Raw genomic sequence first — 115343 nt, 5'->3', positions numbered from 1 at the left:
GGCGGGCAGAGCAGGCCGATCTCGTCGCCGGGCACCGCGGTCGACGCCCAGCCGGAGGCCGGTCCCGCATGCTCGGCGTGCAACGCGAAATCGATGTCCAGCTCGCCGATCTCGGGCCGCTGCGCCCGGATGGTGTAGGTGCGCATCGGCGGGCGGATCCCGTCGGGCATCGCGAGATACCGCTGGTACCAGCTCATCACGCCGCCGGCGTCGTCCAGCGGCGGCGGCACGACGGGCCGCTGTTGGCCGGGCAGCGGGAAGAACAGCTTCGTGTACTGATCCGGTCCCGTGTCGCCGAGCGCGGCCGGGTCCTGACAGCTGAGGGTGACGCGCACCATGCGCGGGGTCAGCCGCACCGCGCGGCAGACCCGCAGCGGCGCGTAGACCATGGTCGGACGGGACACAGTCTCGGTTGCCATTAGGCAAGGCTAACCTATTAGCCAGCGGACCGGCACTCCCCTAGTCGACCGCGAGTCCCGCGATGAGCTGCTCGATGACCCCGCGCACCGCCGCCGTATCCGCGGCATCGCCGGAATTCGCGAGGAACTGTGCCGCCTCGTCGAGCGCGCCCACCACCACCAGCGCCAGCGGCCGCACCGGCTGTTTCCTGATCCGCCCGGCGGCCATGGCCCCGGCCAGCGCGTTCTCCACCAGGCCGATCGTGTGCCGCAGCTCGATCTCGCGCCACCGGCTCCACCCGAGCACCGCGGGCGCGTCGAGCAACGCGATCCGCCGCACCTCGGTGGCGGTCGAGGCCTGCAACCAGGCCAGGCAGCCCACGATCAGGCTCGCGATCGGATCCTGAGCCCGAGCCTCGGCGACCGCGGTGGCGATGACCTCGACCAGGCTGCGTTCCAGGTCCTCGAAGACCGCCTCGAACAGATCCTTCTTCTCGGAGAACTGGTGATAGAGCGCACCGCGACTGACCCCGGCGGCCTCGGCGACCGCGATGGTACTCACCGCGCCATAGCCGAACTGCCCGAACAGTTCCCGCCCGGCGCGGATGACCGCGGCGCGCGTGGCGGCCGAGCGTTCGGCTTGGGTTCGGCGATCAGGGTTCATGGCGACGTCGAAGTCTAGGCCAGCACGGCCGCAGCGGCCGATCGAGGCCCTTCGCCCCTTGACCGGCCACCCGCCTTCCGGGAACATACAGTCATCCTGTTTGTATCCCAGAAGGGGCCGGTCACCATGTCCGATGCCACCAAGGATCTGTTCGAGCGCTACCACGCCTGCTGGGCCGACCGCGACCCCGATCGCATCGTCGCCCTGCACACGGCCGATTCGATCTTCCACCTGCATTCCGGCGGCGCGCCGGCACACGGGCGGGCCGAGATCCGCACCGCCGCGGCGGAAACCTTCGCCCTGGTCCCCGATCTGACCTTCACCCAGGTCGACCTGCGCGTCGGGGACGACTTCTGGGTGGTGCGCTGGAAGTTGTCCGGCACCTCCGTCACCGGCGGCACGGTCGATGTGGATATCGCGGACATGGTGCTGGTCGAGGACGGCGCGGTGAAGGAGAAGCACACCTACGTGGACGGGGTCGCCATGCAGGCTGCCTTGGCCGCGCCCGCCGACATCGCCTGAGCACCGGAGTCTTCGCCGGTGGGTCCGCCCCACCAGCGAGACTCCTCAGCGCTGCTGGTTCGCGTGGTCGATCGCCGAAAGCACTGCGGCAGTGACGGTCTCGGGAGCTTCCACCATGACCAGGTGCCCGGCGCCGTCGACGACGATCTCGCGCACCGGCCGCAGCGTCTTGTTCAACTGCGCGCCCGCGCGGGCCGAGAGCACCCGGTTGCGGGCACCCCAGATGGTGGTGATGGGTGGGAAGTCCTCCGGCGGGACGAACTCGTCGAGGGGGGCCAGGCGCGGGATCTCCCGGGCGATCGCGGCGGTCACCATCAGCCTGCGCGGCTCGGTCCAGCTCGACCGCAGATGCCGGGCGGTCTCGTCGGTGTGCGCACCGCCCGCGCCGAGTTGCTCGGCCACGATCAGCCCGGCGATCGGGCCGGGGATGCGCACCATCGACAGCAGCGAGTCCAGGCGCACATGCTTGCCCAGCAACGCGGCCCAGCCGGTCCTGGTCGGCTTCACCGTGGCGGGGGTCAGCGGGCTACTGAGCACCAGCGACCGCACCAGATCCGGACGCGCCTGGGTGAACAGCAGCGACAGCGCGCTGCCGAAGCAGTGCCCGACCAGCGTCACCTCGCGCAGATCCAGTTCGGTGCAGACCGCCTCGACCATGGCGAGGTAGTTCTCCAGGGTGTATCCGTCGTCGGGGGCATCCGATTCGCCGTACCCGATCAGGTCGATCGCGACCACACGATGCGAGGACCGCAACGCCTCGTACTGTGCCCGCCAGATGGTGCGATCGCCGCCGAGATTGTGCAGGAAGACGACCGGCGGCCCCGAACCCGCCGCGTCGTAGGCGATCGAGGTTCCACCGATATCGAGACGTGGCATCCGCGATGCCTCCTTCCCCGCACCACATCGTCGTGGTGTGGTCACGGTAACTCGAGGTCGGCGGCCGTTTCGGGCGAACCCTCAGACCGGCAGCAGGCCGTCGGACATCAATTGATCACCAATGGCGTCGGTGAGCTGTTCGGTCAGCGGATCCAGCGGTGTCACCGGCAGCGGCAGCCCGTCCTCGACGCGCGCCTGCACGAGGGCGTAGGCCAGGACGAGGAACTCCGCGGACCGGACGGTGCCCCAGGTCCGGGCCACGATCGCGCGGGTCGACGCCGTCGGATGCACCGCCCGCCGCCGCCATCGGTGCAGGTCGGTGTGGACCGCGGCATTGAGCCGCCGGTCGGCCGCGGCGTACGCGGCGCGGTGACGTTCGGCGATCACCTCATGCGGCACCCGGGGATACAGGCGCTCGCACAGCACGGCGTGGCGGGCGTCCTCGCGCGCGGTGCTCCGCAAGGCGGCGACGGTCCGCGGGGACGGCAGCCCGGTGCCGTGGATCGCGCGCCAGTCGGCGCGCAGGTCGTCGAGGATGGCCGCCTCGGCGGCGGCCACGCGGCGTGTGAGATCGGCTGCCTCGGCCTCGATGCGGGCAGCACGTTCGGCGACCGATGCCGTGAATTCCGCACCGTCGAGCCAATTCTCGTGAATTCTCACCACTTCCGACCGGATATACGGGTCGATATTCCGGCGCGGGGCGCTCGGCCTGCATTCCCGCGCGGCTCTGTTCCGGTGATTCTCCGGTGCGTTCATTCCGATTCCCCAGTACTGCGTCAGTCGGTCCGGGAATCACATTCCCGTCTCTCCACCATCGGCGCCCGCGACCCGGTCTGCCCGCGGTTCGGCACAACGCTGTGGGCATTCACAGCGGACCGCACCCGAATTACGGCTTCGGCAGACCCAGCTGAGCGCAGGCGCGCAGCGCCACCTCGAGATCGAGCCGCCGCTCGGTGAGCGGATGACCCAGCAGCTCTTCGGCTTTGCGCACCCGGTAGTGCACGGTGTTCTTGTGCACGTGCAGCCGGGCCGCGGCGTCGGTGTAGCTGCCGCGCGCGTCGAGGAACGCCCGGACGGTCTCGCGCAACCGCGCGGCCGCCTCGTCCTCGGCCATCAGCCCGCCCAGCACCCGGCTCGCCCACTCCTGCACCGCGGGCACCCGGTCGGTGAACAGCGCCGACAGCGCCACGTCGGCGTATCCGGTGAGCCCGTGCGTGCGCGTCGCCAGGGCGACGGTGCGGGCCCGCTGGGCGTCGCGGCAGGTCCGCCGGAAGCCGTCCAGGCCGGTGGCCGGATCGCCCAGTGCCACCGACAGATTCGGGTGCGCGCGCAGACCGCGGACCAAGCCTTCGGTGTCGAGCACCGGCTTCCCGGCCGAGGAGATCCACACCCAGCGGCTGTAGTCGTCGACCTCGACGGTCATCGGGGTCTTGCCGGTCGCGGCGGCCACCAGCGCGGTACCCGCGCGCAGGACAGCGCCGGGATCACGGGTGCCCGGCGGCGTCCACAGCACCGCGAACTGCTGCCAGCCGCGCAGCGAGACCCCCAGCATCTGCTCGGCCGAGGTCACGTCCAGGTCGTCGGCGTCGAGCACCGCGCGCACCTGGGCAGCGCGGGCGGCGTCGGTGCGCGCGTCCCAGCGACGGCGTTCGCTCTCGTAGATGTCGATCAGGCCCTCGATCACCTGGTCGATGTAGCCGTTGACGAGGTCGGCGATGCGGGCGGCGGTGGCCAGGGCGACGTCGGTGGGCGGGTTCAGTTCGGTCAGCAGCGTCATCGTCCACTGCACGAACATGTGCTCGCCGAGCCGATAGGCCCGTAGCAACGCCTCCAACGACAGGTCGTGCTGGGCGAAGCGGCGGGCGTATTCGGCGGCGGCGGGCGGCACGGTGATGTCGTCGAGGCCGATGGCCAGGGTGAGCATGTCCAGGATCGCGGCCAGGTTGGACTCGGTGCTGGCCACCATCAGCCTGCGCACCTCGTCGTCGTGCCGGAATTCGGGGATGACGTCGATGAACATCGAGGTCATCGACGGTGCCAGCCGGTCCAGGTCCGCCTTGATCCGGCCCGCGACCGCACGGACGAGGGGATCGTTGTCGTGGGCCATGGCCGCAGACAGTACTCCCGGCGTCCCGGCGGATGGCGCCGTTTGTGCTCGTGGCACAACACCTCGTCGCAATGCTGGGCTGCGGGCCCGTAGGCGGCGCCGGATCCGCACCCTACCTTGAGTTATGTAATCCAGATCACATCCGTCTCCGGTGAGGAAACATGCGACACATCGCCGAATTGCCCGAGGTCAGAGCCACCGCCGATCCGCGCGGACACGCCGTGGCCGACGACTCGACCACCCTGTCGAACGCGCAGTTCCACGCGCGGGTCGAGGCCGCCGCGTCGGTCCTGCACCGGGCGGGTGTCCGGGCCGATGATGTCGTCGCCGTCGTCCTGCCCAACCGGGTGGAACTGGTGGTGGTCCTGTTCGCCGCCTGGCGGCTCGGCGCCGCGGTCACGCCCGTGAATCCCGGCCTCACCGACGACGACATCCGGTACCAGATCCAGGATTCGGGCGCGGGCGTCGTGATCGGCGAACCCGGCCGGGCGGGTGTCACCCTCGATGTCGCCGACCTCGACCGGCCCGCGGGCCCGGTGGCCGTCGCGGCGCCGATCAACAGCCTGGCGCTGATCATTTACACCAGCGGCACCACGGGCAGACCCAAGGGCGTGCTGCTCGGTCACGAGAACCTCGCCGCCATGTGCACGATGATCATCGGCGCGCTCGGCCTGGATTCGACCGACCACAGCCTGCTGATCCTGCCGCTGTTCCACGTCAACGGCATCGTGGTGAGCGTGCTGTCGCCGCTGCTCGCGGGCGGGCGCACCACCATCGCCGGCCGGTTCTCCGCGTCGGGGTTCTTCGACGCGGTCGCGCGGATCCGGCCCACCTATTTCTCGGCGGTGCCCGCGATCTACGCGATGCTGGTGGCCCAGCCCGACGGCGCCGGCCCCGACGCGTCCTCGTTGCGGCTGGCGATCTGCGGCGCGGCGCCCATGCCCGCCGAGCTCATCGATCGGTTCCAGCGCCGCTACGGTGTGCCGATCGTCGAGGGCTACGGCCTGTCCGAGGGCACCTGCGCGTCCACCCTGAATCCGGTGGCGGGACCGCGCAAACCGGGCACCGTCGGGCTGCCGCTGCCCGGTCAGACGGTGGCGATCATGGACCCCGACGGCGCGCTGTCGGCCCCCGGCGAACCCGGCGAGGTCGTGGTCCGCGGGCCGAATGTCATGCGCGGCTACCTCGGCAAGCCCGCCGAGACCGCCGCCACCGTGGTCGACGGCTGGCTGCACACCGGCGATGTCGGCTACTTCGACGCCGACGGCTACCTGGTCCTGGTCGACCGGATCAAGGACATGATCATCCGCGGCGGAGAGAACCTGTACCCCAAGGAGATCGAGAACGCGCTCTACCGGCACCCGGCGGTCCACGAGGCCGCGGTGGTCGGGGTGCCCGACGCCGTGCTCGGCGAGGTGCCGGTCGCCCACGTGGTGGCCGCGCCGCAGGCCACGGTCACCGCCGAGGAGCTCACCGAGCACTGCCGGGCGGAGCTGGCCGCGTTCAAGGTGCCCGCGGCGATCCTGCTCACGGCGGAGATGCCGCGCAATCCGGTCGGCAAGATCGACAAGAAACAGCTGCGGGTACTCGCCACGCGCGTCTGAGCGCGACTGCGCCGCACATCAATTCGAACGAAAGTCGGACTTTCGGTCGCGGTTCGCCGCGCCCGCGAGCAGGAGGAAAGGAATCGGCCCATGGGCTTCAAGACGGGAGACTTCCCGCCGGTGGATACGGAGACATTTCTGGATCTGCCACTGCGCGAACGTGTTCGGACGCTGGCATTGCACTGGGCGGAATACGGCTTCGGCACGCCGAAGATGATCCACACCATCTACATCATGAAATTGCTGGTGCTCTACATCCTCGGCGGTGTCCTGGTGGCGACCGCGACATCGGGCACCGGACCGTTCTGGGATATCGCGCAGTGGTGGAACCAGCCGATCGTCTACCAGAAGCTGGTGCTGTGGACGGTGCTGCTCGAGGCGATCGGTGTCGCGGGCTCCTGGGGGCCGCTGGCGGGCAAGTTCAAGCCGATGACCGGCGGTGCGCTGTACTTTGCCCGGCGCGGCAGCATCCGCCTGCGCCCGTGGCATCGGGTGCCGTTCACCAACGGTGACTCGCGCACCCTGCTGGACGTGGCCCTCTACCTCGGCTTCCTGGCGTCGCTGCTGGTCGCGCTGCTGGCACCGGGCAAGACCACCGCGTCACTGCTGGAAGCATTGCCGGACAACACGTCCGGGCTGGTGCGTCCCGCCCTGCTGATCGCGCCGATCGTGCTGTACGTGCTGTGCGGCCTGCGCGACAAGACGATCTTCCTGGCGGCCCGCGGCGAGCAGTACCTGCCCGCGCTGTTGTTCTTCGCGGTGCTGCCGTTCACCGACATGATCATCGCGGCCAAGCTGCTGATCGTGATCGTGTGGGTGGGCGCCGGGGTGTCCAAGTTCGGCAAGCACTTCACCAATGTGGTGCCGCCGATGGTGTCCAACAGCCCGTCGATGCCGTTCCGGTCGATCAAGCGCGCGCACTACCGCGACTTCCCGCACGATATCCGCCCCTCGGGGCTGGCCTCGTTCATGGCCCATGTCGGCGGTACCACCGTCGAGGTGGTCACCCCGATCGTGCTGCTGTTCACCACCAACCACTGGCTGAACCTGGCCGGCGTCGCGATGATGGTGATCTTCCACCTGTTCATCACCTCGACTTTCCCGCTGGCGGTGCCGCTGGAGTGGAACATCCTGTTCGCCTACCTCACCGTGTTCCTGTTCCTCGGGTTCCCGAACGCCGACGGCTACGGCGTGTTCGACATGTCCTCACCGTGGCTGACGGTGGCGATCGCGGTGGGTCTCGCGTTCTTCCCGGTGCTGGGCAATCTGCGCCCGGACCTGGTGTCGTTCCTGCCGTCCATGCGCCAGTACGCGGGCAACTGGGCCTCGGCGCTGTGGGCCTTCTCCCCCGGCGCGGAGGCCAAGCTCAACACCATCGCGCACCGGCCCGCCGACAATCAGCTCGACCAGCTGCTGGCCATGGGCTACCCGCCGGAGGTCGCCGAGATCACCATGCAGCAGACCATCGCCTGGCGGTCGATGCACAGTCAGGGCCGCGGCCTGTTCTCGCTGCTGTACAAGCACATTCCCGCGCTCGACAGCTGGACGGTGCGCGAGGCCGAGTTCGCCTGCAACTCGCTGATCGGCTTCAATTTCGGCGACGGCCACCTGCACAATCTCGACCTGATCAACGCGGTGCAGGCCCGGGTCGGGTTCGCGCCGGGAGAATGGATCGTGGTGTGGGTGGAGTCGCAGCCGATCCACCGGTCCACCCAGCGGTACATGGTGGTCGACGCCGCGCTCGGCGTGCTCGAACGCGGCACCTGGGAGGTCGCCGACGCGGTGGCGGCGCTGCCGTGGCTGCCGGACGGCCCCATCCCGCACCGGGTGACCTGGCGACGCGAGGACGTCACCGGCACGGTCACCCCGCACGACACCGTGGCCCAGCCGGCCGAGTAGGAGAGGACGAGTCGATGACAACGGCGACAGTGGTCGGTAGCGGCCCCAACGGCTTGGCCGCGGCCATCACCCTGGCCATGTCCGGGGTGGCGGTGACGGTGCTCGAGGCCGCCGACACGATCGGTGGCGGCACCCGCTCGAGCGAGGCGATCGTGCCCGGTCTGCTGCACGACCACTGCTCGGCCATCCACCCGATGGCCGTGGGGTCGCCGTTCCTGCGGCGGATCGACCTGGAGCGGTACGGATTGCGCTGGGCGTGGGCCGACCTCGACTGCGCGCATCCGCTCGACGACGGGAGCGCCGGGGTCCTGCACCGGTCGGTCACCGAGACCGCCGCGGGCCTCGGCGCCGACGAACGGTTGTGGCGCACCCTGTTCGAGCGGACGGTCGCCGGCTACGACGAGACCGGCGCCGACATCATGCGGCCGCTGCTGCGGATCCCCCGGCATCCGCTCCGGTTGGCGCGCTTCGGTATTCCCGCGACCGCGCCCGCGTCCGCGCTGGCGCGCGCCTTCCGCACCGAACCGGGCCGGGCCCTGTTCGGCGGCGTCGCCGCCCATGCGTTCCATCCGCTCGAGCGGCCGCTGAGCGCCAGTATCGGGCTCGGCATCCTGACCGCGGGCCACCGCTACGGCTGGGCGGTGGCCGTCGGCGGATCGCAGCGGATCGCCGACAGCATGGGCGCGGTCCTGGCCGATCACGGCGGCAAGATCGAGACCGGGGCGCGGGTGCGGTCGGTCGCCGACCTGCCCGCCGCCGACATCACCGTCTGGGATGTCGCGCCGACCGCGCTCGCCGAGATCCTCGGTGAGCGGCTGCCCGCCCGGATCGCCCGCGCCTATCGCCGTTTCCGGTACGGTCCCGGCGCTTTCAAGGTCGACTTCGCCGTCGAGGGCGGCGTCCCGTGGACGGCCGAGGCGGCGCGCCGCGCCGGCACCGTGCATCTGGGCGGTTCGTTCGCCGAGATCGCCGCGGGCGAGCGCGACATCCACGCGGGCCGGATGCCGGGGCGCCCGTTCGTCCTGGTGGGCCAGCAGTACCTCGCCGACCCGCAGCGGTCGGTGGGCTCGGTGCACCCGGTCTGGACCTACGCCCACGTCCCGCACGGCTACACCGGCGACGCGACCGAGGCGATCATCGCCCAGATCGAACGCTTCGCCCCCGGCTTCCACGACCGGGTGATCGGCTCGACCACCCGCACCACGACGGAGTTCGCCGACTACAACCCCAACTATGTCGGCGGCAACATCATGACCGGCGCGAAGGACATCCCCCAGCTGATCTTCGGCCCGCGAAAGACCCTCCAGCCGTATGACATCGGTATCCCGGGCCACTACCTGTGCTCGGCGGCGACGCCGCCCGGGCCAGGGGCGCACGGCATGTGTGGCGCCAATGCCGCCGAGCGGGCCCTGCGGCAGTTGCGCTGACCTGGGCATCGGCACTTTCCGCAGGTGGTAGGTTCGGTTGCCGGCACATTGCTGGTTGCCGATCCCCACTCGGCCAGGAGGTGATCAGCCGACATGTCCCGCGCATTCGCCGCGCGCTGGGCCGCCCAGCTGGTCACCGCCGCCGACACCGCGCCACCCGAGCAGCTGTTGGCCGAGCTCGAGACGTGGACCGATCGGCTGCTCGCCACCCTCGCCACCGGGTGTCCCGATCCCACCGTCGCCGAGCGGGCCGGGGCCGCCGTGCACGACCTCGGGTGCGCCGACCCGGTGGCGATCGCCCGGTCGATGCCGATCCTGCAGGCCATGAGCGAGGCGTCCGGTGCCGATCCGACGGCGTTCGGCGTCGTCGCGGGCGGATTCGGGCAGGGCTTCGCCCGGGCGCTGGCGGAGGCGACCGCCCCGGCCACCGAGGGGCTGGAGGCGGCGTTCCGGCACGCGTCCGTCGCCATCTCGATCGGCGACGCCTACGGCAACATCATCAACGCCAATCCCGCCTTCGAACGGCTGACCGGCAGGAGCCTGGCCGAGCTCCAGGGCACCTCGGGCTTCGACCTGGCCGACGACGAGGTGCACCAGGCCAGGGAACGTGTCCACGGCGAACTCGAACGCTCCGAGACCGGCACCATCCGGATCGAAGGCGAGTACGTGCGCCCCGACGGCACCGAGGGCTGGGCCGACTGGACGGTGACCCGGTGCGTCTCCGCCTCCGGCGGCCTCTATCTCCTCGGCTTCGGCGAGGACACCACCGAGCGCCGCACCACCACCGAACGGCTGCACTGGCAGGCCCACCACGACCCGCTCACCGCCCTGGCCAACCGCAGGCATCTGCTCGCCCAGCTCGACACGCTGATCACCGAGGCGGCGCCGGACGATGTCGCCGCGGTGTGCGCGCTGGACATGGACGGCTTCAAGGAGATCAACGACGCGTTCGGGCACACCGTGGGCGACAGCCTGCTCATCGAGGTCGCCGAGCGCCTGCAAGCCTGCCTCGATCCCGAGGCCGACGTGCTCGCGCGCATCGGCGGCGACGAGTTCATCGCGGTGCTGCCGCCCCCGGCCGACGAGGCGCGCATCCAGCGCACCGTCGATCTGCTCCACGCCGCCGTCGACGAACCCTTCTTGGTCGCCGAGCACAAGATCCAGATCACCATCAGCCTCGGCGCGATCGTCTCGCGGATCGCCGGCGCCGAGCCCCGCGATCTGCTGACCGCCGCCGACAACTGCCTCTACGCCGCCAAGGCACTCGGCAAGAACCGCTGGATCCTGCGGCGCTGGGACCCGGTAGCCACCGGCTCCTGATCGGACTCTCCCCAGAGGTGGTGCGGCGCAACGGGTCTGCGGGATCCATCCGCCGCACCACCGCCACGAACACTATCAATAATGTTGCACAGCAACATAATTCGAGTTCGCGGAAAACGCCTCCAACTCAGGGGTTCATCCGGTAGGCGCCGGCCAGCGACCGGGCCTCGGCGAGCACCCGGTCGAAGCGCGCGTCGTCGACGACGGGCCTGCGGACCAGGTCCAGGGCGCGGCGCTGCTGGGCGGGGGTCGCGGTCGGCTTGTTGTACAGCGTCACCGCGTTCGCCGAGAAGGTCCGGACGAACCCGTCGAAGATCTGATCGAGCACCGCGGCGTCGGTGCCGTCGATGCGCGCCTGCTCCAGGATCAGCTGAGCGTAGGGCACGGCGGTGAACAACTCGCCGAGGGCGAACAGGAAGTCGACGTCCTGCTGCTGCGCGGCGGTCGGTGCCGCCGCGGCCAGCAGGCCCTGCAGCGCGCGCACCTGCTCGAGGAACACCGCCACGTTCGGCACATGCCGGAAGCCCTCGAACACCGGCCGCCAGTCGGCGAACCGGATCCGGCCCAGACCACTGCTCGGGCCCTGCCGGAACAGGAACTCGTCGTCGGCGGCATCGCGCCGGGTCGGCACCGGAGCGTAACTGGCGCCGGCGAATTCGGCGCGCAGCGGCTTGACCACCGCACCGAGTCGCGGCGCCAGCTTGCGGCTCGACCAGCTCAGCGCGCCGGTGACCGCCCGCGCGGCACCGGCGGGGGCCACCGCGGCGCCGGGAATCGATCGCAGCGCGACCAGTCCCGCGTCGGCCGGGTGGAACATGTAGTTGGCCATGAACTTCAGCGACAGCGCCATGTTCACGTGCACGGTGCCCTCGAGCCGCGGCAGACCGAACATCGCCGTCATCGCGACCGGGAAGTACATGTCGTTCTCGAAGCCGCGCGCGGCGATGACGTCGGCCAGGTCCTCGATCACGCGCTGCCCCTGCCGGGTCACCGACATCTTCTCGATGGCGTTGAACAGCAGGTAGCGGCGATCCTGCGGCGAGGCCGTACGCAGGTAGTCGATCGCGCGCTCGCTGTAGAGCTTCATCGCGACGATGCGGGCGTAGGAGTCGGCGATCAGCGAGCGCACCTGCGGGAACTCGGTCACCTTGTGCCCGAACAGAATCCGGTTCTCCGCGTGGTCGATCGCCTCGTAGAAGGAATGCTCACACGCGCCGATGGCGCCGAAGCCGAGGTTGAACTTGCCGACGTTGACGGTGTTCATCGCCGCGTGGAACGCCTCCTCGCCCCGATGCAGGATGTCGGCCTCGGCGACCGGGTAGTTGTCCAGCTCGAAGGCCGCGACATAGATCTGGCTGTTGACCACATTGCGGTGCAGCTTGTACGCCGGGTGCTGGCTGTCGGCGACGAAGAACAGATACCCCTCGTAATCCGCTTCGGTCGGCTTGCTGGTCAGCGCCGCGGCACTGTCGATGATCGGCTTGTCGGAGCGGCGGCCGAACACCGACACCATCGAGGCCAGGTTGCCGTTGCCGATGTAGTGCTTGCCACCGGTGGCCGAGTACCCGCCGTCGGGCTGCGGGTCGACGATCATGTCGGTGGAGTACACGTCGGCACCGTGTTCCTTCTCCGAGAGCCCGAAGGCGAAGATCTCACCGGAGTCGAGCTGGGCGGCCGCCTTCTTCTTGGCCGCGGCGTTGTCGCTCTGCCAGATCGGGCCCAGGCCCAGGATGGTGACCTGCCAGACGTACCAGTAGGTCATGCCGTAGAAGCCGAAGATCTGGCTGAGCATGGCGTTGCGGCCGGTGTCCCAGCGCTTGTTCGGATCGCCGTCGGCCTCGGCCGCCGGGGTGAGGAAGGTCGCGAACAAGCGCTCGCGCTTCACGAAGTCCAGGAAGTCCGCGGGCCAGACCTGATCCTTGTCGTCCTGGAGCAGCCGGGTCTTGCCGCGGGCCTCGAACCAGTCGACGACCGCGTGCAGCAGCCTGCGGGTCTCCGGGTCGAACTGAGCGAAATCGCAGCTCTTCGGGTTGAACAGGACCTGGGGCATCATCGGCTCCTCGTGCGGGCGTCCAGCGTTGTCGGGCGCTTCATTCACGAATGTAGCATTTTTCTACATGGATGTAGGAACCTGTCGTGGGTTGCTATCTTGGACCGATGGGTAGTGAGTCGGCCGTGCAGCGGCGAGAACGGGCGGCGCATCTGGGTCCGCAGCGCCGACGTCCCCAGGTCCTCGACGCCGCACTGGCGATCGCGGCCGAGCAGGGCATCGCCGCGGTGACCATGGGCGCGGTCGCCGAGCACATGGCGGTGACCAGGCCCGTCGTCTACGCGTGCTTCCCCGACCGGGTCCAGCTGATCGACGCGCTCATCGAGCGCGAGGAAGCCTTCCTGATCTCCGGCGTGCTCGATGTCCTGCCGCCGCGCGCGACCGACGCCGACGAGACGGTCTTCGTCGAGGGGTACCGCGCGCTGCTGCACAAGGTGGCGAGCCGACCCGCCGCGTGGCGGCTGCTGTACGGCAATCCCGATCCCGCGGTCGCCGCGTCCTTCGGCCGGGGCCGGACCCTGGCCATCGCGCGCTGCACCGAACTGCTGCGCCCGACGCTGCACGCCTGGGGCACCGCCGACGCCGAATACAAACTGCCCGCCCTGGTGGAACTGTGGGTCTCGGCCGGCGAGGGCGCGGTGCGCACCCTGCTCACCGACGGGTCCGGGTGGGCGCCCGACGAGCTGGGCGCGTTCGTCGGCGCGGCGGTCTACCGCGCGATGCGCGCGGCCTGAGCGTCCGCGCGGTCCGCTCGGTCTCGCACGGCGGCCGCTTCGGCTGTTCCACGTGACAGATCGGGTGGGCCGCCATGGTGAATTCGTCCAACTACCTGTGACGTTTCCCGCCGGCGACCACCCGCGCTCTAGTGTCTGGACGGTGCTGGAACAGACCACCCACCCCACCGCGGCTGGGTTCGATTTCGACGTGCTGATCGTCGGCTCCGGGTTCGGCGGCAGCGTCACCGCGCTGCGGCTGGTCGAGAAGGGCTACCGGGTCGGGATCGTCGAGGCGGGGCGCCGTTTCGCCGACACCGATTTCGCCGCGACCAACTGGGACCTGCGCCGCTATCTGTGGGCCCCGCGCCTCGGCTGCTTCGGCATCCAGCGCGTCCACCGCCTGCGCGACTGTTTCATCCTGGCAGGCGCGGGGGTCGGCGGTGGGTCGCTCAACTATGCCAACACCCTCTACAAGCCCGGACCGGCGTTCTTCGGTGACCGGCAGTGGGCCGGCATCACCGATTGGGACGCCGAGCTCAGCCCGCACTACGACCAGGCCCGCCGGATGCTGGGCGTCGTCACCAATCCGCATCTCACCCCCGCCGACACCGTCATCCGGGAGGTGGCCGAGGAGATGGGCGTCGGCGACACCTTCGTGCCGACGCCGGTCGGGGTCTACTTCGGCGAGCCGGGCCGCACCGTCGCCGACCCCTACTTCGGCGGCGTCGGCCCCGCCCGCACCGGCTGCGTCGCCTGCGGCGAGTGCATGACCGGCTGCCGCCACGGCGCGAAGAACACCCTGGTCAAGAACTATCTCGGCCTGGCCGAACAGGCAGGCGCGCAAGTACTTCCGCTGACCACCGTCGACGCGATCCGGCCGCAGCCCGACGGCAGCTGGCGCGTCGACACCCGGCGCACCGGCGCCTGGGTGCGCAAGAACCGCACCACGCTGTCGGCTCGGCAGGTGGTCCTGGCGGCGGGCACCTGGGGCACCCAGAACCTGCTGTTCCGCATGCGCGACAAGGCCGTCCTGCCCCGCCTGTCGGACCGGCTGGGCGTGCTGACCCGCACGAACTCCGAGGCCATCCTCGGTGCGGGCCGGACCACCGTCGACCCGGCGCGCGAACTCACCACGGGCGTGGCGATCACCTCCTCGTTCCATCCGACCGCGGACACCCACGTCGAGCCGGTGCGCTACGGCAAGGGCTCCAACGCGATGGGATTGCTGCAGACCTATCTCGTCGACGGCGGTCACCGGTCGCCGCGGTGGGCCCGGGTGCTGCTCACCGCCGCGCGGCATCCGGTGCTGACCCCGCGCCTGCTGCGCACCGGCCGGTGGAGCGAGCGGACACTGATCCTGCTGGTGATGCAGAGCCTGGACAACTCGATCACCACCTACACCCGGCGCGGCCTGTTCGGCCGCCGATTCACCTCCACACAGGGCTACGGCGAACCGAATCCGTCCTGGATTCCGGCGGGCCACGAGGCCACCCGGCGCGTCGCGGACAAGCTCGGCGCGACCCCGGGCAGCACCTGGCCCGATGTGTTCGGCGTCCCGGTCACCGCGCATTTCCTCGGCGGGTGCGTGATCGGGACGGACGCGGACACCGGTGTCATCGACCCGTTCCACCGCGTGCACGGCTATCCCACCCTGAGCATCGTCGACGGGTCGGCCATCTCGGCCAATCTCGGCGTCAATCCCTCGCTCACCATCGCCGCGCAGGCCGAACGCGCGGCCGCGCTGTGGCCCAACAACGGCGATCCCGACCCGCGCCCGCCGGCGGGCGCCCCCTACCGGCGGATCGCGCCGGTCGCACCCGGTCATCCAGTCGTGCCCGCCGCGGCGAATGCCGCACTGCGCCTGCCGATCTGGCCGGTGCACTGAATACCAGCGCACATCAACACATTTCGATAGACCAACAGAGCACTGCTAGGGTGTCCGGGATCGCCGGACAGCGCAGGGCAGCGAGCTCGGGCAGGAACCGAGTTCGCCCATGTTCGTCTCGAATGGTGCAGCGGTACCGCCACTTCGGACAATGAACGTCGGCGACGCGGCTCGCCGGAGAGACCGGCGAGGTGCCGGCCACATGGGCTCTTCGGTCGGTGACGACGAAGGAACCGATGACTCCGACATTCGCGGTGCTCTTGTTCTGCCTTGCCACTCTGGTGCTCCTGGGAGCGGTGACGGTCGCGGTCCTGGCGCTGCGGAACGAACGCCGGGTCCGCCATCGCCTCGACGTCGCCGAACGTGAGCTCTACGCCCACGAAGAGGCGATGACGCGGCTGTCCGAGCTCACCCTGCCGCGCATCACCGAGGCGATCCGCCAGCACACCGACCCGGTCGTCAGCGCGGAAGTTCCGGCGCTGCTCCAGGATTCGCCGTTCGCGCAGAAGCTGGCCAGGATCGCGGTCACCCATGCCGCCGATCTGCGCCAGGTGTGCCACGACACCGGCGCCGCCGTCGAACTGGCCGCCGAGGAGCGCGCCATCGCGCGGGTCGAGGCGGCCGAGGCCGCGGCGCGCGCGCAGGTGGCGGCCGACGCGCGCGCCGCGACCAACAGCGCGGTCCGCGCGTTCGGCACCACCGTCGTCAGTCTCGGCGCCGATGTCGGCCAAGTGGTCAGCAACGCGTTGCGGGAGAACCGCAACGACGAGGTCTACGCGATCCTGAGCCGGATCGACCACACCGTGCAGCAGATGATCCGGCAGGCGCAGTCCTACGTCATCGTCTCCGGTGGCCTGCCCGGCAGGCGCTGGCCACAGCAGACCGTCGACGAGGTGATCGGCGGCGCGACCAGCCGGGTGCGGGACTACCTGCGGATCCGGGCGGGCAACTGTGATCAGGTGATCGTCAGCCGGGCCGTCGAACCGCTGGTCCACACCGTGGCCACGCTGCTCGACAACGCGCTGCGCTACTCGCCGCCGTCGTCGTTCGTCGACATCACTTTCCAGGAGGGCCATCACGGCGTCACCCTGATCATCGACGACGCGGGCGTGCGGATGAGCCAGGAACAGATGGAGGAGGCGCGCCAGGTGCTCTCCGGGGAGCGCGTCGTCGACATCAACTCGCTCGGCCCCTCGCCCCGGGTCGGGTTCCCCGGCGTCGCCGCGCTGGCCCGTCGCTACGGCTTCGCCGCCTATGTCGACGGCCCGAACATCTACGGCGGCACGCGGGCGATGGTATTCATCCCGGCGGCGCTGCTCGTCGCGTCCGAGCCCGAGCCGCGCCCGATCGAGGCCGAACCCGTGGTGCGCCAGCAGGTCGCGATCGCCGCCGAGGCCGAGACGACCGGCAGGCACCGGCCCGCGGTGGCGCTGCCCGCCGCACCGGCGCCGGACGACCTCGCCGACAGCAGGACCAGCGGCGGGCTCCCCAAACGCAGGCGCAGGGACGTCGCCCCGCTCGACGACCGCGCGAACACCGCCGACACTCCGGGCAGGCCGGAACTCGCCGCCGCCTGGCACAGCGGTTCCCGACACGGCCGCGCCGCGGCCGCGCAATCGACGGAAGGGCAGGACATCCGATGAGCACTCCCCTCGCAGACAGCACCAACCGGCTCGCCTGGTTACTCGACGACCTGGAGCTCGACGGAGTGCGTTTCGCGGTACTGCTGTCCGACGACGGACTGCGCCTCGCCCACTCCGCCGGTATCACCCGCGACGAGGCGGAGCGTTTCGCGGCCGCCGCGTCCGGGCTGCGGTCGCTGGGCAAGGCCCTCGGCGAGTTCTGCGGCGCGCCCGGGAATGCGGTGCGCCAGAACATGACCGAATACGACGAGGGCATGGTGCTGATCACCGCCGGTGGCGCGGGCACGCTGCTCGGCGTCGCGACGACAAGCGACGTCGACTTGGCGCTGGTCGCGCACCGGATGAACGAACTGGCGGCGCGAGTCGGCCGCGAACTGGGCACGGCGCCTCGGCGCGGCGATCGGTCGCCCGCATGACGGCCGACCCGACCCCTGTCCGCGTAGCACCGAGAGGAGAACACGCAGTGCCGCTCGACCTTCCGCTCGATCTCGATCCCACCCGCTGCCCGGTCTCACCGGACTCACGCGACGGACAGGATCGCGTGCCGCTGTACTCGGCCGAGTTCGCCGCCGACCCGCAGAGCGCCTACCGCGCCATGCGGCACCGCTACGGATCGCTGGTGCCCGTCGACCTGGTGCCCGGCGTCCCGGCCACCCTGGTGATCGGATACCGCACGGCGGTCCAGATTCTCAACGATCCAGACCATTTCCCGGCCGATCCACGCATGTGGCAGCGCGACATCCCGGTGGACTGCCCGGTGTATCCGATGATGCGCTACCGCCCCAACGCGATTCGCACCAGCGGTGCCGAACATGTCCGGTACCGCCAGGTGACCGTGGCCGGTTTGGCCGGGGTGGATCTGTATCGGCTGCACCGGACCGTCGAGCAGATCGCGATGCCGGTGATCAACGGCTTCTGCGCCGACGGCACCGCGGATCTGCTGAGCCAGTACGCGTTCCCGGTCATCTTCGCGACGATCAACGCCATGCTCGGCGTGCCCGAGGAGATCGGCGGACGGGTCGCCACCGGCATGGCGCAGATGTTCGAGGGCGGCGACACCGCGGTGCGCGGCGCGCAGATGCTCGAGGACGCGCTCTACGACCTGGTCCGGCTCAAGCAGGCCACCCCCGGTGACGACATCACCACCCGGCTCGTCCAGCACCCACAGCAGCTCAACGACGAGGAGCTGATGAACCAGCTGCTCACGATGTACGGCGCGGGCATCGAGCCGATGCTCAACCTGGTGCTCAACACGGTCCGGCTGATGCTCACCGATCATCGCTTCGCGGGCAGCCTGCTCGGCGGCAGCCTGTCCACCCGCGACGCGCTCGACGAGGTGCTCTACACCGATCCGCCGATGGCCAACTTCTGCACCACCTATCCGCGTCAGCCGATCCTGGTCGACGACGTGTGGCTGCCCGCCCACCAGCCGGTCGTGATCAGCATGGCCGCGTGCAACAACGATCCCTCGATCGGCAGCGGTGACTTCCTGGACAACCGGGCGCATCTGGCGTGGAGCACGGGCCCGCACGGCTGCCCGGCCAAGTCCCCCGCCTATCTGATCGCGCAGGAGGCGATCGATCAGCTGCTCGACGCGCTGCCCGAGCTGGAACTGGCGGTGCCGGAGGACGAATTGGTCTGGCGTCCCGGGCCTTTCCACCGCGCCCTGGCCGCACTGCCGGTGCGGTTCCCGAAGACGCCACCGCTCGCGTCGCCGACGCGGTGAGCGTGGTCCCTGCTCGGCCGTCCGAGCAGGGACCACCGTCGGCTACTCGCCGTGCACGCGCACCGGCAGGTGCTTGTGCCCGTTGGAGATGAAACTGGGCACGGTGCCGAGTTCCCCGACCGGCGCCGCCAGGCTCATCGCCGGGAAGCGCTCGAACAGCGCGGGCAGCGAGACCAGCGCCTCGAGCCGGGCCAGCGGCGCGCCGAGGCAGTGGTGCACGCCGTAGCCGAAGGCCATGTGGGACTTGTCGGCCCGGGTCGGATCGAACTCGTCGGCGGTCTCGCCGTGCCGCTTCGGGTCACGGCCCGCGCCCGCGTAGCTGGCCAGGATCGCCTCGCCCTGGCCGATGTGGACCCCGTCGATGTCGATGTCGGACACCGCGAAACGCAGCGGCAGATGCGCGACCGGCGACTCGTAGCGCAGCGTCTCCTCGACGACGTCGGCCCAGGTGATCGCACCCGCCTGGACCTCGGCGAGCACCGCGGGCCGGGTGAGCAGGGCGGTGATCGCCTGGTCGAGCAGGTTGACGGTGGTCTCGTGACCGGCCGAGATGACCAGCAGCAGCGTGCCGATCAGTTCCTCCTCGGTGAGCGCGCCGCCCTCGTCCTCGTCGCGCTGGGAGATGAGCACGCTGGTCATGTCGTCACCGGGGTGCTCGCGGCGGAAGGCCACCAGTTCACCGAGAATCCGGTACATCTCCAGGTAGTTGGCCTGCGACTGCTCCGGGGTGAGCGTGGTGTCGAAGATGCCGTCGACACAGGTGCGCAGGCCCGGGTTCAGCGCCTCGGGCACGCCCATCAGCTCCGAGATCACCTGGATCGGCAGCGGATAGGCGAAGTGCTCCCGCAGATCGACGGCCTCGCCCCGCGGGGTTTTCGCCAGCTCGTCGAGCAGTCCGGCGGTGATCCGCTCGACCTGCTCCCGCATGGCCTCGGTACGGCGGGCGGTGAACGCGGGCGCCACCAGCCGGCGCAGCCTGCGATGGTCGGCACCGTAGGCGGTGAACATGTTCGCCACGGCCACCCACAGATGCAGCGGCCAGTCGGCCGGGATCTCGCCGGCGATGAACGGCGGCCAGTGCTGGCTCGCGTCCTTGGAAACCCGCGAGTCGGTGAGCAGCTTCTCCAGCAGCGCGGCATCGGTGACCGACCACGCCTGCACCCCACCGGGCAGCTCGATCAGAGCTGCGGGACCGTGCTCCCGGATGCGCGCGATCTCGCCCTGGATGTCCTCCCCCGTCGTATCGATTACCAACCGACTCGTTACCGATTCCACCATGAACCTCTCGATCACCGGTGTTTCCCGGACCCCAATGCAGGCGATCGCATCGAAACATACTGCTGGACTGAATCTTCCGATTCGGTGAGCGATGCTACCGGCCATCCCGGCACGTCGCAGGGACTCGGGGACTGTGGCATTGCCGCGGCGGCGACCCGGTCACGCACGTAGGCAAGGACATTCACCGGCTCCACGGGAGCCTCTCGAGCCCGGAGACAGGCCTGGAGCTGGGCCAGCGCCTCGTCGAGCCGGTCCCCCTGGCCGTGCTCGGCCAGCAACACGACGATCGCCTCCCAGGTGCGCCACCCGGGGTCGCGGTCGGCGAGCAGCTCGTCCAGATAGCGGTCCGGTTCGAGCAACCGCAGCGCCCGGCGCGCGTACACGTGGACCCGCCGTGGCAGCTCGGCACGCAGCGCGTCGATGTCGGACTGGCGCACCTGCTGTCCGTCGGCCGCGGGATCGACACGCAGCGACCACAGTTCGGCGAATTCGGTGGGGATCCCCCGCCCGTCGACGAGTCCGGGCCCGGTCGCGTCCGCGAGCAGCGTGCGCGGACGACCCAGCCGCTCGTTACGCCAGCTGTCGTACTCCCACCACGCGGTCGGCGTCGCGCTCACCGCCAGCCCGAACCGGACCTCCTGCTGCCCGTCGGTCCAGCTCCGCTGGACCCGGCCGCGGCCGACCGACGCCACCCCACCCGCCACCACCTGCACCCATCTGGCCTCCGATCCACGAAAGCCATACGGCTGCAGCAGCTTTCCCACATCCCGCGTCAACCGGCGCAACGCCGAGTCCAGTCCGACCATCCCGGCAGGGTAACCACACCCACCGACAACCCCCCCGTGGCCGTCGACTGCTAGAGGCCTCCTCGACGAGGGCGGTGGCGTCCTGGGCGCTCTCGATGCGCAGGGTGAAGCGGAAACCGCACGAGGATTCCAGCGAGGCGGTCCGGCGGTCGTCGCCGGGCGCGTTGCGGACGTCGATGCCGACGTCGAGGTCCTCGAAGCCGACGTGGAAGCGTTCGGCCAGCCAGAATTCCGTGTGCCAGGCCGTCTGCCCGGCGAGGACGTCACCGGAGTCGGCGTGGAAGTCGGTGCGGCGCACACAGACCGGGGTGTGGCCGTCGGAGTCGGGCGGGAGGTAGAGGACGACAGGTCCGTGCATGGCGGTCAGCAGTTGCAGGACGTGGCGGGCGTCCTCGGTCGTCTCGATCGCGCGGTGACGGTGGTTCGCGGCGCGAACGTGCGGATGCCGCTCACGGCGTCCGGACCCGGCTTGGTAAGGCATGGTGCACTCCTCGGGAGAATCTCGGTTGTCGGGGTCGCCAGACACTATGGGTGGGCAAGGTTGGTCCAGGGTTGGTGCCGATCGAATCTTGCGAAGCCGCGACCCGCCGGTGGAATCCCCCGCGACACGCGGCGTTGACATCGGTATGACCCCGATACCAGAGGCGACCCGCTTCTCGATCCTGGACCGCTCCCGCGTCCGGCGCGGGCAGTCCCCCGCCGACGCGTTGCGCGAGACCGTCGAGTTCGCCCAGCTCGCCGAGCAGTGGGGATATCACCGATTCTGGGTCGCCGAGCATCACAGCGTGCCCGGCGTCGCGGGCACTGCCCCGACGGTGCTGGCCGCCGCGGTCGCGGCGGCGACGGACCGGATTCGGGTCGGCACCGGCGGGGTCATGCTGCCCAATCATCAGCCGTTGGTCGTCGCCGAGCAGTTCGGTGTGCTCGAATCCCTCTTCCCCGGGCGCATCGACATGGGCCTGGGTCGTTCGGTGGGCTTCACCGACGGCGTCCGCCGGGCGCTGGCCCACGATCGGGCCGATGCCGAGGATTTCGATGCCGACCTGGGCGAACTCCTCGACTACTTCGACGCGGGACGTCTCGGTGTGCACGCCGCGGCGGCGGAAGGCACGCACCTGCCCACCTTCCTGCTGGCGACGAGTTCGGGGGCCGAGCGGGCCGCCCGGTTCGGGCTGCCGCTGGTCATCGCGCAGGTCGGCGGCCGGGCGGCCATGGTGCGGGCGATCGAGCGCTACCGCGCCGAGTTCCGGCCGTCGGCGTGGGCCGAGCAGCCGCAGGTGACCGTCTCGGCGACCGTCATGATCGCCGACTCGGCCGCGCGGGCACACCGGCTCCTGCTCCCGGAGGCGTGGTCGAGCGCGTACTCACGCACCCGCGGCGAATTCCCCGCCTTGATCTCCCCCGAGGAGGTCGACGCGACGACGATGACCGCCCGTCAGCGTGACTTCTTCGAGCGGGCACTCGACGACCAGATCCACGGTTCCGAAGCGGAGGTCGCCGCCGCGCTGGGCGACCTGATCACCCAGACGGGCGCCGCGGAAATCCTCGTGCACACCAGCACTTTCGATCGAACGGCACGACTGGATTCGCATCGGCGGCTGGCCCGGGTGGCCGGGTTGCGCACGCCGGCCCACTGACTAGCCCACCGCGGCCTCGGTCCAAGCCCTGGCCAGGATCTCGTCGACGGTCTCCGCCGGCGTCTGCTCGGAGGTGTCGAGCCAGAGCCCCAGCCGGGGCGTGTGATGGCGCAGGCCGTCGTCGAGCAGGTCGATGGTCCACCGGTTGTAGGCGTTCTTGCCCCGGGCCGCTTCCCTGGCCGCGATGGCGTCGGGCCGGGGCGCGAGGACCACGACGAGCAGTGGCCGGTGCCGGATCAGCTCGATCATCTCCGGCAGGTGTTCACCGAGGACGACATCCTGGGCGAGCACGGTGAAGCCCGCCCGGAAGTACTCGTCGCAGGTCGCCGCCGTCAGCCGGTGGCGCAGGCGCAGCTGCCGCACGGCTTCCTCGGACGGTTCCGGCGCCATCTCCTCGCGGCCGCCGATCACCATGCGCCGGAAGACATCACCGCGCACATGCACCGAGCGGGGCAGCCGCTCGGCCAGCAGTTGCGCGATGGTCGACTTCCCCGCCGCCTGGATCCCGGTGATGAGAACGATGACCTGTTGCGGCGACCCGGTCACGCCCCGGCCCCTTCCTGATCGCTTCGCGCGGCCGATGGTCAGGACAGCTGCTACCGGGGTCGCGCCGTACGGTGCCGACGAGGCTACGCCGTCGACGGTGTCCTGGGCCACTGAGTTGTTCGCACGCGCCGTTTTCCTCTCGCGACAAACATCCCGGCGGCCGTTGTGCCCCGGCGACAAAAGGTGTGGCCCCGGCAATACATTCCGGCCAGAGTTCTTTCGTGAGGTCCCTCACTCCGAACCCTCGGCGACCCGGCACCCGACCTTCCCGGACCAGCACGCATGAGCGATAGCCATCACCTGGCCGTACGCCGTAAACGAATGCATCATCGCTGTACAACATCACTTTTCCAGCGATAGCCACACAGGCAACACTTCCGGTTACACGTAGGTGTGTCGATGGTCGCACTCCGAATACCGGCCGCTCAGATCGTTTCCGGGCGAACGCAATAGCTCCGGTAGTGTTCCGTCCCACCGACGGTCGGAAATGATCCCAGGCGCACTTACAGACGTTGGAGGAGTTCACGTGTTGCATTCACGTTTCGAGTCGATCGGCGCATATCTTCCGTCGAATATCGTCTCCACCGCCGAATTGATTTCCCGTTTGAAAGTACCGCCCTCCTTCGACCTGGAGCGGATCACCGGGATCAAGGAACGCCGGGTGCGCGACACCGCGCCCGACCGCATGCAGGACTCGTTCGCGCTGGCCATGCACGCCGCGCAGGACTGCCTGACCAGGTCCCGCTACGCCGCAGGCGAATTGGACGTGATCATCTCCTGTTCGATCACCCGCAGCAATCAGGGCACCCGGATGTACATGGAGCCCTCGTTCGCCTCGACGATCGCGCAGGCGCTCGGCGCCGACGCGGCGATCACCTTCGACGTGTCCAACGCGTGCGCCGGAATGCTCACCGGCACCTACATTCTCGACCGGATGATCCGGGCGGGTGTGGTGCGCAACGGCATGGTGGTCAGCGGTGAGTCGATCACCCCGATCGCCGACACGGCGGTCGAGGAGATCTCCGAGAAGTACGACCTGCAGTTCGCCTCGCTGTCGGTGGGCGACTCCGGCTGCGCGGTCGTGCTCGACCAGGCCGTCGACGAGGCCGACATGATCCACTACGTCGAATTGTTCACCGCGGCCGAGCATTCCCACCTGTGCCTCGGCATGCCCAGCGACAAGTCGGCGGGTGTCGCGCTCTACACCGACAACCGCAAGATGCACAACGAGGCCAGGTTCATGCTGTGGCCGGACGCGCAGGGCACCTTCCTCGAGCAGCGGGGCCGCACCTTCGCCGACGAGAAGTTCGACTACATCATCCATCACCAGTTCGGCGCGGCGGCCGTGCCGTACATCAACGGCGTCGCCGCCCGCGAGTTCGGCACCCCGATGCCGCCGGATCTGAACGTGATCGAGAAGTACGGAAACACCTCGACCACCTCGCATTTCATCGTGCTGCACGACCAGTTGTCCGAGCAGAGCATCGAGGCCGGGGCGAAACTCCTCATGGTTCCGGCCGCCTCCGGCGTCGTCGCCGGCTTCCTGTCCACCACCATCTCTTCGCTGAAGGTCTGAGGTTCGTCATGGGCGTGCGTATCCGAGCCACCGGCGCCAGCAGGGCCGCCGACACCCACAGCATCGTCGAGCACAGCGGCCGCGCCGCGCGGCAATGCCTGCAGCGGGCCGAGGTCCGGCCCGACCAGGTGGGCGTGCTGATCAACACCGGCATCTTCCGTGACTCGAACACGGTGGAACCGGCGGTCTCCGCGCTGATCCAGAAGGCGGCGGGCATCGGCCTCGACTACACCAGGGACGATCCGCGGACGTTCTCCTTCGACCTGATGAACGGCGCCGTCGGCGTGCTCGACGCCGTCCGGGTCGCCGGGTCGGTGCTGGCGACCGGCAGCGCCGAGCACGTGCTGATCGTCGCGGGCGACACCCACCCGTCGCTCACCCGCGGCACCGCCGACGCCGAATTCCCCTACGCCACCGCGGGTGCCGCGGTGCTGCTCGAGCAGGTCGAGGGCCCGGAGGGGTTCGGGCCGGTGCACTCGGCGCGCTCGACCGGCAGTCCCGCCGAGGTCGCCTACGTCGACACCGCGACCATGGGCGCGGTCGGCCGCACCCTGATGACCGTCGAGCGCGACGCCGATTTCGAGGACCGGATCCTGGCCGTCGCCGACGAAGCGGCCCGCGCCGCCCTCGCCGGGGCCGAGATCGACCCTGCCGGAATCGCATTGATCGCCTCGACACCGACACCACACTTCCCGAAGCGGCTCGCCGACGCGCTCGGCATCGATCAGGACGCGGTGCGCACGCCCGACCTGACCGACGGCGACCCGCACACCGCCACGCTGCCGCTGGCCTACGACCGCGCGGTCGCCGAGGGCTCGCTGACCGGCCGCACCCACGTGCTGTTCGTGGCGGCAGGCGCCGGTCCGTCCGCGGCCGCCGCCCTGTACCGGCTACCCGCGGAGACCACCGCGTGACGACGGCGACCTACTGGCGGACCATCGACGAGTTCCGGCGCTTCGCGCAGGCGGAACCGGACCGGGCCGCGGTGATCTACCCCGACGGGCAGACGCCCGCGGGTCTGCCGGACTACCGGCGGATCACCTACCTCGAGCTGGACCAGTGGTCGGACGCGATCGCCGAGCAGCTCACCCGGTCCGGGGTGGGCAGCGGGACCAGGACCATCGTGCTGGTGCTGCCGAGCGCGGAGCTGTACGCGATCCTGTTCGCGCTGTTGAAGATCGGCGCGGTGCCGGTGGTGATCGATCCGGGCATGGGCGTGCGCCGGATGGTGCACTGCCTGCGCGCGGTCGAGGCGGAGGCGTTCATCGGGATTCCCCCGGCGCACGCCCTGCGGGTGTTGTTCCCGCGCAGCTTCCGTCGCGTGCGCACCACGCTGACGGTGGGACGCCGCTGGTTCTGGGGTGGCCCGACGCTGCGCGCCTGGGGCAGGCGACCGTCGGGCGCACTGCCCGAGCGGGTGGCCGCCGCGCCCGAGGACGTGCTCATCATCGGGTTCACCACCGGTAGTACGGGTCCGGCCAAGGCGGTGGAGCTGACGCACGGCAATCTGGCCGCGATGGTCGAGCAGGTGCACGCCGCCCGCGGCCAGAACCCGCCGGAGACCTCGCTGATCACCCTGCCGCTGGTGGGTGTGCTCGACCTGTTGCTCGGCGCGCGATGCGTGCTGCCGCCGCTGATCCCGAGCAAGGTCGGGTCGACCGATCCGGCGCATGTGGTGGACGCGATCGAACGCTTCGACGTCCGGACCATGTTCGCCTCCCCCGCCCTGCTCATTCCGCTGCTCGAACACCTGCGCGCGCACCCGGCCGAGCTGAGCACGCTGTCGAGCGTGTTCTCCGGCGGTGCGCCGGTCCCGGACTGGTGCGTCGCGGGGCTGCGCGAGGTCCTGAGCCCCGACGCCGAGATCTACGCCGGCTACGGCTCGACCGAGGCGCTGCCGATGTCGACCATCGAATCCAGGGAACTGCTCGACGGTCTTGTCGAGCGCGCCCATCAGGGTGACGGCACCTGCATCGGCCGGGCGGCCGATCGGGTCGAGGTGCGGTTGCTCGCCATCACCGACGACCCGGTCCCGCACTGGGACAAGGCGGTTCGCCCGGAAGGCGCGCGGGCGGTGGGCGAGATCGTCGTCACCGGCCCGAATGTCAGCACTCGCTACTACTGGCCCGCGGCGGCCAACGCGGCGGGCAAGATCGCCGACGGTGACCGGACCTGGCATCGCACCGGCGATCTGGGCTGGATCGACGAACAGGGCCGGATCTGGTTCTGCGGACGCAAGAGCCAGCGGGTCGAGACCGCGCGGGGACCGATGTTCACCGTGCAGGTCGAGCAGGTCTTCAACGTGGTGCCCGGGGTCGCGCGGACCGCGCTCGTCGGCCTCGGCACGCGCGGGGTTCAGCGGCCGGTGCTGTGCGTCGAGCTCGAACCGGGCGCCGACCCGGCGGCCGCGCTGACCCGATTGCGCACCCGCGCCGTCGAATTCGACGTCACGGCGCCCGTCACCGAGTTCCTCGTCCATCCCGGCTTCCCGGTCGACATCCGGCACAACGCCAAGATCGGCCGCGAGGAGCTCGCGCGATGGGCGGCGAAGAAACTGGAGGCACGACGATGAAGGTCCTGGTCACCGGCGCGTCCGGGTTCCTCGGCGGCGCGCTCGTGCGCGCGCTGGTCGCCGACGGCGTCCACGACGTATCGATCCTGGTGCGGCCCACCAGTGTTCTCGACGACCTCGGGTCGGCTCGCGACCGGGTGACGGTGGTGTACGGCGACCTCGCCGATCCGGCGTCGCTGGTGCGCGCCACCACGGGCATGGACGTCGTGGTGCACAGCGCGGCCCGGGTCGACGAGCGCGGCACCAGGGACAGCTTCTGGGCGGAGAACGTGGCCGCCACCGAGACGCTGCTCGACGCGGCCCGCGACGGCGGCGCGACCCGGTTCGTCTTCGTGTCCAGCCCCAGCGCGCTGATGGACCGCGACGGCGGCGACCAGATCGACGTCGACGAATCGCTGCCCTATCCGCACCGCTACCTGAACTTCTACTCCGAGACCAAGGCCGCCGCCGAGCGGACCGTCCTCGCCGCGAACACCGGCACCTTCACCACGGTCGCCCTGCGCCCGCGGGCGATCTGGGGCGCGGGCGATCGTTCGGGGCCGATCGTGCGCCTGCTCGGCCGGACCGCGACCGGGTCACTGCCCGATCTGTCCTACGGCCGCACCGTCGAGGCCTCGCTGTGCCACGTGGACAACATCGTGCACGCGTGCCGGCTCGCGCTCACCGCGGAATCCGTCGGTGGCAGGGCGTATTTCGTCGCCGACGCCGAGAAGACCGACGTGTGGGGGTTTCTCGGCGCGGTCGCGACCCGGCTGGGCTACGCACCGCCGTCACGCAGGCCCAACCGCCGCGTGCTGACCGCCGTCGTGGCGGCCGTCGATACCGTGTGGCGGATTCCGGCCGTGGCGCGGCGCTGGTCGCCGCCGCTGTCGCGCTACGCCGTCGCGCTGATGACGCGCAGCGCCACCTACGACACCGGCGCCGCCCGCCGCGATCTCGGCTACGCGCCGGTCACCGATCGTGACACCGGGTTGACCGAGTTCCTCACCTGGCTCGACGCCGCGGGCGGTATCGAGACGCTCACCAGGGACCTGCGGTAGTCACCGCACGACCGACGCACCGGAGGCAATCATGAACGGCAGCAACACCTTCCGTCGCCCGATCTCGACGACCGAGCGCATGTACTTCCCCATGCGCGACCTCGCGCCGCCGTTCCTCATGCAGCTGGTCGTCCCGGGCGAGGGCGACCTCGACCCCGACCGGCTGCGCCGCGCGGTGGCCCACGCCGCGACGGTGACCCCGGGCGCGCGACTGGTGCGCCGCGGCGCCGAGTGGATCGATACGGGGACCGCGCCCGCGGTCCGGGTGCTGCCGGGGCACGTGCTGCACGAGACCACGCTGGAGTCCGACCCGGTGCTCACCAGCCCGATCGGCCCGACCCCGGAGACCACCGTCGAGGTGCTCCTGCTGACGGGTGCCCCGGTGACGTTGGTCTTCCGGGTCTTCCACGGCGTGATGGACGGCATGGGCATGGTGCTGTGGGTGACCAATGTCCTGCGCGCACTGCGCGGGGAGGACCCGGTCCCCCAGCTCGACCCGGTGGCCGATCAGGAACTCGTGGACCGGGTCGGAGCGCCGGGCAAGCCGGCGGCGATGGTGCCGCGCTACCGCAGCGCGACAGGCCGGGGCAGGCAGCGCCCTGGCCTCGCCCGGCATCTGTTGCGGCACCGGCGGATCGACGCGGCGGGCACCGGCGCGCTGGCCAGGGTCTGCGCGCTGCTGGCCGCCGAGACGCCGGGGACCTCGCGTATCATGATGCCGGTCGACCTGCGCAGGCACGACCCGGCGCTGCGCTCGACCGCCAATCTGGCCCTGCCGCTGTTCCTCGACATCGAGTCCGGCCGGGACTGGACGTGGGTCAAGGAGCAGATCAAGACCGGTCTGCGCGAACGGCGCGAGCTGAACCAGCTGGCGAACACCAGGATCACCCTGGTGCCCGACCCGGTCAATCGTGGTGTCCTGCACACGACGAACTGGCTCGGCGCCCGCCTGGGCCGGAATCTGGCCTCGGCCACCGTGTCCCACATGGGCCGCTTCACCGCCGACGAGCTGGCCGTGCCCGGCTTCCGGCCGACGGGCCTGTACGTGCTGCCCCAACACAGCGTCGCGATGCCACTGCTGTTCGGGCTCACCGAATTCGACGGCCGGACCGATCTGACGGTGTCGGCGCGCAACGGCGACGGGGTCGAGGCCCGGCTCGAGGCACTGCTCGACCGGATCGTGGCGATGCTCGAGACCGAACTGCCCGTGCGTTCCGCGCTGGACCGACCGCTGTGACGGTGCTGGTTCGCCTGGTCACCCAGCGGCCACGCGCGGTGCTGGCCGTCGCCGTGGTGTTCATCGGGCTGTGCGCGGCCTTCGGCGCCGACGTCACCCAGCGGCTCAGCGCGGGCGGGTTCGCCGATCAGGGCAGTGAGTCGGCGCTGGTGGATCGGATGGTCACCGAGCATCTCGGTCCGCAGAGTCCCGATGTGATCGCGCTGTACACCGCGCCCGCGGGCCGCACCGTCGACGAGATCGGTCCGCAGGTCACCGCGGCGCTGGACCGGATCGATCCGGCCCTGCTGGCGCGGCCTGCGCAGAGTTACTGGACTGCCGTCCCGCCCGTGCGGAACTTCCTGGTCTCGCCGGACCGGCGGCAGGCCGTGGCGGTGGTGTTCACCGAGGGCGACGACACCGCCCGCATCGCCGCCTACCCCGCGATCGCCGACGCGCTGCGCGTGCCCGGCATCGACACCCGGCTCTCGGGCTACAGCGCGCTCAACTCCGAGATCGTCGCGCGGTCGCAGCGTGATCTCGTGGTGGCGGAGTCGATTTCGCTGCCGCTGACCCTGCTGATCCTGGTGCTGGTCTTCGGCGGGCTGCTGGCCGGCGCCTTGCCCGTGCTGGTGGGCGCGCTCGCGGTCGCCGGGTCCCTGGGAGTGATCCGGCTGCTGACCGAGACCACGGAGGTCACCACCTTCGCGGTGAACATCGCCTCGCTGCTCGGCCTCGGCATGGCCATCGACTACGGCCTGTTCCTGGTCAACCGGTTCCGCGAGGAATACGCAGGGAACCACGATGTGCCCGCGGCCATCGCCCGCACCTACGCGACCGCCGGACGCACTGTCGCCCTGTCGGCGCTGCTGCTGATGTGCGCGTTCGCGGGCACTTTCGTGTTCCCGCAGCCCGTCCTGCGGTCGCTGGGCATCGGGTCCATCGCGGCGGTGGCCATGGCCGCCGGACTCTCGCTGACGGTCCTGCCCGCCCTGCTGGCGCTGTTCGGCACCCGCATCGGACGCGCCAGGTCGACCACGCGCACCGAGCACTTCTGGACCAGGGTGGTCGACGCCGTGCTGCGGCGGCCCGGCGTGGTCACCGTCGTCGTCGGCGCGATCCTGCTCGCCCTGGCCGCGCCGCTGACCGGCATCCGGCTCGGCGACATCGACCATCGCGCGCTGCCGCCCGACAGCGAGATGCGCCGCACGGTCGAAGAACTCACCGCGAACTTCCCGGCCGCGGCCAGCGGCGCGACCGTGGTGATCCACGGGCTGGACGGTCCACCGCAGACGGCCGCGGTCGCCGCGGTGCTCGCCGAGGTCGACGCGATCGCGGGTGTCCGCGAGGTGCTGCAGGTCGGGCGTGACGACGATTTCGTCGTCCTGCACGCCTTCCTCACCGCCGCCGACCGCAGCGAGGACGCCTCCGCCGCCGTCTCGGCGATCCGGGCACTGGTACCACCGGCGGGAACGACGCTGGCCGTGGGTGGCGACACCGCCGCGACCGTGGACACCGTGGACTCGATGGTCGGGCGCATGCCGCTCATGATCGCGGTGATGGCGCTGGCCACCATGGTGCTGCTGACGATCGCGTTCCGATCGATCATGTTGCCGCTCAAGGCCGTCGCGATGGCGTTCCTGAGCCTGGCCGCCACCTTCGGCGTGCTGACGATGATCTTCTATCACGGGTATCTCGCGGACCCGCTCGGCATCACGGCAGGCCCCATCCCGGCGGGGATGCTGGTGCTGATCATCGCGGTCGTCTTCGGATTGTCGACCGACTACGAGGTGTTCCTGCTCTCCCGCATGGCCGAGGCGCACCGCGCGGGTGCCGACACCACCACCGCCGTCCGCGTCGGCACGGTCAAGACCGCGCGCGTCATCACCGCCGCCGCCGTCCTGCTCGTGCTCGTCACCGGCGCGTTCGCCCTCTCCCCCTTGACTCCCATGCGCTTCCTCGGCATCGGCATGATCATCGCCCTGATCCTGGACGCCACCCTGGTCCGCATGCTGCTCGTCCCCGCCCTCGTCCAGCTGATGGGCCCCACCAACTGGTGGCTGCCCTTCCGGACGCGGCCGGTCCGGGTTCGCGCCGACCGGTCTCGGGGAGCACGATGGAGTCGGCAGCTCGACTCCCGAACGAAGGACAGCGCCGATGATCGTGACAACCCGCGAGACGTGGCAGTCGGCCGGTGACCGGCTGCGGATCGGTGCGGAGGTAGTCCACGCCGAGGACGACGCGGCAGCGCTGCGCATTGCCGACGACCTGCCCGGGACCGCGCAGGTTCTGGTGCTGAGCGCGCCCGGTCTCGGCTCGACCGACGAGAGCGTGCCGGTCGAGGACGTCGAGGACGTTCGGTGGGTGCGACGTGGACCGGACGGACAGCACACCCAGGTGCTGCGTCAGCCGTCGACGGCGGCGACGCTCGACCTGCGACCACACCCCGAAGGGGGTTGGTACCGCGAGACATGGCGCAGCGAGCACACTTTCACGCCCGACGGCTATCCGGGCACACGGGCCGCCGCGACCGGGATCCTGTTCCTGCTGCCGCCCGGCGAAGAGTCGATCTGGCACGCGGTGCGTTCCGACGAGGTGTGGCTGTGGCATCGGGGCGGGCCGCTCGAGCTCGGTCTGGGCGGTGACGGCGACCGGCCGGGCACCGCGACAACGGTGACACTGGGTCCGCTGATCGAGGCCGGTCAGCACGTGCAATACGTGGTTCCGGCGGGCCACTGGCAGGCCGCGCGACCTGCCTCCGACCAGGAGGTCCTGGTGAGCTGTCTGGTCGCACCGGGCTTCGACTTCGCGGACTTCCGCAGCTGAGGACCTAACCCGTCAGCACCGACGGGAGGTGGTGGAGCGTGTCGATGACGTGGATACCGTCGCGGATCACGGTGTGGGAGCGGGTGTTCGTGCGGTCGAGCCAGCAGGATCGCAGGCCCGCGTCGTGGGCGCCGACGGCGTCGATGACGTACTTGTCGCCCACGAAGGCGACCTCGTGCGGCGCGAGCCCGAGGAGCGCGCATCCGGCGAGGAAGATGCTGGGTTCCGGCTTGGCCGCGCCGTGCTCCGCACTGCACACCACCAGATCGCCGAAGTAGTCCAGCAGTCCCACGGCGGCGAGCTTGCGCTGCTGCTGGGGCACCGCGGCGTTCGAGACGATGCCGAGACGGTACCCGGGCGCCAGGTATCGTAGGACCGGCTCCACGTCCGGGAACGCCGACCAGGCGGCCCGGCGATGCACCTCGTACCCGGTGAACCAGGCCGCCGCAGCCGAGTCGGGGACCACCGACGGCGCGATGCCGCGCAGATGGGACAGAAAGCTGCGAGCGCGGGCTCGCTGCTGCTCGGGAAACGTCAGTTCCCCGACGGCGAACCTGGCGTACTCGATCTCGGTGATCTCCCGCCAGAGCGCCACCGCCGCGGCGGGATCAGCGAACCGATCGAGCAGACCGTCGTGCCGCAGATGCGCGAGCAGCCCGGCGGCCTCCGACGACGAATAGTCGAACAGGGTGTCGTCGACGTCGAAGAGCACACCTCGGATCGGCACACGCCTCCCTTTCCCGGTTCCGACGCTTCCCCTGCGTCAGTTGCCCCGAGCATCGCATACGTCATTGCCGCTCTCGTCGGCCACCGAGGCGGGCGAGCTCGGTCCGCTAGGTGAAGACGTAGTCGGTGAGGGCGAAATGGCCGCTGCGCCAGGCGGCTTCGAGGGTGGAGGCGGGCCGCAGGGGGACGTCGCCGTGTTTGTCGAAGTAGTAGCTGTGGGCGGTGGCGCAGCTGTCCTGCCAGAACACCTGCCCGCCGCGGCGGGCGAGCATCTCCCGGAAGTAGCGGTCGTTGGCCTCCTCGGTGACCTCGATGCGGTCGGCATCGCTCCGGCGGGCGTGATGCAGACAGCGCAGGATGTGGCGGGTCTGATTCTCGATCAGGGTGAAGTAGGACGCCCCGTTGTAGCCGTAGGGGCCGATGATGGAGAAGAAGTTGGGGAAGCCGGGGACACTGACGCCCTCGTAGGCCTGCAGGCGGTTCTCGTCCCACCAGGTCTCCAGATCGCGGCCGCCGACGCCGTGCAGGTCGTAGGTCGGCATGTTGCCCGACTCCATCACCTTGAAGCCGGTGGCCAGAATCAGCACGTCGGCGGGGTGTTCGACGCCCGCCTCGGTGCGTACGCCGGTGGGCGTGACCGCGCTGATCGCCGTGGTCTCCAGCGTCACGTTCGACCGGTTGAAGGTCGACAGATAGTCGTTGGAGAAGCTGGGCCGCTTGCAGCCGAGCGCGTATTTCGGGGTCAGCGCCGCGCGGATCGCCGGGTCCTTCACCTGGCGGCGTAGATGGGCCAGCCCCGCGCGTTCGCCGATCGCGGCGGTCGGCAGGGAACGGTGGTAGTGGGCGGCGAGGGGGAAGGTGAATTCGACGTAGGTCTGGCTCACCAGCCTGGTCAGGGTGCGTCCGCCCGGCACCTTCAGCGCCAGGCGCGCGGGTAGCGGCAACGGCATGTCGGGACGGGGCAGACACCAGATCGGCGTGCGCTGGAACACCGTCAGCTGCGCGACCTCCGGGGCGATCTCGGGAATCACCTGCACGGCCGAGGCGCCGGTGCCGATGATCGCGACCCGCTTGCCCCGCAGATCCTGGCGGTGATCCCAGCGTGAGGTGTGCATCGTGACACCGGCGAAGTCCGCGATGCCGGGGATGTCGGGCAGTTTGGGCCGGGTGAGCACGCCGGTCGCGCTGATCACGAACCGGGCAGTCAGGTCCGTGCCGTCGGCGGTGTGCAGCACCCAGCGACGATCCTGCTCGTCGAAGTCGGCGCCGGTGACGGTGGTGCCGAAGCGGATTCGGGGCCGCAAGTCGTATTTGTCCACGCACGATTCGGCGTAGGCCTTGAGTTCGCGGCCCGGCGCGTAGACCCGCGACCAGTCGGTGCGCTGTTCGAACGAGAACTGGTAGCTGAACGACGGGATATCCACGGCGACACCGGGATAGGTGTTCCAATACCAGGTTCCCCCGACTCCGTCGGCCTCGTCGACGATCAGGAAATCGTCGAATCCGGCGTTGCGCAGCGCGATCGCGGCGCCGATCCCGGAGAAGCCGGCGCCGACGATGACGATCTCGTGGTCGATCCCGGTGGTGGTCATGCGATCTCCTTCGTCCCGCCGGCGAATTCGGGCGAGTAGTGGGTGCGGCCGCGACGGGCGAGGGTGCGGACCACGTGGCCGGCGTCCTCGGCGTAGACGATGGTGTCGACCCGGTGCTCGATCCCGTCGACCGTGCGCACGCCCAGCGGGACCAATCGCGCGATCGGCCAGGTCACCAGGGAGCAGTGGGGTCGCCGCAGCGTGCGGTAGTAGCTGTTGTGTACGGCGACCCCGGCGTCCTCGTCAGGGGTGAGCCGGTGCCGCAGCCACGAATCACGCACCTGGACACGCAGATTGACCCGCGCGGCCAGCCGGACCACCGGCTCCGGCAGCCATCGCAGGACCGCGGCGCCGGGCAGCGGCGCGCGCGGCAGAATCCACACCGCGTCGGTCTGGAACACCGTCACCCGCGCCGCCTCCGCGGCGATGCCGGGCAGCAGCCGCGCGGCCGCGGCCCCGCTGCCGACGATCGCCACCCGTCGGCCGGAGAATTCGTGGCGCGGGACGAAGGTCGAGCGACGCAGCTGAGGGCCGCTGAAGGTCTCGGCGAAACGGAGCGTGGTCATTTCGCCACCGGTTCGTAGGTGAGTTCGTCGGACCAGGACGGCCTGCGGCCCAGCACCCGGATCGGGAACCGGTCGATACAGGCGTTGGACACATCGGCCAGCAGCTGGAACGGCTGCCGCCGGTGAATCGTGGCCTTACCGTGCGTCTTCACCACGTGATACAGCGGCACCCGCCGGATCGCGGGGCTGCGCTCGCCGACGTTCTCGTAGCGGCGCACCGCCTGCCACAGCTTCTCCTCGTCGAGCCCGAGGGCGATGATGTCGGTCGACATCCGCGACAGCAGCGGCGCGTACAGCAGCGCGCCGAGCACGAACGACGGCCGCACCGCGAAACCGGCCGTCTCGATGGCGATCCGGCGGATCGGCCCGGCGCCGAGCTGCTCGAGCACCTGGAAACCGACGGCCAGATGCCGGGATTCGTCGTTGTTGATGTGGCGGAACACCTCGTGACACACCGGATCGTCGACCTCGTCGAGCAGGAACTTCACCAGCGCGCCGTCCAGCGCCGTCTCCAGCGACGGGATGACAGTACCGAGCACCGGCAGGCTCAGCTGATCGGCGTAGCGGTCGAGCCAGCTGATCACGAGGCGGATGTTCTTGTTGGGCACCGGCATCGCGTCGCCGTCGAGCATCCCCCACCGGCGCATCAGCGCGAGTTCGGCATTGGCGTGCTTCTGTTCCTCGGCGTGGAAGTACCGGTAGATCTCACGCAGCGGGCCCGGCGGCGCCTGGTGCACGAGGGCGGCGAAACCGCGCGCGCCGACGTGTTCGATCCACACCAGATCCGCCATGAAGGTGGCCAGCCGGGGACGTTGCTCGTCGGTGATGGTGTCGGCACCCGGTGCGTCCCAGTCGATATCGGCCAGCGCCCACTGCTTGGCGCGCACGGTGGCGAGCATATCGGGATAGGCGAACGTCATTGTTCGATCTCCTTCGGTGATGGATCAGCGCACGACCCGCTCCAGCAGGCCGGCCGAACGGGTGTAGGTCGCCGGCATCCAGCGTTTGGCCTGCCAGAGCACCTTGGCCTCGAGCTGTGGCACCACGTACAGGTCACCGTGGTCGACGGCGTCGAGCGTGGCGCGGGCGATGGTCGCGGGCGCGCGGCCGGTCCAGCGCAGGAGCAGGCCGCCGAGCCGCTCGGCGGTCTCGTCCATCGGCGAATCCGCCTGCATGATGTTGGTTTTCACGCCGGTCGGGCACAGCACGGTGACACCGACGCCGGTGCCGGCCAGCTCCGCCGACAAGGTCTCCGACAGCGCGAGCACCCCTGCCTTGCTGACGTTGTAGGCGGCCATTCGCGGCGCCGCGCCGAACGCGGCCGCCGAGGCGACATTGACGATCGCCCCGCGCCCCGCCGCCCGCAGGATCGGCGCGAACACATGACAGCCGTGGATCACGCCCCACAGGTTGACGCCGAGGGTGCGCTGCCAGTCGTCGAGGGCGAATTCCCCGATCACCGGTCCGCCCGCGCCGATGCCCGCGTTGTTGATCACGACGGTGGGCGCGTCGCCGAACCAGTCCTGCGCGGTAGCGGCCAGCCGGGTGACCTCGGCGATCGCGGTGACATCGCAGGCGGTGCCGATCGCTTTCCCACCCGCGGCCTCGACGAGTCCGGCGGTCTCGGTGGCGCGATCGGGATCGATGTCGGAGCAGACGACGCGACCGCCGCGCCTGCCCAGCTCCACGGCGAAGGCCCGTCCGATGCCGCTGCCCGCGCCGGTGACCACGGCATCGGCGCTCGTGGTCCGGCGGCGCCCGCCGAAGGGAAACAGTCGCATGGCAACTCCCGGGTCGACCCGGCACGACTCGAATTGGTGGCATCTGCCACCATTGGCCGCACCTGACACCAATTAGGCTCGCGACGGAGTACTTTGTCAACCATGGATGTGCGCGCACCGGCACGAACCTGGGGTGGGCTGACCGCCGACCAGCGCAGGGCGCAGCGACGAGCGAGCCTGGTCGACGCCGCCCTGACCATCTGGCTGGAGAACGGCTGGGCCGCGGTGACCATGCGTGGCGTCTGCCAGCGGACCTCCCTCAACGACCGCTACTTCTACGAGCACTTCGCCGACCGCGACGAACTGCTGGCGGCGGTCTGGGACGAGGTGTGCGCCGAGGTCTTCGCCGACCTGGCCCGCGTGCTCGCCGAGACCGCCGACCACACGCCGCTCGAGGTCATGCGCGCGGCGATCACCCGCGCCGTCGAGCTGCAAGCCGATCCGCGCGGTCGCGCCCGCATCCTGCTCGCCGATCACGCGGGCAGTGCCGTGCTGGAGCTGCGCCGCAAGACCATGCTCACCGACGCCACCGACCTGCTCATCGCCGCCGCCTGGCCCTACCTGCGCCCCGGCGTCGACGAGACCGATATCCGGATGAGCACCCTGACCGGCATCGGTGGCTTCATCGAGCTGCTGTCGGCCTGGCGCACCGGCGTGCTCGACGTCGACGCCGCACGCATCATCGACCACACCAGCGCCATCGCGGCCCAGCTGGCGACGATGTTCCTGCCACCGGAGATCATCGGCGACCACTGATTCCGGGAATATTCCTTGACAGGAATATTCCCATCAAGGAATAGTTCCTGGCATGGACGAGATCGCCGCAGCACTGGGCGACGGCGCGCGGTGGCGCATCGTCGAACTCCTCGCCGAACGCCCCCGCTCGGTAGGCGAACTGGCCGAGTTGACGGGCCTGCGACAGCCACAGACCACCAAACATCTCCAGACGCTGGCCCGGGCGGGCTTGGTCACCGTGTTCCCGCTGGGGCAGCGCCGCGTCTACGCGCTCGAGGCCGGGCCACTCACCGGGCTCGAACGGCGCTTGCGCCGACTCGTCGAGGCCGTCGAGACGAACGCGGACGAGCGCGACGTGGTCGAGCGCTATCGCGCGGCCATCGATGCGGAATCCGCCGTTGCCGACCAGGATCGGTGGGCCGACGGTCGCGCCTTCACCTTCGATCGCACCTTCGACGCACCGCGCGAGGCCGTCTGGCGGCACTGGGTCGACGCCGAGCTGCTCGGCTCCTGGCTGGCACCACCCTCGATGACGATCACCGAGTGCGCGCTCGAACCGGCGCCGGGCGGTCGCGCCGTCCTCGACTATCGCGACCCCGAAGGGCGGCGGTACCGCTCGGCGGGAAAGGTCGACGCCGCAACGGAACCCGAGCACCTCGCCTTCGACCTCGCGGTCCTCGACGAGTCCGGCGCGGTGTCGTTCACCGGCCACTACGACCTGACGCTCGACCCGGTCCGCGGCGGCACCCGCCTGCGGCTCGGGCTCACCATCACCGACACCTCCGTCGACGCCGTCCCGTACATCGCCGGAATCGGCACCGGCTGGGGCCAGGTGCTCGACAACCTCGCCGCCCTGATCGGCAGCAGCACCGGAACGAAGGAAGCACAGTCATGACCGAACGCACCGTGACCGCCAATCTCGCCCTCACCCTCGACGGGCGCTATCACGGGCCCGGCGGCCCCACCGACGCCGCGGCGATCGTGCGCTACGCGACCACCGAGGTCGCGCGCGAGCACCTCACCCGCCTCTGGGAACACGCGACGACGGCGGTGCTCGGCCGCCGCAACGCCGAGGGATTCCTCGCCTACTGGCCCACCGTCGCCGCGGACGACGCCGCCGACCCACGCGATCGCGCCTACGCGACGTGGTTGACCGACACCGACAAGGTGGTCTTCTCGACCACGCTCACCGACGCGCCGTGGGAACGCACCCGGCTGGTGAACGCGCCCGCGGCCGACGTCCTCACCGAACTGAAGGCCACCGGCACCGGCGACATCCTCGTCAACTCCAGCCCGAGCGTCATCAAGGACCTGCTCGCGGCCGACCTGATCGACCGCCTGTACCTGCTGATCTGCCCCGAGATCGCCGGTGGCGGAGCGCGCCTGTTCGACGACGGCCTGCCCGATACCCGATGGACCGTCACCCACCATGAGGTGGGCGAACTCGGCGAGGTCGCGCTCGTCTACGACCGGGTGCGCTGACCACCCGACAGCGCCCCGACCCCGAGATCACGCAGGGCCGCGGTCAGGAACTCGTCGACGGCGTCGGTGCGTTCCAGCTGCACCAGGTGGCCCGCGCCCGGAACTTTCACCACCGCACGCAGATCCGGGACATTCGCGCGCAGCACGGCCAGCGGGTCGCGGCCGCTGAACCCCTCCATGTCGGGGTCGTTCTCGCCGTAGAGGAAGTAGGTGGGCACCGGCACCCGGGCGCCCGCGAACGCTTCGGTGAGCGCCCAGTTGCGGTCGAGATTGCGATACCAGTTCAGGCCGCCGGTGAACCCGGTGCGTTCGAACTCCGCTGCCAGGGTATCGAATTCGTCCTCACTCAGCCACGACCAGGGCAGGTCGGGCGCTTGCGGGAGGACGTCGAGGTATCCGAGGCCCGGCGGGTTCTTCCAGGTGTCGAGGTAGTGGTAGTCACCGGAGAGCGAGTAGTAGACCCGGGCCAGGAATTCGCGGGAACGCGCGGCCAGTTCGGCGTCGGCCACCCCCGGCTCCTGGAAGTAGGCCAGGTGCAGGAAGTGCCGCTGCGCCGCCTTGGTCCAGTACTCCGAGGGCGCGCGCGGCGGGCGCGGGGAGAACGGATTGTTCAGCACGGCAACGGCATCCACTCGTTCGGGGGCGCGCAGCGCGAGTTCCCACACGAGCTGGGCACCGAAGTCGAGGCCGACGAACACGGCCTTCTCCGCGCCGATGTCGTCGAGCAGCGCCAGCAGATCACCGATCACCGCCTCGTTGGTGTAGGCCGCGACATCGGCGGGGGCGTCGGTGCGGCCGTAGCCGCGCAGATCCGGGGCGATGGCCCGGAACCCCGCGGCGGCCACCGCCGCGAGCTGGCGGTGCCACACGAAACCGGTGTGCGGGAATCCGTGACAGAAGACGACCGGATACCCCTGCCCCTGCTCGGTGACGTGCATCCGGATGTCGCCGGTGTCCAGGAATCGATGGGTCAGCTCCACTACCGTCTCCGTTTCTAGAACGTGTTCTTATTTTGACGGTAATGTCTGGAGGCCATGAGCGGAACACCCAAGATTCTCGCCGGCCGGGTCGCGGTGGTGACCGGCGCCAGCCGTGGCATCGGCAAGGGCATCGCCCAGGAACTGGGCGCGGCCGGGGCCACCGTGTACGTGACCGGCCGTACCACCACGGCGGGCCGGCTGCCCGGGACCGTGCACGCGACCGCCGAGGAGGTCACCGCGCTGGGCGGTCACGGCGTGGCCGTCATCTGCGATCACGCCGACGACGCGGCGGTCGAGAAGCTCTTCGCGCAGGTCCGCGACGAGCAGGGCAGACTCGACGTGCTGGTGAACAACGTCTACAACTCCCCCGCCGCCGCGCGCTGGCTCGGGCGCAAGTTCTGGGACGTCCCGCCGAAGGCCTGGGACGAGACCTTCGACATCGGCGTCCGCTCGCACTACGTGGCCAGTGTGTTCGCCGCGCCGCTACTGATCGAATCGGCCGGGCTGATCGTCAACGTGTCCTCCCCCGGCTCCCAGCGCTACATGCACAACGCCGTCTACGGCGTCGCGAAGACCGCGCTGGACCGGCTCACCGCCGACCTGGCCCACGACCTGCTCGGCACCGGCGCGACCGCGATCTCGCTCTGGCCCGGCATCGTGGATACCGAACTGCTGCAGATGGTTCCGGCCGACGAGAACGGGCGCCGCGAGGTGACCCTGCCCGGCGAGGGCACCTTCGACCTCAACGCCGCCGAGACCCCGCGCTTCCCCGGTCGCGCGGTCGTCGCACTGGCCGCCGACCCCGATCGGCTGACCCGTGGCGGCGCCGCGTGGAAGGTCGCCGACCTCGCCGTCGAGTACGGATTCACCGACGTCGACGGCCGGATTCCGCGCGCCGACTGACACCCTGCTGAACGCTGTCGGCGGGCTCGGTCCACCGCGGATTCGACCTCTTCCTCGACATCGACTGGGACACACCGACATTCGCGATCGATCGTGACGACCCGCGCTGGGCCCATTTCTCCCACTACCGCCGCCGTGGCCACCCACTCGCCATCGGCGGTGTGGGAGCTTCAACTGGCGGTGAAGAGGACCGCACGGCCAGCAGCGGCGGCTCGTTCGTAGAACGCCCGCACGTCTCTGAGACCGTCCCACGTGTAGTCGAAGTCTGCATCGTCGCGCGCCCCGCGATAGTCGGGGTCGTCGATGGCATCGAACCTGCCGCGCAGCCAGGATCGGTCGATCTCTCGCAATGCGTCGGCTACCGCTCGAACCTGGTCTGCATCGATATAGACCGCGTAGTACTCATCGTGCAGGTGGCGACCTCCGAGAACCGCGTGTGACAGTGGATACGTGCCCCCGTCGGGGTCGAGTGTGCCGTCGGCCAGGCAACGGTGGAGGGCATCCCACGCCTTGTCGGAGTCGACCTTCCATGCGTCGTCCTGCCACGACTCTTCCATCTCATCGACGAGCTCCTCCACAGCGTCGCCGTCGCCTTCCTCATCCGCTGCCAGCAACGAGTGAGCCAGCTCTGCACTGATGGCGAAGTGAACTCCCAACATGGCGGCGATCGTAACGACCCGTGTCCACACCTGATAGTGCGGAGCCAGGACCTGGGTGCCGTTGCAGTACTAAGCGCGGTAGCCGTCGGTGCCCGCGCGGGACATGACGATCGTCGGGACCACCGCGCGGGCGGACAGCCGCAGGATCGAGTCGACCATCTCGACGACGTCGTTCACCGCGAGCATCCGCTCGGGCGGGATCCGGTCGTGGATCCAGGCGCTCATATCGGTGTCGACATAGGCGGGCGCGATGGCGGTGGCGGTGACGCCGTTGCCGGATTCCTCGGCGTTGAGCGTGGCCAGCAGCGAGATGATCGCCGCTTTGGCCGCGCCGTAGACCGCCAGGCCCGCCTCGGCGTACACGCCCGTGATCGAGGACAGCGCGACGACCTTCGCGCCGTGGTCCGGATCGGCGGCGGCCCCGGCCCGCAACATCGGCAGCGCGCCCTGGACGAGTTGCAGTGGGGCGCGCAGGTTCACCGCGATGGTCTTGTCGAACCGCTTCATCGAGGAGTCGGCGAGCGTGCCCGCGGTGCCGACTCCGGCGTTGAGGATCAGCGCGGACAGGGTCGCGTACCGGTCGGCGTGCTCGGCGAGCAGGCGCGCGATGCCGTCCTCGTCGGCCATGTCGGCGGCGACGGCGACCACGTCGGGGGCGCCGAGCGCCCGCAGCTCGGCGGCGACCGCGGCTAGCCGGTCGGCGTCACGTGCGGTGATGGTGAGCGAATATCCCTGCCGGGCAAGCCGGTTCGCGATGCCGAGGCCGATGCCCCGGGAGGCTCCGCTGATCAGAGCGGACTTGGTCGCGGTCATTTCCGGTGTCCTTTCAGTGCGCGCAGGCCGGCGGCCATGAATTCCGGGGTGGCCTCCGCGGCGCGCTCGGCGGCGGCGCCCGCGCCGGAGCCACGCAGCGCCCGATGGGTGATGCCCTCGCCGATCACGCCGAGTTTGAAGTTGGCCAGCGCGAGGTAGAAGCCCCAGTCGCCGAGGTCGCGGCCGGAGGCGCGCGCGTAGGACTGGGCGAGCGCGTCGGCGGTGGGCATGCGGTCGCTGGTCCACGCGGCCGACGAGCCGAGCACCAGGTCGAAGATCGGCGACCGGTACACGCACATCAGCGCGACATCGGTGAGCGGATCACCGAGGGTCGACATCTCCCAGTCGACGACGGCACGCACCCGGCCCGGGTCACCCGCGTCCAGGATGGTGTTGTCGATGCGGAAGTCGCCGTGCACGATCGAGGCCGCCGAGGTGTTCGGCACCGCCTCGGACAGGGCCGCGTGCAGGACCGCGACGTCGGCGAGCTCGCGGGTCTTCACCCGATCCCATTGGGACGCCCACAGATTCACCTGACGTTCGACGAAGCCGATCGGACGGCCGAACGTGCCGAGGCCCACCGCGTCGGGGTCGACGGCGTGCAGGCGGGCCAGCACGTCGACCAGCTCGGTCGCGCTCGCGGCGACCTGGTCGTCGGTGAGGGCGGCGAGGTCGTCCTGGTCGCGGACCACGCGGCCGTCGACGTACTCGACGACGGTCATCGGCGCGCCGAGGGCAGCACCCTGCTCGTCGAAGGCGACCGTGCGCGCGACCGGCACCGCCGAATCCTGCAGCGCGTCGGTGACGGTGAATTCGCGTGCCATATCGTGCGCGGACGGCGTGAGCCCCGCGACGGGTGGCCGCCGCACCACCCAGGTGGACGCGTCGTCGGCGGCCTTGAACGTCAGATTCGAACGACCGCCGCTGATCAGCTCCACGCGCAGGTCGCCGCGGACCGGCACACCACTGGCACGCAGAAACCGCTCCAGCGCGGCGATATCCATTCCGGGCAGGCTCATTCGGCGTCCCGGCGCGCTCGCTCGGCCGCACTCACCGCGCGCTTGGCGATCGCCCACCGGTGCACCTCGGAGGGACCGTCGTAGATCCGGAACGGCCGGACCTCCCGCGAGAGGCGCGCCAGCGGCAGGTCCGCCGCGACGCCGAGGCCACCGCACATCTGCATACTGCGGTCGATGATCCGGAAGGTCGCCTCGGCGGCATAGGTTTTCGCGATGGAGGTCGCGTTCGCGGCGGACTCGCCACGGTCGAGTTCCCAGCAGGCGCGGGTCAGCAGTGCGCGCGTGGCCGCGATGTCGATCTCGTTGTCGGCGATCATCTGCTGGATCATGCCGAGATCACCGAGGCGCGAACCGAATCCGCGCCGCTGCGCCACCCGGTCCACCGCCACGTCGTGGCCGCGGCGCGCGGCACCGAGCCAGCGCATCACATGGGTCATCCGGGCCGGGCCGAGCCGCACCTGCGCGTATTCGAAGCCACGGTCGACGGCGCCGAGCACCGCCGAATCCGGGACGAGCAGGTCCTCGAAGAACACCTCGCAGTGACCGCCGAGCATCGACCGGTCCAGGGTGTCGATATGCCTGCCGACGCGAATCCCCGCGGTGTCGGCGGGGGCGAGGAACATCGTCGCGCCGCCACGATCGCCGGGCTCGCCCGAGGTGCGGGCCATGATGATGAAGAAGCCCGCGCCGTCGGCGCCGGTGATGAACCACTTGTGGCCGTTGATGCGCCAGCCGCCCTCGGCGCGCACCGCGCGGGTGGCCAGGGCGGAGGGGTCCGAGCCCGCGCCGGGCGCCGGTTCGGTCATCGCGAAGGCCGAGCGGACCGTACCGTCCGCGAGCGGCGCCAAGAACTGCTGCTTCTGTTCCGGGTCGGCGATATGGGCGAGCATGTGCACATTGCCCTCGTCCGGGGCCGCGATGTTCAGCGCCGTCGACCCGAACAGGGAGTAGCCCGCTTCCTCGAAGATCGGGGCGCGGTCCGACATCCCCAGGCCGTGCCCGCCGTACTCGATCGGCGCGTGCGGCGCGAACACCCCGGCCTCGCGCGCCTCGCGCTGCAGTTCGACACGCAGCGCCTCGCCGCCCGCGGCGGTGATGTCGCCGTCGTGCGCGTCCTCGAGCGGGAGGACCCGGTCGCGGATGAAGGCGCGGGTGCGCTCGGCCAGACGCTGCACCTCGGGCGGATGGGACAGGTCGATCGCCACGGGTCCACTCCTCGATTCACTTGCCGAACGTTCGCTCGGCATCAGATACCTACGACAGTGACATGACCCGATAACTGCTGTCAATCGACAGATTCCCCCAGCAGCCTTGTTCAGATATCCTGAACGTCATGAACACCTCCGACGGCGGGCTCGGCGCCCGCCTGCGCCAGGCGAGGACCGCGGCGGGCCTGTCGTTGCGGGAGACCGCGCGCCGGATCGAGGTCAGCGCCGCGACGCTCAGCGCCATCGAGACCGGCAAGACCGGTGTCTCGGTCCCGCGCCTGCACGCACTGGCCACCGAGCTCGGCACCACGACCCAGTGGCTGATCGGCGAGCAGTCGACACGTCCGCCGGAGCCGCGGCCACGCGCCACCGCCCCGGCGGACGACACCGCCCGCGCGTGGCGCGAATTCCCGCCGCTGGACATCGATCCCGTCCTCGCCGCCGCCATCGACTCCTTCGTCGAGACCGGGTATCACGGCGCCACCATGCGCTCGATCGCGCAGCGCGCGCGCATGAGCGTGCCGGGCGTCTACCACCACTACCGCGACAAGCAGGACCTACTGGTGCGCGCGCTCGACCTCACCATGGACGAGCTGCACTGGCGGGTCGGCGCGGCCCGCCGCGAGGCGAGCACCGGCCGTGACCGGGTGACGCGGGTCGTCGAGGCGCTGGCACTGTTTCACACCCACCGGCGCGAACTCGCCTTCATCGGCGCCAGCGAGATGCGCAGCCTCGATCCGGCCAACCGGCGCCGGATCGCCGCCTCCCGCAACGAGATCCAGTATCTGCTCGACGCGGACATCGACATCGCGCTCGCCGAGAACCGGCTCGGCACCGAGCACGCGCGCGCCGCCGGACGCGCGATCGCCACCATGTGCACCGCCCTGCCGCAGTGGTTCCGCCTCGACGGACCGGCCACTCCCGAACAGATCGCCACCGACTACGCCGACTTCGCCCTCGGCGTCCTCGGCATCCCCCGGTGACGGTGCGGCCCGCCCCGAAAACTCTCGGGGCGGGCCCTTCCCCATGCACCATGCGGCGCCGCCACGTCGCACGGCAGGGTCCATCGTAGACGGGCCGAGCTCATCTCTCCCGCAACCACACCCGGACTACCGCGGACAACATGCCGGACCCGGGGTTGTCCGCAGATCTCACCACGACGTCGTCCCCACGACACCGGGTAGCGGCGACGTCGCCGCCGAACGCCGACACCGATCCCCGCGGGGCGACCCCGACGCTAGGACGTCACCGATTCCGGGCCGAGGGCGGCGAACCAGGCGAGGTAGTCGGCGGTGACGGTGCGCAGGCGGGCCACCGGCCAGTCGGCAGGGTGCAGTTCGGCGGGGAGGACCGGGTCGGTGGTGAGGTGGTCCAGGCCGGCGCAGATGGCGGCGAATCTGGCTGTGGGGTCGGGGGTTTCGATGGCGGCCAGCAGGGCGTGACCGCGGGCGGACCAGTCGGCCAGCGGCCAGAGGCGGGCGGCGAGGTCGGCGGGCGCCTCGACCGGGCGGGTGTGCAGGTGGAAGGTGGTCTCGTCGAGGTCGGCGGGCCAGGCGCGGTCGAGGTTGGCGGGGCGCATCCAGACGCCCTCGCGCAGTTCGGCCAGCCGCAGCGACAGCAGGCGCGCGCGCAGGGCGGCGCGGTCGGCGGCGGGGCGGCCGGTGGCGGTGACGACGACCTGCTCCCAGTCACCGGTCCACGGCAGCGTCGCCGGTGCGGCGAGTTCGGCGCGGCGGGCGCGCAGGGCGGGCGCGAGGGTGTAGGCCCGGTTCTCCCGCACCAGGTCGCCGGCGGCGACCATGCGGGACACGGCGACGCGGACGGTCGCCTCCGGGTAGCCGACGGTGGTGGTGGCGGCACAGATCTCACGTGAGGTCATCGTCGGCGAATCGGCGGCGATGAGAATCCGGACCAGCGCCGAACGGGCCGACACCGGGCGGACCTCGGTATCGGGGCCGGTCACAGGGGGTTGCACGGATCGAGTCTACATATTTCACTATTGCCACGCCCAACAGAAATATGTAACGTTGCCGGATATCAGCCGCCTCTCCGGCGTCGCCGACGACAAGGAGCATCGCCCATGACCGCTACCCACCCACTCGCCGGGCGCACGATGATCATGTCCGGCGGCAGCCGTGGCATCGGGCTGGCGATCGCCGTCGCCGCCGCCCGCCAGGGCGCCAATATCGTGCTGCTGGCCAAGACCGACGTGCCGGATCCGCGACTGCCCGGCACCATCCACACCGCGGCCGCCGAGATCGAGGAAGCCGGCGGTCAGGCGCTGGCCGTGGTGGGCGACGTCCGTGACGAGGCCTCGGTGGCGAACGCGGTGGACCGGGCGGTGGAGCGCTTCGGCGGCATCGATTACTGCGTCAACAACGCCTCGGCGATCGCGCTGGCCTCCACCGAGGAACTGCCGATCAAGCGCTTCGATCTCATGCAGCAGATCCAGCTGCGCGGCACCTACCTGCTCTCCCGCGCCTGCCTGCCGCACCTGCGCAACAGCGAGAACGCGCACATCCTGAGCCTGTCGCCGCCGCTGAACATGGCCCCGCACTGGCTCGGCGGGCATCCGGCCTACATGGTGGCCAAGTACGGGATGTCGCTGCTCACCCTCGGCTGGGCCGCCGAGTACGCCGAGCACGGCGTCGCCGCGAACTGCCTGTGGCCGCAGACGCTGATCGCGACCGCCGCGGTGCAGAACCTGCTCGGCGGCGACGAGGCCATCGCCAAGGCCCGCACCCCGGAGATCGTGGCCGACGCCGCGGTCGCCATCCTGGGCCGCGACGCCCGCACCACGACCGGCAACACCTACCTCGACGTCGACGTCCTGGCGGCCGAGGGCATCACCGACCTGTCCGGCTACGGCGGCTCGGGCACCCTCGAGTACGACATCTTCGTCGACCCGCCGCAGGCCTGACCCGGTGCGCTGGATCAGCTCTCCGCACCGCGGTGAGCTGATCCAGCCCGCGTCCTTTTTGTCCGGTTACAGTGGAGAGCGTGCAGATCGACGTGACGCCGCTGCCCGGAGTCGGGGTGCGCAAGGATTTCGCGGTACGCAAGAGCGGGCGGCGCATCGGCGTGGTCGAGCACCGGGACGGGGCGATCGATCTGATCGTCGGCAAGCCGGGCAATCCCGATGTCACCGAGCAGATCACCCTGACGGCGACGGAGGCGGCGGCTCTGGCGAGCCTGCTCGGCGCGCCACAGGTGGTCGCTCAGCTCGAGGCCGAGCATCGCGAGTTCGACGGCGTGCGCACCCGGCAGTTCCCGCTCGCCGCGCACTCGCCCTACGACGGCCGCACACTCGGCGACACCCGGATGCGCACCCGCACCAAGGCATCGATCGTGGCGGTGATGCGGGCCGGCGCGGTTCTCGCTTCTCCCGGACCGGAATTCGCCTTCGTCGCGGGCGATGTCCTCATCGTGGTCGGGTCCGCGGACAGCCTGACAGCCGCCGCGCGGATCCTGCGCGACGGCTGAGCGGACGAGACACTAGTGGCGGTGCAGAGATCGCACGATGACCGCGCCCCACATCGCCAGCCCCGCCGCGGCGGCCATGTAGAGGACATACGCCAGCACGACGAGCTCGGGGCCGTAGCTGCCCGCCCAGTCCCCCAGGCGCAGCAGCGCGGCGATACCGAGGCCGAGCAGGGCGAGCCCGAGGATCAAGCCGGGCATTCCCAGCGGGCCGATGGATTCGGCGGGCGTGGCGACGCGGCTGTCACGTTTGGTAACTGACAGATTGCTGTTCGGTTCGAAGTAGATGCTGCTCATCACAGTGAGCCCCCTTCCGGGTGGCCGTCCCGGCACGGCCGGTTGCTGATCCATCCTGGATCTTTCGAGGCCCGCGACGCCGGAGCGGACGGGCAGGGCGGGTGTGACGAAAGGTCCGCGTCGACCCTGTCGTTGATCACAAACGGTTAACGTTCAGCAATTACGAGCGTGCCACCCTCGGTAGCCGAAAGACAGGTGATGTGATCTGCATCACATAGAACATAGGTACGACACGAGGCGATAACGCACGTTACATATCCGGCAAACACCCCTCGGAACTGGCGAAACCCGTGCGCAACTGGACATTTGATCAATAGGCCGACACGGCTGTGATTTACCGAACCGTTACGCCCCTGACGTGCGAAAACAGCCGTGAGCAAACTGCGACCCCGCCGATACCCGCATCGAGAACTCTCCTCCGACAGCGGATACACCGGACCCTGATGTGGACGCGACGCGCATCGGAACCGACACGCCCGGAACGGTTTTCGGGTATCACCAACAGGGAAAGCGTGCCGACACGCCGTCGTTCTCCTACGATGGGCGGCGGCACACACCGGTAACAGCGTGAGGGGTCGTCGACGATGAGCGACAACGCGAATGTGATCGACCAGTCGAGTCCGAGCATCGCCCGGGTCTACGACTATCTGCTCGGCGGCAAGGACAACTACGAGGTCGACCGCGCGATCGGCGACCATTTCAAGCTGAACCTACCGGGTTCGGTGGCGATCGCGTTCACCAACCGGCAGGCCCTCACCCGCGCGGTGCGCGAGATGGCCGAGGCGGGCCTGACCCAGTTCCTCGACTTCGGCAGCGGCCTGCCCACCGCCGACAACGTGCACCAGGTCGCGCAGCGGGTGAACCCCGATACGCGCGTCGTCTATGTCGACAACGACCCGATCGTGCTCGCCCACGGGCGCGCACTGCTGGCGACCAACGAGAACACCACCGTCGTGCAGGCCGATGTCCGCGACTCCGCCGGCATCCGCGCCAACGAGGAGGTGAACCGGCTCATCGATTTCGGCAAGCCGGTCGGCCTGATCTTCAGCGCGATCCTGCACCACCTCAACGACGACGAGGACCCGCGCGCGGTCGTCGAGTACTGGACCGGGCAGATCCCGGTCGGCAGCAGCGTGTTCATCTCGCACTTCCGGTCCGGCGACAACCCCGAGACCATCGAGGCCGAGACCAAGCTGCAGTCCACCTTCGGCCGTGGCCGCTGGCGCACCGACGCGGAGATCACCGCGCTGTTCGGCGATCTGCGGCTGCGGGCGCCCGGCGTCGCCGCGGCCGCCCGCTGGCACCAGGACGTGCCCGCCGACGACGATTCCGCGCGCATCGGCTCCCCCGATCGGGAACTATCGGTGTGGGAGGAACTCATCGTGGCCGCCATCGCCGACAAGCATTAGGCGTACCTCCGCCTTCACTGTGGCCATGCGCAGGTCTGTCGACGGCTGCGCCGACAGCGCCGATCGGGCGGTTCGTCCGGGTCGGTGACACCGGCGAAATTCGGGCCACGACATCTCGTCTGTTCGCGCGGGTGAACGCGTCACGTTCGGCTATCTTGTGCATCTAGTTTTTCTCGATGCTGCTGGATCGTTCGTGTCGCTTCGCCGCAATCACGTGCCGCGTGAGATCCACGCCTCGTGTTTTCGGCGACCCTCATCAGACGAAGGACGCCGGTCACCATGCCCGCACCCGTTATCCTCCACGGCCGCATCGCACGGCTGGAACCCCTCGCACCCCACCATGTTCCCGGCTTGACTGCGGCCTCGGTCGCGCTCGGTCCGGCCGGATTCACCATCGTCCCGCACGGCGAGCAGGAGGCGCGCACCTACGTCTTCCAGGCCGAATCCGCTCAGCTCGCCGGCACCGCCCTGGCCTTCGCGATCGTCACCGTGGACGACGACTGCGTGGTCGGGGCGACCAGGTTCACCCGGCTCGACTACTGGCAGGGCCCGCTGAGCTGGCCGCTGGCCGCCGAGCCAGTGACCGCGCTGCCCGGCGGCTCGATCCCCGACGCCGTCGAGATCGGCAACACCTGGCTGACGCCCGCGGCGCGCGGCGGCGTGGTGAACCTCGAGTGCAAACTGCTGATGCTGACCCATGCCTTCGATGGCTGGGGCGTGCGCCGGGTGACCCTGCGCGCCGATGCTCGCAACCTGCGATCCCGCGCCGCGATCGAACGGCTCGGCGCGGTGAGCGACGGTGTGCGCCGGGCACATTCACGGGGGCTCGACGGCGCGGTGCGCGACACCGCGTTCTATTCTATCCTGCACGACGAATGGGCGGGCGTGCGGCTGCGGATCACCGAGCAGCTCGCCGCCCGCACCGTGCTGCCGCGCGCCCCGCTGATCCCGGCCACCGCCGAGGCGTTGCGGCCCTTGGCTTCTCCGATCGGCTGAGGACTCAGCTCCGGACGGAGCCGATCCGCTCGGCGATGATCTCGGCCAGCTCCCGCGGACGCTCCTCGGGCAGCCAGTGCGAGGCGCCCTCCAGGACCACCAGCCGGTAGTCGCCGGTGACGTAGTTCCCGGACAGCTCGGCGCCGCGGCGAGCCAGCGCCGAGTCACCGGAGCTCCACACATGGGTCACCGGCACCCGGACCGGTGCCGAGATGGCGCGCTGGCCGAGCAGCAGGATCGCCCGGTACCAGTTCAGCGCCCCGGTGAGCGCGCCGGAGTCGACGATCTCGGTGTGCACCCTGGCGATCATCTCCGGCGTCATGCCGGTGCTCGCCAGCACCCGATCGAGGATCTCGGGCCGGGCGGTGAGCAGCCGCTCGGGCAGCACCGGGAGCTGGAACAAGCCCATGTAGTACGAGCGGGCCAGCTGGTCGCTGCTGATCAGCGAGCGGCGGAACGCGCCGGGGTGCGGCACCGACACCGTCACCAGGGTGCGCACCAGGTCGGGCCGGGCCGCGGCGACCGACCAGGCGACCATGGCACCCCAGTCGTGGCCGACCAGATGCACCGGCCCACGGTCGATCTCGCGGATCAGCGCGACGATGTCGTCGACCAGTTCGGTGATCCGGTAGGCGAACCGGCCCCGCGGTCGCGCACCCGGCGAGTAGCCGCGCTGGTTCGGCGCGATGGTGCGGTAGCCGCGGGCGTTGAGCAGCGCGCCGAGCTCGGCCAGCGAACTCGCGGTCTGCGGAAAACCGTGCAGCGCGAGGACGACCGGGCCGTCGATCGGACCGGAGTCCACCACGTCGAAGCGGAGTCCGGCGCGGGTGTAGGAGGTCAGTCGGTTGCTCAAGGGACTCTCCGGTCGATCGACGGCCTAATTGACTGGTAGGTAAATTACCTGGGGTTCAGTTGACCGTCAACCATCCCGTCACCGGCCCGTACCACCGTGCACGACGGCGACTTCGGTGCCGCCGAGATCGAAGGCCCGGTGCAGCACGCGCACCGCCTCGTCCAGCTCGGTGTCGCGGACCAGGACCGAGATCCGGATCTGCGAGGTGGCGATCAGATCGAGGTTGATACCCGCCGCGGCCAGTGCCTCACAGAACGTCGCGGTGACACCGGGATGGTTCTTCATGCCCGCGCCGATCAGCGAGACCTTGCCGACCCGATCGTCGTAGCGCACGTCGGTGAAACCGATGTCGGCGCGACGTTCCCGCAGCAGGGCCACCGCCCTGGCGCCGTCGGCGGCGGGCAGGGTGAAGGTGATGTCGGTGCGGCCGGTACCGGTGTTCTGCACGACCATGTCGATGGGGATCTCGGCGTCGGCGACCGCGCGGAACACCTGGGCCGCGTAACCCGGCTCGTCCGGCAGGCCGACGACGGTCACCTTCGCTTCGCTGCGGTCGTGCGCGACGCCGGTGAGCACCGCCTGGTCGGCGGGGATGTCGGTCATCGAGCCGAACACGGTGGTGCCGATCGCGTCGGTGTAGGACGACCGCACATGCACCGGAACGTGATAGCGGCGCGCGTATTCCACGCAGCGCAGCATCAGGACCTTCGAACCGCAGGCCGCCATCTCCAGCATCTCCTCGTAGGAGATCTGGTCGAGTTTCTGCGCGTCCGGCACGATGCGCGGGTCGGCGGTGAACACGCCGTCGACGTCGGTGTAGATCTCGCAGACGTCGGCGTTCAGTGCCGCCGCCAGGGCGACGGCGGTGGTGTCGGACCCGCCGCGGCCCAGGGTGGTGACGTCGCGGCTGTCCTGGCTCACGCCCTGGAACCCGGCAACGAGCACCACCTCGCCGTCGTCGAGGGCGCGCCGGACCCGGTCCGGGTCAACCTCGATGATCTTGGCGTTGCCGTGCGCGCCGGTGGTGATCACCCCCGCCTGCGAACCGGTCAGCGACCTGGCCTCGGCACCGAGGGCGTGAATCGCCATGGCCACCAGCGCGTTCGAGATGCGCTCACCCGAGGTCAGCAGCATGTCCATCTCCCGCGGCGGTGGTGCGGGCGCGACCTGGCCCGCCAGGTCGAGCAGTTCGTCGGTGGTGTCGCCCATGGCGGAGCACACCACCACCACATCGTGACCCTGCTTCTTCGTCTCCACGATCCGCTCGGCGACCCGCCGGATCCGCTCGGCGCTTGCCACCGACGATCCGCCGAATTTCTGCACAACCAGGGCCATCCCTCGTCCTCTCCCCTGCTCGCCCACGCGCGACCCGCGGGTAACCCCTCCGAGTATCCCGGCATTTCTGGCACGACTGTCCTGATTCGTGGTGAAAACGACTGCCGCCGAGCCGATTCGGCCGCGATACTGGCTGGGCGGGGATGGCGTCGGCGGCGTTCGTTCCCGGCTCGATCATTCTCGGCGGTGAGGCGAATTCCCATGACCAATCAGCACTTTCGTTCCCCACGTGGCTCGTTCGGGGTCGCCGTTCTCGGCGTCGGAGCACTCGCCGCCGAGGTCGTGCGGATCATCCGCGACACGGGCGGCGACTTGCGGGAACGCGCCGGTGCGGAGCTGGTGCTCGCCGAGCCCACGGAGCTGGTGGTGGACGCGACCGAGCACCTCGGCGCGGTGACGGCGGTGCTCGACGCGCTGCGCGCGGGACGGTCGGTGATCACCGCCAACACGGCGCTGATCGCCGAGCACGGGCATCGGCTGGCCGCGACCGCCGAGCAGCACGGCGCCGACCTGTTCTTCGAAGCGGCGGTGGCGGGCGGTGTTCCGGTGGTGCGGCCACTGACCCAGTCACTCTCGGGTGACCAGGTGAACCAGGTGCTCGGGGTCTTCCCCGCCGAGCACAGCAGGCACGCGGCCGCGCAGGCGGCGATCCTGGCGACACTGGCCTTCCACACCCGGGTGGACGTCGGCGACGTGCACTTCGAGGAGTCCGCGCCCGCGGCGGCACCCGACCTCGACGTCGCCGAGGCGCTGGGCCTGCGCCTGCGCACCCTCACGGTCTGCACCAGAGTCGCCGAAGACGGTGGCAAGGAACAGATCTCGGTCCGCGTCCACCCCGCGCTGCTCCCGGCGACCGACCCGCTGGCCCGCGTCGACGCACCGTCCAGCGCGGTCGCCGTCGACGCCGCGGGCGCGGGCAGGCTGATGTTCTACGGCGACGGCGCCACCACCGCGACCGCGTCGGCCATGCTCGGCGACCTCATCACCGCCGCCCGCAACCGCGTCCACGGCGGCCGCGCCCCCCGCGCCTCCTACTACGCCCAACTCCCCGTCGCCCCCCTCGGCGACACCCCCACCCGCTACTACCTCAACCTGCGCGTCACCGACCACGCGGGCGCCCTGTCCCAGGTAGCCGCGGTATTCGCCGAGAACGGCGTGAGCATCGCGCGGGTACGCCAGGAACACCACGGCGCCGATGCCCACCTGATCGTCCTCACCCACCGAGCCCGCGAGTCCGCGGTCACCGACACCATCGACGCCCTCGCGGACGCCCCCTGCGTCCGCGAGGTGACGACCCGCTGGCGCATCGAGGGCACCGACGACTAGTGCCACCTCGTCGAGCGATATGGGCGGTCGGCTACTCCCCTCGCCGGGCGTCGGTCGGTTCGTAGCGGCGGGCGAAGTCGAGGATGCGGGGCGTGACCTGCGCCGGGATCTGATGGAAGATGCCGTGGCCGGCACCGGCGATCGTGCTGCTGCACTCACTCGGCGGGAACAGTCTGGCCTGGAACCATGTGGTCGCCGATCTCGCTCGCGATCGGGTCGTCCATGCGCCCGAGTTCCTCGGCACGCCCGGCTCGGCGCAGGGCATGCTCACCGACAACGGCATGGCCACTCGCGCAACACAACTCGTCGACCACCTGCTCGACCGAGTCGTGGAAGCCTGAACAGGCGGGCCCGGCTACAGGCTGAAGGCGATCGCGCGCAGGATCAGCACGGCGATGAACACCAGGGTGAAGGCCAGGTCGATGCCGAGCCCGCCCATCCGGACCGGCGGCAAGATCCGGCGCACCGGCGCGATCACCGGTTCGGTCGCGGCATGGGTCACCGACCGCGCCTTCCCCACCCATGTCGGCCCCCGCCCGGCCAGTGCCGCCCAGTCCAGCACCATCCGCGCGAGCAGCAACACCATGAACACCGTCAGCGCATAGCCGACCACGGTACCGATGAGACTCATGACGCACTCCTCCGGAAGCCGCACAGGACCTCGTACCCCTATCAACGCGGCAGACCGCGCCGAGGTGTCCTTCGCCGATTGTTCTCAGCCGATTATCAGCCCTGCACCGCGACACAGCGCACAGGCGCGCGGCCCGGCTGATATCGGTCCCCGAACGCCGCGAGCCCCGGGCAAGTGCCCGGGGCTCGCGGCGGAAGTCGCTCTACTTCTTGCGTTCCTTCTTCTCGCGCACACGCACCGAGATGCGCACGGGCGATCCGTCGAAACCGAACTCCTCGCGCAGGCGGCGCTCCAGGAAGCGGCGGTAGCCCGCCTCGAGGAAGCCCGTCGTGAACAGCACGAACGTCGGCGGGCGGGTGCCTGCCTGGGTGGCGAACAAGACACGGGGCTGGCGGCCGCCGCGCATCGGCGGTGGGGTGGCCGCGATGACTTCCTTGAGCCAGGTGTTCAGGCGGCCGGTGGAGATGCGCTTGTCCCAGGACTCGAGCGCGGTCTCCATCTGCGGCACCAGCTTGGCCACGGCGCGGCCGGTGTGGGCGGAGATGTTGACCCGCTGGGCCCACGGCACCCGCACCAGATCGCGGTCGATCTCGCGCTCGAGCATGTAGCGGCGGTCCTCGTCGACCAGGTCCCACTTGTTGAACGCCAGCACCAGTGCGCGACCGGAGTCGGCGACCAGACTGATCACCCGCAGGTCCTGTTCGGTGATCGGCACCGAGGCGTCGATCAGCATGATGGCGACCTCGGAGGCCTCCAGCGCCGACTTGGTGCGCAGCGAGGCGTAGAACTCGGTACCGGTGGCGTTGGACACCTTGCGGCGCAGGCCGGCGGTATCGACGAACTTCCAGGTCTTGCCGCCCAATTCGACCAGCGAGTCGACCGGGTCGACCGTGGTGCCCGCGACATCGTGGACCACCGAACGCTCGTCGCCGGAGAGCTTGTTGAGCAGGCTGGACTTGCCGACGTTCGGCTTGCCGACCAGGGCCACGCGCCGCGGTCCGGCGGCGCCGGTGCCTTCGCGCGGGGTCTCGGGCAGTGCGCCGAGCACGTCGTCGAGCAGGTCACCGGTGCCACGGCCGTGCGCGGCCGAGACCATGCGCGGCTCGCCGAGACCCAGCGACCACAGGCTCGCCGCCTCGATCTCGACCTTCTGGTCGTCGACCTTGTTGGCCACCAGGATCACCGGGATCTTGGAGCGGCGCAGCTTGCGCACTGCGGCTTCGTCGGTCGCGGTGGCGCCGACGGTCGCGTCGACGACGAGCAGGATCGCGTCGGCGGTCTCCATCGCGACCTCGGCCTGGCGGGCCACATGCTGCTGCAAGCCCTTGGCGTCGGGCTCCCAGCCGCCGGTGTCCTGCACCAGGAATCGGCGTCCGGCCCAGCTGGCCTCGTAGGAGATGCGGTCGCGGGTGACGCCGGGGATGTCCTCGACGACGGCCTCGCGGCGGCCGAGGATGCGGTTCACCAGGGTCGACTTGCCCACGTTCGGGCGGCCGACCACCGCGACGGTGGGCATCGCGAGGTGTTCGTCACCCTCGTGCTCACCTTCGAGATCGGCGATCTCCCAGTCGGATTCGTCGGACCAGGTGCCGTCTCCGACCAGTACCTCTTCGTCGATCATCGCGACCCTCCTGTCGTGGCCGAAAGCTGCTGGGCCACCACGCGGTAGAGCTCGTCGATGGTCTCGTCCATCGTCAGGTCGCTGGTATCGACGAGCACCGCGTCGGCTGCGGGGCGCAGCGGCGACACCGTGCGGGTGGAGTCGAGGGTGTCGCGGCGCTGCACGTCGGCCAGCACGGCCGAGTAGTCGTCGCCGCGGCCCTCGCGGATGTTCTGGGCGTTGCGCCGCTGGGCGCGGGCCTCCGCGGAGGCGGTGAGGTAGATCTTGGCGTCGGCACCGGTGAGCACGACGGTGCCGATATCGCGGCCCTCGACCACGATGCGCCCGGACACGGCCGCGATCTCGCGCTGCAGGGCGACGAGCTGCTCGCGCACCTCGGCCACCGCGGACACCGCGGACACCGCCTTGGTGACGGCGTCGCCGCGGATCTCGGCGGAGACATCCTCGCCGTCGAGCTCGATCACCTCGTGGCTGGGGTCGGTACCGATCGACAACGGTAGCGCCGCAACGGTTTCCGCGATCGCGGCCGCGTCGGCCAGGTCGACCCCGGCGCGCAGCACGCGCAGCGTCGCGACCCGGTACATGGCACCGGTGTCGAGGTAGCGGGCACCCAGGCGGGTGGCCAGCCGGCGCGACACACTGGACTTGCCGGTGCCGGACGGGCCGTCCATCGCGACGACGAGCGTGCCGTCACCGGTCATCCGGTCGCCCGAGATCTCCACCGAGAAATCCACTCCGTTCACAGCTGCACCGCCTCGTAGAGTTTGCCGATCTCGTCCCGGCCGAGCACGCGCAGCGTGCCGGGACGCTGGTCGCCCAGCGCCACCGGGCCGATATGGGTGCGCACCAGCCGGATCACCGGGTGGCCGACCTCGTCGAGCAGCCTACGCACGATGTGCTTGCGGCCCTCGTGCAACACGAGCTTGACCAGCGAGCGGCCTTCGTAGGCCTCGAGCAGCATGAACTTGTCGACCTTGGCCGGGCCGTCCTCGAGCTCGACGCCCTCGCGCAGCCGCTTGCCGACCAGGCGGTAATTCACCTCGCCGTTGACGGTGGCCAGGTAGGTCTTGGGCACCTCGAAGGAGGGGTGCATCAGGCGATGCGCCATCTCGCCGTCGTTGGTGAGCAGCAGCAGGCCCTCGGTGTCGGCGTCGAGGCGGCCGACGTGGAACAGGCGCTGCCCGGCGGCGATCCGCTCGGCGACGATGTCGCCGACGCAGGGGCGACCCAGATCGTCGGACATGGTGGACTGCCAGCCCTTGGGCTTGTTCAGCACCAGGTGCACGAGTTCGTCGCGGACGACGACGCGGGTGCCGTCGACGCGCACGACCGCGTTCTCCGGATCGACGCGCAGACCCTGCTCCCGCACGATCTTGCCGTCGACCTCGACGCGCCCGGCGGCGATCATGTCCTCGGCCGCGCGGCGCGAGGCCACACCGGCCTTGGCGAGCACCTTCTGCAGCCGTTCGCCTTCGCCCCAGGGCAGCTTCTTCGGGCCCTCGGTGTTCTCGGCGTGCTGGTGCCGGGCCGGCTTGGCGTTGTTCAGGATCGTCGGCGCGACGACCTTGCGCTGCGGCTTGGCGTTCTTGGTCTTCCGAGCGGGCGCCTGCGAAGTCGCGGGGCGTGCGGTGCCACCAGCGCGCTGGGTGCCCCGCGCCGGGCTGCCCGCCGAGCCGGAGCCGCGCGGGTAGCCACCCTCACGACGGTCGTCGCCGCCACGCTGGTAACCGCCACGACGGTCGTCACGTTCGTAGCCGCCCGCGGAACCGCCTCGGCGGTCGTCGGAGGCGCCGCGCTGGTAGCCGCGTCCCGCCGATCCACGCCGGTCGTCGGTGCCACCCCGGGTGAAACCACCCGAGGAGGGGCGGCGGCCGGTCGACTCGCCGCGCTCGTATCCGCCGGTACCGCGGCGGCCGCTCGCATCGCTGCGGCTGCCCGACTGCCCGGTGCGCGCGGTGCCGCCGCGGGTTCCCGCGGTTCGGTTCGCGCCGCTACGGGGCTGGTCGCTGCGTTTTCTTCGGTCCGGTGTGCCATCTCGGCGAGCGGAATTATTCATCTGTCCTGTCAATCGTCGGTGCCGAGGTCCATGGCGGACTCGGCCGGTTTCTGCAGCCTGGTGAACCGTGGATCGGTCTCCAGGCTTTCGCTGATCTCGTCGATCAGGTCGACGCCGGGAAGCAGCGGCGCCAGTGGTGGCAGGTCGCCCAGTGAGGCGAGCCCGATCCGTTCGAGGAACAACTCGGTGGTGCGGTACAACGTGCCGTTGGTGTCGGGATCCTGACCAGCTTCCGCGATCAAGCCCCTGGCCAGCAGTGTGCGCATCACTCCGTCGACGTTCACCCCGCGAACCGCGCTGACCCTGGTCCGGGTCACCGGCTGGCGGTAGGCGATCACCGCCAAGGTCTCCAAGGCGGCCCGGGTGAGCTTCGTCCGGGCCCCGTCGAGCAGTACCCGCTCGACATAGGGCGCGTACTCCTGTCGAGTATAGAAGCGCCAGCCGTCACCGACGAAACGCAGGTCGATGCCGCTGCCCCGCGCGGTCAGCTCCGCCGACATCGTCCGCAGGATGGTCTCGACCCGCTCGGCGGTGTCGTCCAGGGCCGCGGCCAGCTGTTCTACCGGCGCGGGAGCGTCGACGACGAGCAGCATCGCCTCGAGTGCCGAGCGCAGTTCCGCCTCGTCGAGCGGCTCGGAAGTGAACTCCGCCACTGCACCGATCATCCGTAGTCCTCCTCGAACGTCAACGCCGCCGCTTCGGCGTCCGGATCCAGCTCGCCGAGCCAGCTCACGGCCAGCGGCCCGAGCGGATCGGGCTGGTCGAACGCGATGGTCTTACCGCGGTACAGCTCCAGCAACGCCAGGAACCGGGCGACGATTTCCACCGGAACAGTGCAATCGGCCACCAGCTCGGCGAAGGTCGTCCAGCCACCGGGCCCGCGTTCCTTGAGCCGGGCCAGCACCAGTTCGGCCTGCTCGGCGACCGAGATGGTGTGCATGTGCAGGTGACCGAGGCCGACCTGCGGAATCGGGCGCGGCCGGAACGCCGCCGCCGCGATCTCGGCGAACGCCCCGATGTCGACGCCGAGCGTCACCTCGGGCAGCAGACCCTCGAACTGTTCCTCGAGTGCCACCGAGCGCGGGTACCGGCGCAGCGCGGCCGCTTCCAGCTCGGCGAGCAGTTCGGCCACCTGCTTGAACGCCCGGTACTGCAGCAGGCGGGCGAACAGCAGGTCGCGGGCGTCGAGCAGTTCCAGGTCGTCGGCGTCGGTCATCTCGCCCGAGGGCAGCAGCCTGGCCGCTTTCAGGTCGAGCAGCGTCGCCGCGACGACCAGGAATTCGGTGGTCTGGTCGAGGATCTTGTCCGCGCGCAACTTGGTGTTCTCGGCGAGCTCGGCGGTCAGCGCCTTGGTGTAGGCGATGAACTCGTCGGTGACCTGATGCAGCGCGACCTCGGTGACATCGAGTTTGCGCGAGCTGATCAGCGTCAGCAGCAGATCGAACGGCCCCTCGAAGTTCTTCAGCCGCAGGTGGAACCCGGTGTTCTCGGCGGCGGGCGCCGCTTCTTGCTGAGCCTGTTGCGCCTCGGGTATTGCGTCGATCACCGGCCCGACCGGTGGATGACTTCGCGTGCCATCGCCCGATACGACTCGGCGCCCGCCGATTTCGGGGCCCAGGTGGTGATCGGTTCACCGGCGACGCTGGCGTCGGGGAACCGCACGGTGCGGGAGATGGCCGTGTCGTAGACCAGATCGCCGAAGACCTCGACCACGCGCGACATCACCTGACGGGAGTGCAGCAGGCGGGCGTCGAACATGGTCACCACGATGCCGTACAGGCTCAGCCGCGGGTTGAGCCGGTCGCGCACCTTCTCGACGGTGTCGTTGAGCAGGGCGAGGCCGCGCAGCGAGAAGTACTCGCACTCCATCGGGATGATCACGCCGTCGGAGCAGGCCAGCGCGTTGACGGTGAGCAGGCCGAGCGAGGGCTGGCAGTCGATGAGGATGTAGTCGTAGCGGTCGCGCACGCCCGACAGTGCCCGGCCCAGCGACTGCTCGCGACCCACCTCGTTGACCAGCTGGATCTCGGCCGCGGAGAGGTCGATGTTGCTGGGCAACAGGTCCATCCCGTCGACCTTGGTGGTCTGCAGGACGTCGTCGACGCCTGCCTTCCCGCCGATCAGCAGGTTGTGCACGGTGAGGTCGAGATCGTGGTGGGCCACGCCGAGACCGGCCGAGAGCGCGCCCTGCGGGTCGAGGTCCACCAGCAGCACCCGGCGGCCGTATTCGGCCAGGGCCGCACCGAGATTGATGGTCGAGGTGGTCTTGCCGACCCCGCCCTTCTGATTGCACATGGCCACCACCAGCGCGTCACCGTGACGCTGCACCTGTGGAGGCTCGGGTACCAGTCGCAGCGGGCGCCCGGTCGGGCCCATCTCGACGGCCTCGGCGACCTGATCCGGTCCACCGTCCCACGGTGTTTCCGCTGTCGTCACGATCCGCTGCTCCTTATACGTTTCCTACCGGTAACCCCTGTCGAGGGTAGCGAGGCCGATTCGGGACCGGCTCGCTTTCGTACGGTCCAGCTCTGGTGGTAGACGCTACCGCTCGGACCGGTGAGGTACAGCATGGCAACGCCGGGCGTGTTCGCACGATACCCGCTGGACGCGACCGCGCGGTGCCGGTTCACCTGGCACGCGGATGCGCGGTGGCCCACACCTCGCGCAGCGTGCTCACCGTGACGAGGGTGTAGATCTGGGTCGTGGTGACCGAGGCATGCCCGAGCAGTTCCTGCACGACGCGCACATCGGCGCCGCCGTCGAGCAGGTGGGTGGCGAAGGAGTGCCGCAGGGTGTGCGGTGACACCGTCGCTCCGATGCCGGCGCGTTCGGCGGCGGTCTGCAGCACCTGCCAGGCACTCTGCCGCGACAACCGGCCACCGCGCGCGTTGAGGAAAAGCGCGCCCGCGGAACCCTTTCCGGCGGCGGCCAGGGTCGGGCGGCCGCGCACCAGGTAGGCATCGACCGCGGCGAGCGCGGGCCTGCCGATCGGGACGAGCCGCTGCTTGCCGCCCTTGCCGCGCAGCACCACGCACCGCTGCTCGGCGTCGAGGTCGTCGACATCGAGACCGACCATCTCCGAGATCCGCGCCCCGGTCGAGTACAGCAGTTCCAGCAGCGCCCGGTCCCGCAGGCCACGCGGTCCACCGTCGGCGCCACCCGAATCACCCTCGCCGCCCGCTGCTTCGAGCACGCGCAGCACCTGGTCGTAGGGCAGCGCCTTGGGCAGCCGACGGCCCGGTGCCGGCGGTTTCACCGCGTGCGCGACGTCGGTGTCGGTGATGCCCTCGGCGGCCGCGAACCGGTGCAGGCCGCGCACCGCGATCAAGGCCCTGGCCACGGACCCGGCGGCCAGCGGCGGATGATCTTCCCCGCCGGACCGCAACGCCATGGTGAACTCCGCGACATCGCCCTGGGCCACCGCGCCGAGATTCGCGATGCCGCGGCCGGCGAGGAAGGCGCGGTAGCGAGCCAAGTCACGCCGGTAGGCGCCGAGGGTGTTGCGCGCGGCTCCGCGCTCGACCGCCAGGTGGTCGAGGTAGGCGTCGATCTCCCGCGCCAGCACGCCCGATGCCGCCTAGTCCCCGCCGACCGCTGCGGCGGGGACCGTCGTGGTGCTCACGCGCCACTCCCGGAGTGCGCCTCGGCGGCTTTGCGCCGCAGGAACGCGGTCGGCTGACCCGGCCACGGCGCGTCGGCGGGCCGCAACGGCACCGCGCTCGCCGCGGCCGCCGCGTACGCGAGCACTCCGGCGACCGCCGTAGCGTTCACGATCTCCCCGGCCAGCGCCGCCCGGACCGCCTCGGCGACCGGCATCCGCACCAGCTCGAGATCGGCTTCCTCGTGCTCGGGGTCGGGCCGGTCGGTGGCGGTGAGCCCGGTCGCGAAGAACACCCGCAGCGCCTCGTCGGTGAACCCCGGTGACAACGCGACATCCACCAGCACCGACCAGTCGGCGGCGGCCAGGCCCGTCTCCTCGGCCAGCTCGCGCTTGGCCGCGGTGAGCGGGTCCTCACCGTCGATGTCGAGCAACCCGGCGGGCAGTTCGAGCAGCCGGGTACCGATCGGATGCCGGTACTGGCGGATCAGGACGACATTGCCGTCGTCGTCGAGCGCGAGTACCGCGACCGCACCGTGGTGCTCGATGACCTCGCGATCGGCGACCCGCCCGTCCGGCATCGCGACCCGATCCTGGCGCAGGGCCACAATCGCGCCGCTGTAGAGCACCCGGCTGGAGACCGTCTCGAAGTCATGACTACCGGGTTGGCTCACGTCGCTGCTCTCCCGCTCAGAGATCCGCGGCCTGCTCCGCGAGCTCTTCCTCCGGGAAGTCTACGGGAAGGCGTTCGGCCAGTTTGTATTTCAACGCCGCGTTGATCAGCGCGGCGAAGAGCGGATGCGGCCTGGTCGGACGGCTCTTGAGCTCCGGGTGCGCCTGGGTGGCGACGAAGAACGGATGCACCGAGGCCGGGTACTCGACGAACTCCACCAGGTGCCCGTCGGGCGAGGTGCCCGAGAACACCAGACCACTCTTGGCGATGGCGTCGCGGTAGGCGTTGTTCACCTCGAACCGGTGCCGGTGCCGCTCGGAAACGTGCTCGGAGCCGTACGCCTGCGCGACGACCGAGCCCTTCTGCAGGGTGGCCGGGTAGGCGCCCAGGCGCATGGTGCCACCCAGATCGGCCTCGCCGGCGACGACGTCTTCCTGGTCGGCCATGGTCGAGATGACCGGGTTCTTGGTGTCGGGCTCGAACTCGGCCGAGTTGGCGTCGTCGATGCCGACCGAGCGCGCCGCCTCGATGACCACGCACTGCAGGCCCAGGCACAGGCCGAGCAGCGGGATACCGCGGTGGCGGGCGTAGCGGATGGCGCCGAGCTTGCCCTCGATACCGCGGATACCGAAACCACCGGGGATCAGCACCGCGTCGACGTCCCGCAGCGCCGCCTGGGCGCCCGCCTCGGTCTCGCACTCGTCGGAGGGCACCCAGCGGATGTTCACCTTCGCGCGGTGCGCGAAGCCACCGGCGCGCAGTGCCTCGGTCACCGACAGGTAGGCGTCGGGCAGGTCGACGTACTTGCCGACCAGCGCCACCTCGACGGTCTCGCGCGGGGAGTGCACGCGGTCGAGCAGGTCGCCCCACACGGCCCAGTCCACGTCGCGGAACGGCAGACCGAGCTTGCGCACCACGTAGGCGTCGAGGCCCTCGCTGTGCAGCACCTTCGGGATGTCGTAGATCGACGGCGCGTCCGGGGTGGAGATGCACGCCTCCACGTCGACGTCGCACATCAGCGCGATCTTGTTCTTGAGCCCCTGCGGCACCTCGCGGTCGCAGCGCAGGATCAGCGCGTCGGGCTGGATACCGATGTTGCGCAGCGCGGCCACCGAGTGCTGCGTCGGCTTGGTCTTGAGCTCGCCCGAGGGCGCCAAATACGGCACCAGCGACACGTGCAGGAAGAACACATTGTCGCGGCCCACGTCGTGGCGGATCTGGCGCGCCGCCTCGAGGAACGGCTGCGACTCGATGTCACCGACGGTGCCACCGATCTCGGTGATCACCACGTCCGGCACATGTCCCTCGAGATCGGGGCCCTGCATCGCCAGGATGCGGTTCTTGATCTCGTCGGTGATGTGCGGGATGACCTGGACCGTGTCGCCCAGGTACTCGCCGCGGCGCTCCTTGGCGATGACCGTCGAATAGATCTGCCCGGTGGTCACGTTCGCGTCCTTGGACAGATCGCGATCGAGGAACCGCTCGTAGTGGCCGACATCCAGGTCGGTCTCGGCGCCGTCTTCGGTGACGAACACCTCGCCGTGCTGGAACGGGTTCATGGTGCCCGGATCGACGTTCAGATACGGGTCGAGCTTCTGCATCGTCACCCGCATGCCGCGCGCGGTCAGCAACTGACCGAGGCTGGAGGCGGTGAGACCCTTACCCAAAGAGGAGGCGACGCCACCGCTCACGAAGATGTGCTTGGTGGCATTTCGAGCCTGATTCCGTGTTTGACCCACGGAACTCCAGAGTAGCAGGTCCGCCTCCCCGCGATTATTGCGTGCCGTTTGCGAGGGGGTGTGTCGCGCGTCGGGCCGACGGTTCAGCGGTCGCGGACCTGTGGGCGTACCCGGTGAGTTACCCATGTCCCATCGAAATCAGATGTCTCGATATGTCGCCGGTGACAGCACTTCAGCGAGGCATCGCGACCATCGTCAACGACGTGGCCGTCGGGCCGGTGCCGTAGCGTCCCGCACCGCCGGAGAGCTGCTCGGTGAACGCGAGAGCTGTTGTGACCCTGCCTATTTCGCGATCGATATTGTCGACCGTGGTGACCGTGGTCGCCAGCGGCGCCTGGGCCCGGACATGGGCGATGGCGCCGTTGCCCTCGGCGGCGCCCGCCCGGCCCGCGAGCACGGTGCCCGCGGCGCGCGCCCGGACCGCTCCGGTGAAGCGGGCGATAGTCGCACCCTGCCCACTGTCGGATGCGACACCGTTGCCGGTGACCACGACGGCGAGTTGCGCGGGTCGCACGGGAGTGTCGCCGTAGGCGAGGAAACCGCCGCCGCGCAAGGTCTCCAGGACCAGCGCGAGTTCGGGGGCGGTGCTGCGCGGCTGGTTGGTCGCCGGGTCGAGCTGCAGAGTCAGGCCGAGCAGGTCGCCCGCCATGCTGCCCTGGTCGACCGCGCCGGTCCGCAACTGCGCGCCGGCGGGGACGATGTTGGTCAGGGCCGACCGCATCCGGTCCCCCTCCCCCGCGTCGACGAACGAGTCGGTGAGCGCGATCCGGCCGGTCACCTGCGCGCCCGCGGTCTCGAGCGCCTTACTCACCCCGTCGATGTCGCCGGGATCGGCGTCGGGCGTGGTGAAAACGACGACGCTGCGGTCGGCCAGCGTGCCACCGAGCAGCTTGCCCGACGAGTCGGCGATGAAGCGGTCGGCGGCGTCGAGGCGGGCGGTGAGCTGTTCGTTCTGCGCGCTCAGCGCGTCGACCTGGCCACGCAGGTCGCTCTTGTCCGAGCGCAGACCAGCCAGCATGTCCGAGGCCAGGGTCTGCGAGCCGAGCACCACCCCGACGGCCAGGGCGAGGAAGATCGCGGCGATCGAGATGGCATGGTGACGCACCGAGATCACAGCAGACCACGCACCCACAGGACGAAGCGGTTCCAGTACTCGATCGCCCAGTCCAGCACCTCGGATCCGTTGTGCGAGGCCAGGATCACCACCACGATCGCGACCAGCGCCGCCAGCACCACCAGGGCCAGCGCGGCACCGGAGGAGCGCTGCCGGTACAGCGTCGAGACCGCCTTGGCGTCGACGAGTTTGGCGCCGACCTTGAGCCGGGTCAGGAAGGTCGCGGGATTGCTGTCGCGGCGGCCGCGATCGAAGAAGTCCTCCAGCGAGGCGGGCGCGCCCGCCAGCACGATCAGCGACGCGCCGTGGTGATCGGCCAGCATCAGGGCCAGATCGGTCGGTGAGCCCGACGACGGGAAAGTCGTCGCGCCGATGCCGAGGTCCTGGATGCGTTCGAGGCCCTTGGCGTGCCCGTCGGTATCGGCGGGCAGGATCATCTCGGCGCCGGATCGCAGTGTCTCGGTGCTGATCTCGTCCGGATCGCCGACGATCAGATCCGGCTTGTACTTGAGCTTGCGCAAGGTATCGGCGCCCCGGCCGACGCCGATCAGGATCGGCGCGTACTCCTTGATGAACGGCTTGAGCCGCTGCAGTTCCTCCTGATGCCCGGACCCGTCGGCGATCACGACCACGTGCCGGTTACGCAGTTCGAGTTCGATGTCGGGAACACCGATGCCGTCGATGAGCAGCGCGCTCTCGGTGCGAACGAACTCGGTGGTGTTGCCCGCGAAGGCGTCGAGGTGGTCGGCCAGGCCGTTGCGCGCCTCGATCATCCGGTCGGCGATGGCCGACTCGTCGAACTCGATGCCCTCGACCAGGACCTCGGGTTCCTTCTTGGTCAGTTTGTCCGCGTAGACGATGCCCTCGTCGATGCGAACCTTCATGCCGTCCTTGATCTTGCCGAACGCGTCGGCCGACACCGCGTCCATCAACACGATCCCGTTGGCCACCAGCACTTCCGGGCCCAGGTTGGGATAGCGGCCGGAGATGGACGGCGAGGTGTTGATCACCGCGACGACGCCCGCCTCGACCAGCCGGTCGGCGGTGTGGCGGTCCAGATCGGTCTCGTCGAGGACCACGACATCCCCGGGACCGACGCGCCGCAACAATCGCCGGGTGTTGCGGTCCACCCGGGCGATCCCGGTGACACCCGGCAGCGTTTCCGTGTTCCTCGACAACAACGCCGGCATCTTCATGTGGCCGATGATGCGGGCAAACCCTCAACCTTTGGTGGAGGCGCGCCGAATCACCGGTCACATTCGTCACCGCGATCCGCGAACACAGCAACCTGTCGGCATCACGTCCGGCCGCGCCCGGACGGCTGCGGACTCAGCGGGCCTGGAACATGCCGTAGCCCGGCGCGACAGTCACGCTCGGGCCGATATTGCCCCCGACGGAGACCGCGTAGACACCGGCGATGACCTGGCCCGCACCGGTGTGCACGGTGACCGGACCGACCGGGCACTGCGCGGGATCGGTGCACGGGTGAATGTAGGGAACATCGGCGATACCCGACTCGCCGGTGTTCACATTCAGCCACTGCACCCGGGCCCGCAGCCACGGGGAACCATCGCCCTTGTAGGGCAGCACCGAGGTCACACCGAAGGACGTCTGTCCCGGCTGCTCCCCGGTCGTCGCGGTGACGGTGACGTGGTCGGTGCCGGGCCCGTTCATACTCCAGCCCCAGAAGGCCGCCGCCCCCGGGAAAGTGGTGGTCACCGGGTCGGCGGCGGCGATGCCGGTCGCGCCGAGTACCGCTGCGGCGGCGACGGCGGTCGTCCCGCCGATTCTGCTGATCCATCGCATCGTCTCGCGCTTCCTCTCGGTCGGTCCACCACCGGGGCGGGGACATTCCACAAGTTCGGCTGACCAACGATCTCCGGCCAGTATGCCGGACGATCCGGCGCGAGGGTCACGCCTCGTCGTTCTCCCGCAACTCCGCGGCGACCTCGTGCGAGGTCGCGTGCAGGCGATCCAGCAGCTCGACAACCAGACCGAGCTGATCACCCGATTGCGTCTGCGCACCCCGGTTCTTCGATGCGATGGCGGCCAGGTCGGAGCATGGCCGACAACTACCCGTATGCTGCGGGTCACAGATACCTCGGACAGGAGACAATCCATGCCCCGCAGCACCGTCGAGACGGTTTTCGACGCACCTCGCGACATCGTCTACCGCCTTTTCACCGAGCGTGAGGCCGTCAGCCCCTACCTCCCGATCCAGGTCAAGCTGATCAAACAGGGCGACCCGGCCACCGGCGTCGGCGCACAGCACGTGCTCGGCTTCGGCAAGGCCGGCGTCATCGAGGAGATCACCGCGCTGGTCCCCGGCGAGCGGATGGAGTACAAGATCGTCAAGGGCGCGCCGGTCAAGCGCCACGTCGGCATCATCACCTTCGCCGACACCAGCTCCGGCGGCACCCGCGTGGTCTACACGATGGAGTCCGAGCCGTCGCTGCCCGTGCCCGCGCCGGTCCTCGAATTCGGTCTGCGTCAGCTGACCAACCAGCTCATCGGCGGCGTCCGCAAAGCCCTGAAGTAGTCGCGTCGACGTCGCCCGCGGTCCGCGCGGGCGACGTCACCCGCGCGATCAGGCCGGCGCGCGCTCCGCGCGCGCGGTTTCCAGCAGTTCCTCCGCGTGCGCCCGGCCGGTCTCGGTGTCGTCCAGGCCCGCGAGCATGCGTGCCAGCTCCACCACCCGCTCGTCGTCGGTCAGCGTGCGAACTCCGCTGTCCACCTTGCCTTTTCCGTCGTCGGACTTGTTCACCACCAGGTGCGTGTCGGCGAAGGCCGCCACCTGCGGCAGGTGGGTCACCACGATCACCTGATGGGTGCGCGCCAGGCGGGCCAGCCGCTTGCCGATCTCCACCGCCGCGCGGCCACCGACCCCGGCGTCGACTTCGTCGAACACCATCGTCGCGCCGTGATCCGACCCGGCCAGGACCACCTCGAGCGCGAGCATCACCCGCGAGAGCTCACCGCCGGAGGCGCTCTTGCTCAACGGCAGCGACTGCGCGCCGGAATGCGCCGAGAGCCGGAACTCCACCTCGTCGACGCCGTGCGACCCGGCGTGTAGTTGCGCGCCGTCGAGCTCGATCGGCGCCGAGTCCTGCGCGTTCGCCTGCAGCGGCCGCACCTGCACCTCGAGCCGGGCCTTGCCCATCGCCAGCCCGCCGAGCTCGGTGCTCACCGCCGAGGCCAGCTTGCCGGCCGCCTTCGCGCGGGCGGCACTGAGTTTGCGGGCGGCCTCGCGCACCTTGCCCGCCGCCGTCTCGACCTCACCGGCGAGTTTGGCCAGCGCGTCCTCGGACACGTCCAGCGAATCCAGGCGGGCGCGGGACTCGTCGGCCCAGGCGATCACGCCGTCGATGTCGGGGGCGTACTTGCGGGTCAGCGACTTCAGCTCGGCCTGGCGGTTGAGCATCGAGTCGAGCGCGCCCGGATCCGACGGCAGTTCCGAGAGATAGCCGCTGAGTTCGGTCGTCACGTCGACGACCACCGCGATCGCCTCGCCCAGCCGCGGCGCCAGCGCGGTCAGCCCCGGATCGTCGGCCGAATCCAGCCGGGCCCGCGCACCGCCGAGCAGGTCGAGCACGCCACCACCGTCGGCGGCGGAGTCGGCCGGACCGGACAGCGCCTCGTGCGCGGCGACCGCGGCCTCACGCAGCGAATCCAGATCGCTGAGCCTGCGGATCTCGGCGACGAGCCGGGTGTCCTCACCGGGTTCCGGCGCGATGCCGTCGATCTCGGCCAGCGAATGCTTGAGCCGGTCGGCCTCGAGCGCCAGCTCCCGGCTGCGCGCCGTCCGCTCCAGCAATTCCGAGCGGGCGTCGAGCCAGGTCCGGCGATGGACCTGATATTTGCGCAGCAGCCCGGCGACGGCGTCACCGGCGAACTGGTCGAGCGCGGCGAGCTGCTGTTCGGGCCGCTGCAGCCGCAGCTGGTCGTTCTGGCCGTGCACGGTCAGCAGCCGGGAGGTGAACTCACCGAGCACCGCGGCGGGCACGCCCCGGCCGCCGAGGTGCGCGCGGGAACGGCCGTCGCTGTTGACGGTGCGGACCGCGATCACGCTGCCGTCCTCGTCGGCCTCGGCGGCGGCCGATTCGAGTACCTCGCCGACGGCCGCGCGGGCCGCGTCGTTGACGTCGTCGATCACGAACCGACCCTCGACCACGGCCTTCGCCGCCCCGAGCCGCACCCGCCCCGCGTCGGCACGGGCGCCGCTGAGCAGGTGCAGGCTGGTGACCACCATCGTCTTACCCGCGCCGGTCTCACCGGTGAGGACGGTCAGGCCCGCATGGAACTGCGCGGTGGCCGTCGAGATGACGCCGAGTCCGTCAATCCTGATCTCTGTCAGCATCGCGGCTGTTCTCCGTTCGCTGTCTACCCCGCCAGCCGGTGACCGGCAGCTGGAACTTACGCACCATCCGGTCGGCGAACGGCGCGGAGTCCAGCCGCACCCACCGCACCGGTCGTTCGCCGCGGACCACTTCGGCACGGCCGCCGCGCGGCAGCGCGAGGGTGCGCCTGCCGTCGAGGAACACGATCGCGTCGTGCCCGGTCGCCACCGTCTCCACCGCGATCCGCGATTCCGGGCTGGTCACCAGCGGGCGCGCGAACAGGGCGTGCGCGTTGCTCGGGATGACCAGCATCGCCTCGAGTTCCGGCCACACGACGGGACCGCCCGCCGAGAACGCGTACGCCGTCGACCCGGTGGGTGTGGAGATGAGGATGCCGTCACAGCCGAACGCCGAGACGGGCCTGCCGTCGACCTCGAGCACCACTTCGAGCACGCCCATGCGCTGGGCGTTCTCGATGCTGGCCTCGTTGAGCGCCCACCCACGTTCGACGATCGTGTCGTCGACGCGGACGGTGACGTCGATGGTCATCCGGTCTTCCACGCGGTAGTCCCGGTCGACCACCTGGGCCAGTGCCTCGTCGAGATGCTCGGCCTCGGCCTCGGTGAGAAAACCGATGCGGCCCAGGTTGATTCCGAGGACCGGCACCCCGGTCGGCCTGCCGAGTTCGGCGGCGCGCAGGAAGGTGCCGTCACCGCCGAGTGCGAGCACCATCTCACAGCCCAGCGCCGCGGACGGGCTGTGCGGCACCACCCGCACCGGGTAGCCGGCGGGCTCGTCCTCGAAGCGGGTGCTGTCGGCCTCGTCGGCCAGCACCCGCAGGCAGATGCCCGCCTCGGCGAAGATCTTGGCCACCCGGTGCGCGGTCTCGATGATCTCCGCGCGGCCGGGGTGTGCGACGAGCAGGATCTCCCTGCCGCCGTCGTGCGTGTTCACTGCGGACCCTCCTCGACCGCGCGGGCGACCAGCGCTTCCACCTCCGCGGCGTCGTAGTCGAACGGGCCGACCTTGCGCAGCCACAGGAAGTACTCGACATTGCCCGACGGACCGGGCAGCGGACTGGCGACGACACCGTGGGTCTGCAACCCGAGCGCACCGGCCGCGGCGGCCACGTCGCACACCACCTCGGCGCGCAGGGCCGGGTCGCGCACCACGCCACCGGATCCGACGCGCTCCTTGCCGACCTCGAACTGCGGCTTCACCATCGGCAGCAGATCGGCGCCGTCGGCGGCGCACGCGGCCAGCGCGGGCAACACCAGTCCGAGCGAGATGAACGACAGGTCGCCGACAACGGATTCGACTGTGCCGCCGATGGTTTCGGGGGTGATGTTGCGCACGTTGGTGCGGTCGTACACCTGGACCCGGTCGTCGTTCTGCAGCCGCCAAATCAGCTGGCCGTACCCGACGTCGACCGCGGCTACCTGCGTCGCGCCGCGCGCTAGCAGCACGTCGGTGAACCCACCGGTCGACGCGCCGGCGTCCAGGCAGCGCTTACCCGCCACGCTGAGCCCCTGCGGTTCGAAAGCTTCCAGCGCGCCGAGCAGCTTGTGCGCCCCACGCGACGCCCACGACACCTCGTCGGGTTCCTCCCGGACGATCAGCGGGGTTCCGGTCTCCACCGCCGTCGCCGGTTTCACAGCCACCGTGCCGGCAATCAGGACACGGCCCGCGCTGATCAGTTCGACCGCGTGTTCTCGCGATCGCGCCAATCCGCGGCGAACCAGTTCGGCGTCCACCCGCGCTCGCCTGGCCACCTCAGATCTTGTCCACTGTCGCCAGGGCGTCCACCAGCACGTCGTGCGCCTGCTCGAGAATGCGCGCACGCCGGGTGATGTCGGCTCCCGTCTCGGTGTTCTCGGCCGGTCCGGTCGCGGCCGGTGCGGCGCCGAGCTCGGCCAGCAGCGCGTCGACCTCAGCCTTGATCCGATGCGGGTCGGCCGGTTCCTGCCGCGCCTGGCCACCGGGCAGGTGACTGCCGGGCAGAGGGATCCCTGGACGGGGTGGCTGCGGCGCGCCGGGCGGCGGTGAACTCGGAGTACTCATCGTGTCGTCAACGCTATCGGATTTCCGAATCGACCGCGCGCACGCGTACCGCCCGGCCGGGGTGCTGTCGCAGCAGTTCCGCGACCGCCGCGGGGGCGACGGCGTCGGGCACGATCTCGTCGTTGAGCGCGTCGAGCGAGGTGGCGATGAAGGTGGGCACCTGGGCCGGTGGCGCGATCAGGACGTCCTCGAGCGTGCTGACGCCCGTGAGCACCAGCAGGGAGTCGAGCCCGAGCCCGGTGGCGCCCTCGATATCGGTGTCGAGACGATCGCCGACGACCAACGCGGCGCGGGCGCCGGATCGCTCGAGCGCGTCCTCCATCAGCGGCGCGAACGGCTTGCCCGCGACCAGCGGCTCACGATCGGACGCGGTGCGCAGCGCGGCGACCATCGAGCCGTTGCCCGGCGCCAGACCGCGCTCGTTGGGCAGCGTGCGATCGGTGTTGGCGGCGACCCACAGCGCGCCCGCCCGCAGCGCGTAGACGGCTTCGGCGAGGTCCGGCCAGGACGTGGTGGGCGAATGGCCCTGCACGACGGCATCGGGCGGCGTGTCGCCGAACCGCCGGACCGGCACGAGACCGACCGCGATGATCTCGGCGGCCAGATCGTCGGTGCCGACGACGAGCACCCGGGAACCGGGAGCCAGCCGGTGCGCCAGCATCCCGGCCGCCGCCTGGGCGCTGGTCACCACGTCGTCGGTCGTGGCCGGGTAGCCCAGCTCCGCCAGATGCTCGGCCACCGGGCGGGGGCCACGGGCCGCGTTGTTGGTGACATAGACCAACCGCTGCGCCGAATCACCATCCGGGGCGAGCGCTTTCGGGCCGCCGTCGATCACCTCGGGACCGCGGTACAGCGTTCCGTCCAGATCGAGCAGCAAAGCGTCATATTGATCGCGTAGCCGGTTCACACACCCTCACTCCGTCGTCACTGGTGGGCCGAGCACCTCTGCCGACCCTAGGCGAGGCCACCGACAGCTCCGCGTCCGCGGAGCCGCCGAATCGCACTCGCACTCTTCATGATCGAGCATGCGGAAACCGTCCGGGCACGGTGTGCCCGCTTTTCGACGCCCGCCCTCGCGCGCGTCGCCGGGCCCGGTGATTCAGGTCACCACTCACTCGCCGGTACCCGGTACCCGCTCGACCTGCAACGCAGAACGGCCGCAGGCCGGGAACCGCGATCGGTTCCCGGCCTGCGGCCGTTGCTTACCGAGGGTTACGCGTCGCCGGTGAGTTCCGCGGCGCGGTCCTCGGCGTCGGTCTCGCCGTCCAGGTCGGCGGCAGCGGCATTGAGGAACCACTGCAGGCCGTCGTCGGTACGGCCCGCCGCCACCAGGGCGTCGGCGTAGGCGTAGAACAGACGCGCGGCGGCCGAACCGGTGCGCGCCGGATCCAGATCGGGCGTCTGCAGCGTCACCACGGCCTGGTCGAACTGGCCCAGATCCATGCGCGCGCCGGCGACCACGATCCGCAGCTCGGTGGCCTCGTCGCCGCTGAGCGCCTGCGCCTCCTCGCTGCGACCGAGCTCGATGGCCCGCTCCGGCCTGCCCAGACCACGCTCGCAGTCCGCCATCACGGCCAGCAGCCCGGATCCACCGGACATGCGGCGCGCGGTACGCAGCTCGGACAGCGCCTCCGCCCATTCCTCGGCGTGGTAGGCCACCACACCGGCGGTCTCACGCACGACGGCGATCCGGCCCGCCCGCTGCCGTGCCGCCCGTGCGTGGGCCAGTGCGAGCCGGGGATCGTCCTCGAGCAGCTCGACGGCCATCACCATGTGCCGGGCGACGGTCTCGGCATTGTTCTTGTCCAGGCTCAGCAGATCGCGGCGCACCGCGGGATCGAGATCGGAGGCCTGCACATCTTCCGGCAGATCCGGCTCGTCCGGGCGCGCGGCACGCCGGTCCGAGGACCGTCCGCCGGTAGCCCTGGCACCCTCGCCGCCGCGACGGCGATCGTCACGATCGTCGCCGCCACGGGCGCCGTAGCCGGAATCGGCTCGACGATCCGTGCGGTCCGACGTCTCGCCACGGTGATCGGGCTCGGCGCGTTCGCCGTCGTCGCCGGACTCGGTGCGATCAGTGTTGTGGGCAGGCTCGGCGCGATCAGCGGAGTCGGCAGACTCGGTCCGACCCGTATCGTCGCCTGATCCAGCGCGATCGGCGTCGTCCGCCGATTCTGCTGGACCGCTGTCGTCCACGTCCTCAGCACGATCCGTGGCCGACGACGTGTCGTCGGTCTGCTCAGTGGACGCTGCTGCGCTCTCTTCGTTCACCGTCGAATCGAGGTCGGCCGATGCGAGATCGGTCGACTCGCTTTCGGCGGCCTCGGCATTCGCGGCGGCCGACGACACGACACCGAGGACATCGCCCTCGCGCTCGCGCCGCTTTTCGCGGTACGTACCGTCCAGCGGTGCGCCGTCCTCGCCGACGTAGCGGCTACCGCCGGAGTCGCCGCCCCGCTTGAAGCCACCGCGTCCACGATCGTCGTCACGGCGGGGGCCGCGATCGTTGTCGTCACGACGCTGGTAGCCGCCGCGATCGGAGCTCTCGCCACGGCGGAAGCCGCCGCGATCCGAGGAGCCGCGCGAGCGATCATCGCTGTCGCTGCGGCGGAACCCACCGCGATCGCCGCCCTCGTTCCGGCGGAACCCGCCGCGATCGGAGCCGCCACGCGAGCGATCATCGCCCTCGTTGCGACGAAAGCCGCCACGATCGGAGCCGCCACGCGAACGGTCGTCACCCTCGTTGCGACGGAAGCCGCCACGATCCGAGGAACCGCGCGAACGGTCGTCGCTGTCATTGCGGCGGAAGCCGCCACGGTCGCCGGAGCCACCGCGGCCCGCGTCGTCGCGACGCTGGTAACCACCACGGTCACCGGAGCCACCGCGGCCCGCGTCGTCGCGACGCTGGTAACCACCACGGTCACCGGTGTCACTGCGCCGGAAGCCGCCGCGATCGCCACCACGGTCGGAACCGCCACGCGAACGGTCGTCGCCTTCGTTCCTGCGGAAGCCGGAGCCACCGCGGGAACGGTCGTCGTTGTCGCGACGGAACCCGCCGCGATCACCACGGTCGGAACCGCCGCGCGCGCGGTCGTCGTTGTCGTTGCGCCGGAAGCCGCCGCGATCGCCACCACGATCCGAGCCGCCACGGGGACGGTCGTCATCATTGCGGCGGTATCCGCCGCGATCGCCGCCGCGGTCGAAACCACCTGCGGGACGGTCGGATTCATCACGGCGGCGGAAGCCACCACGGTCGCCGGAGCCACCGCGACCAGCGTCGTCGCGACGCTGGTAACCACCACGGTCACCGCTGTCGCTGCGCCGGAAACCACCGCGATCGTTGTCGTCACGACGCTGGTAGCCGCCGCGGCCCGCGTCGTCCCGACGCTGGTAACCGCCGCGATCGCCACCACGGTCGGAGCCGCCACGGGCGCGGTCGTCGTCATTGCGGCGGAAGCCGCCACGGTCGCCGGAGCCACCGCGACCGGCGTCGTCGCGACGCTGGTAACCACCACGGTCACCGCTGTCGCTGCGCCGGAAACCACCGCGATCGCCACCGCGATCGTCACGGTTGAATCCACCACGCTGGCCCTCGGAGCGGTCGGAACCGCCACGGCCACCACGATTGTCGTCGTTACGGCGGAATCCGCCGCCTTCGCCACGGTGATCACCGTGTCCGCCACGGGGGCGATCGGTCGGTTCGCCGCGCCGGCCGAAACCGCGGGCGTCTCCGTCCCGGCGGAAAGGCTTCCGTCCGTCGTTGTGTTCCGACACGGCGATCCCTTTCTAGGTTCCCCGGCCTCGGGGAGTGTTGTCGTGGCCCCGCCTACAAGAATTCAACCACGGGCGGAGGACGGGGCATCGTCCGCCCGGCGTGCCGGGGGCATGGCAGCCCCCACAAACGCCGATAGGGGACCCAATTCTGGGTCCCCTATCGCGAAGGATGTTCCGGCGGTGTCCTACTCTCCCACACCCTGTCGAGTGCAGTACCATCGGCGCAGGTGGCCTTAGCTTCCGGGTTCGGAATGGGACCGGGCGTTTCCCCACCGCTATAACCGCCGTAACTCTATGAAACTGTCACACAGAGAGCCACCCCGAACCCGATCCATCTAAGGATCAGACTCGGAGAGTCTTCTCGGTGATCTGTGTGTTGTTTCAGATACCGCACAGTGGACGCGTAACACCTTCGATAGTAAGCCCTCGGCCTATTAGTACCAGTCACCTACACCAGTCACCTGGCTTCCAGTTCCGGCCTATCAACCCCATGGTCTGTAGGGGGCCTTAACCCATCAAGTGGGAGAGAAACCTCATCTTGGAACAGGCTTCCCGCTTAGATGCTTTCAGCGGTTATCCCTTCCGAACGTAGCCAACCAGCAGTGCTCCTGGCGGAACAACTGGCACACCAGAGGTTCGTCCGTCCCGGTCCTCTCGTACTAGGGACAGCCTTCCTCAAGTTTCTAACGCGCGCGGCGGATAGAGACCGAACTGTCTCACGACGTTCTAAACCCAGCTCGCGTGCCGCTTTAATGGGCGAACAGCCCAACCCTTGGGACCTACTCCAGCCCCAGGATGCGACGAGCCGACATCGAGGTGCCAAACCATCCCGTCGATATGGACTCTTGGGGAAGATCAGCCTGTTATCCCCGGGGTACCTTTTATCCGTTGAGCGACACCGCTTCCACTTGCCGGTGCCGGATCACTAGTCCCGACTTTCGTCCCTGCTCGAGCTGTCACTCTCACAGTCAAGCTCCCTTGTGCACTTGCACTCGACACCTGATTGCCAACCAGGCTGAGGGAACCTTTGGGCGCCTCCGTTACATTTTGGGAGGCAACCGCCCCAGTTAAACTACCCACCAGGCACTGTCCCTGAACCAGATCATGGTCCGAGGTTAGAAGTCCAATACGATCAGAGTGGTATTTCAACGACGACTCCACCTGAACTGGCGTCCAAGTTTCACAGTCTCCCACCTATCCTACACAAACCGTACCGAACACCAATACCAAGCTATAGTGAAGGTCCCGGGGTCTTTTCGTCCTGCCACGCGTAACGAGCATCTTTACTCGTAATGCAATTTCGCCGAGTCTGTGGTTGAGACAGCAGAGAAGTCGTTACGCCATTCGTGCAGGTCGGAACTTACCCGACAAGGAATTTCGCTACCTTAGGATGGTTATAGTTACCACCGCCGTTTACCGGGGCTTAAATTCTCAGCTTCGCGTCCGAAAACGCTAACCGGTCCTCTTAACCTTCCGGCACCGGGCAGGCGTCAGTCCGTATACATCGTCTTACGACTTCGCACGGACCTGTGTTTTTAGTAAACAGTCGCTTCTCTCTGGTCTCTGCGACCCCACCCAGCTCAGACCGTAAAGATCGTCACCAGATGTGGTCCCCCTTCTCCCGAAGTTACGGGGGCATTTTGCCGAGTTCCTTAACCACAGTTCTCTCGATCGCCTTAGTATTCTCTACCTGACCACCTGTGTCGGTTTGGGGTACGGGCCGTGTACCAACTCACTAGAGGCTTTTCTCGGCAGCATAGGATCACTGAATTCACCACAACGGCTACGCATCACCTCTCAGGCTATATGCAACACGGATTTGCCTATGTTGCGCCCTACAGGCTTACACCAGGTATTCCATCACCTGGCCCAGCTACCTTCCTGCGTCACCCCATCGCTTACCTACTACAGCGAAGGTCCCGTGCAGCAATCATCCCTCTCACCCGAAGGCTCGATAAGACAACATTTGGACAGTTAGTACCACTGATTCGATATTTGGCGCGGATACACGGGTACGGGAATATCAACCCGTTGTCCATCGACTACGCCTGTCGGCCTCGCCTTAGGTCCCGACTCACCCTGGGCGGATTAACCTGGCCCAGGAACCCTTGGTCATTCGGCGGACGAGTTTCTCACTCGTCTTTCGCTACTCATGCCTGCATTCTCACTCCCGTGGCCTCCACAGCTGGATCACTCCGCTGCTTCCACGGCCACAGGACGCTCCCCTACCCATCCACACTCCTGGCTCGAAAGCAGAATAATGTGTGAATGCCGCGGCTTCGGCGGTGTACTTGAGCCCCGCTACATTGTCGGCGCAGGATCACTTGACCAGTGAGCTATTACGCACTCTTTCAAGGGTGGCTGCTTCTAAGCCAACCTCCTGGTTGTCTAAGCGACCCCACATCCTTTTCCACTTAGTACACGCTTAGGGGCCTTAGCCGGCGATCTGGGCTGTTTCCCTCTCGACTACGAAGCTTATCCCCCGCAGTCTCACTGCCACGCTCTCACACACCGGCATTCGGAGTTTGGCTGACTTCGGTAAGCTTGTGGGCCCCCTAGGCCATCCAGTAGCTCTACCTCCGGCGTGAAACACGTGACGCTGCACCTAAATGCATTTCGGGGAGAACCAGCTATCACGGAGTTTGATTGGCCTTTCACCCCTACCCACAGCTCATCCCCTCAGTTTTCAACCTAAGTGGGTTCGGGCCTCCACGACGTCTTACCGTCGCTTCACCCTGGCCATGGGTAGATCACTCCGCTTCGGGTCCATAATGTGCGACTGGAACGCCCTATTCGGACTCGCTTTCGCTACGGCTACCCCACACGGGTTAACCTCGCCACACACCGATGACTCGCAGGCTCATTCTTCAAAAGGCACGCCATCACCCCACGTACAAGTACGAAGGCTCTGACGGATTGTAAGCGCACGGTTTCAGGTACTATTTCACTCCCCTCCCGGGGTACTTTTCACCTTTCCCTCACGGTACTAGTCCGCTATCGGTCACCAGGGAGTATTCAGGCTTACCGGGTGGTCCCGGCAGATTCACAGCAGATTTCACGGGCCCGCTGCTACTCGGGTATCACTCACGAGAGCCAACATGTTTTCGTCTACCGGACTATCACCGTCTATGGCAGGCCGTTCCAGACCACTTCGACTAACACATTGGTTTCTTACTCTCGCTTGATCCGGCAGAATCAAGAAGAATGACCCCACAACACCCCAAACGCAACCCCTGCCGGGTATCACACGCTTGAGGTTTAGCCTCATCCGCTTTCGCTCGCCACTACTCACGGAATCACTGTTGTTTTCTCTTCCTGTGGGTACTGAGATGTTTCACTTCCCCACGTTCCCTCCACACATCCTATATATTCAGATGCGGGTAACACGACATCACTCGTGCTGGGTTTCCCCATTCGGAAATCCTCGGATCTCAGCTCGGTTGACAGCTCCCCGAGGCTTATCGCAGCCTCCTACGTCCTTCATCGGCTCCTGGTGCCAAGGCATCCACCGTACGCTCTTAAACACTTACTAACAAAGATGCTCGCGTCCACTGTGCAGTTCTCAAACAACACACCCGAAGAAGCCTCGTTCCAAGACCAACTCAGCGTCACCGCCGGCGGTATCGAGGAAGACCCCTTCGAATCGTTTGCTTTCGCCTTGAAAGACACTCGCGTGTTCTTTCAGGACCCAATAGTGTGTCGGTATACCCATTGCGACCTCGGACTTTGCCGAAACCGTATGCAATGAAAGTTGTCAGTGTTCCACCCATGAGCGTCCGCAGTTCCACGAATGGGAACTAAACGGTCTCTGCCACAACCACATTCACCTCTGTGATGCGTCGTGGAGATGTGCTCCTTAGAAAGGAGGTGATCCAGCCGCACCTTCCGGTACGGCTACCTTGTTACGACTTCGTCCCAATCGCCGATCCCACCTTCGACGGCTCCCTCCCACGAGGGGTTAGGCCACCGGCTTCGGGTGTTACCGACTTTCATGACGTGACGGGCGGTGTGTACAAGGCCCGGGAACGTATTCACCGCAGCGTTGCTGATCTGCGATTACTAGCGACTCCAACTTCACGGGGTCGAGTTGCAGACCCCGATCCGAACTGAGACCGGCTTTAAGGGATTCGCTCCACCTCACGGTATCGCAGCCCTCTGTACCGGCCATTGTAGCATGTGTGAAGCCCTGGACATAAGGGGCATGATGACTTGACGTCGTCCCCACCTTCCTCCGAGTTGACCCCGGCAGTCTCTCACGAGTCCCCGCCATTACGCGCTGGCAACATAAGATAAGGGTTGCGCTCGTTGCGGGACTTAACCCAACATCTCACGACACGAGCTGACGACAGCCATGCACCACCTGTACACCGACCACAAGGGGGCCTACATCTCTGCAGGTTTCCGGTGTATGTCAAACCCAGGTAAGGTTCTTCGCGTTGCATCGAATTAATCCACATGCTCCGCCGCTTGTGCGGGCCCCCGTCAATTCCTTTGAGTTTTAGCCTTGCGGCCGTACTCCCCAGGCGGGGTACTTAATGCGTTAGCTACGGCACGGATCCCGTGGAAGGAAACCCACACCTAGTACCCACCGTTTACGGCGTGGACTACCAGGGTATCTAATCCTGTTCGCTACCCACGCTTTCGCTTCTCAGCGTCAGTTACTTCCCAGAGACCCGCCTTCGCCACCGGTGTTCCTCCTGATATCTGCGCATTTCACCGCTACACCAGGAATTCCAGTCTCCCCTGAAGTACTCTAGTCCGCCCGTATCGCCCGCAAGCTTGGGGTTGAGCCCCAAGTTTTCACGAACGACGCGACGAACCGCCTACAAGCTCTTTACGCCCAGTAATTCCGGACAACGCTCGCACCCTACGTATTACCGCGGCTGCTGGCACGTAGTTGGCCGGTGCTTCTTCTACAGGTACCGTCACTTGCGCTTCGTCCCTGTCGAAAGAGGTTTACAACCCGAAGGCCGTCATCCCTCACGCGGCGTCGCTGCATCAGGCTTTCGCCCATTGTGCAATATTCCCCACTGCTGCCTCCCGTAGGAGTCTGGGCCGTGTCTCAGTCCCAGTGTGGCCGGTCGCCCTCTCAGGCCGGCTACCCGTCGTCGCCTTGGTAGGCCATTACCCCACCAACAAGCTGATAGGCCGCGGGCCCATCTCGTACCGATAAATCTTTCCACCCACTGACATGCATCAGAAGGTCATATCCGGTATTAGACCCAGTTTCCCAGGCTTATCCCGAAGTACGAGGCAGATCACCCACGTGTTACTCACCCGTTCGCCGCTCGTGTACCCCGAAGGGCCTTACCGCTCGACTTGCATGTGTTAAGCACGCCGCCAGCGTTCGTCCTGAGCCAGGATCAAACTCTCCGTTGAAGACTCTTGAAACACCCGAAGGCGAATCAGAAATATCTAAACTAGAGTCCGAAAACCTAGCAAAGCCAAACACCAGCAAAAGTTTGCTGTTGTTTAAATGTCCAACCTTCCAACCGGGGGGTATGGAAGGCCGGAACCAATAATAATATTGGCACTGACATTCATCGACACACTATTGAGTTCTCAAAGAACACACGCACAAGCAGAACCACCGGCTCTCGTCCGGATCTTCTGCTGGGCAACTGTTCCAGCCTAACTGCACTTCCAGGCGATGTCAATCGTAACGCTGGTCACACAGTCGAGGCAACGCCAGGCGCTCCCCGTCCTACCGCGTTTTCCCTTGCCCGCCGACCCTCTGGATCAGCGTCTCGGCTCCGGGTTGGTGTCCGTGTCGCTCTGACTTCCAATAAGTTACGCGCCGGAAAACGCTGCGTCAAATCGCCTGGACAGCAGGCCATCTGCGCTGGTCAGCGCCGCGCACCTGGCGCGCGTGCAGGCCTGAATCACACGGATGTGACTCAGGCCTCCACCGCGAGGTCAGGCTATGCGGCGCACGCCGGCCATGTTCTTCTTGCCGCGGCGCAGGACGAGCCACTCGCCGTGCAGGTAGTCGGCGTCGGACGGGGTCCATTCGATGTCGCCGATGCGCTCGTTGTTCACCGACGCGCCGCCCTCGGTGACCACACGCCGGGCCGCTCCCCTGCTCTCGGCCAGGCCGGACGCAACGAGCAGGTCGACGATCGTGTTCGGTTCACCGGGCACCACTTCGGCGACCTTGCCGTCGATCGCGGTCTCGCGCAGCGCGGCACCCAGGGTGGACGCGGGCAGGTCGCGGAGTTCGCCGCGACCGAACAGGGCCTGGCTGGCCAGTTCCACCGCCTTGGTCTCGGCTTCGCCGTGCACCAGCGTGGTCATCTCCGCGGCCAGGCGCTTCTGGGCCTCGCGGGCGAACGGTCGTTCGGCGGTGGCCTGTTCGAGCGCGTCGAGTTCCTCCCGGCTCAGGAAGGTGAACCACCGCAGGTAGCGCACGACGTCGGCGTCGGCGGTGTTCACGAAGTACTGGTACCAGGCGTAGGGGCTGGTCAGCTCGGGGTCGAGCCAGAGGCTGCCGCCGCCGGTGGACTTGCCGAACTTCTTGCCGTCGGCCGAGGTCACCAGCGGGACGGTGAGGGCGTGCACGTGCGCACCGTCGACCCGGCGGTTCAGCTCGACGCCGGCGATGATGTTGCCCCACTGGTCGGAGCCGCCGACCTGCAGCGTGCAGCCGAATTCGCGGCGCAGCTGGAGGTAGTCGTTGGCCTGCAGCAGCATGTAGCTGAACTCGGTGTAGGAGATGCCCTCACCTTCGAGACGCCGCTTGACGGTGTCGCGGGCCAGCATGACGTTCACCGAGAAGTGCTTGCCGATATCGCGCAGGAAGTCGACGGTCGACAGCGAGCCGGTCCAGTCCATGTTGTTCGCGATCACCGCGCCGGTCGGCGAATCGTCGAGGTCGACGAACCGCTCGAGCTGGGCGCGGATGCGGCCCGCCCACTCGGCGACGGTGTCGGTGGAGTTCATGGTGCGTTCGCCGACGTCGCGCGGGTCACCGATCAGGCCGGTGGCGCCACCGGCCAGGACGATCGGCCGGTGGCCCGCGCGCTGGAAACGCTTCAGGGCGAGCAGCGGGACGAGGTGACCCGCGTGCAGGCTCGCCGCGGTGGGATCGAAGCCGGCATACAGGGTCAGCGGCGCGGCGGCGGCCGCGGCTCGCAGTTCGTCCAGGTCGGTGGACTGCGCGATCAGGCCGCGCCAGGTCAGTTCGTCGAAGATGTCGCCGGTCACGGTGCTCCATCTTTCCGTACTCGTTCCATCGCCCGCGCGCAGGTCGGGCCGTGTTCGGCGGACGGCGTGCTCAGACCCGTGCCCTGGTGACCCAGGCGGCGAGGTCGGCCTCGACCTCGTCCCGGTTGACCTCGTTGAGCACCTCGTGCCTGGCGCCCGGGTAGATCCGGTAGGTGATGTCGGTCAGCCCGGCGTCGCGGTAGCGCTGGACGAGCAGGTCGGAGAGCCGGGTGCCGTCGTTGAGCGGATCCTGATCGCCGACCATGACGTACACCGGCAGGTCGGTGCGCACGGTGCTCGGATCGGTCAGGCGCTGGTAGGCGGTGGTGGCGAGCAGCGCCATATTGGCGTCGTCGACCGGGAAACCGCACCATGGGTCGGCGAGATACGCGTCGACCTGGGCCTCGTCGCTGCTGATCCAGTCGGCGTCGGTGCGCGTCGGGTGGAAGCGCGCGTTGAAGAACGTGGTCAGGTCGCCGCCGGCGGCCGCGATCGCGTCGAACAGGCCGTCCACCGCCGACGATCCGCACAGCACGGCCTCGTCGACCAGCGCGGAGTGGTCGAGCAGGTACTGCTGCACCGCGAAGGAACCGAGGCTGTGCCCGAACAGGGTGACCGGCAGGCCGGGATGACGCTCGCGCAGCAGACCGGTCAGGGTCACCTGGTCGGCGACCAGCAGGTTCCAGCCGTCCGCGCCGAGCTGCCCCGGCTCGGAGAACATGCTGTAGCCGTGACCACGGTGGTCGGCGGCGTAGACCGCGTAGCCGGCACCCGCGAGGGTGGCGGCCAGGTGGCTGTACCGGTCGGAGTGCTCGCCCATCCCGTGCGCAATCTGCACGACGCCCACCGGTTCGACGGCGGCGGGCGACCAGCTCCGGACGTGGATGGTGATGCCGTCACTGCTGGTGAAGGTGAACACGAATTCTCCTGCGAAGGGCGCCGGGCGGGTAGGCCTCGATCGTCGCATCGGAAGTGCCCTGCGTCCCATAGGATTCGCCAACGAGTTCCGCGCCGAGACCTTGTGCCCGCGGACAAGCCCACCGTTGTCCGCGGACGCCGAAAATCGCCGGACCGACGGTCCGGCGATGCTCAGCGCGGTCGGTGATTCACCGAGCCGGCGAGGGAAGGCTGCCGCGACGCTCGTAGGCGATCCAGGCGAAGATCGCGGCCAGCGCCAGCGGGAAGATGGCCATCGACGGCTTGTCGGCGATGAAGGCCTGCGTCGCCGCGGCGAGCACGGTGAGCACCGACAGACCGGCGGCGGCCAGGGCGGTGAGCCGCGGCACCATCAGGCCGATACCACCGGCCACCTCCGCGAGGCCGATGAAGATGAGCAGCCCGATCGGGATGGTCAGGTTCTCGGGGGCGTTGTCCATCAGCATGTTCGGGATGACGAGCTTCGGGCCACCCGAAGCGATGATGAAGAACAGGCCGAGCACCACCTGCAGGGTCCACAGCACGCGGTTGCGGATCTTGCCGGGGCGGTAGGTGGTGTTGGAGAAGTTCGCGGAAGCGGTGGTGGTCATTTCGGGTCCTTCGGGTCGGTCGCGCTCGGTGAGTAGCGCGTTCACCAGATAGGACGGACCGGTTCCGCGGAATTCATCGCCGCGGCGAAGAATCTTTCGGCGCGAGTTCCGGAGCGCGCGGACTCCGCCGGTAGACCGACACCGCCGGGGACGGCAACCGGAACCGCCAGGGCACCTCGGCGGCGACACTGACGCCGACGCGCGGACCCACCGCGATCTGCGCCGCCGCTACCGGTTCGGCCAGATGCAGACGGATCTCGGCGAAGGGATCGAACAGCTCGGTCCCGTAGTCGGACAGGTTGATTCCGAGCGCGCTGCCGACGTTCCCCGGTCCGCGCGCCAGGTCGGCGTCGGTACGCGCCGCTGGCCTGCGCTCGCGGGCGACCTCCACCCCGGCGACCACCTCCCCCGCCCGGACCAGCACCGCACCGGCGATCCCGTCGAAGCCGGTGGTCACGTTGACGCACAGGTGGATTCCGTACGAGCGGTACACGTAGAGCCGCCCGGCGGGGCCGAACATCACCGCGTTGCGGGCGGTCGGCCCAGGCCAGGAATGAGCGGCCGGGTCGGGCCACGGTCCGGCCGGATCGCTGCCGTAGGCCTCGACCTCGACGATGCGCAGCGAGACCGGCCCGGACGAGAGTGTCGCGCCGAGCAGCCTGCGCGCGGCGGTGGGCGGGTCGACGGCCAGTTCCTGAGCGGACACGACCGTCATTGTCGCCCATCCCGCCGCGCGGGCGGGTCAGGCGTAGGCGCTGTGCTGACCGGCGGCCGCCATCCGGCTCGAGTGGTAGCGGATCTGGACGCGCAGGAAGGTGCGGTCGGCGGACCTTCCGCGGGGCCGAGGAGTCGACTCGCCCGCAGTGGGATTCAGCCGAGCAGCTCGGTGCCGCGGTAGAGCCCGGCCAGCTTGCCGGGGTTGACCTGGAAGCGCAGGTTCTGGATGCGCCCGTCGACGAGGTCGAAGGTGAAGGCGGCGCCGGGGTTGCCGCCGATCGAGGCGAGCGTGCCGAGTTCACCGTTGATCTCGGCGGCGCTGAGTTCGACGCCCGCCGAAGACGGTTTGGCCAGCACGCCGAGAATCCAGCGGGCGACGTGGTCGGGGCCGTACAGCGGCCTGCGCGCCGCGGTGACCACGCCGCCGCCGTCGGACCAGCAGGTCACGTCGGGGGCGAGCAGGTCCATCAGCGCGTTCAGGTCGCCGCCCGCACACGCGGCCATGAACCGCTCGGTGATATGGGCGCGCGCCGCCTTGTCGGTGTCGAAGCGCGGACGGCGCGACTGCACGTGGTTCTTGGCACGGTGCGCGATCTGGCGCACGCTCGGCTCGGAACGGTCCAGGGCTTCGGCGATCTCGGCGTGCGAGTAGCCGAAGACCTCGCGCAGCAGGAACACCGCGCGTTCGACGGGGGTCAGGGTTTCCAGGACCACCAGCATCGCGGTGGAGACGGTATCGGCCAATGCGGTGTCCTCGGCGATGTCGGGTGAGGTCAGCACCGGTTCGGGCAACCAGGGGCCGACGTAGGTCTCGCGGGTCACCCGGGCGGAGGTGAGCCGGTTCAGCGACAGGTTGGTGACGGCGCGGACCAGGTAGGCCTTCGGGTGCTCGACGACGGCCCGATCCGTGGCGTTCCACTTGATCCAGGCGTCCTGCAGGATGTCCTCGGCGTCGGTGACGGTACCGAGCATGCGGTAGGCGGTCGAGAACAGCAGCCTGCGATGTTCGAGGAAGGGATCCTGGTCCGGCATGGGGTCAACCATGGCATGCTCCGTGGGTTCGTTCACGCGGTGGCGCGAGTCGCCTTGCCGCCCTTGGACAGCTGGACGTTCATGGTCATCTTCCGGCTCGCCTTGAACGTCGGCACGGGGCTGCTGCTGACCATCTGCTTGTAGGTCCGGGCGGCCCAACCGGTCAGGTAGAACCGGCGCGGGGTGTCGTCGGCGTTGGTGAACTGGATGACCGCGTCGCGGCGGCCCAGGCTCACCGGCTGGTGGAAGTAGCCGAAGCGGAACGGCCGCACCGTCTTGCCGCGCAGTTCGGCGGCGATCGCGTCGGCCGCGTAGGCGGCGGTGGGCAGGCCGCTCTGGCAGGTGCCGTGGATCTGCCCCCACGCCTGGCGGACCGCGGCGGCGTCACCGATCGCGTGAATCGTGGGGTGCGACACCGACTTCAGGGTGGAGTCGACGACGATCAGGCCACGCTCGTCGGTCGCGATCCCCGCTTCGGCGGCCAGCGGTGACACCCGCACGCCGCTGGTCCACAGGGTGAGGTCGGCGTCGATCCGGGTGCCGTCGGCGAGCTCGACCGCGTCGGGCAGCACCTTGGTGACGCGCAGGCCGGTCGCGCGGACGATCCCGAGCCGGTCCAGCACCGCGTTCAGGTGGGCGCGCGCCTTCTCCCCCATCATCGCGCCCGGCTCGGACGAGCTGATCAGGGTCACGCGCAGGCCGGGGTGACTCTCGGCGATCTCGGTGGCCGCTTCGATGCCGGTGAGGCCGCCGCCGCACACCGTCACCGTACCGCCGGTGGCGGCGAGTTCGGTGAGCTCGCCCGCGAATTCGTGCGCGCGACGAGGGTCGTTCAGGGTCCAGGCGTGCTCGGCGACGCCGGGGACGGTGGTCGTGTCGGTGGCGCTGCCCACGGCGTAGACCAGCTCGTCGTAGGCGAGCTCGCCGATGCCGTCGACGTGCACGCGGCGCGCGTCCGGGTCGACGGCGGTGGCCCAGCCCTGCACGAAGTCGATCCCGGTGCCGGCGAGCAGATCCGGGATGTGGTGGTGCGCGAGTTCCTGTCCGGCGGCGATCTGGTGCATCCGCAGCCGCTCGGTGAATCGCGCCGACGGGTTGACCAGGGTGATCGCGACGTCGAGCTTGCGGGTTCGCCGGGCCAGGCGGATCGCGGCCAGCATGCCGGTGTAGCCGGCGCCGAGGACGACGATGCGGTGCGTGGTGGTGGTGTTCATTGCGGTGCTCCTTGTCGGTGGGATGTCGATAGGACAAACGACCTCGCAGGAAGGTGACATCCAGTCTTTGTGACCCGCGTCACATCACCCGATCGGGGTTCGGAAACCGGTGATGACCTGGCGGAATATCGATGTGATCAGGGTACGGGCCAGGGTCGGATGGGGGATTCTTCCCGATGTGCGAGCCCGGCCACCGTCCCTACCGTCGGGACATGGCTTCCCCTTCTCGACCCGGCCGCGTGCGCCGGATCCTGCTCGGCGCGGGCGCGCTCGCACTCACCCTGGTGCTCGCGATCGCCGGTCTGGTGACCTGGACCTGGGCCCGCGCCGATATCTCCACGGTCGGCACCACGGAATTCGACCGGCCACTCGCGATTCCCCCCTTGGCGCCCTCGGCCGTCGACCCGGACGGCACCCGGGTGTTCGCCCTCGACATGCAGTCCGGCACCACGGAATTCGAGCCCGGCCGGGCGACCGAGACCTGGGGGTTCAACGGCAGCTACCTCGGTCCGACCTTGCGAGCCGCCCGCGGCGAGCAGGTGCGGGTCCGCGTGCGCAACCAGCTGCCCGAGGCGTCGACGGTGCACTGGCACGGCATGCACCTGCCCGCGAAGATGGACGGCGGACCGCACCAGATGGTCGACGCGGGCCAGACCTGGACGCCGGAATGGACTGTCGCGCAACCCGCTTCGACGCTCTGGTACCACCCGCACCCGCACGGCGCGACCGAGGACCACGTGCGCCGCGGTCTGGCAGGCCTGTTCCTCATCGACGACGACGCCGCGAGCGCACTGCCGCTGCCGGACACCTACGGCGTCGACGACATCCCGGTGATCGTGCAGGACATGCGCCTGCTCGGCGACCGGTTCGACGGCAGCCACGCGGCCTTCCGCGATGTCGGCTTCCTCGGCGACCGCCTGCTGGTCAACGGCACCCTCGCGCCGTACCAGGAGGTCGGCGACGAGCTGGTCCGGCTGCGCCTGCTCAACGCCTCGACCGCGCGGATCTACAACTTCGCCTTCCGCGACAGCAAGCGGTTCTCGCTGATCGCCTCCGACGGCGGTCTGCTCGAACGCCCGGAAACGATGACGGCCGTGCGTCTTTCGCCCGGTGAGCGCGCCGAGATCGTGGTCCGGATGCGGCCGGGTGAGCGCGCGGTGCTACGCAGCGAGCAGCTCGATGTCGGCCTGGACTTCTGGACCAACCGGTTCTCCGGGGGCGACGACCGGTTCGATGTCCTCGAACTCCGAGCATCGAACGCACTGCGCCCCTCCCCCGAACTGCCCGACGCTCTCGTGCCCCCGTCGACACCGGACGGCTCCGACGTCGCGGTGGAGCGCCGTTTCGATCTCACCCTCGCCGGGATCAACGGCTCGCCGATGGCGATGGACCGCGTCGACGCGACCGTCACCCGCGGCACGACCGAGAAATGGGTGGTCCGCAATGCCGACGGGATGCCGCACAACTTCCATGTCCACGACGTGCAGTTCCGGGTTCTCGACTATGCGGGTGCTCCGCCGCCGCCCGAGCTGACCGGCGCCAAGGACACGATCTTCCTCCCGCCGAACACCACCGCGACGCTGGCCCTGCGCTTCGACGGGCCCGCCGATCCGGACACGCCGTACATGTATCACTGCCACCTGCTCTGGCACGAGGATCTGGGAATGATGGGCCAGTTCGTGGTCGTCGAGCCTGGTCAGCAGGCCGCGACACCCCCGCGACACGCGCACTGACCCTTGTCACGCCGATATGGTCGCGCTAAATTCATCACGTAGTGAATTCAACACTCGATGAATTGAGGCGACCATGTCGCACCCCACTCCGTCACCGACCGCGATCCGGGTCGACGGACTGACCGTCAACCGCGGGAAACGCACCGTTCTGCACGGGCTCACGCTCGACATCCCACGCGGCTCGATCACCGGCCTGCTCGGCCCGTCCGGCTGCGGCAAGACCACCCTGATGCGCAGCGTCGTCGGCACGCAGATCGTCGAATCGGGCAGCGTCACCGTGCTCGGCGAACCGGCGGGCACCCCCGGGCTGCGCCGCCGGGTCGGCTACGTCACCCAGGCGCCGAGCATCTACGCCGACATCAGCGTCCGCGAGAACGTCGCCTACTACGCCGCCCTCTACGGCTGCGATCGCGACGACATCGAATCCGCGCTCACCGCCGTCGGTTTGGCCGAGTACGCCGACGAGCTCGGCGACCGGCTCTCGGGCGGGCAGCAGACCAGGGCATCACTGGCCTGCGCACTGGTGGGCAAGCCGGAACTGCTGGTCATGGACGAACCGACGGTCGGCCTCGACCCGGTGCTGCGGGTGGAGTTGTGGAAGCAGTTCCGCGAATTGGCCGCGGCCGGAACGACCCTGCTCGTCTCGAGTCACGTGATGGACGAGGCCGACCATTGCGATCGGCTGCTGCTGATGCGCGACGGCCACCTGCTCGCCCAGCTCAGCCCCGACGAACTGCGCGAGCGCACCGACGAACAGAACCTCGAGACCGCTTTCCTCACCCTGATCACGATGGGAGAGCGCGCATGAGTACCACCCTGCGCCCCTATACCGCCACCACCGGCCGGATCCTGCGGCAGCTGCGCAACGATCACCGCACCGTGGCCATGATCCTGGTGGTCCCGGCCCTGCTGATGACATTGCTGTACTTCATCTACCAGGACGCCCCGAGCGCGCCGCACGCGCCGCTGACGATCTTCGACCGGGTCGGCATCACCATGCTCGGTATCCTCCCGTTCATCGTGATGTTCCTGATCACCGCCATCGCGATGCAGCGCGAACGCACCTCGGGCACGCTCGAGCGTTTGCTCACCACCCCGTTGCGCAAGCTGGACCTGCTGGCCGGGTACGGCAGCGCCTTCTCCTTGGCCGCCGCCGCGCAGGCGGCCGTCGCCTGCCTGGTCGCGTTCTGGCTGCTCGGTATGAACGCGGCGGGCAATCCCGGCTGGGTCATGCTCATCGCCATCATCGACGCGGTGTGCGGCGTGGCGCTGGGCCTGCTGGCCAGCGCGTTCGCGCGCACCGAATTCCAGGCCGTGCAGTTCATGCCGGTGATCGTGGGGCCGCAGATCTTCCTGTGCGGCTTGCTCGTTCCGCGCGACCGGCTGCCCGAGTGGCTGGAGGCGATCAGCAGTCTGATGCCGTTGAGCTACGCGGTGGACGCGCTGCAGCAGGTGTCGCTGCACCCGGAGCCGACCGCGACCATGTGGCTCGACATAGCGATCGTTACCGGGTTCGCGGTGGTCGCGCTGATCCTCGGCGCGGCTACCCTGCGTCGACGGACCCCCTAGCGGTTGAGGAGCGACAGATCCATGAGTGACGGCGAATCCGGTTCGGGCACCGCGCGATCCGGTCGGACCGGGCGCAGGCCCGGCAATACCGATACGCGCGCGGCGATCCTCGACGCGGCCCGGATCCGGTTCGCCGACACCGGTTTCGACAAGACCTCGATCCGGGCGATCGCCGGCGACGCCGATGTCGATCCCGCACTGGTGCACCACTATTTCGGCACCAAACAGCAGTTGTTCGCCGCGGTCGTGGAGTTCCCGGCCGACCCGGAGGCGACCTTGACCGCGGTCGACCGCGCGCCACTGGACGACCTCGGGGCGACGATCGTGCGCGCGGTGGTCGGAGTGTGGGACTCCCCCGCCGGGCCGGGCATCGTTGCCATGGTGCGCAGCATCTTCGGCGGCGGTGAGACGAATCTGGCCCGGTCGTTCCTGCTCCAGGTGGTGCTCGAACGGGTACGGGTGCGGATCGCCACCCCCACCGACGACGGCCGGGCGCGCGTGGCGCTGGCGGCCGCGCAGATGGTCGGATTGCTCACCGCCCGCAAGATCGTCGGCATCGAGCCGCTGGCCTCGATGCCGATCGACGAGGTCGTCGCCGCGGTCGGCCCCTCGGTGCAGCGCTACCTGACCGGCGAAATCGGTACCGGCGGCATGTGATTCAGCACGAGCGCAGCGACTGAGGTAACGCTCACACCTGATGCGGCAGCGTGGGGAGGTCATGTTCGGCGGGTGACCACGGCGGGAGCCAGCGGTCGGCGGGTTCGGCGGGGCGGTCGCGCGCGAGATGCGCGAGCAGGGTGGCCGCGTCCGGATGCGGGTCGTCCGCGCGCACGCAGACCGACCACGGGTAGCAGGGGGTCGGGTCGGTCAGCTCGATGCGGCGCAGGTTCCGGCGCGAAGCGGCGTCGATGCGGGTGTCGACGCCGATCAGGGTCGCGATCCGCGGGTCGTCGCCGATCGTGTCGAGGAGGTGTTCCATGCCGAAATTGGGCCCGGCACGGTCGATGTCGAGCGCGAAATCGGCGGTGAGGTCGCGATAGTAGGCGTCCCATTCGGTGCCGGGCACCACTCCCGGCATCCACAGCGGAACCTCGCGCAGCTCGGCCATTCGGATCGAATGCCGTTCGGCCAGTGGATGTTCCGCGCCGACAAGCAGTTGCAGCGGTTCGTCGTAGACCCGGCGGGCGAGGACGGCCTCGGGCAGCGTCGGCGTCGCGACCGCAAGCAGCGCCGCGTCGATCTCGCCGTCCGCGACCGCCCGCAGGGCCGCGTCACCACGCAGGGTCAGCACGTCGAGCCGCACGGTGGGGTGGGCGCGATGGAAGCGCTGGAGCAGGGCGGCCGAACCGACCCGGGTGGCGATCACGTCGACGCGCAGGGGTCGCGTCGGTGGGCGCAGCGCCGCCTCCGCGCGGCGGCAGGCCAGCAGGATCTCCCTGGCGTGCGGCAGCAGATCCCGGCCGGTCGCGGTCAGCTCGGCACCGTGCGGCGTGCGGCGGAACAACTGGGTGCCGTACGCGGTCTCGAGGCCCGCGATGCGCTTGGACACCGCCTGCTGGCTGATACCGAGATCGATCGCGGCCTCCTGGAACTGCCCGGTGTCGACGACGGCGACGAAGGTGGCGACGGCTCGGAAATCCACGGGACCCACCCTAGCCAGACGTGCGGACATCGGCGGACCACCGTGGGTTGTGCGGATCGCGCGATGCGTTGTTTGATCGGCTGGGGTGCGCGGTGTTTCGGTATCGGGCATGCGTAGCACCGCCGTCTCGGCGCCCCGGCTCGGTCGCGACTTCGCCCGGCTCTGGACGTCGTTCGGAGTCAGTGCCCTCGGCAGCCGGATCGCGCTGGATTCGTTCGCCCTGCTCGCGGTGACGCAGCTGCGGGCCGGGGCGTTCGCGGTGGCGGCGCTGGCCGCGATCGGGCCCGCGGCGGGTGCGGTGCTGGCGGCGCCGCTGGGTGGCTGGGCCGAGCGCGCGCCCAAGCGCGCGGTGCTGATCGGCGCCGATCTCGTGCGGTGCGCGGTGCTGGCGAGCGTGGCCGCGGCGTGGTGGCTGGGGATGCTCGGGTTCGGGCTACTGGTGGTGGTCGCGGCCGTCACCGCGGCGGCGACGATCGTGTTCACCGCCGCCCGTGGTTCGCTGCTGCGCGCGGTGGCGCCGCCGGAGCTGCTGCTCGCCGCCAACAGCAGGCTCGAGGCGACGCAGTGGGCGGTCACCGCGACCGGGCCGCCCGTCGGCGGGGTGCTGCTCGGGGTGTTCGGGCCGGTGATCACGGTGGCGATCGACGCGGTCAGCTATCTGGGGTCGGCCTGCGCGCTGGCCGGGATCCGGGCGCGCGAATCGGTCTCGGCCAGGTCATCGGTCGCCGGCGGTACCGCGGCGGGTATGCGGATCATCGTCGCCGATCCGGCGCTGCGCTGGCTGTGTGTGAACACCTGTCTGGTCAGCGGGCTGATCATGGGCAGCGCGCCCGTACTGACGGTGCTGCTCATCCGCGATCTCGGTTTCGCGACGTGGCAATACGGGGTCGTCCTCGGACTGCCCTGCCTGGGCGGTCTCGCGGCGACCCGGCTGACGGGGCCGCTGGTGCGCCGTTTCGGCGCGGGACCGGTTCTGCGCGGCGCGGGGATCGCGCGGGTCGGCGCGTCGATCGGCCTGGCGGTGACCCCGCCGGGCGTGCCGGGGATGGTCGTCGTGCTGGTGATCCAGACCTGGATCGTGGCGGCGATGGCCGTGTTCACCCCGGTGTTCGCGACCTATCGGCTCGAACGGATCGCCCCCGGCGTCACCACCAGGGTGCTGACCGCCTGGACCGTCACCAACAGCGCGGTCGTCGCCGCGACCACGGTGGCGGTCGGGGTGCTCGGGCAGGTGTGGGGTGGACGACCGGCGCTGCTGCTGACCGGGATCGCGCTGATCGCCAGTGCCGCCGCGCTGTTCGCCGTGCCGCTCAGGACTGGGCGGTGAAGAATTCGTGCTCGGCGTCGTCGACGTCGCGGGCCTCGTCGATCAGCAGCACCGGGATGCCGTTCTCGATCGGGTAGGCCCGGCGCAGGCGCGGGTTGTAGAGCACACTCGCGTCCGCTTCGGTGCGCACCAGCTGCAGCGGGCCCTTGTCCTGGGGGCAGGCCAGCAGGCCGAGCAGGGTTGCGTCGATGGTGGATTCGTGCGCCATGTCCCTAACCTACCGCGCCCGCCGGAACGAGATGTAGCGGTGCCCGAAGAAGCTGAGCACCGCGACCAGACCCATCACGATCACCGACGCGGGCGCGGCCGGGAACCCCAGCGCCGTCACGGCCACCTCGACCAGGATCACGTTGAGCACCAGCCCGCCCGCGTTGACCCCGCAGAAGGCGACGAAGTCGCGCAGCAGGTGCCCGCGCACCCGGAACACCAGCGTCCGGTGCAGCACGAACGCGACGACGGTGCTCACCGCGTAGGCGGCCACGACCGCCAGACCCGGCCTGCCGTCGCCGAGCACCCCCAGCCAGAACACCGCCAGCGCCATGCCGAGCAGGGTGTTGAACCCGCCCACGATCGCGAACGCCAACTCCTGGCGCTTCACGATCCGCAGCAGCGGGCCCGGCGTCTCGAGCACGCCGCCGGCCGACGCCGCCTCGGTGGTCATCGCACCGCGTCCGCGAGCTCGGCGTCGTCGGTGGGGATCGACTCGGCCGCAGGCGCGTCCTGTTCGTCCTCGGGCTTGCGCCCGCGCACGTACAGCCACTGGAACACCCCGAGCCCGAGCAGGCCGAGCGCGATGGCGGCGCCACCGATCTTCCAGCCCGGCGGACGCCAGGTCAGCTCGAGGTCGCCGTTGCGGGTGCCCGCCGGGATGTCGACCGCGACGAAGCTCTTGGCGACGACCTCGAACGGCACGTCCTTGCCGTCGATGCTCACCCGGTAGCCCGGCCAGCCCAGCCGCGCGAACACCACCCGGCCGCCGTTCTCGGAACTGACCCTGACCCGGCTGGTGGTGTCGGTCTCCGAGACCGAGACCGCGGTGCCGCCCTCGACCGCGGAGACGCGGCCGTTGCGGGTGGAGATCAGACCGTTCTCGCGTTCGAGCACCGCGATGTACTTCTCGTGGCCCGGGTAGTCGACCCACTTCCAGCCCGCGGGAGCTTCCTGCGTGCGGGCGTCCGGGTAGAGCGCGCGCTGCAGGACGACGCGGTCGACGTTCATCAGGTCGACGATGGTCTTGCCGGTCGACGGCTCGACCGCGAACGCGCGCCGGTACGCGTCGGGGCAGACGCTGGTGTCCCAGCGCATGCAGAGCATGTCGCCGAACCAGTAGTGCCCGTTCGGGGTGTACCCGCTGACATAGGTGAGCTCGAGGTCCTTGGCGTAGTTGCCGAATACCAGCGAGCCGTAGGCCCCGTCGAGGGTGCGCTCCGCCGGCTGGATCAGCGCGCGATCACCCAGTTGCAGCGTGGTGCCCGCGAAGTCGGGGAACGCCGCCATGGCCGCGGCGCGGTCGCTGGGCAGGTTCCAGCTCATCGGTGTCGGTTGCGCCCGGTCGACCTGGAAGTAGGCGATCGGGAACACCGCGACGATCGCCAGCGCGACCGCCGCCGAGGTGCCCTTGTGCACCGCCAGCCACACCACCCCGGCACCGAGCGCGGCCAGTACCAGCGCGGCGCCGACGTGGACCAGCCAGTTGTGCGGGTCGGCCGAGAACGAGCGCACCCACAACAGGCCGATCAGAACCGCGCCGGCGATACCGCGCGAACGCCAGTCCTTGAAGGTCGCGAACCGGCCGAGCAGCACACAGACCAGCAGCAGCAGACCCAGCGCCACCATCGGCAGCACGCGCGCCGGCCAGCGCAGCGGACCGATCGTGCCCGGACCCGCGGTCCACATCAGCGCCGCGATCGCGAACAGCGCGATGCCGCTGAGCTCGCGCCACGCGGCCCGCGCCTTGCCCCAGTCGATGAACGCCAGCGCCGGGATCAGGAACCAGGCGATGTAGACCACCGGCAGCGGCTGCACGTAGCCCCACCAGGAGGTGAAGGCGGGCAGCGTCGAGGGCAGGCTCGCGTTCAGCGATTCCGACCACGGCACGGTGAGGAACTGGTCGTTGTTGATCTGGGCGGTACCGCGCCAAGTCACCTTCGCCGACAGCATGGAGGGCAGATAGGTCGCCAGCCCGGCCAGCGCGGCCAGCCCGGAGACCATCAGCAGCCGCAGCGGCGGCTTCCATGCCTTCTGGTAGATCAGCTCCCCGATCGCGACGGCGCCGATCATCAGACCGGCCTCGACCGCGGGGAAGATGTACTGCACCGAGATCGCCAGGTACAGGTAGACGAACACCGATATCGGCCCGCAGTATCCGACGAGCCTGCTCGGGCGCTCCGCGTGGTCACCCTCCGCTACCGCCTCCGAGCGCTGACCGAGCAGGCGGGGTCCCCGCGCGTAGCGCACGCCCGAGGCCCACGCGTGCACCATCCAGGCGGTGCCGGTGAACGCGGTCATCCAGCTGGCCTCGTCGAAGAACAGCAGCCACCCCGTGAACGGGATCGAGACACCGGCCAGCGCGGCCCACTGCACCTTCGAGCCGTAGGCCAGGCAGATCCGGTAGACGCCCAGTCCGAGGATGATCGCGAAGATCAGCTTCACCACGGTCGCGTACAGCACCAGATTGTCGACCGAGGGCGCGATCAGATCGATCAGCAGCTGCGGCGGATTCAGCAGTCCCGCTTCTTCGATCGAGTAGTTTCCGGCCATCCAGTGCTCGGGCACCATCACCGGCAGATCACCGTCGCGCAGCCGCCTGCCGAGCATCACCCACAGCGGCACGTACTGGGACTCGGTGTCGTCGGTGTAGAAGTGTCTGGCGTTGGCCAGCAGAACCGCGCCGAAGCCCGCGATCACTCCGAGGGAGGTGATCAAGCCCCACAGGTACACGGCACGACGGGGAGGGGTTCTACTTTCCACCACGAGGACCAGACCCTACAGGTAAGCGACCACATCGGCACCGCCGCACGGGGCATAGGCCGGGTGCCCCCGATCGCTTGAGCCGCCGCACGACTCGGTGCCGCATTCCGGTGTTAAAGTGCGCACCACCGCAGGAGTCTCTGCTGTTCTCGGCCGTGAGCCCTGCGGCACCAGCCGCCACCAGACACGAAAGTCGACGATGCCGCTTCCTCCCGCACCCTCGTCCCGCCCCGGCGCCGTCCTGCGTGCCGGTGCGCCCGAACGCGACGGGTCGCGCCCGGTGCATTCGGTGTCGGTGGTCGTCCCGGTGTATCGCGGCGAGGAGACGATCGCGGCGCTGGTCGCCGAGCTGGACCGGCTGACCGGTCCGTCGACCTCCGCGGCGGGCGCGCGGTTCGCGGTCGAGGAGATCATCCTCGTGCACGACAACGGCCCCGACCGCTCCGACGTGGTGCTGCAGGAACTGGCCCACACCTACCCGCAGGTGCGGCCGGTGTGGTTGAGCCGCAACTTCGGCCAGGACGCCGCGACGATCGCGGGCATGGCCGCGGCGCGCGGCGACTGGATCGTCACCATGGACGAGGACGGTCAGCACGACCCGGCGTTCATCGCCGATTTCCTCGACGCCGCGCTGGCCTCGCGCGCGGACCTGGTCTACTCGAAGCCGACCAACACCCGCCCCCACGGTTTCCTGCGCAACCTCACCTCGCGCGGCGCCAAGATCGTGCTGGCGACGGTGTTCGCGTTCCCGGATTCGACGCGGTTCGAGAGCTTCCGGCTGATCCGCGGTGACATCGGCCGTCAGCTGGCCGAGGTCGCCGCCAACGGCGTGTACCTGGACGTGGCGCTGACCTGGGTGGTCGGCAATGCCGTGCAGGTGCCGGTGGTGTTGCGCGCCGAGGGCCGCGAGGAGTCCGGCTACAACTACCGCCGCCTGTTCTCGCTGTTCTGGAAGATGGTGCTGTGCAGCGGCACCCGCGGTCTGCGCCTGGTCAGCATGCTCGGGGTGACTCTCGCGCTGGCCGGGGTGATCATGGCCGCAGTGGTCATCGTGCAGGCGCTCACGCAGGACAATCACGATCCCGAGGGCTGGGCGTCGATCATCGTCGTGCTGCTGCTGTGCTCGGGCGCGATCTTGTTCTCGCTGGGCCTGATCGCGGAGTATCTCGGTGTGGCGCTGCACATCCTGGTCGGCAAGCCGCTGTACCTGACGGTCGAGACCCCGACTCCGCGCCCGGATACGATGCATGCGCCGGCTGTGCATCATCGAGTCGACGTCGTGGCGCCGGCAGCCGCGGCGGAGAAGGGCCACCACGAGTGAACGAGCGCATCATCTTCAGCAGGCCGTTCCGCGCCGCCGCCGAACGCGCCAATCTGCTGGCCGTGCTCGACTCCGACCACAGTCACGGTGACGGCCGGTTCACCAAGTCGGCGACGGCGAAGATCAAGGCCATCACCGGTGCCGGGCACACGCTGCTCACGACCTCGTGCACGCACGCGCTCGAACTCGGCGCGCTGCTGCTGGAGCTCGGGCCCGAGGACGAGGTGATCGTCCCGAGTTTCGCGTTCACCTCCGCGGCGACGGCGATGGCACTGCGTGGGTCGACGTGTGTGTTCGTCGATATCGACGACTCGACCGGCAATATCGATCCGGCCGCCGCGGCGGCCGCGATCACCGACCGCACCAAGGCGATCGTCGTCATGCACTACGGCGGGGTGGCCGCCGACATGGAACCGCTGCTCGCGCTGGCCGCGCAGCACGGGGTGGCGATCATCGAGGACAACGCCCACGGCCTCGGCGGCACCTGGCGCGGCAGGCAGCTCGGCACCATCGGCACGCTGGGCACCCAGAGCTTCCACGACACCAAGAACGTGCACTGCGGTGAGGGTGGCGCGCTGCTGCTCTCGGACGAGATCCTGATGGGCCGCGCCGAGATCATGCGCGAGAAGGGCACCGACCGCGCCCGTTTCCTGCGCGGCCAGGTCGACAAGTACTCCTGGCAGGACATCGGCTCGAGCTACCTGCCCAGTGAACTCAACGCGGCGGTCCTGGACGCGCAGCTGGCCGAGTTCGACACCATCCAGCAGCAGCGGCACCGTGTGTGGGACACCTACGCGGCCGCACTGCCCGAGTGGGCAGCCCGCAACGATGTGCGCCCCATGACGGTGCCGGCCGACCGCGGCCACACCGCGCACCTGTTCTACCTGCGGATGCCGACCGAGGAGAGCCGCGACGGCATCATCGGCCATCTCGCCGACCGCGGTATCGTCGCGCCGTTCCACTACATTCCGCTGGATTCCAGCCCGGCCGGGCTCAAATACGGCCGCACGCCGGTGCCGTGCACCCGATCGGCGAACTTCTCCGCGACGATCGTGCGGCTGCCGCTGTGGCCGCTGCTGTCGGAGGCCCAGCAGGCCCGCGTCATCGACGCGGTCACCGAATACCAGGTGTAGTCGCCACCCCGGCCGGCGCCGGGACTCAGCGGCCGAAGCGCGTGTTCACCCAGGCCAGCGCTGGCGCGCGCCACTGCCCGAACCTCCGAGTCCGCCAACGCCGCACCGCGGGACGCCGATCAGTGCCGTGGGCAATCTGCCCGACGAGCACCGACCGGCTGCGCACCCGAGTCAGTTGCCGCCGAACAATGCCGCGGCCGCCGCGTCGGTGAGCACCTCGTAGGCGTCGGTCTCCCGGTTGTAGATCCAGGTGTTCGGCCCGGCCTTCGGCAGACCCGCGGCCTGCACCGCCGTGGCCGAGGGCCGGAAGCTGGTGCTGCGCGGAATCTCGTCGACGAGGTAGACCAGATCGGGTCGCTGATCGCGGGCCAGCGCGCGCATCGCCTCGGTGACGTCACCCGGTTCGATCCGGAAACCCTTGCGCACGCTCAGCGCCGCCGCGGCCAGAATGCCCGACGGCGTCGTCAGCCCGTAGGCGACCTCCATGTCGACCGGGGTGATGTCGTTGAGCACGTCGACGATCGGCTGGGTGAACACCGGTCCGCGCGGGGTGCGGATCACCGTGTCGCGGCGGTCGACCAGCCAGTAGTCGCCGTCGCTGTCGCGCCGGAACAGGTTCTCCGTCGGCCACCAGGCGTCACCGGCCCGGAACACCCCGCGCAGCCCGCCGTCGGACAGGTCGCCGCCGTCGACCGACTTGCCGAGCAGCAGACCCGGCTCGTTGTCGGCGCAGCGCCGCGCGAAACCGTCGTCGCCGACGAGGATCTGCTCGGTGACCGGGTCGTAGGCGACCAGCTCGACATGCGCGGTGCCCGGCACCGGCCTGCCCTTGGAACCGATCTTGGCGCCCGGCACATTGGCCAGCACCACGTCGCCGTCGATCGAGGCGTAGAACTCCAGCACCCGGGCCGGCGAGAACTGCTCGACGGTGCGCCGCCACAGCCCGGCGGGCATACCGGAGCCGATGAACAGCCGGATCGGGTGGTTGTGCCCGGCCGGGAAGACCTGCGCGTCGAGCAGATCGCGCAGCATCGTCCAGGTGTAGGTGATGACGGTGACGCCGTAGCGATGCACCTCCTCGGCGAACCGGCCCGGCTCCAGGTCCACCGGCCTGGCCAGCGCGATCCGGCTGCCACCGGCGATCGCGCCGCCGAGACTCACCAGCAGACCGGACGAATGATGCAGCGGCGCGAGGCAGTACACGGTGTCGCGGCGATCGAGGTCGGCCGCGCTCGCCGTGCCGAACGCCGACAGCGCCCAGCGGTGGTTGGTGATGTACTTGGCCTCGAGCCGGTCACCGGTGCCGATGACGAGGATGAACGCGAGCTCGCGCGCCAGGCCCGGATTGGGCCGGTACCACGCGGGCACCCGCACCTCGGACGGGTCGATCTGCTCGAGGTCGATCACCCGGTCGGTGGTCGGCAGCGCGAGCCGCCGGGCGTCACCACCGCCGAGTACCAGCACCCTGGCACCGGTCGCGGCGGCGGTGCGCAGGTTCTCCGGGTCGGTGATCAGCGTCTGCACGCCGGTCAGCTCCATCGCCCGGTCCAGCTCGGCGCCGGGGGCCAGCAGGACCGCGACGGCGCCGAGGCGCGAGAGCGCGGCGACGGCGGCCAGCGCGCTCGGCCTGGTCTCCATGACGACGCCGACCCGGGTGGCGGGCCGGATACCGACCGAGATCAGGCCGCGCACCACATTGTCGATGCGCACCCCCACGGCGGCATTGGTGTGCACCCGGTCGTCGAAGAGGAACAGATCCTTCTGCGGCGCCCGCCTGGCGTGCTCGTGGAGCAGCTTGCCCAGCGAGATCCGGGTGTGCGGCTGGATCATGCCCAGCCGGGTCAGGCGCGGCAACGCCCGCGCGGCCTCCCCCGCCATCTCGACCGAACCGCGAATCGTATTGCTGGCGATGTCTTCCAGCGCCTTGCCGACGCCGGCGCCCGCCTCGGCCAGCGACGCCGCGGTGTGCACCACTCGCGTCGCCGCCGTGCGCGGCGCGTTGCTCGCGACATGTTCCTGCATGGGCACGATCTGCTCGGGCAGCGAGCCGTGGCCGTCCATCCAGGCGACCCAGTCGCGGACCATCGGCCAGGTGTGATTGGTCGCCGTCGAACCGGCGACGAGTCCGAAATGCCCCGCCACCAAACTGGCTTCGTAGACCTCGGCATTGGGCGCGGCCCGCACGATGCCGCGCACGGCGCCGGGCTGGCCGATGTCGTCGACCTCGCCGACGAAGGCCAGGATCGGGCATCGCAGCTCGGCCAGCGAGATCGGATGATCACGGATCACGAAGCCGCCCAGCATCATCCGGTTGTGCGCGACGAACTGCTTGAGCAGATCCGCGACCGCGGGACCCGAATACCCCACCCAGCCTTCACTGTTGAGGAAGCGACGCTGACGTTCCTTGGGCAGCAACGCTTCCCGGTCGTGCAGCTGCAACAGGAAGTCGATCCGCGACTTGGCGGTCTTGACCGGGTCCAGCATCTGGAAGCCGATGCGCACCATCGACTCGGTGATCGGCAGCCGGTGCATCACGTGGTCGGCCAGGAAATCGGCGACCTCGGAGACCACGCCGTAGGGCAGCCCGAACGGCATGCCCGCGACGATGTCGACCGGACTGCCGAAGGTGACGATGGAGGCCACGCCCTTGCCGTACCGGTAGGCGGCGGTCTGGTAGGCGAACATGCCGCCCTGCGAGTAGCCCATCAGGTGCACCTGCGCACCGGTGGCCTCACACACGGTGTCGATGGCCGAGTCCACCGCGAGCACATGGTCGGCCAGGTCACGTTCCCAGCCGCCCTCCTCGGTGGCCGGCGAACCGAAATCGATGACCCAGCAGTCGATTCCGCTCGCGTGCAGGATACCGACCGCACCGCCCGCGGCGTTCACGTCCCAGATGTCGGCGTTCACCATCAACGGCGGCACCAGCAGCGCCACCGGACGGCCCGGCGTCGTATCGTCGGGGAAGTAGTGGCGCAGCCGGTACATGCGTCTGCGCTCGACGACCTCGAACGGCGAGGACTCGACGTCGTGTGCCAATCCGCCGAAGCGGATCACCTCCAGCCCGTTCTGCGCGGTAGCCAGCAACCGCTGCATAGAACCGACCACACCCTTTGGACTGATATCCACCGTTCCCACCTGGCCTACCTGCTGAAAGTGACACACCTCACACACCCCGATGTGCTCATATGAGCTAACCACACCGGACCTCCATTATGTGTCGCCTGTGACAGGCCGCATGTTCCAGCGATTCGGGTCACACCGTGGCAGTTCAGCGAGGTCGACGGTCTCTACCACCACCACTACGGCATCGGCACCCCCGACCGGTCGGTCATCGAAGGACCGGAGTCGACCGGACAGGACCGTATCGTGCGGGAACTGCACCGGCTCGAGACCGCGCAGGCCGACTACCTGCTCGACAATCTCGGCCCGATCCAGACCGCGGACCGCCTGGTCGACGGCGGTTCGGGCCGCGGCGGCACCAGCTTCATGGCGGCGGATCGCTTCGGCTGCCAGGTCGACGGGGTCGCCATCTCCGAGTACCAGGTGGACTTCGCCAACGACCAGGCCGCGACCCGCGGTGCCACCGACCGGGTCCGGTTCCACTTCCGCAACATGCTCGACACCGGCTTCGCCGACGAGTAGGTGCGTGGCATCTGGACCAACGAGACCACCATGCACGTCGATCTGTTCGACCTGTTCGACGAGTTCGACCGGCTCCTGGAACCCGGCGGCCGCTCGGCCTCGGTGAGCTGGATCGACGCGCACTACGGGTGCATGATCCCTCCGCGCAGCGAGTACTTCCGTGCCCTCTCCGACAACGGCCTCATCCCCACCACCGTGGTCGACTCACGCCCGACACCATCCCCTACTGGGAGCTGCGCACCCATTCCGAGCTCGCCACCGGCGTCGAGCAGCCCTTTCTCACCGCCTACCGCGAGGGGAGCTTCCAGTACCTGATGATCGTCGCCGATAAGGTGGCCAGGTGACCGAACAGCTCGCCGAACCGTCGACCGACCGCGAAGCCCTGCCCGTGGAACTGGTCGACGACGCCGGTGTGGCGATCGGAGCGTGCTCGGTGGCCGATGCTCATCGACCACCGGGCACGCTCCACCGCGCCTTCTCGGTCCTGCTGTTCGATCGGCACGGCCACGTGCTGATCCAGCAGCGCGCCGCGGTGAAGACCCGGTTCCCGCTGCAGTGGGCCAACACCTGCTGCGGACACCCCGCACCCGGTCAGCCGGTAGTCGCGGCCGCCACGATCCGGCTGCGCGAGGAATTCGGCATGGCCGCCGAGCTCACCGAGGTCGGCACCTTCCGGTACCGCGCGGGCGACGAGACGACCGGCCGCGTCGAGCACGAGTACGACCACGTCCTGATCGGCGTGGCCGGTGACGTGCCGCCGCAGCCCGACCCGGCCGAGATCGCCACCTGGGCGTGGATCGCCCCGCACACGCTGCGGACCGACCTCGCAGGCAATCCGGAGCGGTACACGCCGTGGCTGGCCGAGGTGCTCGAGATCGCGAACCGGGCACACACCGCAACCCAGGCCTGACCCCTCCCCTCCCTGCTGTTCTTCCGACAGAGCGCGGTTCACTCACACCCAGGAGGCGCAAATAGGATAGATGCGCATATCTATATTTGCCGATGTCTCATGTTCTTGGTGAAATCACAGGCTCGCCACAGTCACCGGCCAGGCCGCGCGCGGACCCTGAACAGGGAACGGTTCCACCGACGGCGAGTGAGGTAGCGATGGTCGAGGTCGAGATCAACGACGACACGGTGACGGTCAATGTGCTCGGCGGGCATCGCCTGCTCGCCCTGCGCCAGCAGGTCGTGATCGACCGCGCCGCCATCACCGGCATCCGCCCCGCCGAGGTCGATCTGCGCCCGCCGTGGGTCCGCGCCCCCGGCACCTTCATCCCCGGCGTGATCGCCGCCGGCGTCTACCGCGGCAAGGGCCGAAAAGAGTTCTGGGACACCACCTTCGGCGGCAGCGCCGTCCGGATCGACCTGGACGGACCCGATTTCACCCGCCTGGTCGTCGACGTCGACGACCTCGACGCCGTCCTGCAGGCCCTCACCCCCGAAGCCATCGGCGTCTGACCGGCCCTCAGGAGCCGAACGATTCCAGGAGCCCGGTGTAGGTCTTCGGCGGCGGCGCGGCGAACTCTCCCCTCCCCGACTTGCGCAGACCGAGCGTCACCAGCGACTGCACGGTCAGGGTCGCGGCCGCGACGCCGTCGATCACCGGGACACCGATCTCCGCGCTGATGTGCGCGCACAGGTCGGCCATGCCCGCGCAACCGAGCACGACCGCGTCGGATCCGTCGGCGGCCACGGCGGTCCGGCACGCCTCGGTCACGATCTTGCGGGCGTCGGGGTCGGTGTCGAGCGCGAGCACGGGCAGTTCACAGGCGTGGATGCCGAGGCAGAACCGTTGCATGCCATAGCGTTCGGCCAGGTCGGTGGCGCGGCCGATGGTGCGGCCGAGGGTCGTCACCACACTGAACCCGCGCCCGAGGTGGCTCGCGGTGTGCATGGCAGCCTCGGCGATCCCGATCACCGGGCCCGCCGCCAGCTCCCTGGCCGCGTCCAGGCCCGGATCACCGAAACAGGCGATGACGTAGCCGTCCACGCCGTCGGCCTCCCCACGCCGGATCGCCGCGAGGAGGCCGGGCACGCTCATCGCCTCGTCGTAGTGGCTCTCGATGGAGGCGGGACCGGTCTCGGCGGTGACCGCGTCGAGCAGCGTGCCCTGGCCCACGACAGCCAGGGCGCACCGCTCGATCGTCTCGGTCATCGCCCGCGTGGTGTTCGGGTTGACGACCCGGATCCGCATCAGGCACCGACCTCCTGGGCAGCCGCCGCGCGCTTGGCCGCGGTCAGCAGGTAGTAGGTGAGGAAACCGAGACCGCAGCCGATGAACCAGCTGTACTGGGCGGCGGTGTGCATGCCGGGCAGGCTGTTGGCCAGCACCGGGAACACCGCGACGACAGCGCCGACGGCGGTCGCGACGATCGCGGCCGGGTGATAGCCCTTGCGGTACCAGTAGGTCCCCTGCTCGGACATGGTGAACAGGTCGTCGACGATCACCTTCTGCTTGCGCACCAGGTAGTAGTCGCAGATCAGCACGCCGAACAGCGGGCCGATGAAGGCACCGAGCACCTCGAGCGTGTAATGGATGACGTCGGGATTGTTGTACAGATTCCACGGCGTGATGAGCACCGAACCGACGGCGGCGATCATGCCGCCCGCGCGCCAGCTGATCCGCTGCGGGCTCACATTCGAGAAATCGAACGCGGGCGAGATGAAGTTCGCGACGATATTGATGCCGATGGTGGCGATGGTGAAGGTGAGCGCGCCGAGCACGATCGCGAAGGTGGAATCGATCTTGGCGACGGTGGCGACCGGATCGGTGATCAATTCACCGTAGACCGGCACCGTCAACGACGCGGTGATCACCACCAGCAGCGAGAACAACAGGAAATTCACCGGCAGGCCGAGCAGATTGCCGGTCTTCACCGACTGGAAGCTCTTGCCGTAGCGGGAGAAGTCACCGAAATTCAGCATCGGTCCGGAGAAGTACGACACCACCAGCGCGATCGCGCCGAGCATGACCGGCACCGACGCCCACCCGGTGTACGTCACCTCGCCCAGGTTGAGGTCGATCGCGCCCCAGCCGGCTTTCGCGATGAGATATCCGCACAGCACGAACATCACGACATACACGGCGGGACCACAGAAGTCGATGAACTTGCGGATCGAATCCATCCCCCGCCAGAACACACACGCCTGCACCACCCAGAGCAGCAGATAGCTACCCCAGCCGAGCAGCGACAACCCCAGGAAGCCGTAGTCGGCGGTGACGGCGTAGGGCGCCAATCCCGGAAACAGTTTCACCAGTACGACATCCAGCGCCGCGGAGGCGAGGAAGGTCTGGATGCCGTACCAGGCGACCGCGATCAATCCGCGGATGATCGCCGGAATATTCGCGCCGAGTACCCCGAACGCGCTGCGGCAGATCACCGGATAGGGCACGCCCGTCACCTGGCTCGGCTTGGCCACCAGATTGCAGAAGAAATAGACGATGGTGATACCGATGAGCAAGGCCGCCAGCACCTGCCAGCTGGCCAGACCGAGCGCGAAAAGGCTACCGGCCGTGACGTATCCGCCGACGCTGTGCACATCCGACATCCAGAACGCGAAGATGTTGTAGGTGCCCCAGCTCTGTTTCCGCAGCGGCGCCAGGTCCTCGTTCGTCAGCCGCGGATCGTAGGCGGGTGGATCACCGGCGGGCACGCCCGCCGAGGTGGTGATGGTATCGGTCATGGTCGTTCCCATCCGAAGGGTGAATCTGCTTCGCTGACGGTAAGTATCAGCAGTTGCCCTGCGGTTTCCCGACAATTTCCCGGCTATTGCACGGAAGATATATCTTCGGGCGCGAGCAATCCGGTATCGGTGGGCAAGGTCGCGATGACCGATTCCAGCCGCCGATGGTGTTCGTCGGCGACCGCGAGCAGCCGTTCGACGTCGCGGGCCAGGAACGCGTCGAGCATCGCGATGTGGTCGGTGTGCAATCGTTCCCGGTCGCGCCGGTCGATATGGACCATGGATTGCACGGGTTCGGTGACGTTCCACGCGGCTTCGAGCATGTGCAGCAGCCGGAACATCCGCGACGGCCGGGTCAGCGCGACATGGAAGCTGCGTGACTGCCGCTGATAGGTCTCGGGGTCGTCGTCGAGGATCGCGCGCTCGAGCAGTTCGTTCACCGCGAGCAGGTGCGCGCGCTCGGCCTCGCCGGCGTTGGTCGCCGCGGCCGCGAGCGAGGCGGTTTCCAAGGTGTCGCGCACGATGTACATCTCCCGCAATTCGCGCGAGGTGAGCTGGGCCACCTGGTAGCCGCGCTGTGGGCGATGGGTGACCAGGCCCTCCCCGATCAGCGTCTTGAGCGCCTCGCGCACGGGGATGTGGCTCACCCCGAACAGCACGGCCACTTCACGCAGCGGAATCACGGTGCACGGTGGCACGGCGCCGTCGAGGATCACCCGGCGTAGTTCGCCGAGGATCACCTGGGGGCGGCCGGGCTCGTCCACCACGAGCCTCGCGAGCAGCGCCGATCGTCGTCTCGGGGGCATATCCACATGCTATGGACGATGTATTGCGCCCGCAGTCCGCTATGTGACGGTCAGGAAACGATCACCGTACCGACCGGTCCTGTGTGCGAGGTGGCATGCTCGAACGATGGGAGTTTCGACAACGCAGTCGGTGGATCGCCGTTTCGTCAGCCTGGTCGCGATGTTCGACCGCCTCTTCCGCAAGCCGTCGCACGGTGGCGGCGCGCTGTGCGTGTATCTGCACGGCGAGCCGGTGGTCGATGTGTGGGCGGGATACGCGAGCCCCGGCGTGCCGTGGGCCTCGGATTCGGTGGCGCTGGCCTTCTCCACCGGAAAAGGTGTGGCCTCCACCGTGATCCACCAGCTCGCCGAGCGCGGACAGCTCGACTACGACACCGCGGTCGCCGAGTACTGGCCCGAGTTCGCGGCGGCGGGCAAGGGACACATCACGGTGCGCGACGTGCTCACCCACCGCGCCGGCCTGCACCGGCTGCGCGGCCTGCTGCCCGGACCGGCCGAGCGCTTCCTCGACGACGAGGCCGTCACCGCCGCGCTGGCCGCGGCCACCCCCGATCCCCGGCACCGCGTGACCAGCGGCTATCACGGGATCAGCTACGGCCATCTGGCCGCCGAACTGGTGCGCCGGGTGACCGGACGCGAATTCGTCGACGTCGTCCGGACCGAGCTCGCCGAACCCCTCGGCGCCGAAGAACTCTGGTTCCGGGTGCCGAAGGAGGAGCGGCACCGCATCGCCACCACCTTCCCGCGTTTGCGGGCCGCGGGCATGGACTGGGACCGGGGATCGGATCTGCTCACTCGCACCAGGTACGCGGCCGCCGCGGAGACCACCCCGCGCGGTTTCGCCGACCTCATCGTGGATCCGCGCGTGCACGATTCGGTCATGCCGGGCGTCAACGGCGTGTTCTCGGCCCGCGCGCTGGCCCGCGTCTACGCCGCGCTGGCCAACGGCGGCGAACTCGACGGCACCCGCATCCTGGATCCGGGTTCGATCCGCCGCTTCGCCACCCGCCAGGTCTTCACCCCCGACTACGTGCTGGCCTTCCGCATTCCGTGGGCCCTCGGTTTCCACGGCGTCCCGATGAAACCGTCCAAGGCCGACCCGATCTCGGCCTTCGGCCACTTCGGCCTCGGCGGCTCCGGCGCCTTCGCCGACCCCGAGACCGGGATGTCGCTGGCCTTCGTCACCAACCGGCTCGGCGGCAAACTCACGCCCCTCGGCGACGCCCGCCTCACCCGCCTCGGCACTCTCGCCCACAACATCGCCAAGGCCGCCTAGCGTCACCGTCGGCCGAAGGGGGACGCCACCGGCGCGTGGTGATCACCCGTCCCCGTGCTCGGCTGGCACGATGTGGCCATGGAGACCGTCGGGCTCGAGCGGATCGAGGCGGCCGCACGGCTGTTGGCGCCGGTGATCCGGCGCACGCCGACCGTGGGGTCGCGGGTGCTGTCGGAGCGGGTCGGCGCGCCGGTGCTGCTCAAGTGCGAGAACTTGCAGCGCACGGGCTCGTTCAAGCCGCGGGGCGCCTACAACCGGATCGCGAATCTCCCGGCGGCCGAGCGGGCGCGCGGCGTGGTCGCGGCCAGTGCGGGTAATCACGCGCAGGGTGTGGCGTGGTCGGCGGCCGAACTCGGCATCACCTCGACGGTGTTCATGCCGATCGGCGCCTCACTGCCCAAGCTGGTGGCGACCCGCGCCTACGGCGCCGAGGTGCATCAGGTGGGTGACACCATCGACGAATCCCTACTGGCGGCACAGGAATTCGCGCAGCGAACCGGTGCGACGCTGATCCACCCGTTCGATCATCCCGATATCGTGGCCGGCCAGGCGACGGTGGCGCTGGAGATCCTGGCGCAGGTGCCCGAGGTCGGCACCGTCGTCGTGCCGACCGGTGGTGGCGGCCTGCTCGCCGGTGTCGCGGTGGCGTTGCACGCGCTCGCGCCGCAGGTCCAGGTGATCGGGGTGCAGGCGACCGAGGCCGCGGCCTGGCCAGATTCCCTGGCGGCGGGCAAGCCGGTGCGGGTGCCGCGGATGGCGACGATGGCCGACGGCATCGCGGTCGGCCTGCCCGGTGCGGTGCCGTTCGCCCACGTCGCGGAGCTGGTGCGGGAGATCGTGACCGTCGACGAGGACGCGCTGTCGAAGGCGCTGCTGCTGTGCCTGGAACGAGCCAAGCTGATCGTCGAACCGGCGGGCGCGGCCGGCGTCGCCGCGCTGCTGTCGCCCTTGCGCGACCGCGCACTGCCCGGCCCGGTGGTGACCATCCTGTCCGGCGGCAATATCGATCCGCTCCTGCTCACCCGGGTGATCGGGCACGGCCTCAGCGCGGCGGGCCGCTACCTGGCCATGCGGGTGACCATCGCCGATCGGCCGGGCGCGCTGTCGGCACTGCTCGGGGTGGTCGGGCGCGCCGGGGCGAGCGTGGTCGACATCGTCCACTCGCGCACCGTGATCTGGCTCGAGGTCGACGAGGTCGAGGTATCGCTGACCGTCGAGACGCGCGGTCCCGCCCACCGCGACGACGTCCTGGAAGCGTTGCGCGACGCCGGATTCCGGGTGCGCGCGGAGCTCTAGCGCACCGAAATCAGTGCGCGCCACCGAGTTCCAGCGCGAGCACACCGAGAATCACCAATCCGATCCCACCCACCTGCACCAGGGTGAGCCGCTCCCCCAGGAACAGCACCCCGATCGCCGCGATCGCCGCGACACCCACCGCCGACCAGATCCCGTACGCCACCCCGATCGCCATCCCCCGCTTCAGCGCCTGGGACAGGAAGTAGAACGCCATGGCGTAGCCGATGACCACGACGATCGAGGGAACGAGCTTGGTGAAACCCTCCGAGAGTTTCAGCGACACCGTCGCGGTGACTTCGGAGGCGATGGCCAGTGCCAGCAGGACCAGGGTCATGGCCGCAGGGTATCCGGGCCGCGACCCGCGCGCCGGGGTCAGCTCAGCCAGGCGCGGGCTTCTTCGGCGGTCTTGCGGACTTCGTCGAGCTGTTCGGCGACGCGGACACCGGCGGTGCCGCCGCGGGCGTTGCGGGAGGCGATCGACCCCTGCACGGTGAGAACGTCACGCACGCCCGCGGTCAGCGACGCGTCGACGGCGGCGAATTCCTCGTCGGTCAGTTCGTCGAGACCGACACCGCGCGCCTCGGCGGCCCGCACGCAGGCGCCCGCCGCCTCGTGCGCGACCCGGAACGGAACGCCTTGGCGCACCATCCATTCCGCGATGTCGGTGGCGAGGGTGAAACCGGCGGGAGCGAGCTCGGCCATCCGGTCGGTGTGGAAGGTGAGGGTGCCGACCAGGCCGGCGATGGCGGGCAGCAGCAGTTCGAGCTGGGCGACCGAGTCGAACAGGGGTTCCTTGTCCTCCTGCAGGTCCCGGTTGTAGGCCAGCGGCTGGGCCTTCAGGGTGGCCAGCAGGCCGGTCAGGTTGCCGATCAGGCGGCCGGCCTTGCCGCGGGTCAGCTCGGAGACGTCGGGGTTCTTCTTCTGCGGCATGATCGACGAACCGGTCGACCACGCGTCGGCGAGGGTGACATACCCGAATTCCGGTGTGCTCCAGATGATGATCTCTTCGGCCATCCGGCTCAGGTCGACGCCGATCATGGCCAGCACGAACGCGGCCTCGGCGGCGAAGTCCCGCGAGGAGGTCGCATCGATCGAATTGGCCGCCGAGGCGGTGAAATCGAGTTCGGCGGCGATCTGCTCGGGGTCCAGGCCCAGCGAGGAACCCGCCAGTGCGCCGGAGCCGTACGGCGAGATCGCGGCGCGCTTGTCGAAGTCGCGCAGCCGTTCCAGGTCGCGCAGCAGCGGATGGGCGTGCGCGAGCAGGTGGTGCGCGAGCAGCACCGGCTGCGCGGCCTGCAGGTGGGTCTTGCCCGGCATCACGGCATCCGGGTGCGCGGCGGCCTGGGCGACCAGGGCATCGACCACATCGAGCACGCCGGCGGCGACGCGGCGCACACCGTCGCGCAGCCACATCCGGAACAGGGTGGCCACCTGGTCGTTGCGCGAGCGGCCGGCCCGCAACCGGCCGCCGAGCTCGGTGCCGACCCGCTCGATCAGGCCGCGCTCGAGCGCGCCGTGCACGTCCTCGTCGGATTCGGCGGGCCCGTAGGCGCCCGAGGCGACGTCGGCGGCCAGAGCGTCCAGCCCGGCCAGCATGCCGGTCAGGTCGTCGTCGGAGAGCAGCCCGGCCTTGTGCAGCACGCGGGCGTGCGCCTTGGAGGCGCGGATGTCATAGGGAGCCAGCGCCCAGTCGAAATGGGTCGACTTGCTCAGCGCCGCCATCGCCTCGGCCGGGCCGGACGCGAATCGCCCACCCCAGAGGGCACCTTCGTTGGTTCCACTGTGGGTCATGGTCGGCGTCTCCTCCGGTCGGGATGGCGGGCATGGCTGGTCACGGCACCGGCCGGTCCGCGTGGACCGGCCGGTGTCGAGACTACGACGTGCTCTTGTGCTACTTCTGGTTGAGGTCGCGGCGGGCGGCGACCTTCGAGGACAGGCCGTGGATCTGCACGAAGCCCTTGGCCAGCGACTGGTCGAAGGTGTCGCCCTCGTCGTAGGTGGCCAGGTTGAAGTCGTAGAGCGACTGCTCGGAGCGGCGGCCGTTGACGACGGCCGAACCACCGTGCAGCACCATCCGGATGTCGCCGGTGACGTGCTGCTGGCTGTCCTGAACGAAGGCGTCCAGCGCGCGCTTGAGCGGGGAGAACCACAGGCCGTCGTAGGCCAGCTCGCCCCAGCGCTGCTCGACCTGGCGCTTGTAGCGGCCCAGCTCGCGCTCGATGGTGACGTTCTCCAGCGCCTGGTGCGCGGTGATCAGCGCGATGGCGCCCGGCGCCTCGTAGATCTCGCGGCTCTTGATGCCGACGAGCCGGTCCTCGACCATGTCGAGGCGGCCGACACCCTGGCGACCGGCGCGGGTGTTCATCTCCTCGATGGCCTGCAGCACGGTGACGGGACGGCCGTCGATGGCGACCGGCACACCCTTGTCGAAGGTGATGATGACCTCGTCGGGCGCCTCGAAGTTCACCGTCGGGTCGGCGGTGTAGTCGTAGACGTCCTTGGTCGGCGCGTTCCACAGATCCTCGAGGAAGCCGGTCTCGACGGCGCGGCCCCACACGTTCTGGTCGATCGAGAACGGCGACTTCTTGGTGACGTTGATCGGCAGGTTGTTCTGCTCGGCGAAGGCGATGGCCTTCTCGCGGGTCCAGGCGTAGTCGCGGACCGGGGCGATGACCTCCAGGTCGGGCGCGAGGGCGCCGATGCCGACCTCGAAGCGGACCTGGTCGTTGCCCTTGCCGGTGCAACCGTGCGAGACGGTGGTCGCGTTGTGGAACTTCGCGGCCTCGACCAGGTGCTTGACGATCAGCGGGCGGCTGATGGCCGAGACCAGCGGGTACTGGCCCATGTACATCGCGTTGGCCTGGATGGTGGGCAAGCAGTACTCGTCGGCGAACTCGTCGCGCGCGTCGACCACGATGGCCTCGACGGCGCCGCAGTCCAGTGCGCGCTGGCGCACCACGTTCATGTCCTCGCCGCCCTGGCCCAGGTCGATGGCCACGGCCACCACCTCGGCACCGGTCTCCTTCGCGATCCAGCTGATGGCGACGGAGGTGTCAAGCCCACCGGAGTAGGCGAGTACGACGCGATCGGACATGTCTGTTGTGCTCCTCGAAGTGTGTACGTCATCTGCACGGGCTGCCTGGAGCAGTATGAACGCTCCGGCCGCCGGTCGGCTCGCGCCGCTGCTGCAAATGATTATGCACGATGATGCAATCTCATTCATACCCGGGGGTAGCGATGCACTGTCCAGCACCACCCGGTTCGACCGAAATCCCCCACCACCTGCGGCGACATCGCATCAGCAACTTGGCAGCAAGCGTCAGCTGTGAGACGCTGGTCACACCAGCTACCCATCGGTCGGGGTCGAGGAGTGGACATGCAGCAGCTACGTGATTTCGCCCAGGCGAACTACGACCTCATCGGGGCCGTGGTCATCGGGCTGGGCAATCTGGGGTTGACCGTCGCCAAGACGGTGATCGACCTCGGAACGCCGATCCTCCAGGGCTTCTTCGCCTGATCCCCGCCCGTACCACCACCGGGAGCACCCATGGTTGACGCGATCCTGCAGTTCCTCTCCGACCACTACGAATCCGGGGCCACCGCGGGCCTGCACGTCGGCCGCGTGCTGTTCGATATGGGCGCCCCGCTGGCGACGGCCATCCTGAACTTCCTGGCCTCCTGACCCGCCGCGTGGTCAGCGATCGGCCGCGCGCAGGCGCTCGGTGAGCCCCGCGCGCACCTCCGGCCAGTCCTCCGCGGTGATCGAGAACATCACGCTGTCCCGCACAGTGCCGTCCGCGCGCCGGAACTGACGCCGCAGTGTGCCCTCGTAGCGTGCCCCGAGCCGCGCGATCGCCTGCTGCGAACGATGGTTGCGCACATCGGTCTTCAACTGCGCCCGACCCACCCCGAGCACATCGAACGCGTACTCCAGGACCAGCAGTTTGGCTTCCGGGTTGACCGCACTCCCCCACACCGCAGGCGCGTAGGCGGTGAACCCGATTTCCAGCGCCGCGTCTCGCGGGCGGACGTCCAGGTAGGACGTGAGGCCGAGCACCGACCCCGCGGGCCGAGCACCGATCCCGGTGCGCGAGCGGACAATCCAGACGTGCCAGTCGGGCAACGCGCTCAACTCCCGCAGGTGCTGTGCGAACTCGTCCGCATCGCGCGGGCGCCAGGGCAGGTGCGCCCAGACCGCGTCCACGTCGAGGGCGGCGAAGAGCTCCCCGGCGTCCGCCGACGGATCGACGGTGGTCAGCGCCACCGTGTCACCGCTCAATCGCGCACCGTCCGGGACGGGCCACACCATGTCCGGCCACGGCTTGTCGTCGGGCCGGGGGTCGGGCACGGGCGGGAAACGGACGATCGCGGGACTCTCGGGCACCTGTGCAATGTAGTGCCCGTGTCGGCGGGGTGTGGCACTCTGGGAGAGCACTATTCGGCTCGCCAACGTGAGGACGAACAAGATGCTCCACTACGTCGCACAGGAATTCTCCACGCTCGGCAACGGCGTGCTCGATGTCGGTCGTGCCCTCGTCGCCCTGGTCCAGAGCATCATCGACATCGCCACCCCGGACTCACCGGGCGGCGGCGCGGGCGGCGGGCAGTACCCGTTCAACTGATCCGGCGTGGGCTCCCACCGCTGAGCGGAACGCGCCGCTGGTCTCCCGGCATGGCTGCCGACGATGTGCGGCTCCACACGGGCACGGCTGGCCTGACGATTGCCCCGGGAGGCGGCGGCGCGCTGCACAGCCTCACCGGTCGACCGGACCGAACTGCCGCGCCACACGATCGTCGACGCAGCCCAGGGTGTGGGCTGCGCCTGGACGATCTATGCATTGTTCTGGCAGATCACGGGTTTCGGCTCAGCGCGGCGACCGGATACTGCGGAAGGTGAGGGCGACCACGAAGGTCAGGGCCGCGATCACGGCGGCGGCGCCGGACGCGGCGGTCATCCCGCCGACGAGGGTGTGCGCCGGCGAACAGCGCGCCGCGCGGGCCGCGGTGCCGAGACCGTCACCAGGATGGCCAGGCTGAGCGCGCCGGTCTGCTGGAACCCACTCGGGCAGGATGACCCGATGCGAATCAGCGTCACCGGCCACACGAACCTCACCCCCGCCACCGAAACTCTGGTGCGCGAGGCGATCT

The 115343-nt window shown here is 69.3% G+C and carries 107 protein-coding genes, 3 rRNA genes and 1 pseudogene (2 of these 111 only partly in view); 47 read left to right on the top strand and 64 right to left on the bottom strand.

All coding sequences use genetic code 11. The features are described 5' to 3' along the window. On the bottom strand, positions 1-419 hold the beginning of the coding sequence (locus NV348_RS29860) for a siderophore-interacting protein (protein WP_447149833.1). The gene continues 457 nt to the left of window position 1, outside the view; 419 of the gene's 876 nt are visible here — the first part of the coding sequence; it begins with the start codon at positions 417-419; its stop codon lies off the left edge, out of view. A gap of 40 nt (positions 420-459) precedes the next feature. Then, entirely contained in the window at positions 460-1062 is a 603-nt protein-coding gene (locus tag NV348_RS29855) for a TetR/AcrR family transcriptional regulator (protein ID WP_447149832.1), read from the bottom strand. 126 nt (positions 1063-1188) lie between these two features. Between NV348_RS29855 and NV348_RS29850 the strand changes: the two genes are divergently transcribed. Continuing rightward, positions 1189-1584: a nuclear transport factor 2 family protein gene (locus tag NV348_RS29850; RefSeq protein WP_447149831.1), complete on the top strand. Its 396-nt coding sequence runs from the start codon at positions 1189-1191 to the stop codon at positions 1582-1584. A 45-nt stretch (positions 1585-1629) separates the two neighbouring features. Here NV348_RS29850 and NV348_RS29845 read toward each other — a convergent pair whose 3' ends face one another. From NV348_RS29845 to NV348_RS29835, 3 genes are all read right to left on the bottom strand, one after another. After that, the gene (locus NV348_RS29845) at positions 1630-2460 is read right to left on the bottom strand and encodes an alpha/beta fold hydrolase (protein WP_447149830.1); all 831 of its coding nucleotides are present in this window, start codon (positions 2458-2460) and stop codon (positions 1630-1632) included. An 81-nt stretch (positions 2461-2541) separates the two neighbouring features. Continuing rightward, the gene (locus NV348_RS29840; RefSeq protein WP_447149829.1) at positions 2542-3120 is read right to left on the bottom strand and encodes a hypothetical protein; all 579 of its coding nucleotides are present in this window, start codon (positions 3118-3120) and stop codon (positions 2542-2544) included. Positions 3121-3346: 226 nt separating this feature from the next. Continuing rightward, the gene (locus NV348_RS29835; protein ID WP_447149828.1) at positions 3347-4567 is read right to left on the bottom strand and encodes a PucR family transcriptional regulator; all 1221 of its coding nucleotides are present in this window, start codon (positions 4565-4567) and stop codon (positions 3347-3349) included. 161 nt (positions 4568-4728) lie between these two features. Here NV348_RS29835 and NV348_RS29830 point away from each other — a divergent pair, with 161 nt between their 5' ends. The 4 genes from NV348_RS29830 to NV348_RS29815 all read left to right on the top strand — a co-directional run bounded on the left by NV348_RS29830 (position 4729) and on the right by NV348_RS29815 (position 10817). Further along, positions 4729-6171, top strand: coding sequence for a class I adenylate-forming enzyme family protein (locus NV348_RS29830; protein WP_447149827.1), 1443 nt, complete (start codon positions 4729-4731; stop codon positions 6169-6171). A gap of 90 nt (positions 6172-6261) precedes the next feature. Next, the gene (locus tag NV348_RS29825; RefSeq protein ID WP_447149826.1) at positions 6262-8070 is read left to right on the top strand and encodes a DUF3556 domain-containing protein; all 1809 of its coding nucleotides are present in this window, start codon (positions 6262-6264) and stop codon (positions 8068-8070) included. A gap of 14 nt (positions 8071-8084) precedes the next feature. Beyond that, positions 8085-9497, top strand: coding sequence for a phytoene desaturase family protein (locus NV348_RS29820; protein WP_447149825.1), 1413 nt, complete (start codon positions 8085-8087; stop codon positions 9495-9497). A gap of 93 nt (positions 9498-9590) precedes the next feature. Next, complete coding sequence (locus NV348_RS29815) at positions 9591-10817, top strand: diguanylate cyclase domain-containing protein (RefSeq protein ID WP_447149824.1); 1227 nt, start codon at positions 9591-9593, stop codon at positions 10815-10817. A 127-nt stretch (positions 10818-10944) separates the two neighbouring features. Here NV348_RS29815 and NV348_RS29810 read toward each other — a convergent pair whose 3' ends face one another. Continuing rightward, positions 10945-12867, bottom strand: coding sequence for an acyl-CoA dehydrogenase family protein (locus NV348_RS29810; protein ID WP_447151184.1), 1923 nt, complete (start codon positions 12865-12867; stop codon positions 10945-10947). 107 nt (positions 12868-12974) lie between these two features. Between NV348_RS29810 and NV348_RS29805 the strand changes: the two genes are divergently transcribed. From NV348_RS29805 to NV348_RS29785, 5 genes are all read left to right on the top strand, one after another. Then, positions 12975-13601, top strand: coding sequence for a TetR/AcrR family transcriptional regulator (locus tag NV348_RS29805; RefSeq protein WP_447149823.1), 627 nt, complete (start codon positions 12975-12977; stop codon positions 13599-13601). Between the two features lie 142 nt (positions 13602-13743). After that, positions 13744-15468: an FAD-dependent oxidoreductase gene (locus tag NV348_RS29800; protein WP_447149822.1), complete on the top strand. Its 1725-nt coding sequence runs from the start codon at positions 13744-13746 to the stop codon at positions 15466-15468. A gap of 236 nt (positions 15469-15704) precedes the next feature. After that, entirely contained in the window at positions 15705-17111 is a 1407-nt protein-coding gene (locus NV348_RS29795; protein WP_447149821.1) for an ATP-binding protein, read from the top strand. Then, complete coding sequence (locus NV348_RS29790) at positions 17108-17527, top strand: roadblock/LC7 domain-containing protein (RefSeq protein WP_447149820.1); 420 nt, start codon at positions 17108-17110, stop codon at positions 17525-17527. Before NV348_RS29795 ends, NV348_RS29790 begins: the two co-directional genes overlap by 4 nt. Before the next feature lie 47 nt (positions 17528-17574). Next, a complete protein-coding gene (locus NV348_RS29785; protein ID WP_447149819.1) occupies positions 17575-18837 on the top strand; it encodes a cytochrome P450 in 1263 nt (420 codons plus the stop codon). A 42-nt stretch (positions 18838-18879) separates the two neighbouring features. Here NV348_RS29785 and NV348_RS29780 read toward each other — a convergent pair whose 3' ends face one another. From NV348_RS29780 to NV348_RS29770, 3 genes and pseudogenes are all read right to left on the bottom strand, one after another. Then, the gene (locus NV348_RS29780; protein ID WP_447149818.1) at positions 18880-20115 is read right to left on the bottom strand and encodes a cytochrome P450 family protein; all 1236 of its coding nucleotides are present in this window, start codon (positions 20113-20115) and stop codon (positions 18880-18882) included. Positions 20116-20126: 11 nt separating this feature from the next. After that, positions 20127-20921, bottom strand: a complete 795-nt coding sequence (locus tag NV348_RS29775; protein WP_447151233.1) for a hypothetical protein — start codon at positions 20919-20921, stop codon at positions 20127-20129. A 106-nt stretch (positions 20922-21027) separates the two neighbouring features. After that, a pseudogene (locus NV348_RS29770) lies at positions 21028-21402 on the bottom strand (DUF779 domain-containing protein); the annotation flags it as partial. A gap of 145 nt (positions 21403-21547) precedes the next feature. Between NV348_RS29770 and NV348_RS29765 the strand changes: the two are divergent. Further along, the gene (locus NV348_RS29765) at positions 21548-22558 is read left to right on the top strand and encodes an LLM class flavin-dependent oxidoreductase (RefSeq protein ID WP_447149817.1); all 1011 of its coding nucleotides are present in this window, start codon (positions 21548-21550) and stop codon (positions 22556-22558) included. Here the strand turns inward: NV348_RS29765 and NV348_RS29760 are convergent, their stop codons facing one another. Beyond that, complete coding sequence (locus tag NV348_RS29760) at positions 22559-23104, bottom strand: AAA family ATPase (protein ID WP_447149816.1); 546 nt, start codon at positions 23102-23104, stop codon at positions 22559-22561. Positions 23105-23630: 526 nt separating this feature from the next. On the opposite strand from NV348_RS29760, the gene NV348_RS29755 reads away from it, so the two are divergent. The 7 genes from NV348_RS29755 to NV348_RS29725 all read left to right on the top strand — a co-directional run bounded on the left by NV348_RS29755 (position 23631) and on the right by NV348_RS29725 (position 32334). Beyond that, entirely contained in the window at positions 23631-24680 is a 1050-nt protein-coding gene (locus NV348_RS29755) for a 3-oxoacyl-ACP synthase III family protein (RefSeq protein ID WP_447149815.1), read from the top strand. Positions 24681-24688: 8 nt separating this feature from the next. Next, positions 24689-25594, top strand: coding sequence for a hypothetical protein (locus tag NV348_RS29750; protein WP_447149814.1), 906 nt, complete (start codon positions 24689-24691; stop codon positions 25592-25594). Further along, entirely contained in the window at positions 25591-27252 is a 1662-nt protein-coding gene (locus tag NV348_RS29745) for a fatty acid CoA ligase family protein (protein ID WP_447149813.1), read from the top strand. Before NV348_RS29750 ends, NV348_RS29745 begins: the two co-directional genes overlap by 4 nt. After that, the gene (locus NV348_RS29740) at positions 27219-28292 is read left to right on the top strand and encodes an NAD-dependent epimerase/dehydratase family protein (protein WP_447149812.1); all 1074 of its coding nucleotides are present in this window, start codon (positions 27219-27221) and stop codon (positions 28290-28292) included. The genes NV348_RS29745 and NV348_RS29740 overlap by 34 nt, the downstream gene beginning before the upstream one ends. A 31-nt stretch (positions 28293-28323) precedes the next feature. Next, positions 28324-29529 carry a peptide synthetase gene (locus NV348_RS29735; protein WP_447149811.1) on the top strand — a complete coding sequence of 402 codons (1206 nt, stop codon included), beginning with the start codon at positions 28324-28326 and terminating at the stop codon, positions 29527-29529. Further along, positions 29526-31706: an MMPL family transporter gene (locus NV348_RS29730; protein ID WP_447149810.1), complete on the top strand. Its 2181-nt coding sequence runs from the start codon at positions 29526-29528 to the stop codon at positions 31704-31706. The genes NV348_RS29735 and NV348_RS29730 overlap by 4 nt, the downstream gene beginning before the upstream one ends. Positions 31707-31905: 199 nt before the next feature. Further along, positions 31906-32334: a cupin domain-containing protein gene (locus NV348_RS29725; RefSeq protein WP_447151183.1), complete on the top strand. Its 429-nt coding sequence runs from the start codon at positions 31906-31908 to the stop codon at positions 32332-32334. 4 nt (positions 32335-32338) lie between these two features. On the opposite strand, the gene NV348_RS29720 is transcribed toward NV348_RS29725, so the two are convergent. The 5 genes from NV348_RS29720 to NV348_RS29700 form a co-directional block, all read right to left on the bottom strand. Continuing rightward, entirely contained in the window at positions 32339-33061 is a 723-nt protein-coding gene (locus NV348_RS29720; protein WP_447149809.1) for an HAD family hydrolase, read from the bottom strand. A gap of 106 nt (positions 33062-33167) precedes the next feature. Further along, positions 33168-34652 (bottom strand): flavin-containing monooxygenase, encoded by a 1485-nt coding sequence (locus tag NV348_RS29715; RefSeq protein ID WP_447149808.1) that lies wholly within the window; start codon positions 34650-34652, stop codon positions 33168-33170. After that, positions 34649-35218, bottom strand: coding sequence for an NAD(P)/FAD-dependent oxidoreductase (locus NV348_RS29710; RefSeq protein ID WP_447149807.1), 570 nt, complete (start codon positions 35216-35218; stop codon positions 34649-34651). The genes NV348_RS29715 and NV348_RS29710 overlap by 4 nt, the downstream gene beginning before the upstream one ends. Next, positions 35215-36138, bottom strand: a complete 924-nt coding sequence (locus tag NV348_RS29705; RefSeq protein WP_447149806.1) for a ferritin-like domain-containing protein — start codon at positions 36136-36138, stop codon at positions 35215-35217. Before NV348_RS29705 ends, NV348_RS29710 begins: the two co-directional genes overlap by 4 nt. 24 nt (positions 36139-36162) lie before the next feature. Next, positions 36163-36999, bottom strand: a complete 837-nt coding sequence (locus NV348_RS29700; RefSeq protein WP_447149805.1) for an SDR family NAD(P)-dependent oxidoreductase — start codon at positions 36997-36999, stop codon at positions 36163-36165. A gap of 102 nt (positions 37000-37101) precedes the next feature. On the opposite strand from NV348_RS29700, the gene NV348_RS29695 reads away from it, so the two are divergent. Genes NV348_RS29695 through NV348_RS29685 form a run of 3 tightly spaced genes read left to right on the top strand, consistent with a single transcriptional unit; the run spans position 37102 to position 39216 of the window. Further along, positions 37102-37755, top strand: a complete 654-nt coding sequence (locus tag NV348_RS29695; protein ID WP_447149804.1) for a TetR/AcrR family transcriptional regulator — start codon at positions 37102-37104, stop codon at positions 37753-37755. Between the two features lie 52 nt (positions 37756-37807). Beyond that, positions 37808-38629, top strand: coding sequence for a metalloregulator ArsR/SmtB family transcription factor (locus NV348_RS29690; RefSeq protein ID WP_447149803.1), 822 nt, complete (start codon positions 37808-37810; stop codon positions 38627-38629). Next, on the top strand, positions 38626-39216 hold the full coding sequence (locus NV348_RS29685) for a dihydrofolate reductase family protein (protein WP_447149802.1): 591 nt from the start codon (positions 38626-38628) through the stop codon (positions 39214-39216). Before NV348_RS29690 ends, NV348_RS29685 begins: the two co-directional genes overlap by 4 nt. On the opposite strand, the gene NV348_RS29680 is transcribed toward NV348_RS29685, so the two are convergent. Further along, positions 39198-40196 (bottom strand): alpha/beta fold hydrolase, encoded by a 999-nt coding sequence (locus NV348_RS29680; RefSeq protein WP_447149801.1) that lies wholly within the window; start codon positions 40194-40196, stop codon positions 39198-39200. The two genes, NV348_RS29685 and NV348_RS29680, sit on opposite strands and share 19 nt — an antisense overlap. A gap of 54 nt (positions 40197-40250) precedes the next feature. Here NV348_RS29680 and NV348_RS29675 point away from each other — a divergent pair, with 54 nt between their 5' ends. After that, complete coding sequence (locus tag NV348_RS29675; RefSeq protein ID WP_447149800.1) at positions 40251-41099, top strand: SDR family NAD(P)-dependent oxidoreductase; 849 nt, start codon at positions 40251-40253, stop codon at positions 41097-41099. Positions 41100-41269: 170 nt separating this feature from the next. On the opposite strand, the gene NV348_RS29670 is transcribed toward NV348_RS29675, so the two are convergent. From NV348_RS29670 to NV348_RS29655, 4 genes are all read right to left on the bottom strand, one after another. Continuing rightward, the gene (locus NV348_RS29670; RefSeq protein WP_447149799.1) at positions 41270-41758 is read right to left on the bottom strand and encodes a YfbM family protein; all 489 of its coding nucleotides are present in this window, start codon (positions 41756-41758) and stop codon (positions 41270-41272) included. A gap of 69 nt (positions 41759-41827) precedes the next feature. Next, positions 41828-42571 (bottom strand): SDR family NAD(P)-dependent oxidoreductase, encoded by a 744-nt coding sequence (locus NV348_RS29665; RefSeq protein WP_447149798.1) that lies wholly within the window; start codon positions 42569-42571, stop codon positions 41828-41830. Then, positions 42568-43590, bottom strand: a complete 1023-nt coding sequence (locus NV348_RS29660) for a phosphotransferase family protein (protein ID WP_447149797.1) — start codon at positions 43588-43590, stop codon at positions 42568-42570. Before NV348_RS29660 ends, NV348_RS29665 begins: the two co-directional genes overlap by 4 nt. Then, positions 43587-44795, bottom strand: a complete 1209-nt coding sequence (locus NV348_RS29655) for an acyl-CoA dehydrogenase family protein (RefSeq protein WP_447149796.1) — start codon at positions 44793-44795, stop codon at positions 43587-43589. Before NV348_RS29655 ends, NV348_RS29660 begins: the two co-directional genes overlap by 4 nt. Positions 44796-44923: 128 nt before the next feature. Here NV348_RS29655 and NV348_RS29650 point away from each other — a divergent pair, with 128 nt between their 5' ends. Next, entirely contained in the window at positions 44924-45781 is an 858-nt protein-coding gene (locus NV348_RS29650; protein WP_447149795.1) for a TetR-type transcription factor C-terminal domain-containing protein, read from the top strand. Between the two features lie 254 nt (positions 45782-46035). Here NV348_RS29650 and NV348_RS29645 read toward each other — a convergent pair whose 3' ends face one another. Next, the gene (locus NV348_RS29645; protein ID WP_447149794.1) at positions 46036-46773 is read right to left on the bottom strand and encodes a PaaX family transcriptional regulator C-terminal domain-containing protein; all 738 of its coding nucleotides are present in this window, start codon (positions 46771-46773) and stop codon (positions 46036-46038) included. A gap of 105 nt (positions 46774-46878) precedes the next feature. Between NV348_RS29645 and NV348_RS29640 the strand changes: the two genes are divergently transcribed. Together NV348_RS29640 and NV348_RS29635 are read left to right on the top strand one after the other, a co-directional pair. After that, positions 46879-47718: an SDR family oxidoreductase gene (locus tag NV348_RS29640; RefSeq protein ID WP_447149793.1), complete on the top strand. Its 840-nt coding sequence runs from the start codon at positions 46879-46881 to the stop codon at positions 47716-47718. A gap of 80 nt (positions 47719-47798) precedes the next feature. Further along, a complete protein-coding gene (locus tag NV348_RS29635) occupies positions 47799-48281 on the top strand; it encodes a cation:proton antiporter regulatory subunit (RefSeq protein ID WP_447149792.1) in 483 nt (160 codons plus the stop codon). 12 nt (positions 48282-48293) lie between these two features. On the opposite strand, the gene NV348_RS29630 is transcribed toward NV348_RS29635, so the two are convergent. Next, a complete protein-coding gene (locus tag NV348_RS29630) occupies positions 48294-48575 on the bottom strand; it encodes a hypothetical protein (RefSeq protein ID WP_447149791.1) in 282 nt (93 codons plus the stop codon). Between the two features lie 584 nt (positions 48576-49159). On the opposite strand from NV348_RS29630, the gene NV348_RS29625 reads away from it, so the two are divergent. Further along, complete coding sequence (locus NV348_RS29625; RefSeq protein WP_447149790.1) at positions 49160-49984, top strand: SAM-dependent methyltransferase; 825 nt, start codon at positions 49160-49162, stop codon at positions 49982-49984. A gap of 279 nt (positions 49985-50263) precedes the next feature. Continuing rightward, positions 50264-50980: a GNAT family N-acetyltransferase gene (locus NV348_RS29620; protein ID WP_447149789.1), complete on the top strand. Its 717-nt coding sequence runs from the start codon at positions 50264-50266 to the stop codon at positions 50978-50980. A gap of 4 nt (positions 50981-50984) precedes the next feature. On the opposite strand, the gene NV348_RS29615 is transcribed toward NV348_RS29620, so the two are convergent. Next, positions 50985-51833 carry an alpha/beta fold hydrolase gene (locus NV348_RS29615; protein WP_447149788.1) on the bottom strand — a complete coding sequence of 283 codons (849 nt, stop codon included), beginning with the start codon at positions 51831-51833 and terminating at the stop codon, positions 50985-50987. 78 nt (positions 51834-51911) lie between these two features. Beyond that, complete coding sequence (locus NV348_RS29610; RefSeq protein WP_447149787.1) at positions 51912-53168, bottom strand: aspartate kinase; 1257 nt, start codon at positions 53166-53168, stop codon at positions 51912-51914. 201 nt (positions 53169-53369) lie between these two features. Between NV348_RS29610 and NV348_RS29605 the strand changes: the two genes are divergently transcribed. Further along, positions 53370-54494 (top strand): ACT domain-containing protein, encoded by a 1125-nt coding sequence (locus tag NV348_RS29605; protein ID WP_447149786.1) that lies wholly within the window; start codon positions 53370-53372, stop codon positions 54492-54494. Positions 54495-54613: 119 nt separating this feature from the next. Next, complete coding sequence (locus NV348_RS29600; RefSeq protein ID WP_447149785.1) at positions 54614-54835, top strand: alpha/beta fold hydrolase; 222 nt, start codon at positions 54614-54616, stop codon at positions 54833-54835. A gap of 14 nt (positions 54836-54849) precedes the next feature. Here NV348_RS29600 and NV348_RS29595 read toward each other — a convergent pair whose 3' ends face one another. The 13 genes from NV348_RS29595 to NV348_RS29535 form a co-directional block, all read right to left on the bottom strand. Further along, positions 54850-55125 carry a YggT family protein gene (locus NV348_RS29595; RefSeq protein ID WP_447149784.1) on the bottom strand — a complete coding sequence of 92 codons (276 nt, stop codon included), beginning with the start codon at positions 55123-55125 and terminating at the stop codon, positions 54850-54852. Positions 55126-55327: 202 nt separating this feature from the next. Beyond that, a complete protein-coding gene (gene der / locus NV348_RS29590; RefSeq protein WP_447149783.1) occupies positions 55328-56746 on the bottom strand; it encodes a ribosome biogenesis GTPase Der in 1419 nt (472 codons plus the stop codon). Further along, positions 56743-57447 carry a (d)CMP kinase gene (cmk, locus tag NV348_RS29585; RefSeq protein WP_447151182.1) on the bottom strand — a complete coding sequence of 235 codons (705 nt, stop codon included), beginning with the start codon at positions 57445-57447 and terminating at the stop codon, positions 56743-56745. The genes der and cmk overlap by 4 nt, the downstream gene beginning before the upstream one ends. A 38-nt stretch (positions 57448-57485) precedes the next feature. Continuing rightward, on the bottom strand, positions 57486-58802 hold the full coding sequence (locus NV348_RS29580; RefSeq protein ID WP_447149782.1) for a pseudouridine synthase: 1317 nt from the start codon (positions 58800-58802) through the stop codon (positions 57486-57488). 8 nt (positions 58803-58810) lie between these two features. Continuing rightward, on the bottom strand, positions 58811-59467 hold the full coding sequence (gene scpB, locus NV348_RS29575) for an SMC-Scp complex subunit ScpB (protein WP_447149781.1): 657 nt from the start codon (positions 59465-59467) through the stop codon (positions 58811-58813). Then, on the bottom strand, positions 59464-60348 hold the full coding sequence (locus NV348_RS29570; protein WP_447149780.1) for a segregation and condensation protein A: 885 nt from the start codon (positions 60346-60348) through the stop codon (positions 59464-59466). The genes scpB and NV348_RS29570 overlap by 4 nt, the downstream gene beginning before the upstream one ends. Then, on the bottom strand, positions 60345-61178 hold the full coding sequence (locus NV348_RS29565) for a ParA family protein (RefSeq protein ID WP_447151181.1): 834 nt from the start codon (positions 61176-61178) through the stop codon (positions 60345-60347). Before NV348_RS29565 ends, NV348_RS29570 begins: the two co-directional genes overlap by 4 nt. Positions 61179-61428: 250 nt before the next feature. Further along, positions 61429-62367 (bottom strand): site-specific tyrosine recombinase XerD, encoded by a 939-nt coding sequence (gene xerD / locus NV348_RS29560; RefSeq protein ID WP_447149779.1) that lies wholly within the window; start codon positions 62365-62367, stop codon positions 61429-61431. 53 nt (positions 62368-62420) lie between these two features. Then, positions 62421-63074, bottom strand: a complete 654-nt coding sequence (locus tag NV348_RS29555; RefSeq protein ID WP_447149778.1) for an NUDIX domain-containing protein — start codon at positions 63072-63074, stop codon at positions 62421-62423. A gap of 16 nt (positions 63075-63090) precedes the next feature. Further along, on the bottom strand, positions 63091-64812 hold the full coding sequence (gene pyrG, locus NV348_RS29550; RefSeq protein WP_218716052.1) for a CTP synthase: 1722 nt from the start codon (positions 64810-64812) through the stop codon (positions 63091-63093). Between the two features lie 172 nt (positions 64813-64984). Next, positions 64985-65926, bottom strand: a complete 942-nt coding sequence (locus NV348_RS29545; protein WP_447149777.1) for a copper transporter — start codon at positions 65924-65926, stop codon at positions 64985-64987. After that, positions 65923-67122: a putative cytokinetic ring protein SteA gene (gene steA, locus NV348_RS29540; protein WP_447149776.1), complete on the bottom strand. Its 1200-nt coding sequence runs from the start codon at positions 67120-67122 to the stop codon at positions 65923-65925. Before steA ends, NV348_RS29545 begins: the two co-directional genes overlap by 4 nt. A 133-nt stretch (positions 67123-67255) precedes the next feature. Further along, positions 67256-67732, bottom strand: coding sequence for a hypothetical protein (locus NV348_RS29535; RefSeq protein WP_447149775.1), 477 nt, complete (start codon positions 67730-67732; stop codon positions 67256-67258). Positions 67733-68045: 313 nt separating this feature from the next. Here NV348_RS29535 and NV348_RS29530 point away from each other — a divergent pair, with 313 nt between their 5' ends. Further along, complete coding sequence (locus NV348_RS29530) at positions 68046-68465, top strand: SRPBCC family protein (protein WP_447149774.1); 420 nt, start codon at positions 68046-68048, stop codon at positions 68463-68465. 48 nt (positions 68466-68513) lie between these two features. Here NV348_RS29530 and recN read toward each other — a convergent pair whose 3' ends face one another. The 15 genes from recN to NV348_RS29455 all read right to left on the bottom strand — a co-directional run bounded on the left by recN (position 68514) and on the right by NV348_RS29455 (position 87790). Beyond that, positions 68514-70283 (bottom strand): DNA repair protein RecN, encoded by a 1770-nt coding sequence (gene recN / locus NV348_RS29525; protein ID WP_447149773.1) that lies wholly within the window; start codon positions 70281-70283, stop codon positions 68514-68516. Then, a complete protein-coding gene (locus NV348_RS29520; protein WP_447149772.1) occupies positions 70261-71217 on the bottom strand; it encodes an NAD kinase in 957 nt (318 codons plus the stop codon). Before NV348_RS29520 ends, recN begins: the two co-directional genes overlap by 23 nt. Continuing rightward, positions 71214-72035, bottom strand: coding sequence for a TlyA family RNA methyltransferase (locus NV348_RS29515; RefSeq protein ID WP_447149771.1), 822 nt, complete (start codon positions 72033-72035; stop codon positions 71214-71216). Before NV348_RS29515 ends, NV348_RS29520 begins: the two co-directional genes overlap by 4 nt. 1 nt (position 72036) lies before the next feature. Next, complete coding sequence (locus tag NV348_RS29510; RefSeq protein WP_447149770.1) at positions 72037-72324, bottom strand: hypothetical protein; 288 nt, start codon at positions 72322-72324, stop codon at positions 72037-72039. Between the two features lie 13 nt (positions 72325-72337). Continuing rightward, entirely contained in the window at positions 72338-73231 is an 894-nt protein-coding gene (locus tag NV348_RS29505; protein WP_447149769.1) for an HAD-IIA family hydrolase, read from the bottom strand. 305 nt (positions 73232-73536) lie between these two features. Continuing rightward, positions 73537-74520 (bottom strand): hypothetical protein, encoded by a 984-nt coding sequence (locus NV348_RS29500; protein ID WP_447151180.1) that lies wholly within the window; start codon positions 74518-74520, stop codon positions 73537-73539. A 1750-nt stretch (positions 74521-76270) separates the two neighbouring features. After that, positions 76271-76387: ribosomal RNA gene (gene rrf, locus NV348_RS29495) — 5S ribosomal RNA — on the bottom strand. A gap of 125 nt (positions 76388-76512) precedes the next feature. Continuing rightward, positions 76513-79630 (bottom strand): 23S ribosomal RNA (locus NV348_RS29490). Positions 79631-79958: 328 nt separating this feature from the next. Continuing rightward, positions 79959-81477: ribosomal RNA gene (locus NV348_RS29485) — 16S ribosomal RNA — on the bottom strand. The 16S, 23S and 5S rRNA genes sit together here, the layout of an rRNA operon. Positions 81478-82014: 537 nt before the next feature. Further along, on the bottom strand, positions 82015-83301 hold the full coding sequence (gene tyrS, locus NV348_RS29480) for a tyrosine--tRNA ligase (protein ID WP_447149768.1): 1287 nt from the start codon (positions 83299-83301) through the stop codon (positions 82015-82017). Between the two features lie 70 nt (positions 83302-83371). Continuing rightward, complete coding sequence (locus tag NV348_RS29475; RefSeq protein WP_447149767.1) at positions 83372-84220, bottom strand: alpha/beta fold hydrolase; 849 nt, start codon at positions 84218-84220, stop codon at positions 83372-83374. Positions 84221-84407: 187 nt separating this feature from the next. Next, entirely contained in the window at positions 84408-84827 is a 420-nt protein-coding gene (locus NV348_RS29470) for a DoxX family protein (RefSeq protein WP_447149766.1), read from the bottom strand. A gap of 73 nt (positions 84828-84900) precedes the next feature. Beyond that, positions 84901-85533 (bottom strand): DNA-3-methyladenine glycosylase, encoded by a 633-nt coding sequence (locus NV348_RS29465; RefSeq protein ID WP_447149765.1) that lies wholly within the window; start codon positions 85531-85533, stop codon positions 84901-84903. Positions 85534-85697: 164 nt separating this feature from the next. Continuing rightward, entirely contained in the window at positions 85698-86588 is an 891-nt protein-coding gene (locus NV348_RS29460; protein WP_447149764.1) for an RNA polymerase sigma-70 factor, read from the bottom strand. 20 nt (positions 86589-86608) lie between these two features. Next, on the bottom strand, positions 86609-87790 hold the full coding sequence (locus NV348_RS29455; protein WP_447149763.1) for an NAD(P)/FAD-dependent oxidoreductase: 1182 nt from the start codon (positions 87788-87790) through the stop codon (positions 86609-86611). A 212-nt stretch (positions 87791-88002) separates the two neighbouring features. On the opposite strand from NV348_RS29455, the gene NV348_RS29450 reads away from it, so the two are divergent. The 4 genes from NV348_RS29450 (at position 88003) to NV348_RS29435 (ending at position 91749) form a co-directional block, all read left to right on the top strand. Further along, entirely contained in the window at positions 88003-89523 is a 1521-nt protein-coding gene (locus NV348_RS29450; RefSeq protein ID WP_447149762.1) for a multicopper oxidase family protein, read from the top strand. A 73-nt stretch (positions 89524-89596) separates the two neighbouring features. Continuing rightward, entirely contained in the window at positions 89597-90331 is a 735-nt protein-coding gene (locus NV348_RS29445) for an ABC transporter ATP-binding protein (protein ID WP_447149761.1), read from the top strand. Beyond that, positions 90328-91092, top strand: a complete 765-nt coding sequence (locus NV348_RS29440) for an ABC transporter permease (RefSeq protein WP_447149760.1) — start codon at positions 90328-90330, stop codon at positions 91090-91092. Before NV348_RS29445 ends, NV348_RS29440 begins: the two co-directional genes overlap by 4 nt. Before the next feature lie 21 nt (positions 91093-91113). Next, positions 91114-91749 carry a TetR/AcrR family transcriptional regulator gene (locus NV348_RS29435; protein WP_447149759.1) on the top strand — a complete coding sequence of 212 codons (636 nt, stop codon included), beginning with the start codon at positions 91114-91116 and terminating at the stop codon, positions 91747-91749. Between the two features lie 31 nt (positions 91750-91780). On the opposite strand, the gene NV348_RS29430 is transcribed toward NV348_RS29435, so the two are convergent. Beyond that, positions 91781-92734, bottom strand: a complete 954-nt coding sequence (locus tag NV348_RS29430) for a LysR family transcriptional regulator (protein ID WP_447149758.1) — start codon at positions 92732-92734, stop codon at positions 91781-91783. Positions 92735-92843: 109 nt separating this feature from the next. Between NV348_RS29430 and NV348_RS29425 the strand changes: the two genes are divergently transcribed. Further along, positions 92844-94061 (top strand): MFS transporter, encoded by a 1218-nt coding sequence (locus NV348_RS29425; RefSeq protein WP_447149757.1) that lies wholly within the window; start codon positions 92844-92846, stop codon positions 94059-94061. Here the strand turns inward: NV348_RS29425 and NV348_RS29420 are convergent. From NV348_RS29420 to NV348_RS29410, 3 genes are read right to left on the bottom strand one after another with little or no spacing between them, the layout of a single operon-like run. Beyond that, on the bottom strand, positions 94045-94269 hold the full coding sequence (locus tag NV348_RS29420; RefSeq protein WP_447149756.1) for a Trm112 family protein: 225 nt from the start codon (positions 94267-94269) through the stop codon (positions 94045-94047). The two genes, NV348_RS29425 and NV348_RS29420, sit on opposite strands and share 17 nt — an antisense overlap. Before the next feature lie 9 nt (positions 94270-94278). Next, positions 94279-94722, bottom strand: coding sequence for a GtrA family protein (locus NV348_RS29415; RefSeq protein ID WP_218718143.1), 444 nt, complete (start codon positions 94720-94722; stop codon positions 94279-94281). After that, positions 94719-97001, bottom strand: a complete 2283-nt coding sequence (locus NV348_RS29410) for a hypothetical protein (protein WP_447151179.1) — start codon at positions 96999-97001, stop codon at positions 94719-94721. Before NV348_RS29410 ends, NV348_RS29415 begins: the two co-directional genes overlap by 4 nt. A gap of 310 nt (positions 97002-97311) precedes the next feature. On the opposite strand from NV348_RS29410, the gene NV348_RS29405 reads away from it, so the two are divergent. Further along, on the top strand, positions 97312-98352 hold the full coding sequence (locus NV348_RS29405) for a glycosyltransferase (RefSeq protein ID WP_447151178.1): 1041 nt from the start codon (positions 97312-97314) through the stop codon (positions 98350-98352). Further along, a complete protein-coding gene (gene rffA, locus NV348_RS29400; RefSeq protein ID WP_447149755.1) occupies positions 98349-99485 on the top strand; it encodes a dTDP-4-amino-4,6-dideoxygalactose transaminase in 1137 nt (378 codons plus the stop codon). The genes NV348_RS29405 and rffA overlap by 4 nt, the downstream gene beginning before the upstream one ends. 171 nt (positions 99486-99656) lie before the next feature. On the opposite strand, the gene NV348_RS29395 is transcribed toward rffA, so the two are convergent. Then, complete coding sequence (locus tag NV348_RS29395; RefSeq protein WP_447149754.1) at positions 99657-102614, bottom strand: AMP-binding protein; 2958 nt, start codon at positions 102612-102614, stop codon at positions 99657-99659. 240 nt (positions 102615-102854) lie between these two features. Between NV348_RS29395 and NV348_RS29390 the strand changes: the two genes are divergently transcribed. The 4 genes from NV348_RS29390 (at position 102855) to NV348_RS29375 (ending at position 104591) form a co-directional block, all read left to right on the top strand. Then, positions 102855-103130 carry an SAM-dependent methyltransferase gene (locus NV348_RS29390; RefSeq protein ID WP_447149753.1) on the top strand — a complete coding sequence of 92 codons (276 nt, stop codon included), beginning with the start codon at positions 102855-102857 and terminating at the stop codon, positions 103128-103130. A 128-nt stretch (positions 103131-103258) separates the two neighbouring features. Beyond that, positions 103259-103474: a hypothetical protein gene (locus NV348_RS29385; RefSeq protein WP_447149752.1), complete on the top strand. Its 216-nt coding sequence runs from the start codon at positions 103259-103261 to the stop codon at positions 103472-103474. After that, positions 103471-104040: an isopentenyl-diphosphate Delta-isomerase gene (gene idi, locus NV348_RS29380; protein WP_447149751.1), complete on the top strand. Its 570-nt coding sequence runs from the start codon at positions 103471-103473 to the stop codon at positions 104038-104040. The genes NV348_RS29385 and idi overlap by 4 nt, the downstream gene beginning before the upstream one ends. A gap of 197 nt (positions 104041-104237) precedes the next feature. Then, positions 104238-104591, top strand: a complete 354-nt coding sequence (locus NV348_RS29375; protein WP_447149750.1) for a hypothetical protein — start codon at positions 104238-104240, stop codon at positions 104589-104591. Between the two features lie 7 nt (positions 104592-104598). Here NV348_RS29375 and NV348_RS29370 read toward each other — a convergent pair whose 3' ends face one another. From NV348_RS29370 to NV348_RS29360, 3 genes are all read right to left on the bottom strand, one after another. After that, complete coding sequence (locus tag NV348_RS29370) at positions 104599-105327, bottom strand: aspartate/glutamate racemase family protein (RefSeq protein ID WP_447149749.1); 729 nt, start codon at positions 105325-105327, stop codon at positions 104599-104601. Further along, positions 105327-106817 carry an NCS1 family nucleobase:cation symporter-1 gene (locus NV348_RS29365; RefSeq protein ID WP_447149748.1) on the bottom strand — a complete coding sequence of 497 codons (1491 nt, stop codon included), beginning with the start codon at positions 106815-106817 and terminating at the stop codon, positions 105327-105329. Before NV348_RS29365 ends, NV348_RS29370 begins: the two co-directional genes overlap by 1 nt. A gap of 83 nt (positions 106818-106900) precedes the next feature. After that, complete coding sequence (locus NV348_RS29360; RefSeq protein WP_447149747.1) at positions 106901-107623, bottom strand: GntR family transcriptional regulator; 723 nt, start codon at positions 107621-107623, stop codon at positions 106901-106903. 106 nt (positions 107624-107729) lie between these two features. On the opposite strand from NV348_RS29360, the gene NV348_RS29355 reads away from it, so the two are divergent. Both NV348_RS29355 and ilvA read left to right on the top strand, forming a co-directional pair. After that, the gene (locus NV348_RS29355; protein ID WP_447149746.1) at positions 107730-108899 is read left to right on the top strand and encodes a serine hydrolase domain-containing protein; all 1170 of its coding nucleotides are present in this window, start codon (positions 107730-107732) and stop codon (positions 108897-108899) included. 78 nt (positions 108900-108977) lie between these two features. Further along, positions 108978-110195: a threonine ammonia-lyase gene (gene ilvA, locus NV348_RS29350; protein ID WP_447149745.1), complete on the top strand. Its 1218-nt coding sequence runs from the start codon at positions 108978-108980 to the stop codon at positions 110193-110195. Between the two features lie 10 nt (positions 110196-110205). Here ilvA and NV348_RS29345 read toward each other — a convergent pair whose 3' ends face one another. The 3 genes from NV348_RS29345 to NV348_RS29335 form a co-directional block, all read right to left on the bottom strand. Next, complete coding sequence (locus NV348_RS29345) at positions 110206-110529, bottom strand: DMT family transporter (protein WP_447149744.1); 324 nt, start codon at positions 110527-110529, stop codon at positions 110206-110208. 38 nt (positions 110530-110567) lie between these two features. Then, positions 110568-111986 carry an argininosuccinate lyase gene (gene argH / locus NV348_RS29340; RefSeq protein WP_447149743.1) on the bottom strand — a complete coding sequence of 473 codons (1419 nt, stop codon included), beginning with the start codon at positions 111984-111986 and terminating at the stop codon, positions 110568-110570. A 100-nt stretch (positions 111987-112086) separates the two neighbouring features. After that, positions 112087-113289, bottom strand: coding sequence for an argininosuccinate synthase (locus NV348_RS29335; RefSeq protein WP_218718161.1), 1203 nt, complete (start codon positions 113287-113289; stop codon positions 112087-112089). Positions 113290-113571: 282 nt separating this feature from the next. Between NV348_RS29335 and NV348_RS29330 the strand changes: the two genes are divergently transcribed. Further along, complete coding sequence (locus tag NV348_RS29330) at positions 113572-113712, top strand: hypothetical protein (protein WP_218718162.1); 141 nt, start codon at positions 113572-113574, stop codon at positions 113710-113712. Between the two features lie 30 nt (positions 113713-113742). Then, positions 113743-113877 (top strand): hypothetical protein, encoded by a 135-nt coding sequence (locus NV348_RS29325; RefSeq protein ID WP_447149742.1) that lies wholly within the window; start codon positions 113743-113745, stop codon positions 113875-113877. A gap of 12 nt (positions 113878-113889) precedes the next feature. On the opposite strand, the gene NV348_RS29320 is transcribed toward NV348_RS29325, so the two are convergent. Beyond that, positions 113890-114579 carry a GNAT family N-acetyltransferase gene (locus tag NV348_RS29320; RefSeq protein ID WP_447149741.1) on the bottom strand — a complete coding sequence of 230 codons (690 nt, stop codon included), beginning with the start codon at positions 114577-114579 and terminating at the stop codon, positions 113890-113892. Positions 114580-114661: 82 nt separating this feature from the next. Here NV348_RS29320 and NV348_RS29315 point away from each other — a divergent pair, with 82 nt between their 5' ends. Beyond that, the gene (locus tag NV348_RS29315; RefSeq protein WP_447149740.1) at positions 114662-114817 is read left to right on the top strand and encodes a hypothetical protein; all 156 of its coding nucleotides are present in this window, start codon (positions 114662-114664) and stop codon (positions 114815-114817) included. A gap of 456 nt (positions 114818-115273) precedes the next feature. Continuing rightward, positions 115274-115343 carry the beginning of a hypothetical protein gene (locus NV348_RS29310; protein ID WP_447149739.1) on the top strand. The gene runs 401 nt beyond the window's last position, so only the first 70 of its 471 coding nucleotides appear in the window; the start codon lies at positions 115274-115276; its stop codon lies off the right edge, out of view.

The organism is Nocardia fodinahabitans (assembly GCF_052983615.1).
This window is presented reverse-complemented; position numbering and strand designations above follow the sequence as displayed.

What these genes read in the sequence shown, in the direction of transcription:
- NV348_RS29825 (WP_447149826.1), top strand. Translation starts at nt 6,262, where the DNA reads ATGGGCTTCAAGACGGGAGACTTCCCGCCGGTGGATACGGAGACATTT.
- NV348_RS29345 (WP_447149744.1), bottom strand. Translation starts at nt 110,529, where the DNA reads ATGACCCTGGTCCTGCTGGCACTGGCCATCGCCTCCGAAGTCACCGCG.
- NV348_RS29330 (WP_218718162.1), top strand. Translation starts at nt 113,572, where the DNA reads ATGCAGCAGCTACGTGATTTCGCCCAGGCGAACTACGACCTCATCGGG.
- NV348_RS29710 (WP_447149807.1), bottom strand. Translation starts at nt 35,218, where the DNA reads ATGACCACGCTCCGTTTCGCCGAGACCTTCAGCGGCCCTCAGCTGCGT.
- NV348_RS29775 (WP_447151233.1), bottom strand. Translation starts at nt 20,921, where the DNA reads ATGGTCGGACTGGACTCGGCGTTGCGCCGGTTGACGCGGGATGTGGGA.
- NV348_RS29360 (WP_447149747.1), bottom strand. Translation starts at nt 107,623, where the DNA reads ATGCCCCCGAGACGACGATCGGCGCTGCTCGCGAGGCTCGTGGTGGAC.
- der (WP_447149783.1), bottom strand. Translation starts at nt 56,746, where the DNA reads ATGATCGACGAAGAGGTACTGGTCGGAGACGGCACCTGGTCCGACGAA.
- NV348_RS29335 (WP_218718161.1), bottom strand. Translation starts at nt 113,289, where the DNA reads ATGTCCGATCGCGTCGTACTCGCCTACTCCGGTGGGCTTGACACCTCC.
- argH (WP_447149743.1), bottom strand. Translation starts at nt 111,986, where the DNA reads ATGACCCACAGTGGAACCAACGAAGGTGCCCTCTGGGGTGGGCGATTC.
- NV348_RS29425 (WP_447149757.1), top strand. Translation starts at nt 92,844, where the DNA reads ATGCGTAGCACCGCCGTCTCGGCGCCCCGGCTCGGTCGCGACTTCGCC.
- NV348_RS29600 (WP_447149785.1), top strand. Translation starts at nt 54,614, where the DNA reads ATGCCGTGGCCGGCACCGGCGATCGTGCTGCTGCACTCACTCGGCGGG.
- NV348_RS29365 (WP_447149748.1), bottom strand. Translation starts at nt 106,817, where the DNA reads ATGACCGATACCATCACCACCTCGGCGGGCGTGCCCGCCGGTGATCCA.
- NV348_RS29460 (WP_447149764.1), bottom strand. Translation starts at nt 86,588, where the DNA reads ATGGTTGACCCCATGCCGGACCAGGATCCCTTCCTCGAACATCGCAGG.
- NV348_RS29640 (WP_447149793.1), top strand. Translation starts at nt 46,879, where the DNA reads ATGACCGCTACCCACCCACTCGCCGGGCGCACGATGATCATGTCCGGC.
- NV348_RS29535 (WP_447149775.1), bottom strand. Translation starts at nt 67,732, where the DNA reads ATGCGATGGATCAGCAGAATCGGCGGGACGACCGCCGTCGCCGCCGCA.
- recN (WP_447149773.1), bottom strand. Translation starts at nt 70,283, where the DNA reads ATGCTGACAGAGATCAGGATTGACGGACTCGGCGTCATCTCGACGGCC.
- NV348_RS29665 (WP_447149798.1), bottom strand. Translation starts at nt 42,571, where the DNA reads ATGACCGCGACCAAGTCCGCTCTGATCAGCGGAGCCTCCCGGGGCATC.
- NV348_RS29415 (WP_218718143.1), bottom strand. Translation starts at nt 94,722, where the DNA reads ATGACCACCGAGGCGGCGTCGGCCGGCGGCGTGCTCGAGACGCCGGGC.
- NV348_RS29700 (WP_447149805.1), bottom strand. Translation starts at nt 36,999, where the DNA reads ATGCGACTGTTTCCCTTCGGCGGGCGCCGCCGGACCACGAGCGCCGAT.
- NV348_RS29455 (WP_447149763.1), bottom strand. Translation starts at nt 87,790, where the DNA reads ATGAACACCACCACCACGCACCGCATCGTCGTCCTCGGCGCCGGCTAC.
- NV348_RS29435 (WP_447149759.1), top strand. Translation starts at nt 91,114, where the DNA reads ATGAGTGACGGCGAATCCGGTTCGGGCACCGCGCGATCCGGTCGGACC.
- NV348_RS29695 (WP_447149804.1), top strand. Translation starts at nt 37,102, where the DNA reads ATGGATGTGCGCGCACCGGCACGAACCTGGGGTGGGCTGACCGCCGAC.
- NV348_RS29795 (WP_447149821.1), top strand. Translation starts at nt 15,705, where the DNA reads ATGACTCCGACATTCGCGGTGCTCTTGTTCTGCCTTGCCACTCTGGTG.
- NV348_RS29780 (WP_447149818.1), bottom strand. Translation starts at nt 20,115, where the DNA reads ATGGTGGAATCGGTAACGAGTCGGTTGGTAATCGATACGACGGGGGAG.
- NV348_RS29685 (WP_447149802.1), top strand. Translation starts at nt 38,626, where the DNA reads ATGACCGAACGCACCGTGACCGCCAATCTCGCCCTCACCCTCGACGGG.
- NV348_RS29440 (WP_447149760.1), top strand. Translation starts at nt 90,328, where the DNA reads ATGAGTACCACCCTGCGCCCCTATACCGCCACCACCGGCCGGATCCTG.
- NV348_RS29820 (WP_447149825.1), top strand. Translation starts at nt 8,085, where the DNA reads ATGACAACGGCGACAGTGGTCGGTAGCGGCCCCAACGGCTTGGCCGCG.
- NV348_RS29660 (WP_447149797.1), bottom strand. Translation starts at nt 43,590, where the DNA reads ATGAGCCTGCCCGGAATGGATATCGCCGCGCTGGAGCGGTTTCTGCGT.
- cmk (WP_447151182.1), bottom strand. Translation starts at nt 57,447, where the DNA reads ATGACCGGTGACGGCACGCTCGTCGTCGCGATGGACGGCCCGTCCGGC.
- NV348_RS29765 (WP_447149817.1), top strand. Translation starts at nt 21,548, where the DNA reads ATGACCCCGATACCAGAGGCGACCCGCTTCTCGATCCTGGACCGCTCC.
- NV348_RS29450 (WP_447149762.1), top strand. Translation starts at nt 88,003, where the DNA reads ATGGCTTCCCCTTCTCGACCCGGCCGCGTGCGCCGGATCCTGCTCGGC.
- NV348_RS29325 (WP_447149742.1), top strand. Translation starts at nt 113,743, where the DNA reads ATGGTTGACGCGATCCTGCAGTTCCTCTCCGACCACTACGAATCCGGG.
- NV348_RS29315 (WP_447149740.1), top strand. Translation starts at nt 114,662, where the DNA reads ATGCTCCACTACGTCGCACAGGAATTCTCCACGCTCGGCAACGGCGTG.
- NV348_RS29530 (WP_447149774.1), top strand. Translation starts at nt 68,046, where the DNA reads ATGCCCCGCAGCACCGTCGAGACGGTTTTCGACGCACCTCGCGACATC.
- NV348_RS29835 (WP_447149828.1), bottom strand. Translation starts at nt 4,567, where the DNA reads ATGGCCCACGACAACGATCCCCTCGTCCGTGCGGTCGCGGGCCGGATC.
- NV348_RS29605 (WP_447149786.1), top strand. Translation starts at nt 53,370, where the DNA reads ATGACCAATCAGCACTTTCGTTCCCCACGTGGCTCGTTCGGGGTCGCC.
- NV348_RS29355 (WP_447149746.1), top strand. Translation starts at nt 107,730, where the DNA reads ATGGGAGTTTCGACAACGCAGTCGGTGGATCGCCGTTTCGTCAGCCTG.
- NV348_RS29830 (WP_447149827.1), top strand. Translation starts at nt 4,729, where the DNA reads ATGCGACACATCGCCGAATTGCCCGAGGTCAGAGCCACCGCCGATCCG.
- NV348_RS29810 (WP_447151184.1), bottom strand. Translation starts at nt 12,867, where the DNA reads ATGCCCCAGGTCCTGTTCAACCCGAAGAGCTGCGATTTCGCTCAGTTC.
- scpB (WP_447149781.1), bottom strand. Translation starts at nt 59,467, where the DNA reads ATGATCGGTGCAGTGGCGGAGTTCACTTCCGAGCCGCTCGACGAGGCG.
- NV348_RS29735 (WP_447149811.1), top strand. Translation starts at nt 28,324, where the DNA reads ATGAACGGCAGCAACACCTTCCGTCGCCCGATCTCGACGACCGAGCGC.
- NV348_RS29510 (WP_447149770.1), bottom strand. Translation starts at nt 72,324, where the DNA reads ATGAGTACTCCGAGTTCACCGCCGCCCGGCGCGCCGCAGCCACCCCGT.
- NV348_RS29565 (WP_447151181.1), bottom strand. Translation starts at nt 61,178, where the DNA reads ATGGGCCCGACCGGGCGCCCGCTGCGACTGGTACCCGAGCCTCCACAG.
- NV348_RS29815 (WP_447149824.1), top strand. Translation starts at nt 9,591, where the DNA reads ATGTCCCGCGCATTCGCCGCGCGCTGGGCCGCCCAGCTGGTCACCGCC.
- NV348_RS29670 (WP_447149799.1), bottom strand. Translation starts at nt 41,758, where the DNA reads ATGTTGGGAGTTCACTTCGCCATCAGTGCAGAGCTGGCTCACTCGTTG.
- NV348_RS29855 (WP_447149832.1), bottom strand. Translation starts at nt 1,062, where the DNA reads ATGAACCCTGATCGCCGAACCCAAGCCGAACGCTCGGCCGCCACGCGC.
- NV348_RS29595 (WP_447149784.1), bottom strand. Translation starts at nt 55,125, where the DNA reads ATGAGTCTCATCGGTACCGTGGTCGGCTATGCGCTGACGGTGTTCATG.
- NV348_RS29610 (WP_447149787.1), bottom strand. Translation starts at nt 53,168, where the DNA reads ATGGCCCTGGTTGTGCAGAAATTCGGCGGATCGTCGGTGGCAAGCGCC.
- NV348_RS29675 (WP_447149800.1), top strand. Translation starts at nt 40,251, where the DNA reads ATGAGCGGAACACCCAAGATTCTCGCCGGCCGGGTCGCGGTGGTGACC.
- NV348_RS29850 (WP_447149831.1), top strand. Translation starts at nt 1,189, where the DNA reads ATGTCCGATGCCACCAAGGATCTGTTCGAGCGCTACCACGCCTGCTGG.
- steA (WP_447149776.1), bottom strand. Translation starts at nt 67,122, where the DNA reads ATGAAGATGCCGGCGTTGTTGTCGAGGAACACGGAAACGCTGCCGGGT.
- NV348_RS29625 (WP_447149790.1), top strand. Translation starts at nt 49,160, where the DNA reads ATGAGCGACAACGCGAATGTGATCGACCAGTCGAGTCCGAGCATCGCC.
- NV348_RS29470 (WP_447149766.1), bottom strand. Translation starts at nt 84,827, where the DNA reads ATGACCACCACCGCTTCCGCGAACTTCTCCAACACCACCTACCGCCCC.
- NV348_RS29370 (WP_447149749.1), bottom strand. Translation starts at nt 105,327, where the DNA reads ATGCGGATCCGGGTCGTCAACCCGAACACCACGCGGGCGATGACCGAG.
- NV348_RS29630 (WP_447149791.1), bottom strand. Translation starts at nt 48,575, where the DNA reads ATGAGCAGCATCTACTTCGAACCGAACAGCAATCTGTCAGTTACCAAA.
- NV348_RS29750 (WP_447149814.1), top strand. Translation starts at nt 24,689, where the DNA reads ATGGGCGTGCGTATCCGAGCCACCGGCGCCAGCAGGGCCGCCGACACC.
- ilvA (WP_447149745.1), top strand. Translation starts at nt 108,978, where the DNA reads ATGGAGACCGTCGGGCTCGAGCGGATCGAGGCGGCCGCACGGCTGTTG.
- NV348_RS29580 (WP_447149782.1), bottom strand. Translation starts at nt 58,802, where the DNA reads ATGAATAATTCCGCTCGCCGAGATGGCACACCGGACCGAAGAAAACGC.
- NV348_RS29690 (WP_447149803.1), top strand. Translation starts at nt 37,808, where the DNA reads ATGGACGAGATCGCCGCAGCACTGGGCGACGGCGCGCGGTGGCGCATC.
- NV348_RS29805 (WP_447149823.1), top strand. Translation starts at nt 12,975, where the DNA reads ATGGGTAGTGAGTCGGCCGTGCAGCGGCGAGAACGGGCGGCGCATCTG.
- NV348_RS29650 (WP_447149795.1), top strand. Translation starts at nt 44,924, where the DNA reads ATGAACACCTCCGACGGCGGGCTCGGCGCCCGCCTGCGCCAGGCGAGG.
- NV348_RS29420 (WP_447149756.1), bottom strand. Translation starts at nt 94,269, where the DNA reads ATGGCGCACGAATCCACCATCGACGCAACCCTGCTCGGCCTGCTGGCC.
- NV348_RS29715 (WP_447149808.1), bottom strand. Translation starts at nt 34,652, where the DNA reads ATGACCACCACCGGGATCGACCACGAGATCGTCATCGTCGGCGCCGGC.
- NV348_RS29445 (WP_447149761.1), top strand. Translation starts at nt 89,597, where the DNA reads ATGTCGCACCCCACTCCGTCACCGACCGCGATCCGGGTCGACGGACTG.
- NV348_RS29740 (WP_447149812.1), top strand. Translation starts at nt 27,219, where the DNA reads ATGGGCGGCGAAGAAACTGGAGGCACGACGATGAAGGTCCTGGTCACC.
- NV348_RS29705 (WP_447149806.1), bottom strand. Translation starts at nt 36,138, where the DNA reads ATGACGTTCGCCTATCCCGATATGCTCGCCACCGTGCGCGCCAAGCAG.
- NV348_RS29375 (WP_447149750.1), top strand. Translation starts at nt 104,238, where the DNA reads ATGGTCGAGGTCGAGATCAACGACGACACGGTGACGGTCAATGTGCTC.
- NV348_RS29620 (WP_447149789.1), top strand. Translation starts at nt 50,264, where the DNA reads ATGCCCGCACCCGTTATCCTCCACGGCCGCATCGCACGGCTGGAACCC.
- NV348_RS29845 (WP_447149830.1), bottom strand. Translation starts at nt 2,460, where the DNA reads ATGCCACGTCTCGATATCGGTGGAACCTCGATCGCCTACGACGCGGCG.
- NV348_RS29790 (WP_447149820.1), top strand. Translation starts at nt 17,108, where the DNA reads ATGAGCACTCCCCTCGCAGACAGCACCAACCGGCTCGCCTGGTTACTC.